Origin of the sequence: Streptomyces sp. F63 (assembly GCF_018070345.1) — a bacterium.
Lineage (GTDB): Bacteria > Actinomycetota > Actinomycetes > Streptomycetales > Streptomycetaceae > Streptomyces.
The window spans coordinates 1-104,153 of the sequence record NZ_JAGPXX010000021.1; the positions used below are offsets into that span (position 1 = coordinate 1).

Genomic DNA, 104,153 nt, shown 5'->3' on the forward strand with positions numbered 1-104,153 from the left:
CGGGGAAGGGTCAGCGGGCGCGGGGGCCGCGGCGCTGGGGCAGCGTCACCACGGCCGCGTCCGCCCCGCCCGTCGGCGGCAGGCCGCCGATCTGGCAGAGCAGCTCGCACCAGGCGGTGAGGTGTCCGGCCGTGTCCGGTACGCCGTCGCGGCCCTCGTGCGGAGTCCAGGAGGCGCGGATCTCGATCTGGGTGGCCGGGGGGCGGTCGCCGAGGCCGCCGAAGTAGTGCGAGCCCGCCAGCGTCACCGTCCCGCTCAGCTCCTCGTGCGCAACCCCCCGGGCCTCGAACGCGCCGGTCAGCCAGGACCAGCACACCTCGGGGAGCAGCGGGTCCGCCGCCATCTCGGGCTCCAGCTCCGCCCGCACCAGGGTCACCAGGCGGAAGGTGCCCTGCCAGGCGTCGTGCCCGGCCGCGTCGTGCAGCAGAACGAGGCGGCCGTCGGCGAGGTCCTCGTCGTCCTGGACGACCGCCGCCTCCAGGGCGAACGCGTGCGGGGCGAGCCGGGCCGGGGCGCGGGTCGCGGCGATCTCCAGCTCGGGGCGCAGACGCGCGCCGCGCAGTCCGTCGACCGCTTTCCGGAACGCGGCCGGGGCCTCGTCCCCGCCCCCGTCGTCCGGACCGTCCGCAAGATGTCCCTGAGCCGCAGCCATGCCGGGAAGACTAGGCGGAACGGGCCCCGCAGCCACGGAGGACACCCGGGCGGGGGCAAAGGCGGGCGGGCGGATCCGGGCGCGCGCCCGCGTGCGAAGATTCGGGGGTGAGTGCCAACGACGTTCCCCAAGCTCTTCGCTCCGTCCGGGCGGAGGAGATCACCTCCCGGACGCTCCGTGCCGCCGCGGCCGGGGAGGCCCGATGACGAGCCCGCAGCACAGCGGCAAGACCGCCGACTCGGCCTTTCTGCGGGCCTGCCGGCGCGAGCCGGTCCCGCACACCCCGGTCTGGTTCATGCGCCAGGCCGGCCGGTCGCTGCCGGAGTACCTCAAGGTCCGCGAGGGCATCGCGATGCTCGACTCCTGTATGCGGCCGGACCTGGTCACCGAGATCACCCTCCAGCCGGTCCGCCGGCACAAGGTCGACGCGGCCATCTACTTCAGCGACATCGTCGTGCCGCTCAAGGCCATCGGCATCGACCTCGACATCAAGCCCGGGGTCGGCCCCGTCGTCGAGCGGCCGGTCCGGACCCGCGCCGACCTCGCCCGGCTGCGCCCGCTGGAGCCGGACGACGTCGCCTATGTCACCGAGGCCATCGGCATGCTCACCGGCGAACTCGGCGGCACTCCCCTGATCGGCTTCGCCGGGGCCCCCTTCACGCTGGCGAGCTACCTGGTGGAAGGCGGCCCGTCCCGCAACCACGAGCACACCAAGGCGCTCATGTACGGCGACCCGGAGCTCTGGGCCGACCTCCTGGACCGGCTCGCGGACATCACCGCCGCCTTCCTCGACGTGCAGATCGAGGCGGGCGCCTCGGCCGTGCAGCTCTTCGACTCCTGGGCGGGCGCCCTCGCTCCCGCCGACTACCGGCGCTCGGTGCTGCCCGCCTCGGCCAAGGTGTTCGACGCCGTCGCCCGGCACGGTGTGCCGCGGATCCACTTCGGGGTGGGGACGGGCGAACTGCTCGGGCTGATGGGCGAGGCCGGCGCCGACGTGGTGGGCGTGGACTGGCGGGTGCCGATGGACGAGGCCGCGCGCCGGGTCGGCGCCGGCAAGGCCCTGCAGGGCAACCTCGACCCGGCGGTGCTGTTCGCCCCGCGGGGGGTGGTGGAGGCCAAGGCCGGCGAGGTGCTGGACGCGGCGCGGAACCTGCCCGGCCATGTCTTCAACCTCGGCCACGGGGTGCTGCCCTCGACCGATCCGGACGCGCTGACCCGGCTCGTGGAGTACGTCCACGCCCGGAGCGCCCGCTGAACGTCCCGGTCGCGGGGGAACGGCGCGCGGGGTACGGCGCGCGCGGCCCGGGCGTGCCCCCGCTCAGGGCGGGCCCGGGCCCAGGAGGCTGGCCGCTCCGTACACGCCCGAGGCAACGGCCGCGACGGCGCAGACCAGCGCGGCCCGCGCCGGCCGCTGCCGGGCCACGACCACGGCCACCGGCAGCAGCAGCGGGAACGCGGGCATGATCAGCCGGGGCCGGGAGCCGAAATAGCCGGAGCCGGCCAGCGAGACCGCGACGACGGCGAACGAGTACACCAGCAGCGGCAGCGGCTGGCGCTGCCGGACGCACAGCCGCAGCAGCCAGACCACCAGCGCGAGCGCCGCGCACAGCGCCAGCCCCGCGAGGACGCTCGACCGCAGGGTGTCCAGGACGAACCCCGCGAGGGCACGGCCGCCGTCGAAGCCGTTGCCCCACGCCGCCTGCACCGCGAAGTAGCCGAACGGGTCGTGCTCGCGGACCGCCACGAACAACAGGTAGGAGAGCCAGCCCAGCGGGGCCAGAAGCATGCCGAGGAGCACCGGCCGGTGCGCGCGGAACAGCGCGGCCGGCGGGGCGCCGTCCCGCCACGCGCGGAGGAGGACCACGCCCGCCGGGACGACCACGGCCGCGACGAGCGCCGCCGCCGTCGGACGGGTCAGCCCCGCCAGCACGGCGAGGGCCCCCGCCGCAGGCCAGCGGCCCGTCAGCACCGCGTACAGGGACCAGGCGGCGAAGGCCGTGAACAGCGTCTCGGTGTAGGCCATCGACTGCACGAAGCCGGTCGGGTACGCACCCCACAGCGCCGCGAGCACCACACCGGTCGCCGGGCCGCGGAGCCCGGCACCGATCGCGTAGATGCCCCAGGCGGCGGCGAGTGAGGCCAGCCAGCCGGTCAGCAGGCCGGCGACCGGCGCGTCGAACGGGGTCAGGGCCCCCAGGACCCGCTCCAGCGCGGGCAGCAGGGGAAAGAAGGCGAGACTGGAGTGGACGCCGTCCGGCGTCGCGATCTCGAAGCCGTAGCCGTGCTCGGCGACACGGGTGTACCAGACGGCGTCCCAGCGTCTGCTGAGCAGGCCGAGGACGTCCCGGCCGGTGGCCGCCGCCGGCACGGCGAGCACCAGCAGGCCCGTGAGCCGCACCGCCGCGTAGGCCAGGAGCGCGGGCCCGGCCTCCCGCAGTGCGGCCTCGGCGCGCTCGGCGAGAGGAACCGCCGGGCGGGCGGCGGGTGCCGGTGGTGCGTGGGTGCGTTCGGGCATGGGGGCGATTATCACCGAGCGGCGGTCCCGGCACGCGGGCGGTCCTCACCGCGGGCCCCGGTGGCGGGCGGGGTCACCGCCCGGACCCGGGCGCGCGCCGGGTCCCGCGGGCGGTCAGCCCTCCCCTGCGCCGGCGCCCCGTACGCCGGCGGCCACCGCCGCCGTCGCCTTGCGGGCGGCGACCAGCACCGGGTCCCAGACCGGGGAGAACGGGGGCGCGTAGCCCAGGTCGAGGGCGGTCATCTGCTCCACCGTCATGCCCGCGGTCAGCGCGACCGCCGCCACGTCGACCCGCTTGCCGGCCCCCTCGCGCCCGACGATCTGCACGCCGAGCAGCCGTCCCGTGCGCCGCTCGGCCAGCATCTTCACCGTCATGGGGCGGGCGCCGGGGTAGTAGCCCGACCGGCTCGGCGACTCGACGGTCACCGTGACGAAGTCCAGCCCGACCTGCCGGGCCTGCGCCTCCAGCAGCCCGGTCCGGGCGATCTCCAGATCGCAGACCTTGCTCACCGCCGTGCCGACCACACCCGGGAACGTCGCGTAGCCGCCGCCGATGTTGGTGCCGATGATCTGCCCGTGCTTGTTGGCATGGGTGCCGAGGGCGATGTGCCGGGTCCGGCCGGACACCAGATCGAGGACTTCCACGCAGTCGCCGCCCGCCCAGATGTTCTCCTCGCCGCGCACCCGCATCGCGAGGTCCGTCAGCAGCCCGCCGGACGCGCCGAGCGGAAGCCCCGCCGCCCGGGCCGGCCCCGTCTCGGGCCGCACACCGAGGCCCAGGACGACGAGATCGGCCGGATACTCCCCTTCGCGGGTGCGGACCCCGGTGGCGCGGCCGTCCTCCCCGGTGAGCACGTCCGTCACCTCGGCGCCGGTCACGGTGTCGATGCCCAGCTCGCACATCGCCTCGTGCACGATCCGCCCCATGTCCGGGTCGAGCGTCGACATGGGCTGGGCGGCCTGCTCCAGCACGGTGACCCGGCAGCCACGGCTCACCAGGGCCTCGGCCATCTCCACGCCGATGTAGCCGGCGCCGACGACCACGGCGCGCAGCCCCTCGGGATCCTTGCCGAGTGCCTCGTTCAGCGCCCGGCCGTCGTCGAGGTTCTGCACGCCGTGCACACCGGGCGCGCCGATGCCGGGGATGTCCGGCCGCCGGGGGCGGGCGCCGGTGGCGACGACCAGTTCGTCGTACCCCTCCCAGCGCTCGCCATCCGCCCCCGGGTGCTCCAGGTCGCGCACCCGCACCCGCTGCGCCGCGGTGTCGATCGCGGTGACCTCGGTGCGCAGCCGGACGTCGATGCCGCGGGCCCGGTGGCCGTCGGCGGTGCGGGCCACCAGGGCGTCCGGGCCGCCGACCACGCCCCCGACCCAGTACGGGATGCCGCAGGCCGAGTACGAGGTGAAGTGGCCGCGCTCGAAGGCGACGATCTCCAGCTCCTCCGGGCTCTTCAGCCTGCGCGCCTGCGACGCGGCGGACATGCCGGCCGCGTCCCCGCCGATGATGAGCATCCGCCGCGCCGCCATGCGGTGTCCTTTCGCCCGGGCCTTCCGCGATGCGTCTCCCACGGTAGGGCGACTGCCCGGCGGACGCCGGACGAATGCGGGCCGCCCGGGCCTGGCGGCCCCGCTACTCCTCCCGGGCCGGGTCCGACGGTTCCGGCCGGGCAGCCGGGCCGGGCTCCCGCCCGGCGCGGTCCGGGAGCAGCCGCCCGGCCAGCCGGATCAGCAGCAGGACCACGGCCAGGGCCGCGGCGAACGGCAGGACGGCGCCCACCGCCACCGCCAGCCACCGCAGACCCGTGAGCATGGCGTTCCAGCCGCCCGCCAGGGCCTCGGCGAAGGAGAGTTCGTCGTCGCCGGGCTTCTCCGCCCGCTGCGTCTCGGTGAGCCTCAGCGTGACGGTGGCCATCGCCGTCCGCTCCTTCAGCGCCGCCCGGCGGGCCAGCAGGGCCTCCAGCTCGGTCTGGCGCGTGCTCAGTTCGCCCTCCAGCGTGACGATGTCGCTGAGCTTCTCCGCCCGGTCCATCAGCTCGCGCACCCGCGCGACGCTCGCGCGCTGCGACCTGACGCGGCTCTCGACGTCGACGACCTGGTCGGTGACATCCTCGGCCTCGACCTTGCGTTCGATGAGTGTGCCGGTGCCGGCCAGTTCCTCCAGGAGACCCGCGTACTTCTCCTGGGGGACCCGCAGGACCAGACGTGACCGCTCGTGGCCGTCGGAGTCGCGGTCCGTCGTCTCGTCGCCGACGTAGCCGCCCGCGTTCTCCGCCGCCGTACGGGCCGAGTCGAGCGCGGACGGCACGTCCTTCACCCGGACGGTCAGCGTCGCCGTGCGGATCACGTGCGAGGGGGCGGACGCGGCCCGGCGCGTATCGCCCGGGGAGGCCGCGCCGGACGCGTCCTCCGTGCCGTCCGGCCGCCGGGCCGCGGTGCCGGCCTCGCCCGCGGCGGGGCCGTCCGCCGCGGTGCCGCCGGCCTCGTCGCGCTGCGCCGCGGGTGCCTCCTTCGCGGCCGACCTGTCGCCGGCCCCGCCGCCGGCGCTGCCGCAGCCCGCGGCGCCGAGCAGGGCGGTGAGCAGAACGGCCCCCGCGACCGCGGCGCGCGCCGGTCCGTACCGCCGGCTCCGGCCGCGCCGGCGGCCTCGGCCGCCGCTCTCCGGTATGTGCCGTATCGGGCTTGTCATCGCTGGTCCCCCCCGGGAAGGTCCGATGGTGTCGCTCTTCTGACGGGGGAGCAGGGCACCGGGTTGCCGCCGCGCGGTCCCGATGCGGTCACGGAGAGATACCGGGAAGGTACCGGCGGGGCGGCAGCGGGAGGGCCGGAGGCCCGGCCCGGCGGAGCACCCCGGGCGGAGACCACGGCCGGCCGGGTACCCCGGAGGGGCCATTGGACCCTGCGCCCGCCGGGCCGGGCTCTGAGAGAGTGGGCGGCATGAGTGAGACGCGCGCATCCGCAGGCCATGTCGTCGTCGTCGGAGGCGGTGTCTCCGGTCTGGCGGCCGCGCACCGGCTGCTCGCGGGCGGCGCCCGGGTGACGGTGCTCGAAGCCTCACCGCGGATCGGCGGGAAGCTGCTCGCCGGTGAACTCGCGGGCGTACCGGTCGACTTCGGCGCGGAGTCGATGCTCGCCCGGCGTCCGGAAGCGGTGGACCTGGCCCGTTCGGTGGGGCTGTCCGGCCGGCTCCAGCCGCCCGCCACCGCCTCGGCCACGCTCTGGACGCGGGGCGCCCTGCGCCCCATGCCCAAGGGGCACGTGATGGGCGTACCGGGCGACGTGGAGGCGCTGGCGGCCTCGGGGGTGGTCTCGGAGGAGGGGCTGGCCCGGATCGGGCGGGAGCCGCTGCTGCCGCCCGCCGTGCTCGGCGAGGACGAGGACGTGGCCGTCGGGGAGTACCTGGCGGACCGGCTCGGCCGCGAGGTCGTCGACCGGCTCGTCGAGCCGCTGCTCGGCGGGGTCTACGCCGGTGACTCCTACCGGATCTCGCTGCGCGCGGCGGTACCGCAGCTGTACCGGCTGGCGCGCGAGGGCCGGTCGCTGACCGAGGGGGTGCGGGAGCTGCAGCGGCGCGCCGCCGGGCAGCCGGACCCGGGCCCGGTCTTCATGGGCCTCGACGGAGGCGTCGGCACACTGCCCCCGGCCGTGGCCGCGGCCTGCCGGGCGGCGGGCGCGGAGGTCGCGACCGGGGTGTCGGCGACGGAACTGCGGCGCACGGGCGAGGGCTGGCGGCTGGCCGTCGAAGGCCCCGGCGCGGAGCGGGCGGCGGCCACCGCCTCCGGGACCGGGCGGCGGGTGATCGAGGCCGACGCCGTGGTCCTGGCCGTGCCCGCCCCGGTCGCGGCGCGGCTGCTCGCCGCCGAGGCCCCGGCCGCGGCCGCCGAGCTCGCGGCGGTCGAGTACGCGTCGATGGCCCTGGTGAGCATGGTGTTCCGCCGGGCCGAGCTGACGCCGGTCCCCGAGGGCAGCGGCTTCCTGGTGCCGCCGGTGGACGGGCACACCATCAAGGCGGCCACCTTCGCCAGCCGCAAATGGGGCTGGATCGACGCCGCCGCCCCGGACCTCTTCGTGATCCGCACCTCCGTCGGCCGGTTCGGCGAGGAGGCCGAACTGAAGCGCGACGACGCCGGTCTGGTCGACGTGTCGCTCCGGGACCTGGGCGAGGCCGCCGGGCTCCGCGCCCGCCCCGTCGCCACCCGCGTCACCCGCTGGACGGACGGCCTGCCGCAGTACCCGGTGGGCCACCCGGACCGGGTCGCCCGCGTCCGCGAGCGGCTGGCGGGCCTGCCGTCCCTGCGGCTCTGCGGGGCGGCGTACGACGGTGTGGGCATCCCCGCCTGCATCGCGAGCGCGGCCGGCGCGGCCGGCGCCGTACTGGACACCCTGACGCGGCGCGCCGCGGACGGCGGAGGAGAATAAGGCCCATGACTGCTCCTGAGAAGACCCCGAACGCCGGCAAGAAGGCCAAGGACCTCAACGAGGTCATCCGCTACACCCTCTGGTCGGTCTTCCGGCTGCGGGACGTGCTCCCGGAGGACCGCGGTGGCTACGCGGAGGAGGTGGACGAGCTCTTCGCCCAGCTCGCCGCCAAGGACGTCGTCGTGCGCGGCACCTACGACGTGTCCGGCCTGCGCGCGGACGCCGATCTCATGATCTGGTGGCACGCGGAGACGGCCGACGCCCTCCAGGAGGCGTACAACCTCTTCCGCCGGACGAAGCTGGGCCGCGCGCTGGAGCCCGTGTGGTCGAACATGGCGCTGCACCGCCCCGCCGAGTTCAACAAGTCGCACATCCCGGCGTTCCTGGCCGACGAGGAGCCGCGCCAGTACGTCAGCGTCTACCCCTTCGTACGCAGCTACGACTGGTACCTGCTGCCGGACGAGGACCGCCGCCGGATGCTCGCCGACCACGGCAAGATGGCGCGCGGCTTCCCGGACGTCCGGGCCAACACGGTGCCCTCGTTCTCGCTCGGCGACTACGAGTGGATCCTCGCCTTCGAGGCCGACGAGCTCTACCGCATCGTCGACCTCATGCGGCATCTGCGGGGTTCCGAGGCGCGCATGCACGTCCGGGAGGAGATCCCCTTCTACACCGGCCGCCGCAAGCCGGTCTCCGAACTGGTGGCCGGGCTGGCCTGAGCCGGCGGGTCCCGGCGGCCCGGCCCGGTCAGCGGGCCGGGCGGTGGCCCGGCGCCCCGCGGAGGCCGCCGCGGAGCAGGCCGGCGAGCCGGTGGCGGAACGGCGGGGACGGGCGGCGGCGCTCGCGCCACCAGCGGTCCAGCCGCCGCCGTACCGCCGGTTCCAGACGGGGCCCGGACGGGCCCAGGAGATGCTCCGCGAAGCTCAGCGCGTCCCGGCGGTGGCCACCGGTCATCGGCCGGTTCCGCGCGTAGGCCGTGAACTCCGCGCGGAAGCGCGGGCCCAGGAGCTCCGGCAGCTCGGGCGCCACCCCGGCGATCACCCCGGCCCGCTTCCGGACCAGTGCCCGGCTCTGCACGGCCAGCCGTCCCCGGTCGAAGCCGTCGGGCGCGGGCGTTCCGGCGACCAGGGAGGACAGCAGCGCCGTCTGCGCCACCGCCAGCCGCAGCCGTGCGGCGTCCGTCGCCGTCGGGACACTCCGGTCCGGGGCGGGGGCCGCGGGCTCCGGGCGGGTGGCGGCGCCCGGTCCGGTGGCGGCGCGCCGGCCGCCGGCGGCCGGCGGGGCCCCGGCCGCCGGCCGTGCGTCCCCCGTGGCGGCTGCCGCGCCCGCCGCCACCGAGGCGGCGAGGCCCGCCGCCTCCGCTGCCGCGGTGACGGTCTCGGCGGGCACGGCCGGGGCCGGCGGCCGGTCCGTGGTCCCGCCGGGTTCCCCCGGGGCGGCTGCTTTCCCGGCAGAGCCCCCGCCCGCCTCCGCCCGGGAAGCCGTGTGCGGCGCCGCCGGTGCCGTCCCCCGGGAGCTGCGGGTGACCTGTGCGGCCGTCAGCACGGCGCGTATCGCGTCGAGTTCGCGCGCCAGTCCGGCCGGGCCGGGGAAGTCCTCGTCCCGTTCCAGGAGGACGCCGGGCGGGTCGGCCCGCGCGCACAGCTCGGCCAGGACGTCGAGCACCGGGCCGGTGACCGGGTGGGCGTGGCTGTCGTGCCAGACGCCGTCCCGTTCGACGCCCCCCGCCACATGGACGTAGGCCAGGGCCTGCCACGGCAGGGCGTCCAGGACCGCGGACGCTTCCTCACCCCGGTTGACGGCGTTGGTGTGCAGATTGGCGACGTCGATCAGCAGCCCCACGCCGGTGCGCTCCACCAGTTCGGTGAGGAACTGCCCCTCCGTCAGCTCCTCACCGGGCCAGGAGAGCAGGGCGGCGACGTTCTCCAGGGCCAGCGGCACCGGCAGCGCGTCCTGCGCGATCCGCACGTTGGCGCAGAGGACGTCGAGCGCGTCGCGGGTGCGCGGCACCGGCAGCAGATGGCCGGCTTCCAGCCGGGGGGAGGCGGTGAGCGGCCCGCCAGCGCGGACGAAGGCGATGTGCTCCGTGACGAGCGGGGCGCCCAGGGCGGTGGCGCGCTCGGCGAGAGCCGCGAGCCGGCCGGGGTCCGGCGGTTCGGGGCCTCCGAGGCCGAGCGAGACACCGTGCGGGACGATCGTCGTGCCGCGCTCGCGCAGCCGGAGCAGCGACGCGGGGAGGTGTCCGGGGCAGATGTTCTCCGCCACCACCTCGACCCAGTCCAGGCCCGGCAGGCCCTCGATGTGGCGGGCGATCGCGGGCCGCCAGCCGATTCCCGTCCCCAGTCGCGCCATGATCCGGTGTGCCCCCTCGTCCGTGGACCGGCTCCTCCGGGAGACATGGCCCGCGCGGGGGCCGCCGAACCGCGGAGGGCCGGTTCCAGAGGTTGATTTGAGCTAAGGGTTGTCCCGTGCTCCGCGGTGGAGCAGCGCACGGCGTCGGATGCGGTGCATCGCGCGGAGGGGCGTCCGCATACTGGATGTATGCGGACGTTCCGACAACGCGGCGTGGGGGCACCCCCGGCCGCAGGCTGGGGGCGTGCCGTAGCCGGCGTCGTGCGCCCGCCGGGGATTACGGGACAGCCCTTGGTGCTGTGACCGGGAAGGTCCGACGGGAAGCCGGGCGCCCCGGGGCCGGCCGGTGCGGGACGGCCACCGGGGCGCGGAGCCGGGTGGGGGGGGCATGAGCGGGCGGCGGGGGAATGAGGCGGAGGAGTGGCCTGGTGGGTGGTGGGGACCACCCCTCCGCCTCCGGCACCGCGGTCGGCCGCCCTCGCGGACCGCGTGCCCGTCGTGGCCCCTACGGGGCGGAGCCGGCCGGTGCGCCGGCGCCGGGGGCGGGCTGGTCGCTCGTGGGCTGCGGGGCGGGTTGGCCGGTGTCGTCCGACGGCGCGGTGGTCTCCGGCGCGGCGGACGGCAGGGACGTGGCACCCGGGGGCGGGATGACCGGCACCGGAGAGCCGATCACGGAGGAGGTCGACGGGGGCGGCGGCGGGGGAGCCGGCTTCTGCGTGGCGGCCGCGGCCTCCTCGGCGGCGATGGTGTCGAAGTCCACCATTCCGGTGTTCTCCAGCATGGTGATGTGGTCGAGCACGGTGATGTTGGCCGCGTCCGCGAGATCGCGGATCAGCTCGTTGCGGGTGGAGTGCCGCACTTTGCCGATGAGTCCGAAGACCTTGCCGTGGGACACGCGCAGGAGGTTGGCGAACTTCCGCTGGTAGTCCTCGCCCTGGGCCTCGGTCATCTCCCGGAGCCAGCCCTGCTGCTGCTCGGTGGGCTCGTTCGGCAGCTCCACGCCGAGCTTGGCGGCGATGTCGCGGGCCCGCCGGTCCAGGTCCGCGTGGCCGACGGCGAGATGGTCGCCGGCGTCGCGGATGGCCTTGGTGGGCGCCCGCTCCATGGCCTGCCGGCCCGCGGGCAGCTCCCACAGGCCGGCCAGCCTCACCTTCACCAGGAAGTCCCGGTCGACGGCCGACAGCGGCCCCCACTTGGTGGACACGGTCTGTGCCTGGAGGCTCGCGAGGCCGGTGCCGGACCGGTCCTCGTAACTCCAGATCGGGTAGATCAGCGCACCGATGGTCGCGGCGATCGCCACGAGAATGGCGGCGGTTCCGTTGATGCGTCGCAAAGTATCTCCTGCCATGGCGGCGCACTCGCAGGGAGCGAGAAGCGGGGCCGGCCGGTCCCGCCGCCGCGAGGAGCGGCGGGCCGTGCCGGGCCGGCGTGGACTGAGCGGTTGGTCAAGCCGGTTGGGTCTGCCGCCGGCCGGGTGGAGCCCGGACCGGTGGCGTCGGGGATCGATACGTACCGGGCGCGGGAGGTGTTCAACGGGGCGCTCGATCCGCTCCGGATTCTCACGCCCGGGCACGCGCCCCGGCCGCCCGCTCAGCGCCCCCGAGGGCCGGGTGTTCCGCGACGACCGTGCAGGAGCCGGGCGCGATCTCCGTGAAGCCCGCGTCCCGCACCACCGGCAGCCCGCTCCCGGTGAGTTCGGCCCAGCGTGCGGGCTCCGCGGTCCGTACGGCGAGCGGGAAGCCGGCCGTGCGCCACGCCGACCGCTCGGCGGGCGGCAGGCTCAGCCACGCCAGCTGGGCGCCGTGCCCGGCCTGCGCCATCGCCTTGCCCGCCGACATCTCCAGCCCGGGACTGAGCCACAGCACGGGGCGGCCGGGCTCCGGGGCGGGCGGCGGCACGGGGTCGGCCAGCTCCGTGCCGGACACCTGGAGCTTCACCAGCTCCTTCGGCCAGCCGCCGACCGGGACCGGCGGATACACCCGTACCTCGGCCGAGCCGCCGGTGACGGTGATGCCCGGCAGGGCCGCCGCACGCCGCCACTCCGCGCCGCGCGCCCTGCGCACCACTTTGCGGATCCGGGCGTCCTGCCAGTCGCGCACGGCCTGGTACCACGCGCCGTGCGGATCCGCCGCGCGCTCGTCCGACAGCAGGACGAGCACCGCTCGTGCGGCGGTCTCCAGCGCGTCCGTGCGGGACGGCGGGGCGGCCTTCTCGATCCGGACCACGAGGGGCAGGACGAACTGCGGTGCGGTGTCCCGGTCGGCGGTGCCGTGCCGGAACGCGGCGGTGCCGCTGTCGGTGCCGCTGTCGGTGTCGGTGTCGGCGGAGCTCATCCGGCCAGTCTGCCAGCAGGCGTGACCCGTTCCCCGTGGCCTCCTTGGCGGAACGCTGCCTTCCGGGACAGCATTGCCCCATGCGCAGCGATCTCTTCGCCTCCGAGAACATGGTTCAGCCGCCCACCGCGCCGGGCATGGTGCTGCAGAACCCCAAAGCGGTGAAATACGTGGTGAACGGCGAGTGCTACGCCCGCCAGGGCTCCATGATCGCCTTCCGCGGCAACCTCCGCTTCGAGAAGCAGGGGCAGGGCGTGGGGAACTTCCTCAAACGCGCCGTCACGGGGGAGGGGCTGGCCCTGATGGCCGTCCGCGGACAGGGCGAGGCGTGGTTCGCCCATGAGGCGGCCAACTGCTTCATCATCGACTTCGTCCCCGGCGACACCCTCACGGTCAACGGCCGCAACGTCCTCTGCTTCGACGCCGGACTCGGCTACGAGATCAAGGTCGTCAAGGGTGCGGGGATGGCCGGCGGCGGGCTGTTCAACAGTGTCTTCAGCGGGCAGGGCCGGCTCGCCGTGATCTGCGAGGGCGACCCCATCGTCATCCCCGTCTCGCCGCAGGCCCCGGTTTTCGTCGACACCGACGCGGTCGTCGGCTGGAGCGCGCATCTCGCGGCTTCCCTGCACCGCTCGCAGAGCGTCGGCTCGATGATCCGCGGCGGCTCGGGAGAGGCGGTGCAGCTCCGGCTGGAGGGCGACGGGTTCGTCATCGTCCGGCCGAGCGAGGCGAAGCCGGTGCCGGCCTCCGGCTGACCGCCGGCCGGCGGGGGCGGGGCGGGACCGTGCCACGGGCCACGGCCACGGGCGCGTCCGGTGCGATCCCGTCCGGGTTCGCCGCATGGAACGGCCGGGCAGGAGATGGTGGAGAGGCGACGGGGGGAACGGCCGGGGGCGGTGGCCGGGAAGCCTCCGGGGCCGGGGACACGGCGTCGGCCGCGCTTCCGCGCTCCCGCCCTCCCTGGGCGGGCCGCCGTGCCGTGCCGCCGCCCGGCTACGCCTCGACCAGCGGCCCCGCGTCCCGGGCGAGCGCCGTGAGCCGGGATATCGCGCGGAAGTACTTCTTGCGGTAGCCGCCCTTCAGCATGTCCTCGCCGAACAGCTGGTCGAAGGGCACGCCCGAGGCGAGCACCGGTATCTCGCGGTCGTACAGCCGGTCGGCCAGGACGACCAGGCGCAGGGCCGTGGACTGGTCCGGGACCGGCCGCACATCGGTCAGGCAGACGGCCCGGAGCCCGTCGGTCAGCGCTCCGTAGCGGCTGGGGTGGATCCGGGAGAGATGCTCCAGCAGGGCGGGGAACGCGTCGAGCGAGGCGCCCGCGGTACGGTGCGCGGCCCGCTCGACCTCCTCGCCGGCGAAGGGCGGCGGTGCCTCCGGCAGACCGCGGTGCCGGTAGTCCTCGCCGTCGATCCGCAGCGGGCGGAACTGCGCGGAGAGGCCCTGGATCTCCCGGAGGAAGTCCTGGGCGGCGAAGCGGCCCTCGCCGAGCTTGCCCGGCAGGGTGTTCGAGGTGGCGGCGAGCCCGACGCCGGCGTCCACCAGCTTGCCGAGCAGCGTCGACACGAGCACGGTGTCGCCCGGGTCGTCCAGCTCGAACTCGTCGATGCACAGCAGCCGGTGGTCGCCGAGCGTCCGTACGGTCTGCTGGAAGCCGAGCGCGCCGACCAGGTTGGTCAGCTCCACGAAGGTGCCGAACGCCTTCCGCTCCGGCGGGGCCGGTGTGGCATGCCACAGCGAGGCGAGCAGGTGGGTCTTGCCGACGCCGTAGCCACCGTCGAGGTACACCCCGCGCGGGCCCGCCGGCGCGGCCGGCTTCCGGGCGAACCAGCGGCGCTTCCCGCCGCCCGCGGCCCCTTCTCCGCCGAGCCCGGCGGCGAAGCCGCTCAGTACCTCGACGGCCTCCGCCTGGCTGGGCTGCGCCGGGTCCGGGATGTACGTCCCGAAGCGGGCGTCCCGGAAGCGGGGCGGCGGCACCATCTCCGCGACCAGGCGCTCGGCGGGCACCTGCGGATCACGGGCGCAGAGCGACAGCGGAGCCTCCGTGACGTCGGTCATCGGGCTCGGGGCGGCGGAGGAGGAGTGCACAGCACCCCAGCCTAACCGGACATGCGTCCGGCCGCGGACCGTGATCCCGCGCACACCGGCCGCCGTGGCCGCCGTCCGCCGCCGTCCGCCGGGCGGTTCTCGGCGCGGCGGCGTTGCGGGGCTCCCGGCGTCCGGGCCGCCGCGCTTCGCGCGCCCCGGAATACCCTGCGGGGGAGCGTGACAGACTGCTGGCCATGCGCCGTCTGTTCCCTCTGTCCGCCGAGTCCGCGGCCCCGGACCTGTTCGTCGAGCGCGAGTGGGACCTGGGCGAGCTGGCCGACGCCTACGCCTATCCCGAGGACGGGGTGCTGCCCTGGCTGCGGGGCAACATGGTCGCCTCCCTGGACGGTGCCGCGTACCACGAGGGGCGGTCCCAGCCGCTCTCCTCCGCGGCCGACATGCGCGTCTTCGGGGTGCTGCGCGGCCTGGCGGACGTCGTGATCGCCGGAGCGGAGACCGTGCGCAAGGAGGGGTACCGTCCGGCCCGCGCGCGGGAGGCGTTCGCGGCCCGCCGGGCGGCCCTGGGCCAGCCGCCCGCCCCGGTGATCGCGGTGGTGAGCGCGAGTCTCGATCTGGACTACACGCTGCCGCTCTTCACGGAACCGGTCGTCCCCACGCTCGTCCTCACCGGCGCGGCCGCCGTCGCCGAGCGCCCCGAACGGGTCCGCCGCGCCCGTGCCGCGGGTGCGGAGGTGCTCACGGCGGGGCACGGCGAGGGCATCGAGCCGGCGGTGGCCGCGCGGCTGCTCGCGGACCGGGGGCTGACCCGCCAGCTGACGGAGGGCGGCCCGCGGCTGCTCGGCCAGTTCGCCGGGGCCGGCGCGCTGGACGAGCTGTGCTTCACCCTCGCCCCGGTGGTCACGGCGGGAGCGGCGCCGCGCATCATGCAGGGCCCGGCGATCACCGTGCCGGAACGATTCGCTCTCGCCTCGGTCCTGGAGGAGGACGGCTTTCTCTTCACCCGCTACCGCAGGGAGCGGGGTGAGGATCCGGAGAGCCCGGACGGCCCGGACGGCCCGGACGCCGGGAACCGGTCAACTCCCGGAAGATATCGTTCCGCTTGATCCCGTCGGACGACAGGCTTGTCTGGACAGGCTCCGTGCGAGCGAGCGCGGGGCAGGATGGTTTCTGTAGGGCCTCCGGGCCCGAGAGGAAGAAGGGCGCTCGCCGTGTTCACCTCCGTACTCATGATCGAGAAGCCGCTGGTGCCCGCCGACGTGGAGCTCGTCACCACGCTCCACGGGGACGAACCCGTCGCGTTCGTCGTGCTCATGCAGCCCCACGGCGACCAGGACCGGCTGCTCAGAGCCCTCGACGACGTGGCCCTCGGCGAACTGGGGGAGGCGATCCGGGAGGCGGACGAGCCCGAGGGCGAGGAAGCCGCCGGCCCGGCGGAGCGCGCCCTCGCCCACTCCCTGGAGTCCCTGCGCGCGGCCGGCGCCGAGGCGGTCGGGCAGATCGTCGAGGAACACCCGCTCGACCTGCTGAAGAGCGTCGTCGAACAGACACGCGCCGACGAGGTCATCGTGCTCACGGCGCCGCACCTCGTCGAGGAGTTCTTCCACCGCGACTGGACCTCCCGCGCCCGGCACAAGGTCGGCGTCCCGGTGCTCAAGCTCTACGCCCACACCGAATAGGCTGAGGCCGCTCAGATCCCCGGGCCGGCCGGCCCGCAGCGACCCCAGGAGATACCCGCATGGCACCCGCCGTCCCGTCCGCCATGGACCGCCCGCACTTCATCGGCATCGGCGGTGCGGGCATGTCGGGAATCGCCAAGATCCTCGCCATGCGGGGGGCCCGCGTGGCGGGCAGCGACTCCCGGCACTCGGCGACCGCCGAGGCGCTGCGCGGGCTGGGCGTCACCGTGTACATCGGCCACGCGGCGGAACATCTGGCCGCCGACGCCAGCTGCGTGGTGGTCTCCAGCGCCATCCGCGCCGACAACCCGGAGCTGGCGGCGGCCGCCGAACGCGGCATCCCCGTGATCCACCGCTCCGACGCCCTCGCCGCCCTGATGGAGGGGCTGCGGCCGATCGCCGTCGCCGGCACCCACGGCAAGACCACCACCACCTCCATGCTCGCGGTCGCCCTGACCACCCTCGGCCGCGATCCCTCCTACGCCATCGGCGGCGACCTGGACGCCCCCGGTTCCAACGCCCTGCACGGCAGCGGCGAGATCTTCGTGGCCGAGGCGGACGAGAGCGACCGCAGCTTCCACCAGTACGCGCCCGAGGTTGCCGTCGTGCTCAACGTGGAACTGGACCACCACGCCAACTACGCCTCCATGGAAGAGATCTACGAGTCCTTCCAGATCTTCGCCGGCCGCATCCGCCCCGGCGGCACCCTCGTCATCTCGGCCGACCAGGCCGGCGCGCGGGAGCTCACCGCGCGGATCACCGCCGAGGGGGCGCCGGGCCGGGACCTGCGGATCATCACCTACGGCGAGGCGGAGGACGCCGACGTCCGCATCGTCACCATCAAGCCGCGTGGGCTGACCAGCGACGTCACCGTGCTGTTCGACGGCCGCGTGATCACCTTCACCGTCTCCGTCCCCGGCCGCCACTACGCGGGCAACGCCGTCGCCGCCCTCGTCGCGGGCAGCGCGCTCGGCCTGCCCGTGCACAACCTTGCCTCCGCCCTCGGCTCGTACACCGGCGTCAAGCGCCGCCTCCAGCTCCGGGGCACCGCGAACGGCGTGCAGGTCATCGACTCCTACGCCCACCATCCCACCGAGATCGCCGCCGACCTGGAGGCCATCCGCGGCGGCGCCGGCGACGGCCGGGTCCTCGTCGTCTTCCAGCCGCATCTCTTCAGCCGCACCCAGGAGCTGGGCATCGAGATGGGCGAGGCCCTGACCCTCGCGGACTCCTCCGTGGTCCTGGACATCTACCCGGCCCGCGAGGACCCGGTCCCCGGCGTCACCAGCGCCCTGATCACCGACGCGGCCACCGCCAAGGGCGCCGACGTCCGGGCCGAGCACTCCATGGCGGCGGTGCCGGAACTGATCGCGGGAATGGCCCGGCCCGGCGACCTGGTTCTCACCATGGGTGCGGGCGACGTCACCGAGCTGGGCCCGGAGATCCTGGCCCGGCTGCAGAGCTGAACCGCGGCCGGGCCGGCCGGCGCGCCGCCCCGCACACACCGACGCGTGCAGCAGCACAGCACGAGGAGAGGACCGCAGATGCCGTACGAGATCGACAAGACGGACGAGCAGTGGCGCGCGGAGCTGTCCCCGGCCGAATACGCCGTGCTCCGCCAGGCGGGCACCGAACCCGCGTACACCGGTGAGTACACCGGCACCAGGACCGCCGGCGTCTACTCCTGCCGGGCCTGCGGCGCCGAACTCTTCCGCTCCGACACCAAGTTCGAGTCGCACTGCGGCTGGCCGTCCTTCTACGACCCCAAGGAGTCGGACGCCGTCGAACTGGTCGAGGACCGCTCGCACGGCATGGTCCGCACCGAGGTGCGGTGCGCCCGCTGCGGCTCCCACCTCGGCCACGTCTTCGAGGGCGAGGGCTACCCGACGCCGACGGACCAGCGGTACTGCATCAACTCCATCTCGCTGCGGCTGCTCCCGGACGAGGGCTGACGCAGATTCAGCCGCCCGCCCCGGAACCGGAGCGCGGGCGCCGGAACCGCGCGGGTGTGGTGCAACTCCTCTCCGGCACGGGCGAGAGCGGTGTGCAGCTGCTCGATCCGGCGGCGCGGCAGCCCGTCGCCGAGCACCGGGGCGTCCACCGCACGGCCCGTCAGACGCCGCGGCAGCACGGAGTCGTCGAGGTAGAGGCTTGCACCTGCGGAACCCGGACGCCGTGACGGCCCGGCCGTCAGGGGGACACCGGGCAGCAGCAGGAGAACGGTGGCGCCGACGGCCGCCCCGTGGCGGCGGCCGAGCGCGAAGTCCACCGAGCCGTCGTCGAGGATCACCAGGTCCCACGTGCCGTGGGTGTCGGCCGGGTACGCGTGGCCGGTGAAGTGCGCGTGGAAGACATCGGCGATCCGGGGGACCGGCGGTCTCCGGGCTCTGACGGAGGCGCGGGGGCGGTCGGAGGCCGTGCCGGGCATGCCGGCAACGTACAAGACCGGCGGAGCGCGGACACGGCAGGCCCGTGACCCCGGCCGGAGGGCCGGAGCGGCCGCTCCCGCCGGCCGGCACCGTTCCGCCGCGCCCCGAGGGCGCGGTGTCAGGGCACGGCCAGGACCGCCGCCGACTCCGGGGGCAGCCGCACCACCCCGTCGGCGCCCGGGGCCCCGCAGTCGCCCCACGCCGCCAGCACCCGGGCGTGCGGGGCCCCGGCGGGCACGCGGGCCGCACGCCCGGCGGACAGGTTCACCACGGTGCGCAGCGCGCCCCGGCCGGCGCACAGCCAGCGTTCCGCGCTGTCGTAGGAGACCTTCACTCCGGCGAGACCGGGATCGGCCGGCTCCGGCAGCGCGCGGCGGAGCGCGATCAGCTCGCGGTGCCAGGCCAGCAGCCGGGTGTGCGGATCGCGGCCCGGCTCGTCCCAGTCCAGGCAGCTGCGCGCGCGGGTCGCCGGGTCCTGTGGATCGGGGATGTCCTCCTCCGCCCAGCCGTGCGACGCGAACTCCCGCCGCCGGCCGCGCCGTACGGCCTCCGCCAGCTCGGGGTCCGGGTGGTCGGTGAAGTACTGCCAGGGCGTGCGGGCGCCCCACTCCTCGCCCATGAACAGCATCGGCGTGCAGGGCGAGGTGAGGACGAGCGCGGCGGCGCAGGCCAGCAGGCCGGGGGAGAGGCCGGCGGCGAGCCGGTCGCCGAGGGCCCGGTTGCCGATCTGGTCGTGGGTCTGGGCGTAGGCCAGCAGCCGGTGTGCCGGGGTGGTGCGCGGGTCGAGCGGGGCGCCGTGTGAGCGCTCCCGGAAGCTGGACCAGCCGCCGTCGTGGAAGAAGCCGCCGGTGAGGGTCTTGGCGAGGGCGTGCAGCGGGTCCTCGGCGAAGTCGGCGTAGTAGCCCTGCTGTTCGCCGGTGAGCGCGGTGTGCAGGGCGTGGTGGAAGTCGTCGTTCCACTGGGCGTGGAGTCCGTGCCCGCCCGCCGCGCGGGGAGCGGTGGTGCGCGGGTCGTTGACGTCCGACTCGGCGATCAGGAAGAGCGGCCGGCCGGTCCGCGCGGCCAGCGCGTCCACGGCGGCGGAGAGTTCGGCGAGGAAGTGCCGGGCCCGGTCGTCGCGCAGGGCGTGCACGGCGTCGAGCCGCAGGCCGTCGGCGCGGTAGTCCCGCAGCCAGGCCAGGGCGCTGCCGGTGAAGTACGCGCGGACCTCGTCGGAGCCGGGGGCGTCCAGATTGACCGCGGCGCCCCAGGGGGTGTGGTGGCGGTCGGTGAAGTACGGGCCGAATTCCGGGAGATGGTTGCCGGAGGGGCCGAGGTGGTTGTGGACGACGTCCAGGACGACGCCGAGCCCGTGCCCGTGCGCCGCGTCGATGAACCGTTTGAGCCCGTCGGGCCCGCCGTACGGTTCGTGCACCGCCCAGGGCGCCACACCGTCGTAGCCCCAGCCGTGGGTGCCGGGGAACGGGCAGACGGGCATCAGTTCGACGTGGGTGATGCCCAGGGCGGCGAGATGGTCCAGCCTGCGGGCGGCTGCCCCGAAGGTGCCCTCGGGGGTGAACGTCCCGATGTGCAGCTCGTACAGCACGGCTCCGGCCAGCGGCCGGCCGTACCAGGGATGCCGCCAGTCGAACAGGCCGTGGTCCACCACGGCGCCCGTGCCGCCGGGGCCGTCGGGGAGGCGCGGGGCGCGGGGGTCGGGGCGCACGGGGCCGCCGTCCAGGGCGAAGCCGTAGCGTGTGCCGTCCGCGGCCGGTGCCTCCGCCCGCCACCAGCCGGGGCGGAGGGGATCGCGCTCCATGGGGGTGACGGCACCGTCGCCGTCCTCCATGTGCAGCGCGACGGTACCGGCCCGCGGGGCCCACACCTCGAAGTCCACGGATGCTCCTCCTGCCGGTGCTCGCGTCGGGGCCGCGCGCCGGCGCCCCCGCCGGCCGGGAACGGCCGGGCCTCCATGCTCCGCGATCGGGGGCGGGGGCGCAGCAGGACGCCGCCCCGGTCCTTGCGGGCCGGGGCGGCGTCCTGGGTGATCGATCGCAGGCTCGCGGGTCGTCCGCCCCGTCAGCCGTCAGCCGTCAGCCGTCAGCCGTCGGCGGGCGGCGGCACGAGGCAGATCCGCTCCTGCGTGATGGGATAGCCCGCCTTGGCGAAGGCCGCGGCCATGGGGAAGTTGCCCTGGTCGGTGGCGGCGGCGATACGGTCCGCGCCCTCGGCGGCCAGCTTGTGCGTGCACTCGGCCAGCAGTTCGTACGCGTAGCCGTTCCCCCGGTGCTCCGGCAGCACTCCGATGAAGCCCACGCAGGGACCGTTCGGGTTGCGGGCGGGAATGTGCACACCGGCCAGGGTGCCGTCCGGGGCGTGGGCCAGCTGCCACCACTCGCGGGGCGACGGGCACCAGTGGAAGAAGTCCAGCTCCTCCTGGGCCGCGGCCTCGGCACCGTGCCGGGCCGCGGTGTTGCGGGTGCGGGCGTCGAGGCTGCCCTCCGCGATCCGGATGAGGGCGTCCAGGAACACGGCGTCGTCCGGCTCGGCGCGGAAGCGCAGCCGGCCCGGCCGCTCGGGCAGGCCGCAGCCGGGCGTCCAGTCGTAGCGGAAGCGTTCGACGAGGAGCCGCAGCCCGGCGGCGCGCGCCGCGCCGAGGCGGCGCTCGGCGGCGGCGCGCACCCGCGGGAGGTCGCGCCAGCCGGTGGGGAGCACCAGTTCGTATTCGGTCCGCAGGGGGGAGTCGCGCAGGAGTCCGGCGGCTGCCTCGTCCTCGCCCTCGGCGAAGTCGAACCAGTCGAGCATGACCGGCTCCGTGTCGCCGGGAGCGCCCCACCAGGCGGCGCGCGCCACGACGCGGCCGTCGCGCAGCGCGATCCGGGTCCAGTCGGGGCGGTACTCGCCGCCCTCGTGCACGGGACGGTAGTGGTGCCCCAGCAGGGTGCGGCCGACGAGGCCGGTGTCCGGGTGGGAAAGGGAGGTGAACAGATGTGCGTCGCTCTCGGTGAGCGCGCGGAAGACCAGCTCGGTCAGGGGTCCTTCCGGGAAACGGGGTGCACGCTCCCGGACGGCGCGGTCAGCTCAGCCGTGGGACGCCCGGCGGACGGGGCGGGAGCATGGCATGGCGGTGATGTGCATGGCTCTCGCCTCCTCTCCGGCCGGTCGTCGGGCGTCAACGGTGAACCTAACGGCCCGGGTTGGGATTGTCGAACGCATTTCCGCAGGGCCGTTCCCGGGGCGGGGGCACGCTCCGGCCTGCGCCGTTCCGTGCGTCCGGGTCCGCCACCGGGTACGGGCCCCGTTCCGGCCGTCAGCCGGTGAGGTGACCGGGGTGGTGCGGAACGGCGCCCGGGAGCATGCGCGGTCCCACCGCCGACAGGACGGAGGCCGCCGTGCTGCCCGCGCCCGCGGTGTACCGGTCCGGGCGGACGAGGATCACGGGTGCCGCCGCTCCCCTGCCCGGGCCGGTGAGCCCCGCCCACTCCTCCTCGGAGAGGAAGACCGCCGGTATCCCCGCCCAGGCCCGGTCGTCGCCGGCCGGCCAGGTCTCCCCGGGACGGGTCCGGACCACCCAGGTGAAGCCGCGGGGGGCCAGCCGCTGGTGGAGCCGCCGGCCGTCACGCAGCACGGGGTCGGGCAGTCTGCCGCCCGCTGCGGGGCGCGCTCCCCGTCCGGTGCCCGCTCCGCCCGGGCCGCCGTCCCGGTAGCCGATGTCGAGCATGCCGACACCCCGGCCGAGGCGGGCCTGCACGGGGCCGCGGCCGAGCAGGGTGGGCGCGACCGTGCCCAGGAGGGCGCGCGTCATGCCGGTACGGGTGGTGAGCGCGCTGGTCGCGCGGGCGGTGCCGCGCACCATGGCCCGGGCCACGGGCCGGCGTTCGGCCTCGTAGCTGTCGAGCAGGGCCTCGGCCCGGGCGGGTTCGGTGTGCCGGGCGGCGGCCAGCTTCCACAGCAGGTTGTGGGCGTCCTGCACCCCGGTGTTGAGTCCCTGGCCGCCGACGGGGCTGTGGATGTGCGCGGCGTCGCCGGCGAGGAAGACGCGGCCGCGGCGGTAGTGGTCCACCAGGCCGTGGCTGAGGGCGAACTGCGACCGCCAGGTCACGTCGTGACTGCCGAACGCGATTCCGGCGCGGCTGCGGACCAGCTCGTCCAGGAAGGGCGCGTCGAGCGTGAGGCGTTCGTCCTCGCGGACTCCGGGGACGTGCGCGATGATGCGCCAGCGGCGGGGCTCCGGCATGGGGACGATCAGCAGCAGGCCCTCCGGACCGAGGAAGACGTGCCCTTCGTCCTCGGTGAGTTCGGCGGTGGTCAGGACGTCGGCCAGGACGAACACCGCCCCGGCGTCCGAGCGGTCGAGCCGCAGTCCGGAGGCTTCGCGGACGCGGCTGCGGCCGCCGTCGCAGCCGATCACCCACCGGGCGCGGACCGTTTCGCGCCGGCCGTCCCCGTGCGCCAGCATCGCCTCCACCGAGTCGCCGTCGTCGCGGAGGTCCTCCAGCGCGACGCCCCACTCGACGGCGCCGCCTCCCGCGGTGAGGTGCGATTCGAGGATGTGCTCGGTGGCGTACTGGGGGACCGACAGCCAGAAGGGGTAGGCGGTGTCGCCCCACGGGAGGCCCAGCAGGTCGACGCGGACGGGGGCGCGGTGCCGGGTGTTCACGTTGAGTGCCGCGAACCGGGCGCCCGCGGCCAGGACGCGGTCGGCCACCCCCATGGTCTCGAAGACCTCCATGGTCCGGGCGTGGACGACCAGCGCCTTGGAGAAGCCCGAGCGGCCCGTCGCGCGGTCGATGATCCGTGCCGTGAGGCCGTGGCGCCGGGCCTCGCAGGCGGCGGTCAGCCCGGTGGGCCCGGCGCCCACGACGAGGACGTCCACCTCGGCGTCGTCCGGCCGTCCCGCCGTTCCGGCGCCGGAGGGGGCCGTGGCGGGCCCGGTGTGGTCCGTGTGCTCGTGGCCGTGGTTGAGGGGCATGGGGTGTCCTGCCTTTCCGTTGCGGGGTGTGAACCGGTCCTGCGGAGGCCGTTCTGCCTCGGGGGCGCCGGGTGCGGCTGCCCGGGTTCGGTCGTCGATGACCCGGACCGGATGTCTCCACGGTAAGGAAGTGAGACAGCAATGTCTAGTTTTTCTCGGTGTGTGACGGAGCGCGCACCCACGGCACCCGCGCTCACGCGGTCCAGGCGGCCTCCGCGCCGCTGTGGCCGATCCGTACCGTCTGGACACCGGTGCCGACCGCGCCCGCCAGCGCGACGAGGACCGCCACCACCAGCGCCGCGCCCGCCCGGGAGGGGGCGCCGCCGCCCGTGCCCCCGGAGCGGGCCCCGCGGCGCTGCAGCCAGTACAGGGCGGCGGCGCCCGCGGCGAGGGCGGCGACCCAGGGCAGCAGCGTCCCGCCCAGTTCCGCGTGACGCTCCACGAGTGCCGTCTCCTTGACGCTCTCCTCCAGCGCCGTGCCGGACTGGGTGGTCACCGGGACGAGCACGAGCGCGAGGAGGCTCAGGGCCAAGGGCAGCGGACCCGCCCACGCCCGGAACCGGGGCCACAGCGCAGCGAGCGCGACGGCGGGGGCCGCGGCGAGCGGGACGGCCACCGTGAAGTGGACGACCAGCGGGTGGATGGGCAGGCCGGAGATGGTGTCGAACACGTCCGCTCCATGGGGTCGGGTGAGGTGGGGGAGGACAAGGGGCGCCCGCGGTGACGGGAGGGCGCGGACCGGTCGTTGCCGTGTCCGGCCGGGCGGGAGGGCGGGCCGGCCCGGGGAACCGGCCGGTCCGTGACCGGGTGGGGCGGGGAAGGGACGCCGGGGCGGTTCGCGCGTTCCGGGCGCCGGTGCGGTAGCGGGGTGCCGTGCCCGTGACGGGAAGCCGTGCCCGTGACGGGAAGCCGTGCCCGTGGCAGGGGGTGACACCCCCGGGCGCTGGGCGGACGCGCCGGGACGGGCCGGCAGCCGGTGCGGGGAACCCGTTGCCCGCCAACGGGGCGGTTCCCCGCGAACGGGGGGCGGGGCCGTGAGCGACGGCCGCCCGCGGCCGTCAGTCCGCCGTCGCCACGCCCTCGGTCAGGGTGCGGAAGACGAGATCGGCGACCGAGGGACCGTCGGGCGCGGCCGCGCCGGCGGTCCGCACACCGGCGACGAGCAGCGAGGCCATGGCCGTCACCACCCAGGCGGGCGGGACGTCGGCCCGGACGCGGCCGGCCTCCTGGCCGCGTCGCACCGTCTCCACCAGCGGGGCGAAGACCTCGGCGCGTTCGCCGAGGAACGACGGGTCCTGGTCGGCGCCCTCCGCGAGCAGGGCCCGGAACCGCACACCGGTGGGTGCCAGGGCGTCGACGGCCCGGCGCAGCGCCTCCAGGGGATCGCCTTCGGACGGACGGGAAGCGGCGATCGCGTCCCCGGCCCGTTCGAGCGCCTCGGCGCGCATGGCCTCCAGGAGCTTCTGGCGGGTGCTGAAGTGCCGGTAGAGCGTGGCCCGGGTGAGCCCGGCGGCCTGCGCCACCTGGGCCATGGAAGCTCCCGGGTTGTGTGCCAGGGCCTGGGCGGCGGCGTCCAGCAGGGTCCTGCGGTTGCGCTCGGCGTCGCTCCGCGACGCGCCTGGGGTATCGGTGGCCGGCACGGCTCCTTCCTAGCAGCCGGTCCCGGCTGCTGGCAAAGCTCCCCCGCACCGCGTCCGCCGGCGGGGCCCCGGGGGCCGGGGGCGGAGCGGACGGAGCCCGGTCCGGGCGGGGAGGCCGCCCGGACCGGTTCCCGTCCGTCACGGGCGCTTCCCGGGCACCCGTCCGTCCTCGGGGGCGCGGTGCGGGGGCTGCCCGCCCGGCGTCCCGTTCGCGCCGCCCGGTGTTCCGGCACCGGCCGGGCGCTCGTACCCGGCCGTGTCGCCCGCGGTGCCACCCGCCGTGTCGCCCGCGGTGCCGCCGGCCGGCTGCCGGCCCTTGTCCGCCGCCTCGCCGGGCAGCCGGGGCAGCAGCCGCTGCAGCGGGCGCGGCATCCACCAGGCGGCCCTGCCCAGGACGGCCATCACGGAGGGGACGAGGACGAGCCGGACGAGGGTGGCGTCGATCGCGATGGCGACGGCCAGGCCGAAGCCGAAGAGATTGACGACCCGCTGGTCGTTGAGCTGGAAGCTGCCGAAGACGACGACCATGACGGAGGCCGCGGCCGTGATGACCCGCGCGGTGGCGGCGATGCCGTCGCGTACGGAGCCCCCGGTGTCGCCGGTGCGCAGATACTCCTCGCGGACCCGGCTCAGCAGGAACACCTCGTAGTCCATGGAGAGCCCGAAGAGCACGGCGAAGAGCATGATCGGGGCGAAGGACTCCACCGGCCCCGGCTCGGCTCCGAGGAGCCCGGCGCCCCAGCCCCACTGGAAGACGGCGACCACGACGCCGTAGGCGGCTCCCACGGAGAGCAGGTTCATCACCGCGGCCTTCAACGGCACGACGAGGGAGCGGAATTCGACCGTCAGCAGCAGGAAGCTCAGCCCCACCACGAAGGTCATGAACCAGCCCATCTCCCGGCCGAGCCGGTCGGCGAGGTCGATGGCGGTGGCGGTGGAGCCGCCGACGTGCGCCTCGGCGCCCTCCGTGTCCTCCACGGCGCCGGGCAGGACGTCGTCCCGCAGCCGGTGCACCAGCTCCTCGGTGGACTCCTCGTCCGGGGAGCCCTCGGGGACGACGGTGTAGAGGGCGGTCGTCCCGCTCTCGTCGAGCTGCGGCGGGCGCACCTCGGCCACGCCCGCGGTCTTCTCCAGTTCGGTGCGGAGGCCGGCGGCCTGCTCCCGCACCTCGGTCGGTGACCCGTCGCCGCCGAAGTCGGCGGTGACGACGAGGGGGCCCGTCCAGCCGGGGCCGAAGTCGTCCGTGACGAGTTCGTAGGCGCGGCGCTGGGTGGTGTCCTCGGGGGCCGAGCCGTCGTCGGCCGTGCCGAGGCGCAGGGAGAACAGCGGCAGGGCCAGGGCGACGAGGGTGACGGTCGAGGCCAGCAGGTACGGCCAGGGGTGGCGCTGGATGTGGGCGGTCCAGCGGTGCCAGCCGCTCGCCCGGCCGCTGCCGTGGTCGAAGCGGAGCCGCCGGACGCGGAACCGGTCCAGCCGGTCGCCGAAGACGGCCAGCAGGGCGGGGAGCAGGGTGACCGCGGCCAGCAGGGTGGCGGCCACCGTGAGGGCGCTGGCCAGGCCGAGGGCCGAGACGAAGGGGATGCCGATCAGGTAGAGGCTGAGGATGGCCACGATCACCGTGGCTCCCGCCACCAGCACGGACCGTCCGGCGGTGGACAGCGCCAGCGGGATCGACTCCGCCGGGGCGTGCCCGGCGCGCATGGCCTCCCGGTGCCGGGTCACGACCAGCAGGGCGTAGTCGATGCCGACCCCGAGGCCGATCATGGCCGCCACCACGGGACCGGAGGTGCCGATGGTGGTGAGCCCGGCGGCCAGATGGACGGCCGACAGCCCCAGGACGAGCGCGAACAGGGCCGTCACCAGCGGTACGACCATGGCGAAGACCGAGCCGAAGGCCACCAGCAGCACCAGCACCGCGGCGGCCAGGCCGATCGCCTCGCTGCCGGACGGGCCGCTCTCGGTCTGGAGCACGGCACCGCCGAACTCGACCTGCGCGCCCGTGTCCCGCACCGGTGCGAAGGCTTCCTGCGCGGCCTCCACCGACTCGGCGGGGACGTCCTTGGCGCGCTCCTCGAACCGCACGGTGGCCATGGCGGTCCGCCCGTCCTCGGAGACCATGGCCGGCCCGGGTCCGTACGGGGACTGCGCCGCCGCCACGCCGTCCGTGCCGCGCACCTCGGTGAGGGAGTCCGCGACGGCCTTCTTCACCTCCGGCGAGGTCACGTCCCCGTCGTTGTGGATCACGACCTGCATGCCGTCCCCGGACATGTCCGGGTAGCGCTCGCGGAGGGTGTCGTAGGCGGCTTGGGAGTCGGAGTCGCTGAGCGTGAGGTCATTGCTGAACTCGCCGCCCGAGCTGCGGGCGGCGAGGCCGGCGCCGAGCACCGCCAGCAGCCAGAGGGCGATCACCAGCCATCGGTGCCGCACGGAGAAACGGGCCAGGGAAGAGAGCACGACAGCCTCCATCGGTCAGGGTGTGCGGGGGCCGGACCCACTCCGCGACATGTGCATTGACGCTAGAGTAGACATGTGTCTACTCAGGTGGCAAACAGGTGTCAGGAGGGTGGGGGTGGGCGGCCCGGCGCCGAGCCGGCCGCGACGGGACCGCGCGGACCCGCAGGACCGGCGTTGCGGAAGGAGCAGGCCGCCGAGGAAGATCGGGGGCGAGCGCGACCGGCGGGCCACCGACCGCACCTGTCCCCGGCGGCGCGACCGGCGAAACAGGAGGAACGATGACCGTACGGCCACCCGGATTCGGCAGCCCCCGGGCCGAGCGGCGGGAGAAGGCCCGGGACCTCGTGGTGGAGACGGCGCTGCGGCTGTTCTCCGAGCGCGGATACATCGGGGTCAGGGTCGAGGACATCGCCACCGAGGCGGGCATCTCCCGGGCCACGTTCTACAAGTACTTCTCCGAACGCGAGGAGATCCTCGCCGAGCTCTTCGCCCGGCTCCTCGGCCGCGAGCCCGTCCCGGCCCCGCCGGGCGGCACCGACCGCACCCTGGAGCGCGTGGAGGACCTGCTCGTCGCGACGGCCGGGCGCATGCTGCGGGACGAGGTGCTGGCCCGCTTCGTCTACACCCTGCCCATCCGCCATGCCGCGCTGCTCGGCGAGGGCGCGCGGCCACCGGTGCTGGACACGGTGGAGACCATGCTCACCGAGGCGGCCGGCGCGGGCGTGCTCCGCTCCGACGTGCCCGCCACCCTCCTCGCGGCCCATGTGGGACGGGCCTACGAGGCCGCCATGCGGGACTGGGCGGAGCGGCGCTGCGAGGACGCCCCCGACCGGGTGCGGCTGCTCCTCGGCCTCGCCTTCCACGGCATCGCGGCCCCGGACGGAAGCTGACCCGGACCGGAGGGGGCCCGGGCAAGAGCCGACCCGGGCGGAACAGGCCCCGACGGGAGCCGGCGCCTGTGGGAGTTGACGTGGACCGGAGCCGGCCCCGCCGGAGCCGGCCCGGACCGGGGCCGACGGGCACCCGGGCGCCCCGGGCCAGGGACCGGTGCGCGAGGGGCTGGCCGCCCAGCCGCCCAGCCGCCCAGCCGCCGGGCCGCCGCGCCGCCGCGGGCCGCCCCTCCGGTACGGTCCTGGTACACAGCGCACTGGACATGTCAGGGCCCGTGATCGGAGAATCGTTCCCGTGACGTCCTCCCACGAGCTCCAGCCCTGGCCGGGACCCGTCCCACGCGGCCCCGCCCGGGTGTCGGACGCCGACCGGGACCGGGCGATCAGCCGTCTCCGGGAGGGCGCCGCCGAGGGGCGGCTGTCCCAGGACACCTTCCTGCGGCGGATGGAGCTCGCCCTCGCGGCGCGCGGCCACGACGAACTGCGCGCCCTCACCTCGGATCTGCCCCACGAAAGCCGCTGGTCCCGTGCCGTGTTCGGCTCGGTGGCGGCCGTCTCCTCCTTCACCCTGCGGCTGCGCCGGGCCTGGCAGACCGAGCGGCTGCCCCGGCTGCTGCTCCCCGAACCGGGCCCGCGGCCGCTGCGCATAGGGCGGGAACCGGCCAACGGCCTGCGGCTCGGCGACGAGACCGTCTCCCGCTTCCACGCCGAGCTGGTCTCGCGCGGCGGGATCTGGATCCTGCGCGATCTCGGCTCGGCCAACGGCACCTGCGTCAACGGCCGCCGGGTGACGGACACGGCCGTCGTGCACCCCGGCGACCAGGTCAGCTTCGGCCGCCTCAGCTTCCGCCTCGCCTCCCGCTGACGGACCACCAGCATCCGGCGCCGCAGCGCACGCTGACCGAGCGGCGCCCGGTCAGCGCCCGGGGGGAAGCGCCGGCCGCACCGGCACGCCGCCCCGGCTGCTCACACGGCCAGTAGCGCCACCGGCCACCGGTCCACCAACCCCGACCGCTGCCGGCCCGGTACGCGGATCTCCCGCCCGGCCGGGGTACGAGCACCTTCGCTGCCGAGATCCACCCCGCCGAGGCGGCCCCTTGGCCCGGTCGGTACCGGTACCGGGGCCGACCCGGTTGCCGGGTCCGTCCCCCGGGCGCCGCTTGCCGACGGCTCCGTCGCAGCTCAGACACGGATCAGCAGCGCCGCCGGCCACCGGTCCAGCATCTCCGCGAGGGCCACCGTCCCCTCCGCCTCCGCCCCGGTCAGCCGGTCCCGCCAGCGGCCCGGGGGCAGCCGCAGCGCGGTGTCCCGCCAGCCGCCCGAGCGCTCCAGCAGCCGCGAGAGCCGCGTCACGACCGTGACCGCCCGCCCGGAGCGGCCGAAGGCCACGCAGTGCTCCGCCGCCGGGCCCTCCGCGGTCAGCGGCTCGTACGAGCCGGCCCGTCCGAACCAGTCCGGGTGCTCCCGGCGCAGTCGGAGAGCGGCCGCGGTGAGCCGCAGTTTCTCCTCCGGCAGGCCCTGCGGCGGCCGCCCCTCGTCGAGGCCCGCCAGCGTCTCCGGGCGCGCCCGGTGGGGCGGCCGGTTGTCCGGGTCGACCAGGGCCCTGAACTCCCCTTCGGTGCCCTGGTAGAGATCGGGGACGCCCGGCATCGTGAGGTGGACGAGAGCGCCGCCGAGGATGTTCGCGCGGGCGTGCGCGCCCAGCGCGCGGGCGAAGGCCACGGCCGCCGGGTGCGGCGGCCCGCAGGGGCCCGCCTCCGTGAACGCCCGTACGGCGTCCTCGTACGCCCCGTCGGGCTCGGTCCAGGTGGTCCGCAGCCCCGCCTCCCGCGCGGCCTTCAGCACGGCCGGGACGAGCCGCTCCGCCGGCAGGGGCCCGGACAGCCCGTAGCCGAGGCCGAAGGCGGTCTGCCAGGCGGCCCACGCCAGATGGGCGTCCGGCACCCCGGCGCCGCTCGCGCGCGCCGTCTCCTTCGTCAGGAGCTCCACCAGTTCGGCCCACTCCAGGGGCACCTCCGACAGCAGCGCGATCCGCGCCCGGACGTCCGCGCTGCGCTTGGTGTCGTGCGTGGACAGCACGGTGCCCGTCTCCGGCCAGTCGCGCTGCAGCCGCGCGCAGAACGCATGGAACTCCTCCGGGGAGACCCCCGGCCGGTCCGGCTCGCCGCCCACCTCCGCGGCCGACAACAGCGGTGTGTACCGGTAGAAGGCCGTGTCCTCGGCCGACTTGGCGCGCAGCGCGGAGGAGGTCTGGGCGAAGCGCGCACAGAACTCGCGGTGGGCCGGGGAGTCCCCGGCGGTGCCGAGCGCCAGCTCGCGCACCAGGTCCACCGCCCCGGCCTCCTCCGGCACGGCGAAGGCCGCGCGCGCCCCCTCGGCCGCCCGGCGCAGCATGGCCGCGTCCCGCTCCGGCACGGCCTTCCCCGGGGCGGTGTACGGCCGGTAGACGGGGACGCGCAGCAGCAGTTCCCGGATCGCGGTGCGCAGCGCCCAGGGGGCGTGGTCGGGCGGCGCGGGCGCCGTCTCGCAGACGCGGAGGGCCGCGCGGGTCAGCGCCGACACCTCGGCGTCCAGCTCCCGCTCCAGCACCTCGCGCGCGGCCCGTTCGGCCGTGGCCGCCCACGCGCCGCCCAGGCCGTCCGCGACGCCGGTGAACTGCCGGTGCAGCGTGTCGAGTTCGCGGGCGCCCGCCGGGTCGGTGAACAGGCCGTCGGCCCGGCGCAGCGCGTCGTATCCCGTGGTGCCGGCGACGGGCCAGCGGCCCGGCAGCTCCTCGCCGCCGGTCAGGATCTTCTCCACCACCGTCCAGCAGCCGCCGGTGGCGTCCCGGAGCCGCCGCAGATAGCCCTCCGGGTCGGCCAGCCCGTCCGGGTGGTCGACGCGCAGGCCCTGGACGACCCCGTCGCGCAGCAGCCGCAGCACGGTGGCGTGGGTGGCGCCGAACACGGCCGGGTCCTCCACCCGCACCCCGATGAGCCCCGAAATGGTGAAGAACCGCCGGTAGTTCAGCTCGGTGCGGGCCAGCCGCCACCAGGCCGGCCGGTACCACTGGGCGGCCACCAGTTCGGGCAGCGGCAGCCGCTCCGTGCCCGGCCGGACCGGGAACACGTGATCGAAATAGCGCAGTACGTACCCGCCCCCCGTTCCGGCGTCCCTCCCGTCCTCCCGTTCGAGCCGGAAGTGCCGCAGTTCCCCGTCCAGCCGGCCACCGAGGACCGGCAGGAGTATCCGCCCCCGGCGCGCGCCGGGGGCGCTCGGGGCCCCCGCCTCCCAGTCGATGTCGAACCAGCGGGCGTACGGCGAGCCGGGGCCGTCCCGCAGCACGCTCCACAGCGCCCGGTTCAGCCGTTCCGGAACGGGGACGGCCATGTGGTTCGGCACGATGTCCAGGACGATGCCCAGCCCGTGGGCCCGCGCGGTGGCCGCCAGCCGCCGCAGCCCGGCCTCGCCGCCCAGCTCGGCCCGTACGGCGGAGTGGTCCACCACGTCATAGCCGTGACCGGAGCCCGGTACGGCCTCCAGGACGGGCGACAGATGCAGATGGGAGACGCCGAGCGCGGCGAGATGGGGAACGGCGGTCTCGGCCGCGGCGAAGGGGAAGTCCGGCTGTATCTGCAGGCGGTATGTCGCGGTCGGCACGGCGCCGGGCGCGGCGGGCGGACCCGGGGGCGGCGCGAGCGGCTCGGAAGTCATGGCAAGGATGTACCCGGACGGACGCCGTCCGTGCCTGCTGAACGGCGCATCCGGGCCACCCCGGACCACCCGCGCCCGTTGCGCCGTCCGGGTGAGGAGAGGGGAGCGGCCGGGACGGTCCGGGTCCGGCGGGCCCGGCGAGGAACGGCCGGGTCCGGTCAGGCCCGGCCAGGTCCGGCCAGGTCCGGCCAGGACTCAGGCCGGGCGCTGCAGTACGGTCAGGCTGCGGTCGACGAGGGTCAGCCGGTCCCCGGCCTTGACCTTCCGCCCGGTGCCCGGCTCGACACCGCGCGGGAGCGCCGTGTCGACGACGACCTGCCACTGCCGCCCGTGGTTCACGGGAACGGTGAAGTCGAGAGCCGAGTCCCCGGCGTTGAACAGCAGCAGGAAGGAGTCGTCCCGGATCCGTTCGCCGCGCGGGCCCGGCTCGGAGATCGCGCTGCCGTTGAGGAAGACGGTGAGGGACTTGGCGTGCGCGGCCTGCCAGTCCCGCTGCGTCATCTCCTCGCCGTCCGGGGTGAACCAGGCGATGTCGGAGAGCTCGTCGTGCGTGCCCTCCACCGGCCGGCCGTGGAAGAAGCGGCGCCGCCGGAACACCGGGTGGTCGCGCCGCAGCCACACCATCGAACGGGTGAACTCCAGCAGCTCCCGGTCGGTGCCCTCCTCCTCGGCCCCGCGCCCGCGCGGGCCGCCGCGCCGCCCGCCCCGCCCGTCCCGGCCGCGCCCGCGGGCGGCCTCCTCCGGGCCCCCGTCCCCGTCCCCGCTCTCGCCGCCGTCGCGGGCCGGCCAGTGCACCCAGGCCAGCGCGTTGTCCTGGCAGTAGGCGTTGTTGTTGCCGGCCTGCGTGCGCCCGAACTCGTCACCGTGGCTGAGCATCGGGACACCCTGGGAGAGCATCAGGGTGGCGATGAAGTTCCGCTGCTGCCGGGAGCGCAGGGCCAGCACGCCCGGGTCGTCGGTCGGCCCCTCCGCGCCGCAGTTCCAGGAGCGGTTGTGCGACTCGCCGTCCCGGTTGCCCTCGCCGTTGGCCTCGTTGTGCTTGCGGTCGTAACTCACCAGGTCGCGCAGGGTGAAGCCGTCGTGGCAGGTGACGAAGTTGACCGAGGCCAGCGGGCGCCGGCCGTCGTCCTGGTAGAGGTCGGAGGAGCCGGTGATCCGGGAGGCGAACTCGGCCAGCGTGCGCGGCTCGCCCCGCCACAGGTCCCGCACCGTGTCGCGGTACATGCCGTTCCACTCGGTCCAGAGCGGCGGGAAGTTGCCGACCTGGTAGCCGCCTTCGCCGACGTCCCAGGGCTCGGCGATCAGCTTCACCTGGCTGACGACCGGGTCCTGCTGGACCAGGTCGAAGAACGAGGACAGCCGGTCCACCTCGTGGAACTGGCGGGCCAGGGTCGCCGCGAGATCGAAGCGGAAGCCGTCCACCCGCATCTCGGTCACCCAGTAGCGCAGCGAGTCCATGATCAGCTGGAGCACGTGCGGGCTGCGCATCAGCAGGGAGTTGCCGGTGCCCGTGGTGTCCATGTAATAGGTCGGGTCCTCGGTCAGCCGGTAGTACGAGGCGTTGTCCAGGCCGCGGAAGGAGAGCGTCGGGCCCAGGTGGTTCCCCTCGGCCGTGTGGTTGTAGACCACGTCGAGGATCACCTCGATGCCGGCCTGGTGCAGCGCGCGCACCGCCGACTTGAACTCCAGCACCTGCTGGCCCCGGTCGCCCCAGGAGGCGTAGGCGTTGTGCGGGGCGAAGAAGCCGATGGTGTTGTAGCCCCAGTAGTTGGCGAGACCGACATCGACCAGCCGGTGGTCGTGGACGAACTGATGCACGGGCATCAGTTCGAGTGCCGTCACCCCGAGCTCGGTCAGATGCTCGATGATCGCGGGGTGCGCCAGCGCGGCGTAGGTGCCGCGCAGCTCCTCCGGCAGTGCCGGGTGCAGCATCGTCAGGCCCTTGACGTGGGCCTCGTACAGCACGGTCCGGTGGTAGTCCGTGCGGGGCGGCCGGTCGTCGCCCCAGTCGAAGTAGGGGTTGATGACGACCGACGCCATCGTGTGCGGGGCCGAGTCGAGGTCGTTCCGCTCGTGCGGCTTGCCGAAGTGGTAGCCGTAGACCGCCTCGTTCCAGTCGATGCTCCCGCTCATCGCCTTGGCATACGGATCGAGCAGCAGTTTGGCCGAGTTGCAGCGGTGGCCGCGGCCGGGATCGTACGGGCCGTGGACCCGGAATCCGTACCGCTGTCCCGGCATGATGCCCGGCAGATAGGCGTGCCGCACGAAGGCGTCGGACTCGCGGAGCTCCACCGCCGTCTCCGAACCGTCGTCGTGCAGCAGGCACAACTCGATTCTCCGCGCGGCTTCCGAGAAGACCGCGAAGTTGGTGCCGGCGCCGTCGTACGTCGCGCCGAGAGGATACGCCTGTCCGGGCCAGACCTGCATGATGTCGACTCTTCCACTCCTGATCCGGGCTCCGCGGGACGGGATGGCCCCGGCAGGACAGGAATCCTCGTCCAACCGGCGGCGCGCCGGGGCGCTTTCGTCGGAACTCTCGCGAAAAGGGAGCATCCTCCTACGGTTTCTCCTCGTCCTCCGGCCGGAACCTTCTGCTCCCTATGCTGTTTTACAGGGGAAAGCCGGGACAGCAGGGCAGGCGGGGGCCATGACGCGCCGTTCTCCTCCGGGGGCGGCGCGGCCCGTCATCGTTCCCTCACGGTTCCCGACGGGGTTCCGGGTGCACCGGCTCCCGCACACACAGTAGGCTCCGGTGATCGAAGACCCGGGGGCGGAAGGCGGTGCACAGGTGAGCTCGGGCGGGCTGGAGCTGCCACCTGGTGACAGTGGTCAGGACGGCGGAGCCGCGGATGTCCCTCCCGGCGCGGTGTCCCTGGCCCGGCCGATGGAGATCGGGGCGGAGCTCGACTGGGGCCCCGACGCCTGGAACGAGGTGCGGACACGCGCCCGCCGGGCCGGACGGGCCTACATATGGCTGAATCTCGTCGAACAGCGGCTGCGCGCGGTCGTCGCCGCCGTCCTCCGGCCGATCTACGAACCGGTGCACGGCGACGAGTGGGTGGTCGCCGCCGCTGGGCCGGCCGGGCACGAATGGGTGCAGCGCGCCGTCGCCGTCCGCGAGGTCAGCCGGCGGAAGGGCTATCTGCTCGACCCGGCCGACGACAACGTGCTCAGCTTCCTGACCCTGCCGCAGCTGCGCGAACTGATGGTGCAGCACTGGCCGTGCTTCGAGCCGTACCTGGACGACCGCCGCGATCTCGAACTCGCCCTGGACGAGCTGGAGGTGGCGCGCAACGTCGTCTCCCGCAACCGCGCCCTGTCCGAGGCCGTCCTGGCGCAGGCCGAACGGGCCTCCGCCCGGCTGCTGCGGATCCTGGGCACCGGGGCCGGCGCCCCCTCCTCCGACAGGCTGCCCGTCGACGCCGTGGAGGACCTGGTCGGCGACCGCTACGCGGACGTCGTCGGCGTCCACCCGGACCGGGTCCGGCTGCAGCGGCAACTGCCCGCCGAGGACCTCTTCGGCGGTGCCCGCCGGCTCGACGGGATCGGCATCGGGCTCAATCTGCTGGTGCAGAACTACTCCGGGCGGCGGCTGGTCCGCCTCGCCGAGGCCGGCTGCCGCACCCGGCTGCTCTTCCTCAACCCGGCCAGCAGCGCCGTGCGCCGCCGGGAGCGCGAACTCGGCCTGAAGAAGAACGAGCTGAGCCGCTCCGTGGAGATGAACATCCTCCACATGCGGCGGGTGCGGGCGAGGCTGCGGGACACCGGCGCCTTCCAGATCAACGTCTTCGACGAGACACCGCGCTTCACCGCCTATCTCGTCAACGGCGACGGCGCGGACGGCCTGGCGGTGGTGCAGCCCTATCTGCGCCGTGCGCGGGGCATGGAGGCGCCCGTGTTCGTGCTGCGGGGCGGGCGGCGGCAGACCCTGCGGGAGGACGGCGGCAAGGAGCGGGAGGCGGGGCTGTTCGAGACCTACCGCGAGGAGTTCGAGAGCGCCTGGGCCGACTCCCGGCCGGTGTCCTGAGCGCCGGGCCGGGGCTGTCCGCAGGCGGAGGTGTTGTCAGTGGCCGGTGGGAGAGTGGAACACATCGGGGGACGCACAACAGAAGGAGAGCCGTCATGGGCTGGCACCGCGAAGCGCTGATCGGGTTCGACCTGGAGACGACGGGCACCGACATCGAGACGGACCGCATCGTGACGGCGGCGCTCGCCGAGCTGACGCCGGACGGCGGGCCCGGCCCGGTGCGGACCTGGCTGCTCGATCCGGGCGTCCCGGTGCCCGAGGAGGCCGCGGCGATCCACGGCATCACCACCGAGCGCGCCGTGCGCCACGGTCTCCCGGCACCGGCGGGGGTGGCGGAGATCGTGGCGGCGGTGGCCGAAGTCCTCGGTTCCGGGCGGCCGTTGGCCGTCATGAACGCCCGCTACGACCTCTCCCTGCTGGACCGGGAGTGCCGGCGCCACGGCATCACCCCGCTCGCGGCCCGCCTCGGCCGGGAGCCGGGCCCGGTGATCGATCCGCTGGTCCTCGACAAGCACGTGGACCGCTACCGCAAGGGCAAGCGCACCCTTCAGGCCCTCTGCGCGCACTACGCGGTGCCGCTGACAGGGGCTCACGACGCCGGGGCGGACGCCTTCGCGGCCGCCGGTGTCGCCGCCTGCATCGGCCGGCGGCACGCCTCGGTGGGCTCCCTGGAACCGGCGGCGCTCCACGCGCTCCAGATACGGGCGGCGGCGGACCAGGCGGCCTCCTTCCAGCGCTATCTGCGCCGGACGTCCGACCCGCGGGCGCATGTGGAGCGGGCCTGGCCGCTGATACCCGCTCAGCGGGAGCGGGTGGGCGGCCCGGCGCGGGGGGCCGGCGCGGACCCGGACGGCGCGGGGGCCTGAGGCACCCCGGGTCCGTCCGGCGCACGGTCAGAACGGGTGCCAGCGGACCTCCTGGTCGCCCTCGCGCAGTGAGGCCACCCGGCGGCGGAACTCCGCCAGCGCCGCCGGGTTACCCGGCGCGCTCTGGGCGACCCAGGCGCAGCTGGCCGTCTCCCGGGCGCCGCGCAGCAGGGCGCAGCCGTCCCACTCCCGCACGTCCCAGCCGTAGCCGCGGGTGAAGGCCGCGTACTCCTCTTCCGGGAGTCCGTAACGGTCCCGGGAGAGGGCCATCACCACGAGATCGTGCTCGCGCAGATCGTGGGAGAAGGTCTCCAGATCGACGAGCACGGGGCCGTCCGGGCCGATGTGCACATTCCGGGGGAGCGCGTCACCGTGGATCGGACCGGGCGTGAGCCGGGGCGCCACCCGGGCCGCGGCCTCCGCGAACCGGTCGCGGCGCTCCCGCAGATAGGCGGCGTCGGCCGGGTCGATCGCGTCCCCCGCGAGCCGCAACCAGCGCTCGACGCCGCCCAGCAGGTCACGGCGCGGCAGGGGGAAGGGGGGATCGGGCAGGGCGTGCACCATGGTCAGCAGCTCCGCGAGGTCGGCGGCCCGGGCGGGGCGGACGGCCTCCGGAAGCCGGTACCAGTACGTCACCGGGTGGCCGTCCACGAGCCGGGCCTCCGGCTCGGCCGGCCGTACCGACGGCAGGTTCCGACCGGCGAGCCAGTGGGCGATGGCCAGTTCGCGGCGGGCCCGGTCGAGCAGCTCGGGACTGCGGCCGATCTTGACGACCGGCCCCTCGTCGCCCAGGGCCAGGACGGCGTTCTCGCCGAACGCGATCAGCGGCGCGTCGGCCGCCGCGCCGGGGTGCCCGGCGGCGGCCAGCACCTCCCGCGCGCGGCGCTCGCTGAACACCGCTGCCGCGGCTCCCGTCTCCGCTGCTGCCTCCGGCACAGTGGCCTCCGCTGGTGGTGTCGTGGTCGTGCGGTCGTGCGGTCGTGCGGTGGCATTCTCCCAGTACCGGTTGCGGGGCGGGCCGATCAGCCCTTCTTGCTATGCCCCCACCGGCTTCAGCCGGTGGGGGCATAGCGTCCTTGGGCCGGAGCCGCGCAGCGGCGGAGCGCGCTGCGTTGTCAGTGGCCCGGACGGCCGGCATGTCGTCCTGCGGATCGGCAGGTTCACCGACGCGGCCGAGCCGGGCGAGGTGGCGGCCGGCATCGAGGTGCACCGCTGGGTCCCGCAGCTCGCCGTCCTCCGGCAGGCCGACGTCTTCGTCACTCACGCGGGCATGGGCAGCTCCCAGGAGGGTCTGGCCTGCGGGGTCCCCCTGCTCGCCGTGCCGCAGGCGGCCGACCGGTTCATGAACGCCGATCTGCTGCAGCGGATCGGCGTGGGCCGGCATCTGCCCGAGGAGGAGGCCACCGCCGGGCGGCTGCGGGAGACGGTGCTCGCCCTCGCGGACGACCCCGGGGTCCGGGAACGCCACGCGGCCGTGCGGCGGGAGGTGACCGCCGAGGGCGGCACGGCCCGGGCCGGCGACCTCGTCGAGGCGGAGCTGCCCGGAGCCCGCCCCTGACCGCGGCCGTGTGCCGTGTGCGGGGCCTGGGGCGTCCATGGACACGACCACCGAAGACGACCTTTACCGGTAGGTAAAGGTTGTACGGTACCCATCTTGTCCTTTAAGTGGCCCGGTTCTTAACGTCAGGTGAACACCCGTTCCGGACAAGAGGGTTCACCATGCGCAGAGACATTCCTCCGCTCGCGGAGGTGCGCCGCACCACCGAGAAGAAGCGCGACGCCTGGTGGACGGTGCTGCTCGTGGACCCGGTGGCCACCCCGCTCGTCCGCTGGACGGCGATGCGGACCCGGATCACCCCGAACCAGATCACCTGGGCCGCGCTCCTCCTCGGGCTCGGCGCGGCCGCCTGCTTCGCCGCCGGAAGCCGGGGCTGGCTGCTGGCAGGCGCCGGGCTGTACCACCTCAGCTTCATCCTGGACTGCATGGACGGAAAGCTGGCCCGGCTCACCGGCGCCGGCACCGTCTTCGGCGCCTGGCTCGACTACGTCTTCGACCGGGTGCGGGTACTGGTCTGCGCCATAGCGCTGATGGGCGGCCAGTACTCCCGCACCGGGGACGTCGTCTTCCTGTGGCTGGCCCTTGCCGTCGTCTTCCTCGACATGCTGCGGTACGTCGACGCCCTGCAGATCTTCAAGATCCGGCACGGGATGCGCAAGCAGATCAAGGCCCGCGCCCGGGCGGCCCGGCGGGCGGACGACGAGCGGCGGGTCTCCTTCATGGAGGATCTGCTCCGCGAGAACCCCGAGGCGGACTTCGACCACGAACACCGCACCGCGGCCGACGACGACGGCCCGGCCGCCACACACCGGGAGGCCGCCGCGCAGGGCGCGGCCCCGGTGGACGGGGCCGTGGCGCACGAGGCCGCGGGGGACGGAACCGCCGGTCCGGCTTCCGCGCCCGGCGCCCCGCCCGCGGGGCCGGTCATCGACCTGCACCGGGAGTTCAAGAGCCGCTTCCCCTGGTACGGCCGGTTCCGGAACCTGCTGCTGCGCCACCGCATCCGCACCCACCTGGTCAGCGGCATCGAGTTCCAGATGGCCGTTTTCATCATCGGCCCGGCGGTGGGCGCCGTCGCCGCGGTGACCATCGGTGCCGCGGCGCTGCTGCTCCTCTTCGAGCTGGCGATCATCTACAAACTGCTGCTCTCCACCCGGGACTTCACCCGCACCCTCGCGTCCTTCGACGCGGCGGCCCCGGCCGTCCCCGCGGCTCCGGCGGCCCCGGACACCGAGACGGCTCCGCTCCACCGGGAGACGACGACCGCCGCGTGACCGGACCGGCTTGCTCCGCAAACCGGTCCGGGCGCCCGGCCGGCGCACCGGTTCGGTGAACCCGGGCGAAAGCGCCCTGAAGACCTGCTCCGCCCCGGTATCGTCCCGGAGATATGAAGGAGGAGGAGCGGGGCCTCTCGGCCGCCGGGCAGCGCCGTAAGCCGGTCGCGGGATGCGGAGCACGTGGCGGTGGCTGCTTCCTGCGCATCGCCGGGCTCTTCCTGGTACTGGGCGGCTCGGGCCATCTCCGGTTCCCGAGCCTCTACGACGCGTCGGCCTGGCGGGCGCTGCTGACCGGTATCGCGATGATCGCCGCGGGAGCGGTGGCCGTGGCACTGGGGGCGCGGCTGTCCCGCCACGGCAGACGGCACACGGCTCGCATCATCGAACGGCCCGAGGAGCTCGCCGACAACTCGTTCGTGCTGTTCCTGCGCCCGTTCGAGGAGGACCGGAAGCTGTACGAGGTGAAGGCGGCCAACACCAGGAGCCTCCGGGCCCGGTACAGCGCTCCCATCAGCCGCACGTACGAAGAGGAGATCGTCTGGTCCCTCCGCCGCCGGTTCGGCAGGGTGGTGGCGGTCGGCCGGCCCGGAGAGCGACTCCCCCTGCCCGGTGCCCACCGGTTCTACCTCCCGTTGGACGACTGGCAGCCGGTCGTCAGCGACCTGATCGGCCGGGCCCGTCTGGTCGTACTCGTGGCGGGAACGGGACCGGGCACCTTGTGGGAGCTCACCGAGGCGGTCCGCCTGCTGCCACCGGGGCAGCTTCTCCTCCTCGTGTTCGGGGACGAGGCGGCCTACCGCCGGTTCCAGGAGTGCGTGCCGGAGGTTTTCGCCGATCGAGCCGAGGAGCTGCGCCGCGAGGGCGGGGAACCAGTCCCGGCCCCCGCCTTCCCCGATTACCCTCCCTTGTGCGACCCGGCCACGGGCATCACACAGCGCGGGCTGCGGGGCATCATCCACTTCGGCCCGGACTGGACGCCGGCGTTCGTACGGTACGACTTCACCGCCGTCAGAGCCCTCACGCTGACCGGCAAGCTGCTCAAGGCCAAGCGAACCCAGCTGGACCCCGTCCTCCGGCGCACGGAGCAGGGCCTTCCCGAAGCGGTTCCACCCCGGCGTGCCGGCGTGCGATGGCCGGTGCAACGCAGGCGTGACCGCAGGGGAGTTGGGAGGCCGCGATGAGGAAGCACCCCGTTCCGGCAGCGCGGGGGAACGCCGTACCGCCGAGGACTGGCGGGGGGCGGCGCGGCGCCGGGATGATCGGCGCATGACCGACATCGGGGAAGCGCTGTGGAACGACTCCGTGGATCCGTCCTCCTACGGGGGCACGGCGAGGGACTACCAGGGTGCCGTGTTCGAGCAGTACCGCCTGTGCGTGGAGATGGCCGACCGGGTGAGTGCCCGGCGCAGTCTGGCCAACACCTTCTTCCTCTCCCTCAACAGTGTGATCGTCACCGTCCTGACCGCTCTGCTGCGGGAACTCCACGGGCGGCTGTCGACCTGGATGATGCTTCCCGGGCTGCTCGTCCTCGTCTCCATGTGCGCGGCCTGGTACGCCATGGTCCGCTCCTACCGCCAGTTGAACGCGGCCAAGTTCGCGGTCGTCGGCGCGCTGGAGGAACGGCTGCCGGCCTTCGCCTACTCCCGGGCGGAGTGGCGGGCTCTGGGTGAGGGCAAGGACTGGCGCCGGTACCTTCCCTTCACCCACATCGAGCAGTGGGTGCCGTTCATCTTCGTCCTCGCCTACCTCACGGGGTTCCTCATCCTGGCCCTGTGACCGGCGCTCTCACGCGCAAGTCCCGTCCCGCGCCACCCTGTTGGGCAAGCCGGACACCGGCCGCGCGGGGGCGTGTGCCCGTGTCCGGCGGGGTTCGGCCGGCCATGCGGCAACGCGGAGGAGAGGGGGCGGTTGCGGCCAGGATGCCGCTGGGGGCGGGGTGGGGCCTGACGGGGGGAACGGCGGCCGGTCGGTGATGTGTCCTCATATCCCGGCTGCGCCGCAAAGATTGGCGATTACCGGACAGTGTTAGCCATGTCACACCGCTGAGCGAACACATTGAAATGCGCGCGTCAATCGGTCAGGGTTTCGATCACGCGGAGCGCCGCCGCCCCACGGACCGGACCGGACCGCACCGCGACGTCGCGTCACCCCCACGTCCCCCCACTCAGCGCACGAGGAGAACCCCTTCATGGCTACTCACCCGCGTTCCGGCAAGCGCCGCCTCACCGTCGCCATCACCGCAGCCGCAGCGGTCGTGGGCACCGCCCTCATGGCCGTCCCGGCCGGTGCGGCCCCCGTCGAGGGCAAGATCTACGGGGCCGACGCCAAGAGCGCCGTCAATGGCAGCTACGTCGTCCTGCTCAAGGACGGCGCCGCCGCCAAGACCCTGAAGGCCGGCAGCAAGAAGGACCTCGCGAAGACCTACGGCGGCAAGCTCGACCACAACTACGCAGCCCTGAAGGGTTTCTCCGCCACCGGCCTCAGCGAGACCGAGGCCAAGCGCCTCGCCGCCGACCCGGCCGTCGACAAGGTCGTCCAGGACCAGAAGTTCACCATCACCGGGACCCAGAACAACCCGCCGTCCTGGGGCCTGGACCGGATCGACCAGACCGCGACCGCCGGCGACGGCGCGTACACCTACCCGGACAGCGCGGGCCAGGGCGTCACCGCGTACGTCATCGACACCGGTGTCCGCGTCACCCACCAGGACTTCGAGGGCCGCGCCAGCCTCGGCTACGACGCCATCGACGGCGACAACTCCGCCACCGACGGCCACGGCCACGGCACCCACGTGGCGGGCACCATCGCGGGTGCCGCGCACGGCGTCGCCAAGAAGGCGAAGATCGTCGCCGTGCGTGTGCTCGACGACAATGGCTCCGGCACCACCGCGGGTGTCGTCGCCGGCATCGACTGGGTCGCCCAGAACGCCTCGGGCCCCTCCGTGGCCAACATGAGCCTCGGCGGCGGCGCCGACGCCGCCCTGGACGCGGCCGTGCGCACCGCCATCTCCTCGGGCGTCACCTTCGCCGTCGCGGCGGGCAACGAGTCCCGGAACGCCTCGACCGGTTCCCCGGCCCGCGTCACCGAGGCCATCACCGTCGCCTCCAGCACCAGCGGAGACCAGCAGTCCTCCTTCTCCAACTTCGGCAAAGTGGTGGACCTGTACGCGCCGGGCTCCAGCATCACCTCGACCTGGAACAGCAGCGACAGCTCCACCAACACCATCTCCGGCACGTCCATGGCCACCCCGCATGTCGCGGGCGCCGCGGCCGTCTACCTGAGCGGCCACACCACCGCCACCCCGGCGCAGGTCGCCTCCGCGCTGACCGGCGGCGCCACCTCGGGTGCCATCAAGAACGCGACCGGCGGCACCCCGAACAAGCTGCTGAAGATCGTCGAGTAGTCACACAGGCTCCGGCCCGGGTCCGCCCCCGGGCCGGACGGCGTGCGCACCGCCGGAGCCCGGCCGCCATCCCGCCCGCGCGGGGAGGCGGCCGGGCTCATGCGCGCGGGGCCGCACGGCACGGGCACGCACGGCACGGGGCCTGCGCGCCCCGGCTGCCCTTCCGTTCGCCCGCCGCGCCGCATGCCGGGCGCACCGCCGCGCCCCCCCGGCCGCGTCCCCGGCAGGGCGCCACTCCGGGCGCATCCACGGCGGGACGCAAGCCTCGCCATGGAGGCGGCGGGCGGGAGCCGCGTTGTACGCGGTTCGGGCGGCGCCCCCGGACGCCGCCGGACGCCGCTCCGGGAAAGACGCCCGGTCCCGGCCGCCCGTCCCGGTACCGTGCCGTCCGTGACGACGACATACGCGGCCCTGCTGCGGGGCATCAACGTGGGCGGCAGCAACAAGGTCCCGATGGCCGAACTGCGGTCCGTGCTGACGGGCCTCGGCTACGAGAACGTCCGCACCCTGCTGCAGAGCGGCAACGCCGTCTTCGCCGCCCCGGACCACCGGGACCCCGGCCGCCTGGCCGCCGAGATCGAACAGGCCCTCGCCGAGTGGTTCGGCTTCCCGGTCGCCGTCGTCGTCCGCACCGCCGGCGAACTGCGCGCCGCCGTGGAAGCCAACCCCTTCCCGGACCCGGCCTCGGAACCCGCGAAGCACACGGTCACGTTCCTCTCCGGCCGGGCGGACCCGGAACGGCTGGACGCGGTTGACCCGGCGCTGTACGCCCCCGACGAGTACCGCCTGGCCGACGGGGGCCGTGAGCTCTACGCGTATTTCCCGGACGGGCAGGGCCGCAGCAGACTCGCACCGCTCCTGGACCGGAGGAAGCTGGGCGTCGAGGCGACGACCCGGAACTGGAGCACCGTCACCAAACTGCTGGCGCTCGCGGAGAGCTGACCGGGCGGCCTGCCGCGAACAGTTCCGGCCGATTCGGAGGGCAACGGATTCCGCCTCCTCGGCCCGGCCCGCCCCGGAGCCTCCCCGCCCGCTCCGCCGCGCGGACGCCCCAACCCGGCGCGGACGGCGTCCCGTCGAGGCCGTCCGCGGCCGGGACGGGCGTGTCCGCGGGCCGCACGGATGACGTCGCATCAGCGACCGGCCGCCGTGGGCGATGGCCGGATTCCGCCTGCCGCGCACATCACCACGATTACCGGACGGTGTAACGCACGTCACACCGCTGAGCGAACGTATTGATATGGGCGCGTCAATCGGTCACCGTGCTGACCCATCGGAGCGGGCCTCGACCCCACGGCCCGCCGCGACGTTCCGCCCCCGCACACCCCCACTCAGTGCTCGAGGAGACCCCTCATGGCAACTCGTTCGCGTTCCGCCCTGCGCACCCGCCTCACCGTCGCCATATCCGCCGCCGCGGCCGTCGTGGGCACCGGCCTCGCGGCCGTCCCCGCCGGTGCCGCCCCCGCCCCGGCCGAGGGCAAGATCTACGGCGCCGGCGCCAAGACCGCCATCGACGGCAGCTACGTCGTCCTGCTCAAGGACGGCGCCGCCGCCAAGACCCTGAAGGCGACCGGCAAGAAGGAGCTGGCCACGACCTACGGCGGCAAGCTCGACCACAACTACACCGCCCTGGACGGCTTCTCCGCCACCGGCCTCAGCGAGACCGAGGCCAGACGCCTCGCCGCCGACCCGGCCGTCGACAAGGTGGTGCAGAACAAGACCTTCCGCATCACCGGCTCCCAGGCCAACCCGCCGTCCTGGGGCCTGGACCGGATCGACCAGACCTCCCGTTCGCGGGACGGCGTCTACAACTACCCGGACAGCGCGGGCGAGGGCGTCACCGTCTACGTCATCGACACCGGTGTGCGCGTCACCCACCAGGACTTCGGGGGCCGCGCCAGCCTCGGGTACGACGCCATCGACGGCGACAACTCCGCCACCGACGGCCACGGGCACGGGACGCATGTGGCGGGCACCGTCGCCGGTGCGGCGCACGGTGTGGCCAAGAAGGCGAAGATCGTCGCCGTGCGCGTGCTCGACAACAACGGCTCCGGCACCACCGCCGGCGTCGTCGCCGGCATCGACTGGGTCCAGCGGAACGCCTCCGGCCCGTCCGTGGCCAACATGAGCCTCGGCGGCGGCGCCGACGCCGCCCTGGACGCGGCCGTGCGTTCCGCGATCTCCTCGGGCATCACCTTCGCCGTCGCCGCCGGCAACTCGGCGGCCAACGCCGCCAACTACTCACCGGCGCGGGTCCAGGAGGCGATCACCGTCGCCGCCAGCACCAGCAGCGACTCGGAGCCGTACTACTCCAACTACGGCAGCGTGGTGGACATCTACGCACCCGGCTCCTCCATCACCTCGGCCTGGCGGAGCAGCGACACCTCCACCAACACCATCTCCGGCACCTCCATGGCGAGCCCGCACGTCGCGGGTGCCGCCGCCATCTACCTGGGCCGCCACACCAGCGCCACCCCGTCCCAGGTCGCCAGCGCCCTCACCAGCGGTGCCACCGCCGGTGCCATCACCAACGCCACCGGTTCCACCCCGAACCGGCTGCTGAGGGTCGTCCAGTAACCTCGCCCGCCCCCACCCCTGCCGGCCCGGGACCCTCCCGGGCCGGCGCGGCGGGCCGCCGCAGAGCCCGGCCGTCACCTTCTCCCGCGAGGGCCTCTCTCGCGAGGGCGGCGGCCGGGCTCGCGCCTGCGGGGCGGGAGCGTTCAGGCCGTCGAGCGCCCGGCTCCGGTCACGTCCGCCGGTGATGGCGGGCGCGCGATCGCCCGAGTCACTGCCCCGCGCGCATCAGGAGGCGCCCCTGGCGGAACCGTTCCCCTTCGCACGGCTCGCGCAGCATTCGGCCGACCTCGGTGAAGCCCGCCTCACCGGCCAGCTCCGCGAGGCCGTCGACCGGCCATCGGTAGGCCTTCGTCACCTTGTGGTCGAACGCCGTGACCGGCCCGCCCTCCGACTCGAAGAACCCGAGCAGCAGCGTCCCGCCCGGCGCGAGGACCCGGCGGAACTCGGTGAAGTACGAGGGCACGTCCGCCGGCGGGGCGTGAATGACGGAGTACCAGGACACGATGGCGCGCAGCCGGCCGTCGGGCAGGTCCAGGGCGTCCATGGAGCCGAGGTCGAACCGCAGGTCCGGGTGGGCCTCGCGGGCGAGGCCGATCATCACCGGCGACAGGTCGACGCCGAAGACGTCCAGCCCCAGATTCCGCAGGTGCGCCGTGAGATGCCCGGGGCCGCATCCCAGCTCGGCGACGGGCCCGGAGCCGGCGGCCCGCACCATCTCGGCGAACGCGGCGAGCATCGCACGGTCCAGCGGCTGGGCGTCGAGCGCGTCGCGGAAGAGCTCGGCATAGAGGGCGGCGACGGCATCGTAGGCGTCGGCTGTCGCACGGTGGGATGAGGAAAGCTCGGTGGTCACAGGCGAGGACCCTAGAGCGTTCCCGGTTCCGGTGACCGGCTTTCGGCCGAACCGGAGAGCGCACGCCCGGGCCGCCGCCCGTCAGGGCCGGAAGACGTACGGGGTGGTGGTGCTCAGGGCCGTGAAGCCGAGGCGCCGCAGGATCGGACGGCTCTCGTCGGAGGCGTCCACCTGGAGGTAGCGGTAGCCGCGTTCGGCGGCGATCCGGGCGCGGTGCGCGACCAAGGCCCGGTAGACGCCCCGGCCCCGCCAGGCGGGCAGGGTGCCGCCGCCCCACAGCCCCGCGAAATCCGTGCCCGGGTACAGCTCCAGCCGGGCCGATGAGACGGGCAGGTCACCGGCCATGACGATGGTCATCACCACGGTCTCCGGCCGTTCCAGCTGTGCGATCAGGTAAGGCCGCAGCGACCGGCCCGGCCCGAACACCTCTTCGTGGACCCGCACCATCAGCTCCACCCCGGCCGGGTCGGTCACCGGCCGCAGGGCAAGCCCCTCGGGCAGTTCGACGGCGGTGCTCAACTCCTGTGCCGGGGCGACCATCAGGGTCTCCTCCGGCTCGGGCACCAGCCCAGCCGCCCGCAGCCGCTCGCCCAGATCGGCGGGCCGGTCGTGGCTGTACAGCTTCCACTCGAACTCCTGCCCGAGCGAGGCGAAATACCGCACCTGCTCGGCGATGGCCGCCTCGGCGGAGCCGGCGCCGAGGTCCGACCAGAGCACGCAGTTCCAGGCCCCTTCCGCCCCGAGCTGCCGCACCACGCCACCCGTCCGCTCGACCCGGGCCCCGGGGGAGTCGGCGGGCGCGCCTCGGCGCATCTGGTCGTCGTAGAGGGCGAGTACCGCGTCGCTGTCCATCCGCACATCCCAGCACCGTGCGGCCGAGCGGCCAAGTCAATATCGACGGGGCCGTGCTCCGCCCGGTCACGGTGCGTGGGGGGCAGCTCTCTCCGGCTCAGTCGCCGGGTTCCGCCGCGGCGAGGAGTGTCCAAGCCCCCTCAGTAGCCGGGCGCTGCCGCGTCGAGGAGGATCCGGGCCAGTGCGCGCGGCTGGGAGAACATGGGCCAGTGGCCGGTGTCCATCGTGACCAGCCGCCACCGGTCGCTCTTCAGCAGCTCGGCCACGTCGGGGCTCGGCTCGGGCCAGTCGAGCAGACACTTGATGTACGTCGCCGGCAGCTCGCCCAGCGGGCGGGTCAGCACCGCCGGTTCGGTGAGCGTGGCGCCCGGGTGCGGGGTCCCCTCGGCTGTGATGCGGGCGATCTGCTCGGCGCTGAGCCCCTGGTCCGCGAACTCGTCCGCGCCTGGTACCGGCCAGAAGCCCCCGTTCGCGGCGATCGCCGCCCTGCCGTCGGACCGAGGGGAGAAGAACGACTCGCCGTCGGCTGGAACATTGGAGTCCACGAAGACCACCCGGGCCAGCCGGTCCCCGATCCGTTCGGCGGCCTGGCCGACCGGGATGCCCGAGTAGCTGTGCCCGATCAGCACGACATCGCGCAGATCCCGGCCCTCGATCTCCCCGACGATGTCCTGGACGTGCGTCTGCTGCCCGGCGGGCACGTCCTTCTTCTCGGCGAGGCCGGACAGCGTCAGGGCGTGCACGCCGTGCCCGGCCGCCCGCAGTTCCGGGACCACGTCGTCCCACGCCCACGCTCCGAGCCACGCGCCTGCCGTCAGTACGTATTCAGTCATGGGGGCACCGTAGGGGGAGAGTCTGACAATCGCCGTCCCGAACCAAGTGCGGGCCCCGGCCCCCAGCTCGACACGGTTCAGATCGACACGACCCATGGTGGTGAACTCATCGATGTCACGGCAGAGTTGGAGGTCTACCGCTTGGTCCTGGACCGGATGCAGGAGGTAGCCCTGTCAACGAAGCAGTCGCGAGACCTTATTCATTCGATCAGCTCACGCCGGACGGGACTGTTCGCCTGCGTGAGAGCGATCAGCCCGATACCGTCCTGGCCACCACTCCGGCGGCACTCGGTGGGCTCATACGAGCCGTAAAGGCAGGAGAGTTCACTGTTGCGCCGTCAGCGCCGTGAGCGTGCGGCGGCCTACACGAGAGCTGGTCCAAGCGAGGGTCAGGTCTTCGAAGGGTGGTTCCGTCTTGTTGTGCTCCCCGTCTGCTCCGTCCTCCTGGCAGAAATCCACCTTCAGCCCGGAGGCGTCCTCCTGCCTGTACGTCGCCTCCGCGCCCGATGGCACGCTCCGGTTGCGGGAGAGCGACGAGCCGGAGGCCGTTCTCAGGATCACCCCCGACACGCTCCGCGCACTCATCCGTGCGGTCAAGACGGGCGAGTTCGCGTTCGCGCCCGCGGAGACGTGAGCGGGCAGCGGCCCCTGCCCGTGGGCCGCGGGCGTCGGAGCGGGTGCGTCAGGCCGCCGCGTCCCGCGGATCGGCGGAGCTCCCGGTCCCGGAGGTGCGGACCGCCTGGAGCGCCACGGCGATGTGCGCCGCCGCGCGCGGATCGGACAGGGAGCGGCCCGTCAGCTCCTCGATGCGGCGCAGCCGGTAGCGGACGGTGTTGGGGTGGACGAAGAGCCGGCCGGCCGCCTCCCTGGCGGAGCCGGAGGTGGCGAACCAGTGCTCCAGGGTCTCCAGGAGGCGGGCGCGCTCCGCGGCCGGGAGGTCGAGCAGGGGCCGCAGCACGACCTCCACCAGGTGGCCCGCCTCCGCCGGCGCGGCGGCGACGACCATGGCCAGCGGGTCGTCGTCGAACCGCGCGACCCCGGGGCCGGTGTGCCGCAGACCGGCCAGGGCCAGCCGCGCGAAGCGCAGGGCCTGCGGGGTGTCCCGCAGCGAGCCGAAGCAGGGGCTGATGCCCACGCGGGCGTTCCGGGCGCGCTTCAGGACGCGCAGGAAGGTGTCTTCCGCGGCCGGTGAGGGGAGGGCGGCCAGCCCGATCTGCTGGTCGGGCAGCAGCCGCCAGGTCGACGGGAGCCGGGCCTGGCGCAGCGCGCTCTCGATGCCCGTCAGGGGTTCCTCGCCGGGCGCTTCGGCCACCGCCGCGGCGACCGCGTAGGGCCCGCGCTCGGGCAGGCCGAGCTCGCGGGCGGCGTCCCGCAGGGTGGTGCGGTCGGCGATGACGCCGGTGAACAGCGCCTCCGCCAGCGCGGAGCGCCGGGCCTGGCGCTGCGAGGTCAGCTCGGCGGTGGCCTCCCGGTGGGCCGTCGCGACCGTCTGGGCGTACAGGCCGAACAGGGCCCAGATCTCCGCCGACTGCGACACCAGTTCGGCGTCCGGGACGTCGGGGTGGGTGCGCGCCTCGGCGAGGATCTCCGACCACAGGAACGCGAAGCCGATCCGGTACGCGTGCAGGGTGTCCGCCAGCGGCATGCCCTGCTCGGCGCGGATCCGGCCGGTCTCCCGGGACGGGCTCGGGTCCGGGGCCGGGGCGTCCGCGCCGCGGAGGTGGTTCAGGATGAGGTCGACGTTGGCCTCACACGAATGGCGCAGCGAGTCGAAGGGGGTCAGCGACTCGTCCTTGTAGGCGTCGACCTGCGCGCGGATGCGCAGCGCCATCTGCTCGCCCAGCTCCGGAACCCGTGCGTGCAGCACGGCAGCCACGTCCGACAGGTCCATTTGCGCAGCTTAACGCCCTGGTCTTGTTCCCGGGAACAAACTGTTGCGCGAGACACTGTCCCGCCGGCCATAGGACCTCCTCCATCTGCGGCAGCACCATGACGTCCACGTGAACAGCGGATTTATTTCGGTGATGATGTGTGTGGAGGCAGACCATGGCCAATCTGGCGGAGTTCCTGGTGGAGACGGCGCGGCGGCAGCCGGAGCGGCCCGCCCTGCGCCTGGGCGAGCAGGTCACCGGCTACGCGGAGCTGGACGAGCGCAGTGCCCGCGCCGCCGCGCTGCTGCGCGCCGAGGGCGTGAGGCCGGGGGACCGGGTCGCCCTGATGCTGCCCAATGTTCCGGAGTTCGTCGTCCTGTACTACGGCGCGCTGCGCGCCGGGGCGATCGTCGTACCGCTCAACCCGCTGCTGAAGACGCGCGAGACCGAGTTCCACCTGCGCGACTCCGGCGCGGTGCTGCTGTGCGAGTGGCACCAGGCGCCGGGCGAGGGCGCGCAGGGCGCGGCCGCCGCCGGAGTCCGGCACCTGGCGGTGGAACCCGTGGACTTCGCCGGCCGGCTGGCCGGTCACGAGCCCGCGCCCGGGGTGGCGGAGGCGGACGACGCCGACGTGGCGGTGCTGCTGTACACCTCCGGCACCACCGGCCGCCCCAAGGGCGCCGCCCTCACCCACGGCAGCCTGCGGCACAACACCGAGGTCAACAAGGACTCCGTGCAGCGGATGACCGAGGACGACGTGGTGGTGGGCTGTCTGCCGCTGTTCCACATCTTCGGGCAGGTCTGCACCATGAACGTGGCCGTCCTCAGCGGCGCCCTGCTCACCCTGATCCCCCGCTTCGACCCGCAGGCCGTCCTGGACGCCATCGCCCGTGACCGCGCCACGGTCTTCGAGGGCGTGCCGACCATGTACGCGGCGCTGCTCCAGCACCCCTCGGACGCGGACGTCTCCACGCTGCGGATGTGCATCTCCGGAGGGGCCTCGCTGCCGGTGGAGGTGCTGCACGGTTTCGAGCGGCGCTTCGGCTGCCCGGTGCTGGAGGGGTTCGGCATGTCCGAGACCAGCCCGGTCGTCACCTTCAACCACCCCGACCGGCCGCGCAAGGCGGGCTCCATCGGCACCCCGATCCAGGACGTGGAGGTACGCCTCCTGGACGAGAAGGGGCGGGACGTGGCGCCCGGCGAGGTCGGCGAGATGGCCGTCCGCGGACCCAACGTGATGAAGGGCTACTGGAACCTCCCGGAGGAGACGGCGGCCGCCATCCCGGACGGTTGGCTGCGCACCGGAGACCTGGCCCGGCAGGACGAGGACGGCTACTTCTACGTCGTCGACCGCAAGAAGGACATGATCATCCGCGGTGGTTACAACGTCTACCCGCGCGAGATCGAGGAGGTGCTGCACGAGCACCCCGCCGTCGCGCTGGCCGCCGTGGTGCCGGTGGCGCACGCCCGGCTCGGCGAGGAGATCGGGGCGGCGGTGGTGCTGCGTCCGGGCGCGTCGGCCACGCCGGACGAGCTGCGGGAGTTCGTCCGGGACCGGGTGGCGGCATACAAGTACCCGCGCGAGGTGTGGATCACGGACGCGCTGCCGACCGGCCCCAGCGGCAAGATCCTCAAGCGGGAGATCACCGCACCGGCCGGATGAGCGGCTGCGGCGGGATGAGCCGCACCGCCGTGCGCGGCACCCGGCCGGGTGAGCGGCACCGGCCGGGCGCGCCCGGCCGGCGGGGCGGATCGCACCGCCGGGGGAGGAGCCGCGCCGGGCGTGCCGGAGCGGGAGCGTGCCGTCCGGTGCGCTCACCCGCGCTGCCGGCACGGGCCCCGACACGTGCGCCCCCGCCCCGGTCCTCGGCGGCACGGACAGCCGCGGCGGCCGGTCAGGCGCTCAGCGCCGCGCGGGCCGGGCGGGATGCGCGGGACGCGGCGCGGGACGCGTCGTAGCGGGTCAGGAGCAGGCGCGCCAGCCGCTCGTCCGGGCCGAGGACGCCGGCCAGGATGTCCGCGCCCGCCTCCCGGGCGCCCGCCGCGATGCGGTCCGGGAGGCGGCCCGGGGCGATGACGTACGGGGCCACCGCCACCCGGCGGACGCCCTCCGCGCGCAGGGCGCGGACGGCGTCCGCCGTGCGGGGGAGGGAAGCGGAGGCGAACGCAGGCCGCACGGCGCACCAACCGGTGCGCCGCCACTCCCGCGCGGTTTCCGCGATCACTGCGATCGCCTCCGGGTCCGAGGAGCCCGCCGAGGCCAGGACGACTCCGGTCGACGCGCGGTCGTCCGGGTCCAGTCCGGCTTCGTACAGGCGCTGTTCGAGGGTGTGGAGGAGCAGCGGGGAGGGGCCGAGCACGTCCGCCTGGGTGAGCGTCAGGCGGGGCAGCCGGGCGCGGGCCTCGCCGAGCACCCGCGGGATGTCGGACGTGGCGTGGAAGGCCCGGGTCAGCAGGAGCGGGAGGGCGATCACCTCCCGGATGCCCTCCGCCGCCAGCCGGTCCAGCAGCCGCGGCACGCTCGGGGCGCAGAAGTCCAGGTAGCCGGTCTCGACGCGCAGGCCCGGGCGGAGGGCGCGGACGCGTTCGGCGAGCGCGGTGACCGTCGCGGCGTGGCGCGGGTCGCGGCTGCCGTGGGCGGTGATCAGGAGCACGGGAGCGGCGGGCGCGGTGCGCGCGGCGCGGGCGGTGCGCGGGCGGTGCGGCTGTGGGGTCATGGTGGCGGGGTTCCGTTCAGCGGGCGCCGGCGATCAGGCCGCGGCTGCGCAGCACGCGGCGTTCGACGGGCGCGAAGACGAGCAGTTCGATGCCGATGCCGACGACGAGGATGAGGGTGATGGCGCCGAGCACCAGCGGCATGTCCTGGTAGACCCGCCCGGTCTCCAGCAACTGGCCCAGTCCGACGCCCAGCTCCGGTGACTTGGCGATCAGTTCGGCCGCCATCAGCGCGCGCCAGGAGAACGCCCAGCCCTGTTTGAGGCCGGAGATGTAGCCGGGCATCGCGGCGGGCAGCAGGACGTGCCGGACGCCCCTGAGCCCGGTGGCGCCGATGACCTGCCCGGCCCGCAGATACAGCGGCGGGATCCGGTCCACGCCCGCGACCAGGCCGCTCGCGATCGACGGGACGGCACCCAGCAGCACCACTGTGTAGATCGTGGCGTCCGAGAGGCCGAACCAGATGATGGCCGCGGGCACCCAGGCCACCGACGGCAGCGACTGCAGCCCGGACAGGATCGGGCCGAGCGCCGCCCGTACCGGCTTCACCCGGGCGACGAGCAGGCCCAGCGGGGTGCCGATGGCCAGTGAGGCGGCGAAGCCCAGCGCGCCCCGGGAGACGCTGTTCCACACCACGCCGAGGATCGTGCCCTTGTACCACTCCTCGGCCAGGGCGTTCCAGACGTCCAGCGGGCCGGGCAGCTGGTAGTGCGGCTTGATCTCCAGGGCGTACGCGAGCTGCCACAGCGCCAGCACGGTCACGATCGCGACGACCGGCGGCAGCACCTTGCCGAGCAGCAGCCGGCCGAGCGGCACCCGGGACGCGGTGTGCGTCTCCAGGGCGTCGAGCCCGGCCTCCAGCCCCTCCAGGTCGTTGGCGGAGCTGTTCGGGGAGCCGTTCCCGGTGGCGGAGGAGGGCGACGGGGACGAAGCGTCACCCCCGGTGCCGTCCGCGCCGCCCCGGGTGTCAGTGCTGGCCATGCCGGCGGATCTCCCCCCGCAGCTGTTCGGTGATCTCCACGGAGAGCCGGGCCACGCCCGCGTCCTCGATCCGGCGCGGCTGCGGGATGTCCACCCGCCACTCCCGGGCGATCCGGCCGGGGCGGGAGGACAGCAGCACCACGCGCTGTGCGAGCCGCACCGCCTCGCGCACGTTGTGGGTGACGAAGAGGACGGAAAGGTTCGTCTCGGTCCAGATCCGGGTCAGCTCCTCGTGCAGCACATCGCGGGTGATGGCGTCGAGGGCCGCGAACGGCTCGTCCATCAGCAGCAGATTGCTGTCCTGCGCCAGCGCCCGGGCCAGCGCCACCCGCTGCCGCATGCCGCCGGAGAGCTCGTGCACCCGCTTGCCGTACGCGCCCCGCAGCCGGACCAGCTCCAGCAGCCGCTCGGCCTCCGGGCGGCGGTCCGCCTTGGGCACACCCCGCAGGCGCAGGGCCAGTTCGATGTTGCGTCCGGCGGTGAGCCACGGGAACAGGGCGTGCTCCTGGAACATCAGGGCGGGCCGGCCGTGCGGGACGCCGATCTCCCCGGAGGTGGGCCGGTCGAGGCCCGCCACCAGGTTGAGCAGCGTGGACTTCCCGCAGCCCGACGCGCCCAGCAGACAGACGAACTCGCCGTTCGCCACATCGAGACTGATGTCGTCCAGGACCGGCTGGCGGCCGCCGCCGCGGCCGAACGACTTGGACACGTGATCGAGCCGTACTGCGTGGTCGGCCGGGGCCTCGGTGTGCGGCGCGAGGAGTGCGGTGGCCATCGGTGTCACCTCCGGGGGACGGGTTCGTCGCTGCGGTGGGTGGTGCTGCGGCGGCCGGTGCTGCGGTGGACCGCGCCGCTGTCGGCGGTTCGGGGCTGAGCGGGCTGAGCGGGCTGAGCGGGCTGAGCGGGCCGTGCGGGCCGGCCGGCTGTGGCGGTGCGGGCCCGGGCCGCTCAGCCGGTGCCCAGGCCGGCGGCGGAGACCTTCCGCGCGCCCCGTTCCGCCAGCACCTTGTTGAGGAGCCTCAGGTCGCAGAGGCCGCGCAGCTCGGGCTTCTCCAGCAGCCCGGCCCGCACGGCGTGGCCGGCCTGGCGGACGAGGGTGGCGGCGAGCGGGTCGTCGAGCACCTCGATGTGCTCGAACGCCGGGTCGAGCACCGCGGGCGGCAGAGCCTGGCCGCCCTGCCGCTCCAGCGCGGTGTTGAGCGCGGCCTTGGCCTCCTCCGGATGGCTCCTGATCCAGGCGTTGGTCCTCACCGAGCCGCGCAGCGCGGCCTCCACCGCCTCCGGGTGCTCCGTGAGGAACCGCTGCGAGACGACCATGGTGGTGATGGCGTGCCGGCCGTCCTCCCACAGTTCCCGCTCGTCCAGCAGCACCCGGCCGCCCCGGGCGGCGAGCTGGGACGCGGTCGGCTCCGGCACCCACGCGGCGTCCACGTCACCGCGCCGGAAGAAGGCCGGGGTCTCCTTGGTGTCGATGCGGACCACGGTGACCTCGCCCTCGCCGCTGTCCGGGTCGACCCGGTAGCCCTTCCGGGTCAGGTAGTTGAGCAGGGCGACGTCCTGGGTGTTGCCGAGCTGCGGGGTGGCGATCCGCTTGCCGCGCAGGTCGCCGAGGCCGCTCACCCGGCCGGGGTGCGCGACGAGGGAGACCCCGCCGGAGGCCGAGCCGGAGATGATCCGGAGGTTCCGGCCGCCGGACCTGGTGTAGCCGTTGACGGCGGGCGAGGGGCCGAGCCAGGCGATGTCCACGGATCCCGCGTTGAGCGCCTCGACGGCGGACGGGCCGGCGCCGAACACCTGCGAGGTCACCCTCGTCCCGCCCAGCTCCTTCTGGAAGAAGCCCTCCCGGTCGCCGACGAGCGCGGTGGCGTGGGTGACGTTGGCGAAGTAGCCGAGCCGGATCTCCTCCAGCCCGCCGGTGCGCTCACCGTGCGGCCGCACCTTCGCGACGCCGCCGGCCTCGGCCCGGGAGCCGTAGCCGCAGGCCCCGAGCGCGACGGTCATCAGCGCGGCGAGCGCGGCGGCGACGGCCGCGGTGGCGTACCGGTGCCGGGGACGCTGCCGCCGGCGGGTGCGGCGGCGCGGCCCCCGGGCCGGGGCGGGGCGGTCGGCAGGCACGGGAGGGGTTCCTCTCGGTGGGCGGCCGGGCTCGGCGCGGGGTGGCGGTGCGCCCGGCGGGGCGGCGGAAACGGACGGTGCGGTGCGGCGCGGAACGGGACGGCGCGGTGCGCGGGGGCGGCCGCTCAGCCGCGGGCACATCGCCCGACGCCGCCCTCGCCGCTGCCGAGGGCGCCGCTGCCGATCCGGCCGCCCTCCTTGGCGAAGGTCGACCAGCTCTCGGTGGCGGGGCGGGTCGCGGTGGCCACGGTCAGAAGTCCCATCCGCCGTCGCCCGCCGCGCCGTCCGCGGCCCGTGCCGCCCGCGCGGCGGCGTGCGCGGCGGCGTGCGCGGACTCGGGGAACGCGTCGCCCGCCATGCCCGCCGTCAGCGTCGTGCCGTCCGCCGGGTCGATCAGGAGGAACGATCCGGTGCGGCGCGAGTCGGCGTAGGCGTCGAGGGCGAGCGGCTCGGAGGTGCGCAGCACGATCCGGCCGATGTCGTTGGCCGCCAGCTCGCCGGGCGCCGGGTGCCGCGCGAGGCCGCCGTGCTCGTCGGGCTCGCCGAGCGCCAGCCGGGACGGGATGTCCTTGACGATCGCCTTGACGGTGCGGGTGGTGTGCTTGAGCAGCACCCGGTCGCCGACGGCCAGCGGCCGGTCGTGCAGATGGCAGACGGTCGCCTCGACGTCCCGGGTGACGGCCGGGGCGGTCGCGGTGGTGACGATGATGTCGCCGCGCGAGATGTCGAGGTCGTCGGCGAGGAGGACGGTGACGGACTGCGGGGACCAGGCCGCGTCCGCGTTCTCCCCGAGCGCGTCGATGGCCGTGACGGTGCTGGTGCGGCCGGAGGGCAGCACGGTCACCGGATCGCCCACCCGCAGCACGCCGGACGCCAGCTGGCCCGCGTAGCCCCGGTAGTCGGGGTGCCCGGCGGTCTGCGGGCGGATGACGTACTGGACGGGGAAGCGCACCGGGTCGCCGGACGGGTCGTCGGTGACGGGCACCGTCTCCAGGTGCTCCAGGACGGTCGGGCCGCCGTACCAGTCCATGGTGGCGGAGGGTGTCACCACGTTGTCACCGGCCAGGGCGGAGATCGGGATCGCGGTGATCTCCGGGACGCCGAGCGCGGCGGCGTAGGCCGTGAACTCCTCGGCGATCCGGGCGAAGACGGACTCCTCGTAGCCGACGAGGTCCATCTTGTTGACGGCGAGGACGACGTGCGGCACGCGCAGCAGCGCGGCCACGGCCGCGTGCCGGCGGGTCTGCTCCACCACGCCGTTGCGGGCGTCGACGAGGACGACGGCCAGCTCGGCCGTGGACGCCCCGGTGACCATGTTGCGCGTGTACTGCACATGGCCGGGGGTGTCGGCGAGGATGAACCGGCGGCGCGGGGTGGCGAAGTAGCGGTAGGCCACGTCGATGGTGATGCCCTGCTCGCGCTCCGCCCGCAGCCCGTCCGTCAGCAGGGCGAGGTCGGGGGCCTCCTGGCCGCGGCTGCGGGAAGCGTGCTCAACGGCCTCCAGCTGGTCGGCCAGGACGGACTTGGAGTCGTGCAGGAGCCGGCCCACCAGGGTGGACTTGCCGTCGTCGACGCTGCCGGCGGTGGCGAACCGCAGCAGGGTGGCGGCCTCGCCGGCGGCGGCCGGCCCCGCCTCGGCGGCCGCGGGGTCGGCGGTGGCGGGTGTGCCGGTGGCGGGCGTGTCGGTGCTGCTCATGGTTAGAAGTACCCCTCGCGCTTGCGGTCCTCCATGGCGGCCTCGGACAGCTTGTCGTCGGCGCGGGTGGCGCCCCGCTCGGTGAGCCGGGAGGCGGCGATCTCGGCGATGACGGCCTCGATGGTGTCCGCGCCGGAGTCCACGGCCCCGGTGCAGGACATGTCACCGACCGTGCGGTAGCGCACCCTGCGGGTCTCGGTCCGCTCGCCGTCCTTCGGCCCGCCCCACGCGCCGGGGGCGAGCCACATGCCGTTGCGGGCGAAGACCTCCCGCTCGTGCGCGTAGTAGATGGCGGGGAGTTCGATCTTCTCCCGGGCGATGTACTGCCACACGTCCAGCTCGGTCCAGTTGGAGAGCGGGAAGACGCGGACGTGCTCGCCGGGGGAGTGGCGGCCGTTGTAGAGCTGCCACAGCTCGGGGCGCTGGCGGCGCGGGTTCCAGCCGCCGAACTCGTCGCGCAGGGAGAAGACGCGCTCCTTGGCGCGGGCCTTCTCCTCGTCGCGCCGGCCGCCGCCGAAGACGGCGTCGAAGCGGTTCCGCTCGATGGCGTCCAGCAGCGGGACGGTCTGCAGCGGGTTGCGGGTGCCGTCGGGGCGCTCGCGGAGCCTGCCCGCGTCGATGAACTCCTGGACGGACGCCACGTGCAGGCGCAGCCCGTGCTCGGCGACGGTGCGGTCGCGGAAGTCCAGCACCTCCGGGAAGTTGTGCCCGGTGTCCACGTGGAGCAGCGCGAACGGGACGGCGGCGGGGGCGAACGCCTTCAGCGCCAGGTGGAGCATGACGATGGAGTCCTTGCCGCCGGAGAAGAGGATCACCGGCCGCTCGAACTCGCCCGCCACCTCGCGGAAGATGTGCACGGCCTCCGACTCCAGCGCGTCCAGGTGCGACAGGGCGAACGGGCTGCCGGCGGTTCCGGCGATCCCGGCGGCTCCCGCCGCTCCGGCTGCGTCCGTGCCGCCCGTGCTGTCCGTGCCGCCCCTGCTCGCGGCGGGTGCGGTCGGTCCGTCCGGCCCGGCGGCCCCGTCCGCCTCGGTCGTGGTGGTCATGCTCGGCCCTCCTCCTCGGCGCCCTTCTCCCCGGTTCACCCCGGGCCCTGCTCGGTCCGCGGCTTCCGCCGGGTGATCGCTCATCAGGTGTGCAGTCCGCACTCGGTCTTGCCGCGGCCCGCCCAGCGGCCGGCCCGGACGTCCTCGCCGGGCCTGACGCGCCGGGTGCAGGGGGCGCAGCCGATCGAGGGGTAGCCGTCCGTCAGCAGCGGGTTGGTGAGCACGCCGTGCTCGGCGACGTAGGCGTCCAGATCGGCCTGGGTCCAGGTGGCGATCGGCGAGATCTTGACCTTCTGGCGCTTGGCGTCCCAGTCGACGACCGGGGTGGCGGCCCGGGTGGGGCCGTTGTCGCGGCGCAGCCCGGTGGCCCAGGCGTCGTAGCCCGCCAGTCCCTCTTCGAGGGGGGCCACCTTGCGCAGGGCGCAGCACAGGTCGGGGTCGCGGTCGTGCAGCTTCGGCCCGTACTCGGCGTCCTGCTCGGCGACGGTCTGCCGGGGCGTCACGCTGATCACGTTGACGTCCATGACGGCGGCCACGGCGTCGCGGGTGCCGATGGTCTCGGGGAAGTGGTAGCCGGTGTCGAGGAACACCACGTCCACGCCCGGCTGGACGCGGGACGCCAGATGCGCGACGACCGCGTCCTCCATCGAGGAGGTGACGCAGAAGCGGCTGCCGAAGGTGCCGGCGGCCCAGCGCAGCACCTCCTCGGGACCGGCGTCGGCGAACTCGGCCGCGCCCTGCTCGGCGAGGGCGCGGAGCTCGGTGGTGGTGTAGTGGGGCGAGGATGCGGTGGTCATGCGGTGGTTCCCCCTTCGTGGTGGCCGGTGCGCGGGCGGGAGAGCAGCCCGAGGAAGGACAGTCGGAAGGCGCGGGCGCAGGACCCGCACTCCCAGGCGCCGTGGCCCTCCTCGGAGGGCCGCAGGTCCTCGTCCCCGCAGTACGGGCAGTGGAACGGCGCGGCGCGGCCGCTCATGACAGGTCCTCCGCGGAGGCGCGCGCCGCCCAGGTGGCGAACCGCTCGCCGTCCTCGCGCTGCTTCTCGAAGCGGCGCAGCACCCGCTCGACGTAGTCGGGGAGTTCGGCGGAGGTGACCTTGAGGCCGCGGACCTTGCGTCCGAAGGCGGCGTCGAAGCCGAGGGAGCCGCCGAGGTGCACCTGGTAGCCCTCGACCTGGTTGCCGTCGGCGTCCAGCATCAGCTGGCCCTTGAGGCCGATGTCGGCGGTCTGGATCCGGGCGCAGGCGTTGGGGCAGCCGTTGATGTTGATGGTCACCGGCTCTTCGAAGTCCGGCATCCGGGCCTCGAGTTCCTCGATGAGGGAGATGCCGCGCGCCTTGGTCTCGACGATGGCGAGCTTGCAGAACTCGATGCCGGTGCAGGCGATGACGCCGCGCCGGAACGGCGAGGGGCTGACCTGGAAGCCGAGGTCCTCCAGACCGGAGACGAGGGAGTCGATCCGGTCCTCCGCCACATCCAGGATGATCAGCTTCTGCTCGACGGTGGTGTTGAGCCGGTCCGAGCCGTGGGCGGCCGCCAGGTCGGCGAGCCGGGTGAGGGTGGCGCCGTCGACGCGGCCGACGCGCGGGGCGAAGCCGACGTAGTAGCGGCCGTCGCGCTGCCGGTGGACGCCCACGTGGTCGCGCCACTGTGTGGAGGGCTCGGGCGGGGCGGGGCCGTCCGTCAGCTTCCGCTTGAGGTACTCGTCCTCCAGGACCTGCCGGAACCTCTCGGTGCCCCAGTCGGCGACGAGGAACTTCAGCCGGGCGCGGTTGCGGAGGCGGCGGTAGCCGTAGTCGCGGAAGATGCCGGTGACCCCGGCCCACACGTCGGGGACCTCGTTCAGCGGCACCCACGCGCCGAGGCGCTGGGCGAGCCTGGGGTTGGTGGAGAGCCCGCCGCCGACCCAGAGGTCGAAGCCGGGGCCGTGCTCGGGGTGGTCGACGCCGACGAAGGCGATGTCGTTGATCTCGTGGACGACGTCCTGGACGGGGGAGCCGGAGACCGCCGTCTTGAACTTGCGCGGCAGGTTGGAGAACTCCTTGCTGCCGATGTAGCGGCGGTGGATCTCCTCGACGGCGGGGGTCCCGTCGATGATCTCGTCGGCGGCGATGCCGGCCACCGGGGAGCCGATGATCACGCGGGGGCAGTCGCCGCACGCCTCGGTGGTCGACAGCCCGACCGCCTCCAGCTTCTCCCAGATGGCGGGGACGTCCTCGATGCGGACCCAGTGCAGCTGGATGTTCTGCCGGTCGGTGATGTCGGCGGTGCCGCGGGCGTAAGCCTCCGACACCTCGCCGACGGCGCGTAGCTGAGCGGTCGTCAGGCGCCCGCCGTCGACGCGGACCCGCAGCATGAAGTACTGGTCCTCCAGCTCCTCGGGCTCCAGGACGGCGGTCTTGCCGCCGTCGATCCCGGGGCGGCGCTGGGTGTACAGGCCCCACCAGCGCATCCGGCCGCGGAGGTCGGTGGGGTCGATGGAGTGGAAACCGGCCTTGGCGTAGATCGTCTCAATGCGTGTCCGCACATTGAGACCGTCGTCGTCCTTCTTGAACTGTTCGTTGCCGTTGAGCGGGGTGTGGTGCCCGACGCCCCACTGGCCCTCGCCGCGGTGGCGGCCGGCCTTCCGGCGGGTCGTGGCGGTACTGGCGCGTTCTGAGGTGGCGGCCATGGCGGTGGTGTCCTTCTCGGGCTGCTCAGGGGGAGACACGGGGGAGAATGCCTCCCGCCGTTGGGGCCGGAAGCGGCAAAGTGCACAGAGGAACCCCTGCTGACCTGCGGCGCGGCAGGAATCAGCCGCTCGGCACGGGGGAGCCCGGAAAGCCGTGGCGGTCAGGGGTGTTCGCGCGTCCGCGGGAACGGGGACGGCGAGGGGCGCGGTGGTGCTGGGACTGTCAGCCCGCCGGACAGATGGCGCTGGACATGCGGCAGAGATCGACGTGGCGCCGACTCACCAAGGCAATTCCAGCTTCAGACATGCCGAGAAGCGTGCCACGGCACTCTCGGGGCAGTCCATCGCTATCCATTATTTGGACAACATTGTTTCGAAGTGTGGACTGTGTGGTCGGTGTCACGGCTCGGGCGGCGGCCCGGGTGTCCGAATGGCGTCGGCCGGCGGCCGGATCGGCGCGGTGCGGCGGCTTCCGGGAGCGCCGCACGCCACCGGGGGCATCGCACCGCGCGGGCCCCGCCGGCCGCCGGAACCCCAACCGCCGCCCGCCGGCGGCTGCTTCGGCCGGCCGGTCTGCCGCACCGGCTTCCGCCCCCCGGCCGGGGCCACCGAGGCCACCGGCAGGGCGGCCCGGGCCGCCGGGGTGCGGCCGGAGCCGCCGGAGCCGCCGGAGCCGGCTCAGAAAGCCCCGGGCCACGGGCCGGGAGGCGGCGTCGCGGGCTCCTCCGCGGTGCGCGTGTCGTACAGCCGGAAGCCGCGCCGCCGGTAGTTGTCCAGTGCGTACGGGCCGTCCTTGCTGCAGGTGTGCACCCACACCCGCCGCGTCGGGGCGAGCCCCGGCCACCGCACCGCGAGGTCCCAGGCGCGCGCCGTGCCGAGGCTCAGCAGGTGCCCGCCGATGCGGCGGCCGCGGAAGGACGGGATCAGGCCGAAATAGACGATCTCCACCACCCCGTCCTGCTGCGCCTCCAGCTCGATGTACCCGGCCGGAGTGCCCCGCTCGTACGCCACCCAGGTCTCGACACCGGGCCGGCCGAGGAACTCCCGCCAGCGGGCGTACGACCAGCCGAGCCGGTCCGTCCACGTCACGTCGCCGCCCACCGCCGTGTAGAGGAAGCGGCTGAACTCGGGGGAGGGGACCTCCGCCCGCTCGACGCGCGGCACCCGCCCGTCCGCCGGCGCCGCGGCGGGCACCAGATCGCCGGCCGAGGTCTGCTCCAGATACCAGGTGGTCACGGTGACGCTGCTCATGGCGCCATCCCATCACGCCGCGACCGCGGCGCCCGGGCCGGGCCCGGGCTCAGCGCACCCCGGTCAGCCGGGCGTAGACGACGACGTTGCCCGCGTAGCCGCTCCTCTCGTCGTACTCGCCGCCGCAGGTCAGGATCCGCAGCTCCGCGTGGCCCGTGCCGTCATACACCCGCTCGGCCGGGAAGGGGTCCTTGGCCACGACCTCGACGCGGTAGACCCCGAACACGGCGGTGCGGCCGTCCGCCCGGCGGATTTCGACGTCCATGCCGGGGCGCACGGCCCCGAGGGGGTGGAAGACGGCGGGCCCGGACGCGTTGTCGACATGCCCCACCAGCACCGCCGTACCGCGCTCGCCGGGAGTCACCGCGTCCGCGAACCAGCCGGCGAGGTTCCGCTCCCGCGCGGGCGGCGCCTCGATCCAGCCGTCGCCGTCCGTGGTGACGGACACCAGGGGCGCGTCGACGCGGACGGCGGGGACGCGCACCCGCCGCGGCTCGGAGCGCGGCAGCGGGTCGGCGGCCCGCACGGCGGGGGAACTCCGCGCCTGCGCACCGGCGTTCGCGGGCTGCGGCGGACCGCCGGAACCGTCCGTGCCCTGATGCAGCAGCGCGAGCCCGGCCAGGAGGAGCAGGGCCAGCAGTCCCCAGAGGCCGCTCCGCGGCCGCGCACGGCGGGCGCCGGCACCCGGGGCCGGCCGCCCGCCGCCCTCGCCGCCGTCCATCGCCGTTCCTCTCCCCTCGGATGCGGCGCTCCGCCGCCGCACCGGACCGGCCCCCGCACCGCACGCTAGAGGCGGAGCACGCACACGGCGACAGGGGCGGTCCGAACAGACGCGGCGGCCGCCCCGGCGCCACCCGGACGGCTGTGCCGCGGTGGTGCCCCACCCCGCGGGCCGCGGCCGGGGCGCCGGCGCGCCCGGCCGCGTATCTGCCGGCGGCCGGGCGCACGGCGGTACGGGGCGGCCCGGAACCCGCGGGCACCGGCGCCCGGCGGCCGCGCCGTACCGTCCGCGGCCCGGACCCGGGGGCCCGTGCCGTGGAGGCGGCACGGTGAGCACCGCCCCGGCACCACGCGCGGCGCGGACGGCGCGGACGGCGCGGTGGAACGGTCCCGCTCCGCCGCCGGGCCTCAACCCCCCGGCAGCGGTGGCGGCGGCTTCTCGCCGTCCGCCGCCCGCCGGGCCGCGACGACCAGCGGGGCGGTGGAGCGCGGCAGCAGGTCACCGGGGTGCTCCGGCGCGAGCAGCCGTACGTCCACACTGTCCGCGAAGCGGTACGGGCGGTGGTCCAGGACTCCCGCGAGGGTCCGCCGCAGCCGGGACATCTCCGCCCGCACCGTCACCGTCCTGGACGGGTCCCCGAACAGGTCCGCCGCGAGCTGCGCCGCCGACCGCCCGGCGGGATGGCACGCCAGCGCGTACAGCATCTCCGCGTGGCGCGGGCTCAGCGGCTGCGTCCAGTCGCCCGTTCCACCGGTGACCGTGACGGCGGGGCGGCCCGGCCGCCGGAGGTCCAGCGTCACACCCGTGACCGGCGGGGCCTCCCGGCTGCCGGGCAGCGGGCCGCCGTCCAGCCGGATCAGCCAGCCGTCCGGCAGCGGCTCCACGGTGCACGGACCCAGGGCGGGAAGCCGGCGGCTGCCCGCGCCGAAGTTCTCCGGCAGCGCCAGCCGTCCCGGCGGCGGCATACCGGTGACCGCGGCCGTCCAGCCCGCCCGGTCGATCGCCAGGGCGCGGGCGCTGCCCAGCCGGCACAGCAGGGGCGCCGCGACGGCCCGCAGCCGCTCGATCGCCTCCAGGTGCCGCTCCCGCAGCCCGCTCTCCCCGAGCCGGGCGACGGAGGCGACGAGCCGGGCCGTCGCCGGGTGGACGGTGGCGGCGGGACCGCTGACGTTCACCACGCCCAGCAGCTGCCCGTCCCGCGGGTCGCGCATCGGGGCGGCGGCGCAGGTCCAGGCGTGGTGGCTGCGGACGAAGTGTTCCGCCGAGTGCACCCGCACCGGCCGGCCCGTGACCAGAGCGGTGCCGATGCCGTTGGTGCCGACCGACTCCTCGGCCCAGCAGGAGCCCGGCTCCAGACCGATCCGGTCCGCCTCCAGCCGGACCCGGGCGTTGCCGTCCCGCCACAGCACCCGGCCGTCCGCGTCGGTGACCACCATGATGTGCCGCGCCGCGTCGGCGACGGACACCAGTCCCTCGCGGAGCGTCGGGAGGACGGTGGCGAGCGGGCTGGTGCGGCGGCGGTGCTCGAGCTCGTCGAGCGGCAGCAGCCGGGCGGGGGCCCCGCGGTCCGGGTCCATGCCCAGCCGCAGCACCCGCATCCAGGACTCGCCGATGAGCGGGTGGGCCGCGGGCGGCGGCCGCAGACCGGTGAGCGCGGTCTCGCGGAGACCGCTGAGCACCCGTGCGGCCTCGCGCGGGCTTCCGGGGGCGGCCGGGGCCGGCTTCTGCGATGTGTGGTTCATGGCGCGGTCTCCGTCACGGAGGGGGCCGGTGGCGGCAGTGGCACCGGTGGAAGGGCGGCTTCCCTCATGGTGCCGTCCAACCGGCTCGTCCAGCACACCACTTGGCCCGAATGCTGTGAACCGCCGCAACCTCTGCAACCTTTGTACCCGGCCGCGCGGCGCAGCACAGTGGGGTGACGCCGCCCGACGCGCACTGGGGTGTTCGCAGCGGCGGCGTTCCCGCGGCGGGGGTGGTGCCGTGACGGCGCAGCACCACCCACCGCTCCACGCTCCGGGTCACGCTCTCCCCGGCGACCCGGAGCGGGGCCGGGGCCGGCGGCCCCGCTCCCCGCAGCCCGGGGCCGGCCTCCCCCGAGCCGGCCCCCGGCCGAAGCCGGTCCGGCCGAAGCCGGTCCGACCGCTGCCGGGCCGGACCCCGGGGCGGCAGCCCGTTCCCCCGCGGCCCGGGCCCCGCCCGCGCGTCACACCGGCGGCCCGGGCACGGCGCCCCGGACCGCCCGCCCGGATGCCCGGCCCGCGTGCGGCGCGTCACGGTTCCCGGCGCGTCACGGCTCCGGCACGTCACGGCTCCCGCCCGCAACCGGAACGGCCCCCCGGGCCCGCCCCGCCCCGGCCCACCGGCGCTCAGACCCGCACCCGGGCCCGTTCCACCACGGAGGCCAGGTCCAGAGTGTGCGGCAGGGTGCCGAACGCGCCGCCCCAGTCCCCGCCCAGCCGGGAGGCGCAGAAGGCGTCGGCGGTCTCCGGCGGCGCGTACCGGACGAGCAGCGAGCCCTGCAGCACCAGCGCCATCCGCTCCACCAGGCGCCGCGCCCGGCCCTCGACGCCCTCCAGATCTGCCAGTTCGGAGAGCAGGTCCTTGATGGCACCGTCCAGCCGGTGATCGGCGCCCCGGGCCCGGCCGACCTCCGCGAGGAAGGCGTTGAGCGCCTCCGGCTCGCGCCGCAGGGCCCGCAGCACGTCGAGCGCCTGGATGTTGCCGGAGCCCTCCCACACCGAGTTGACCGGGGCCTCGCGCAGCAGCCGCGGCATGCCGGACTCCTCCACGTAGCCGTTGCCGCCCAGGCACTCCAGCGCCTCCGCGGCGAGCACCGTGGCCCGCTTCGTCACCCAGTACTTGGCGGCCGGGACGGCGAGGCGCAGCAGGAGCCGGTCCCGTTCGTCACCCGAGTCCATGGCGGCCGCCAGCCGCAGGCCCAGGGTCGTCGCCGCCTCGGACTCCAGCGCCATGTCGGCCAGCACGTTGCGCATCAGCGGCTTGTCGATCAGCAGCCCGCCGAAGGCGCCGCGGTGCGCGGCGTGGTGCACGGCCTGGGCGACGGCCTGGCGCATCAGCGCCGCGGAACCGATGACGCAGTCCACCCGGGTCGCCGCGACCATCCCGATGATCGTCGACACCCCGCGCCCCTCCTCGCCGACCCGGCGCACCCAGGTGGTGCCGTCGAACTCGACCTCCGCGGAGGCGTTGGAGTGATTGCCGAGCTTGTCCTTGAGCCGCTGCAGCCGGAAGGTGTTGCGGCTGCCGTCGGGCAGCACCCGGGGCAGCAGGAAGCAGGTGATGCCGCCGGGCGCCTGCGCCAACACCAGGAAGCCGTCCGACATCGGGGCCGAGCAGAACCACTTGTGCCCGGTGAGGGTGTACGCCCCCTCCTCGGCGAGCGGCTCCGCGACCGTCGTGTTGGCGCGGACGTCCGAACCGCCCTGCTTCTCCGTCATCCCCATGCCGAACAGCGCCCCCGGCTTGCCGCCCGGCGGCAGCAGCTCCGGCTCGTACGCGTCCGAGGTCAGCCGGGGCTCCCACTCCGCCGCCAGCTCCGGGTCGGCACGCAGCGCCGGCACGGCGGCGTGCGTCATCGACACCGGGCAGCCGTGCCCGGCGTCCACCTGCGACCACAGCATGAACCCCGCCGCCCGCCGCAGATGGCCGTCGGGGCGGGACCAGGCGCCGGTGAGCCCGGCGGAGACGGCGTGGCCCAGCAGCCGGTGGTAGGCCGGGTGGAACTCCACCTCGTCCAGCCGGTTGCCGTACCGGTCGTGGGTGCGCAGCACCGGGCGGTGCTCGTTGGCCTGCGTCCCCCACCGCTGCGCCTGGGAGGAGCCGGCGGCCCGGCCCAGCTCGCCGAGCCCGGTGCGGATCTCCTCCAGCCGCTCGGGCGCCGCGTAGCGGGCGACGCCTTCCGTGAGCACCGCGTCCGCGGCGAAAACGTCATATCCGACCAGCGGCGGAGCCTGGTTGGTCACGGTGTGTGTGGTGGCTGCCATGCCGGATACGTTAAGCGGGTGCAAGCAGCCGAGTCATCCCCCGAGCGGCGCCAGAGCCGTCTGCGCAGGGCCCGCGCCCTGTATCCCCACGTCTCCAAGCGCAAAGTGGCCTGGCTGCTGCTGAAGGACACCGTCAACTCCGGCATCGAATACCGCATTCTCGGGCTCGCGGCCGAGGCGGCGTTCTTCACCCTGCTCTCCCTGCCGCCGCTGCTGCTCGGCCTGATCGGGCTGCTCGGCTACCTCGACGCCTGGATCGGCACCGAGACCATCGAGGCCATCCGGCACAACATCTTCACGGCGTCCCGCACGGTGCTCTCCGACCGGGGCGTCGAGCAGATCATCCGGCCGCTGCTCGACGACGTGACCCGCGGCGGCCGCCCCGACGTCATCTCGCTGGGTTTCGCGCTCGCCCTGTGGTCCGGCTCCCGGGCGGTCAACGTCTTCATCGACACCATCACCGTCATGTACGGGCTGGACGGGCACCGGGGAATCGTGAAGACCCGGCTGCTGGCCTTCCTGCTGTACCTGGTCGCCCTGGTGATCGGGGCGGTGGTGCTGCCGCTGATGATCGCCGGGCCGGACACCGTCATCGAGATCGTGCCGTGGAGCACGGCGGTCGTGCAGGTGCTCTACTGGCCGGTCGTGCTGGTGCTGTCGGTCGTCTTCCTCACCACGCTGTACCACGTGTCGGTGCCGGTGCGCTCCCCCTGGGTGGAGGACATCCCCGGAGCCCTGGTCGCCCTCGCCATGTGGGTGCTCGGCAGTTTCCTGCTGCGGCTCTACCTCAGCAGCACCGTGGAGGGCCCCACCATCTACGGCTCGCTGGCCGCGCCGGTTGCCGTCCTGCTGTGGATCGGTGTCTCCGCCTTCGCGGTGCTCGTGGGCGCGGCGGTCAACGCCGCGATCGACCGGGTCTGGCCGTCCGTCGCCACCGCCGCGGCGCGTGAGCGGAACCTGCGGCTGCGGGAGCAGGAGGCCGCCGAGATCGTCGCCCGCGCGGAGGCCGAACGCGCGGCCCGCGGGCAGGCGGGCGGGCGCTCCGAGCCGGACGAGGCGGACGACGGCTGGGACGAGCGGGAGGACGGCCCGGACCGCGAGCCCCCGCCCGAGTTCCCCGAACGCTGGGCCCGCTTCCTGCCCCCGGACGACATCCGCTCCCGGCTGCACGGCCCGCTGCACACCCTGCGGGGGCGCGGCGGCAAGGAGCGGGGCGCGGGGGAGGAACGCGGCGGTACGGAGGGCGGAGAGACCGCGGACGCGGGGAAGCCGGCGCGGACGGAGGCGACGGAGGCGACGGAGGGGACGGCGCGGCCGGAGGGCGGTGGAGGACCGGCCCCCGGGGGCGAGCCGGGGCGCGGTGAGCCCCCGGGCCCGAGAAAGCCGCCGGCGGCCGACACGGAGCCGGGACGGCGCAGCCATCGGGGCTGAGGCCGGGCGCGGCCACCGGGGCCGGGCACGGCGTGCGGGGTGTGCGGGGTGTCCGCCCCGGCCCGCGGGCGGGAAAACGGCTGGCGCCCTCTTCCGCCCGGGCTTAGAGTGACCGGTGAACCGGACGGCGGCGGACAGCCGCGGGTGCCGGACGCGCGTGCACGCAAGGGGAGGTGAGGACTGTGATGACGACGGTCGTTGTGACGGGCGCTGCCCGAGTCCCGAAGTCCAGCAATCCCACCCCCGCGGTCACCGGCTGACGGTTCACACCACATCCAGCAGGGCCTCACGGCGCTTCGGAGCGCCGGCGCCCCTGCGCACCCGCAGCCGGGACCGCTTCCGTGAAGGGTCATCCCGTTGCGTCAGCAAGCGCATCACCTCTCTTCTTCCTTCCCGTCGTCCCACTCGGCTCCGTCCGCGTCCCCTCTCACCCGCTACGGCTGGGACGCGGCCTTCGCCGAGAGCTTCGCCCCGTACGCGGCGGACGGGCTGCTGCCCGGCCGGATCGTCCGCGTGGACCGGGGGCTGTGCGATGTCGTCGTTCCCGGCACCGGCACCGGCACCGGCACCGGCACCGGCACCGGCACCGGCACCGGCATCGATGCCGATGCCGGCACCGGGTCCGGGTCCGGGGCCGGCGGGACGGCCCCGGCCGGTCCGGGGGCCGCTTCCGACGGCGCCGCCGGGCTCCGCACCGTCAGGGCGGACCTCGGCCCCGTCTCCGACCCGGACCCCACCCGCTGGGCCTGCACCGGTGACTGGATCGCCTACGACCCGGACGACCGCGCCGTACGGGCCCTGTTGCCGCGCCGTACGGCCGTCCTGCGCTCCACGTCCTCGAAGCGGTCCGACGGCCAGGTCCTCGCGGCCAACGTGGACCACGTCCTGATCGCGGTCTCCCTCGCGGCCGAGCTCGACCTCGGCCGGGCCGAGCGCTTCCTCGCCCTCGCCTGGGAGAGCGGCGCCCAGCCCCTCGTCGTGCTCACCAAGGCGGACCTCGTACCGGACCCGGCCACGCTCGCCCACCTGGTGACGGACGTGGAGTCGACGGCTCCGGGCGTTTCCGTGCTGACGGTGAGCGCGGCGGCCGGTGACGGCATGGACGTCCTGGCGGCCGCCGTCGCCGGCGGCACCACCGTCCTTCTCGGCCAGTCCGGCGCGGGCAAGTCCACGCTCGCCAACTTCCTGCTGGGCAGCGAGACGCAGGCCGTGCGGACCATCCGCGACAGCGACGGCAAGGGCCGCCACACCACCACCACCCGCGACCTGCTGCCGCTTCCGCTGCCGGGCGGGGGTGTCCTCATCGACACCCCCGGGCTGCGCGGAGTCGGTCTGTGGGACGCCGAGGACGGAGTCGCGCAGGTCTTCTCGGAGATCGAGGAACTCGCGCGCGACTGCCGGTTCCACGACTGCGCGCACACCGCCGAACCGGGCTGTGCGGTCCTCGCCGCGCTCGCGGACGGCGCACTGCCGGAGCGCCGGCTGGAGAGCTACCGCAAGCTGATCCGCGAGAACGAGTGGATCGCCTCGCGCACGGACGCCCGGCTGCGGGCCGAGCGCCGCCGCGTCTGGAAGCAGCGGCAGGCACTCGGCAGGCACCTGGTGCAGCAGCGCAAGCGCGGTACGCAGCCCTGACCGCCCCGTACCGGGCCCGCTGATCCCCGGACGCGCACCGGACCGTGGGCCCGCGTGGGCGTCCGCAACCGGCCCCGCACGGACGCGGTGCCGCACGGGCGCGTGTCCGGGCGGTGCGGTGGCGGCGCGGCGAAACCCGCCGCACCGGTCGTGCGCTGCCGGGCCCGGCGGTGTCCGGGCCGGGCCCGGCGGTGTCCGGGCCGGGCCCGGCGGTGTCCGGGCTGAGCCCGGCGGTGTCCGGGCTGGTCACGGCGACGGTGCCGGCCGGGCGGCCGGGTCAGCTGTCGGCGACGGGCGGCGGACGGCCGGGGACGGGCTCTTCGCCCGGCGTCCGCCGCCCTGGCGCGGACCCCGCGCGGGTCCCGGCTCCGGACACGGGACCCGCCCCGGCCCGGCTCCCGTTGCGCGGTCCGGCCCCGGCCCCGGCCCCGGCCCCGGCCCCGGCCCCGGCCCCGGCCGTGGCGTCGGCGACGGTGCCCCGGCCGGAGCCGGCGTCCGCTGGTCCGGTTCCGGGGAGCCGGGCCGGCCAGCCGCGTTCGCAGGCGTGCCAGCCCAGCTGGAGCCGCGTGGAGACCCCGGCGATCTCCATCAGCCGTTTCACCCGCCGCTGAACGGTGCGCAGCCCGAGGTCCAGCTGCTTCGCGGCGCTCGCGTCGGTCAGCCCTGCGAGCAGCAGGGACAGGATGCGCAGATCCATGGCGTCCGGCCCGTCGGCGGGGTTCCGTGCGGAGGGCCGGGCGGGCTCCGCGCCCGCTCCGTCCGCGGCCCCGGCCGCCTGCGGCCCGGCCCGGCGGCCGGGGCCGTCCGGCCCCGGTCCGTCCGGCCCCGGTCCGTCCGGCCCCGGTCCGTCCGGTCCGCCCGGCCCCGTTCCGTCGGGTCCGTCGAGCCGACCGGGACAGGTGGCCCCGTGCCGCCGTGCTCCCCCGGCCGGCCGGTCCGTCCGCACCTCGGCAACGGGCGGCCGCGGCCGCGGAGTCCCGGGGACACCCGGACGCGCCGTCCCGGCCGCCAGCCACCGGCCGGGGCGGGCCGGCGAGCGTACCGCCAGCCCGTGCCACTCCAGTCGTCGCAGCATCCTCACGGCGTCTTCCTCCGGGAGCGTCAACCGGGCCGCCAGCTCGGCCGGTTCGGCGCCGCCCAGTGCGACGAGCGTGCGGTACGCGGACGCGTGACCCTCGTCCAGATCTGCTGCACCCGGCATGTCTCCCCTCCCGTACCGGCACATCATCCCCGCACCCCGCCCCTCCCTGCCACCACTCCCCGCCACCGCCCACCGGACCGGACCGGCCGGACCGCCGTCCGGGCGGACGCGGAACGCGCGCGCCCCTCGTCCCGGGCGGGCAGGATGGACCATATGGGCATGAGTCAGTACGGGGAGCGGAACAGCCACGAGGACGTGTGGTGGCGCGAGTTGTACGGCGAGGAGAAACCGGACGCGGGACCGGCCGCGGCGGACGACTCCCTGGACGACCGTTTCGACTCGGCCTCCCGCGCGGTCGGACCACCGCCGGCCCACCCGGGACCGGCCCGGGGGGAATCCGGTGGGGGAAGCCCGGCCGGGGGAGACGCCCGCCCCGGATGGTTCGCCTCCCGGGGCTTCGCCCACGGCGATCCCCGGACCACGGGCCGCGCCGGCGGCATCCCACCCGCTCCGGATGAGGGATCCGCCCCCGGTCCGAGCACCGGCAGCGCCGCCCCCGCCGAGGGAACGGGCGGCACCGCCCCCACCGGCCGCCGCACCCGCGGCCCCGGTCACCGGGCCGGGTCCGGCATCACCGGCCGCACGGAGGCAGACGCCGCTGACGCCGCCGGAGACCCCGCCGCCCACTCGGGCTCCGGCACCGAAGCGGCAGCCGCCCGTGACTCCGCGGGTGCCGGCACGGAGGCGCCCGCTCCCGCCGAGTTCGCCGCTCCGGAGCAGTGGACGGACCCGCCGCGGCCGCAGGGCCCGCCCCCGCACCGGGAGACCGGAGGGACCGGGAGCGGAGGCCCGCAGGACACGGCCACCGCGCCCCCGCCCGCCACGGAGTCCGCGCCGGACGAATGGTGGTTCAGCACCCCGGCCACCCCTTGGCCCGTCACCGGACGGGCGGCCTCCGGGGACCGTGCCGAGCCCTCCCGGAAACCCGCCACACCGCAGCCCACACCCCCGTCCGCGCCCGGCCCCGGCGCACCGTGGCAGCCACCGGACACGACGCCTCCGGGAACTCCCTCCTGGTCGGAGGCCGTTGGGCCGACCGGATCCGCGCCGGCCGAGCCGGAGCCTGCTCGCCCCGCGCGGACCCCGCCGGAGGCCGCCGCTCCCGAACCGGCCTCCGCGGAGGGGTCCGTCCGTGAACCGGCCTCCGCGGAGGTGGCGGGCCCCGAACCGGTCTCCGTGGAGGGGTCCGTCCGTGAACCGGCCTCCGCGGAGGGGGCCGTCCCTGAACCGGCCTCCGCGGAGGTGGCGGGCCCCGAACCGGCACCCGCGGAAGGGGCCTTCCCCGAACCGGCCGCCTCGGACTCGGAAGGGGCCGTCTCCGAACCGGGCACTCCGGAGCCGCCGGGTCCCTGGCGGCCCCGGCCCCGGGTGCAGCAGCCGCCCGTCGCCGAGCCGGTGCCACCCGGCCCGCCGGCCGTGCGGCCCCGCTCCGAACGGGCGGGGGGACGCCCGCGGGCCCCGGAACCGGCTGAAGAGCTCCCCGACCCGGCGCCGGCCCCCGGGGACGTTCGCCCGATGCGCTCCATGACGCCTCCGCGCGCCCCATGGGAGCCGCCGCTCGACCCGCCGGAGTCATGGGACGGTGAGGGTGAACGGGCCGCGCCGGAAGGCGCGGTGGGGGACCGTCGGCGCAACACCCCGGCGTCCGCCGCGGCGCAGCCACGAGCGGGACAGCCGTACGCTGCGTCGCAGGCCGGCCCGGGAAGCGGCCCGGAAGGCAGCACGGAGGGCCGCCCGGACGGCGAGTCCGGCGCAGCAGACGGTGCGGCTTCCGGTTCACGCGGCGTCGCGGTGCCGCTGTGGGGGAACGACCGGTCCGGGCCGGACATCCGGAGCGCCACCCGGGGCACCGGGAACGACGAGAGCGCGCAGAGCACACCGGCCGGGGCACCGGCCGATCCCGCCCCGGTCCCGACCGGGGCGGCGGCGCGGACCGATGGAGGACATGTGGCAGCGGGCATGCTTCGGCGCGACGGCAGCGAGGCCGCCGGCTACGGCGGGCGGCACGAGAGCCCCGGAGCCGGGAGCCCCGGAGCCGGGAGCCCCGGAACGAGGAGCCCCGGAGCCGGGGGTGCCGGAACGAGGAGCACCGAAGCCGGGGGCGCCGGAGGGAACCCGCGCGCCGGAGCGGAGCCCGGGTACGTCGGCGAACGCCCGCCCACGTACCAGGGCGAGCCGACGGCTCTGCCCGAGGCCGACCCCGGAGACCTGGCCGGCCTCGTCCCGGACACGGTCCTGGACGGCGCCCGTTACGGCACGATGACGCTGCGGGCGGCCTCCCTGCGCGGCGACTCCGCGCGGTACCGGGGCGAGCCGCGGCGGGACGCGCTGCTGACGGTGCGGTTCGGCCGTGGCGACCAGGCGCTGCTGCTGATCGCCACGGCCACCGGCGGGCGGGCCGCCGGGGACGCCCACCGGGCGGCCGCCGACGTCTGCCGGTGGGTCGCCGAAGCCGTCGGACGGGCCCACGGCCGGCTTGCCGAGGACATCAGGGAGGGGCGGCGCGACGTGCTCAAGTCGGGGCTGCACCGGCTGACGGACCGTGCGTACGGCAGGCTGCGGGCGCGGGCCGCGGAGCTGGGCCCGGACCCCGCCGCGTACACCTCGGGCCTGCGCTGCCTGCTGCTCCCCGTCGATCCGGCGTGCCGCACCCGGGTGTTCTTCGGCCTCGGCGGGGGCGGGCTGTTCCGGCTGCGGGACGGTGAATGGCAGGACCTGGAGCCCCGGGTGCCCGCGCAGCCGCGGGCCGCCGACGGCCCTCCGGCCGGCTCACCGTGGATCTGGGCATGCGCGGCCCGGGCCGTGCCGGTGAACCCGGCGGCCCCGCCGTGGCACCCTTCCGTTTCCGCGCCTCGGTGGCCCGCCCGGGGGACACCCTGCTGCTGTGCACCCCCGGGCTCGCGGACCCGCTGCGGGGCGAGCCCGCGCTGGCCGGCCTGCTGGCGGCGCGCTGGGCCGTGTCCCCGGCGCCGGGTCTCGCCGCGTATCTGTCCGATGTGCAGCTCCGGGTGAAGGGCTACGCGGACGACCGGACGGCCGCCGCCGTCTGGGAGGACTGACCCGCCCGTCCGGGCTTCCTCCGGTCGGCGGTGCCGCTCCTCCGGATGCTGCTGCCGCGCGCGGGGCACCGCGGCGCCCCGGGTCACCGGGCCGCCGCCCGTCCCGCGGCGTGGGCGGGTGGTGAGGGCTGCGGCGGGCAGGCCCCGGTCCGGCCTCTCCCGTAGTTACGGCAATCGCGTGAAAAGCGGGATACATGACATGTAAGGAAAGACCCCGGGGAAATCACCTGTCAGTGACTGTTGCGCCGCGGATCTCCACCGCGCGAACGTCCTCCCCTGAATGCCCGGCACCGTACTCCCGGCGGTGCCGGGCATTGCCCTGTCCCGGGTGTCCGGCACCGCCGGCCCCGTCAGCCGAACTGCTGCTCCAGATCCTGGAGTTTTCGCTCCAGGGAGTCGAGGCGGGGAATTGTCAGGGTGTCGTCCTCCGCCGTGAGGTCGACGGTCCGGGGTGCGCGCTCCGTACGTCCGCCGCGCGGGTCGGCGCCGGCGCCGGAGGGGGATCCGGAGCTTTCGGGGGCGTCAGTCCGGTCGACGCGGACGGCCTGCAGGAGCGGGCCGCCGGCCGCCGGGGAGTCCGCGGAGGAGGAAGGGAGTGCTGCCGGCTGTCCCTCCGCTCTGGCGGGCTCCGAGCCGGCTTGGGCGGTGCCGGCCGGCAGCAGCCCGGGCAGCTCGACCTGGCGGCCGCCCCGGACCCGCCCCCACACCCGGTGCTGCCGGTGGAGGGCCTTGATGCGGGCGCGCTCGCGCTTCTCCTCGTCCCGCCGGCGCTGCCGGTCCTGCTGCTTCTGGCGCCGGTCCTCACGGACCTCGTCGACCGCCTCGTCCAGTGAGCGCACGCCCTCCAGCAGCATCAGCGACCACGCGGCGAAGGTCTCGCGCGGGGCGCGCAGCCAGCGGACGACGCGGATCTGCGGCAGCGGCCGCGGGACGAGACCCTGCTCGCGCAGCGCCGCCCGGCGGGTCTGCTTGAGCGCCCGGTCGAAGAGGACCGCGGCCGACAGGGACATCCCGGCGAAGAACTGCGGGGCGCCCGCGTGGCCGAGGCCGCGGGGGGCGTGCACCCAGTTGAACCAGGCCGCCGCGCCGGCGAACGTCCAGACGAGCAGCCGGGAGCCAAGGGCCGCGTCACCGTGGCTGGCCTCCCGCACCGCCAGGACCGAGCAGAACATCGCCGCGCCGTCGAGCCCGAAGGGGACCAGATACTCCCAGCCGCCGGAGAGGTTGAGGTTCTGCCGGCCGAAGCCGACCAGGCCGTGGAAGGAGAGGGCGGCGGCGACCGCGGCACAGCAGAACAGCAGGATGTACGAGGCGGAGCCGTAGAAGGCCTCCTTGCGCCGCCGGCGTTCCTCGCTGCGCTCCCAGGAGTCGGTGAGTTTGCCCTCATCCCCGGCCGCCGAGCGCCGGCCGCGGGCGAGGACCACCGCCGCGCCCGCGATGCCGACGAGCAACACCGCGCCCGGCAACACCCAGTTCAGCGCCATGTCCGTCAGTCTCATCTCGGGCCCCTCGCCTCGCTTCCGTCCCGCCCGTGCCGAATCGCGTGCGGTCTTGCCCGCGACATCTTGGCGGAAGCGGTGATGGCCCCAGGGCGATTCCGGGCAACGGATCGGCAATGGGCAGAAGACGCGATCGAAGATATGCCTACATGATCAGAACCGATCGAATCGTCTGATCATGTGGACACAAGGCGGAAGGCGGAAGGCGGAAGGCGGAAGGCGGAAGGCGGAAGGCGCCCCTGGGGTCGGGGGCTCGTTCCCCGGCGTGAGGGTTTGTCCGATGCCTTGCCCGGACAGGCCGCTGTGATCGCCGTGACGGCGGCGGCCGCGGCGAGGGTGCCGGCCGGTTACGGGACCGGCGCGGCGCCCGTGCGGTCAGGCGCCGCTGAGCCGTGCCACGCGCTCCGCGTCGCAGGTGCGCGGGCAGGTGACGCAGGTGTCCTCCGGCCGCAGGGTGTAGAACATGCAGCAGCTCGCCCGGTCGCGGGTGGACAGGGCCTCCCCGGCGGGCCCGGTCAGCTCGCGGAAGGACGGAGCGCCGACGAACGGCTTCGTGGCGCCGGGCAGCAGCGCCTCCAGCTCCGTGATCGCCCGGCGTTCCTCACCGAGCAGGTGGCCGGTGTACCAGAGGCTTTCGACGATCTCGTCGGTGGCCATGCCCCACATGGCGCGCGGCCCGCGCCGCATCCGGGGGCGGAAGCCCTCCAGCACCGGTTCCAGATGCTCGGCGAGCGCCCCGCGCACCTCGGCCCGCAGCGCGTCCTCGCCGCTGACCACCCGGGCACCCGGCAGTCCGGCCGCCGGATCGTCCGGGAGGCACGCGAACTCCCGGATCCGCGCGGTCCACCGGCCCTGTCCGCGATGGAACGACACCTCACCGGGCGTCAGTCGCGGCACGCGGCGCAGCAGGAACCACGGAACCGTGACGAGCAGGCACGCCGACCAGGCGTAGCGGTGCAGTGCGAAACCGGCGGTCACATCCGGCCGGGCCGGCCGCCCGTAGTTGCGGATGATCTCCGCTTCTTCGGCGGCCAGACAGGCGTCGAGGGCCGGGCCGCCCGACGCCAGCTCGCGGGCGGTGACCCAGCCACCGCCCGAGCGCGGAGCGCCCTCCAGCAGCCGCACGGTGGGGAGCGCCTCGGCGAGCCGGGCGTAGGCCCCCGCCACGGGGTGGTGCGAGAGGGCCGGGACGGCCGGTGCCACGGACATGCGGGGACCACCAACTCAACGCGATCGTTTGCAGGTAAGCCTTACCTTACCCGACGTCCCGGATCTTTGACGCGCCGACTGGTCCGCCTATCGTTCCGGGGAACCACTGGAGGACCCGATGGAGCAGTCACGCGCCGCAGCGGCCGGGGGGAGCGGAGCAGCCGGGCAGGGCGCGGGAGCGCCACGGCCGGGAGGCTCCCCGCCGGTGGGGGAAGCCCGTCCCGGCGAGGCGGTACGCGAGGGGCACGGGCCCGGCTCGTACGGCGCCCGGGCACGGGGCGGACAGCGGCCGGGCCCACCCGGGCGGGCGCCCCGCGGCCGGGGAGAGCCCGGCCCGCGGGAGACCGGGCCGGGGGGAGACGGCGGGGAAGGGCACCCGGGGAGCGACCACGCGCGGGACGGGCACGCCCACGGCACGGGCGAGCAGCCGGACGGGGCGGCGCGGACCCCCGCCCGGCCGGTGCCGCGCAGACCTCCCGCCCGCCACTCCGTGCGCGGCCAGATCCTGGACGCGCTCCGTGCCGCGCTGGTCGGCGGGGACCTCCTGCCCGGCGAGGTGTACTCGGCGCCGGCCCTCGCCGCGCGGTTCGGGGTCTCCCCGACCCCCGTGCGGGAGGCGATGCAGCGGCTCACCACGGAGGGCGCCGTGGAGGTCGTCCCCAACCGGGGATTCCGGGTGGCCCGCCGCAGCGAGCGCGACCTCGCCGAACTGGCCGAGGTGCGCGCCCTGCTGGAAGTGCCGGTGATACTCCGCCTGGCGCGCACCCGTCCGCCCGGCAGCTGGGAGGAGCTGCGCCCGCTCGCCGCGGCCGGTGTGGCGGCGGCCGCCCGGGGCGACCGGGTCGGTTACACCGAGGCGGACCGCGCCTTCCACCACGCGCTGCTCGCCCTCTCGGGAAACCGCCAGCTCGCCGTGATCGGCGACGAGCTGTACCGGCGGAGCCAGACACCGGCCGGCCGCGGCGGGGCGCCCGTGAGCGCGGACCTCCTGGCGGCCGCGGCCGAGCACGACGCCCTGCTGGACGCTCTGGCCGCCGGCGACGCGGCGGTCGTCGAGCAGCTCGTCCGCGGGCACTTCACCGGCGCCCGGCCACATCCCCATCCCCGCTGAATCCCCGCGGCCCGGACGCCCGGTACCCGGACCCCCCCGGTTCGCCCCCTGTTGTCCCCACGGGCGTCCTGCCGGGGCCCCGTGGGGCCGTGGCCTGCCTCCGCGTCCCGTCGGGCGGGTGAGCCGACGAGGCGAGATGAGACGTGGAGTTCCGGGTCCGGGTTCCGGATGCGTGGCAGATCCGTCGCGGAGCACGGCGAGCAGGACGCTCGGAACGCCTTTGCGGGGCGGGGCGGGCGAGGCGGAGGCGGGTCCGGGCACGGGGGTGCCCGGGGTCAGGTGTGTGCCGCGTTGACGCACGGCCGGCGCGGGGCGGGTTCCGGGCCGGGTCCGAGACGGGGAAGCTCGCGGTGCTTTCCGCGGGTCCGGACCCGTGCGCGCCTTCGGCGGTGCCGGCGGGCCGGATCCGGTCCCGGCCCGCCGCGGGCCGGGGCGGAGTCAGTCGGGGCGGGGAAGGCCGCGGGGCGCGGCGGCCGCGGGGGGCGCTGCCGCCGTCGCGGCTGCCGGTGCGGTGGCTTCGCCGGCCGTCCTGACGGCCGTGCCGTCCACCGCATCCGCGGACGGCGCCGCGTTCCCGTCCGCGGCGCCGTCCGCGGTCCGAGCCGCTGCGGCCGTGGCGGCTTCCGCCGCTTCCGCCGCTTCCGCCGCGCCGTCGGCGGCGGGCCGCAGCCGGTCCGCCAGCCAGGACGGGACGTCGCCCAGCAGCCGCACCAGCCGCAGGGCCTCCGCCCGCAGCCGCGACGCCTCGGGCTCCGGCTCGACATCGGCCAGCGCCGACAGGGCCGGGGCGATGCCGATCAGGTAGCCGAGCTCCTCGCGGATGCGCAGCGACTCCGTGAACCCGCGCCGGGCCTCCGCCCGGTTGCCCTCCTGCTCCGCCGCCGAGGCCAGATGCCGCCAGGTGAACGAGAGCAGCAGCGCGTCGCCGAGCGCCGAGGCGCCCGCGTGCGCGCGGGCGAACGCGGCCTGCGCGCCGCGCGGGTCCCCGGCCAGGTGCTGGGCGACGAGGCCGCGCCGGAAGTCGAGCAGCGGGCGGTTCGGGGAGCCGGGCGGGAGGAGAGCGGCGGCGCGGCCGAGCGCCGAGCGGGCCTCGTCGGCGCGGTCCCGTACCCCGAAGAGGGTGGAGGCGTAGGCCAGATGGCCGCGCTCGCAGGCGGCGCCGCCCCGTTCCTCGTCGCCCGCGGCCAGGGCCTCGGCGGCGCGGAGGGCGTCGTCGGCCTCCTCCCAGCCCGTGGCCGTGAACAGGCACCGTTCCACCAGGATGGTGGTGCGTCCGAGAGCGGCGGCGGAATCCGTGACGGCCGAGGGGGCGAGCAGCGCGGCGGCGTCCTCCCAGCAGCCGCGGGAGCGGAGCCGCCACACGGCGCTCTGGAGCGGGTCCTCCCAGGGGACCGGTCCCACAGCGGTGTTCTTCGGTCCAGAACGTGACATGGCGGTATCCGCCACATTCCCTCCCCATGCGCGCCGTCGAGCCCGGAAAGCCGTGGGCGAATCTCAGCACGAATCACGGTGCCCAGCCAAGGGGTTGGGTGAACGGATTCACAAAGCCCGCGAGAGTGCTGTGACCCAGGTCACGCGCAGGATAGCGGGCTTCGGGAGGGCCCCGGCGCGCGGGGGGCCGGGGCCGTGTCGCCGCCTCGGCGGCACCGCTCGCGGCGGTCCGTGCCCCACCGGCCGGCTGCCGTCCGCCCCGCGAACCGGTCGGGAGGAGGCCGGCCCTCCGGGGCGGGCCCGTCCGCGCCGCCCGCCCCGCACGAAAGGAGCGGGGGATACCGTTCGGCGGGCCCGTCGGCGAACGCGGCTGTCCCGGCCGGTGTGGTGCCCTGGTGTCCGGCCGGACACCGCGCGTACGCCCGCGCCCGGCCCGCGCCCGGTTCCGGCCCGTCCGCCGGGACGGAACGTGACGGGCCGGGCCCGGAGGCGCGGCACGGGCGGCCTCCGCGCCGCGTGCGGTCCCGCCGCCCGGGTCAGCTCATCCGCAGGGCCAGGAAGAAGTCGAGCTTGTCCTCCAGGCGGGACAGGTCCCGGCCCGTCAACTGCTCGATGCGGCCGACCCGGTACCGCAGGGTGTTGACGTGGAGGTGGAGCCGGGCCGCGCAGCGGGTCCAGGAGCCGTCGCTGTCGAGGAAGGCGTCCAGGGTGGGGACCAGTTCCGCCCGGTGCCGGCGGTCGTAGTCCCGCAGCGGCTCCAGCAGGCGCGTGGTGAACGCGCGCCGCACGTCGTCCGGCACGAACGGGAGCAGCAGGACGTGCGAGGCCAGCTCCTGGTGTCCGGCGGCGCACACCCGGCCCGGCCGGGCCGCGGCCACCCGGCGGGCGTGCCGGGCCTCCTCCAGGGCGCCGCGCAGCCCCTCGGGGGTGAGCACCACCGCGCTGACGCCCAGCGTGAGCCGTCCGCCGCCCGCCTCCAGTCCGCGCCGCAGCGGTTCGCGCGCCGCCCCCAGCAGGTCTTCCGCCCGGATGCCTCCGCCGTCCGGGCCTCCGCCGTCCGGGCCTCCGCCGTCCGGGCCGGTGCCGTCCGGGCCTCCGCCGTCCGGGCGGGCCACCGCGGGCAGCGGTATCAGCGCGACGGCCTCGTCGCCGTCGCAGGCCACGGCGCTGCGGTCGGCCGGGTCCGGGCAGCCCGCGCGGGGGTCGAGGAGGATCTCCTCCAGCAGCGCCCGCGCCGCGGGCCCGCCGGCCCCGTCTCCGGCGGCGTCCTCCACCGGTCCGGCGCCGTCCCGTTCGAGCCGGGCGGACACGATCTGCCAGTGCGGCGCGCCGCCCGGTCCGGGAAGCAGCACGGGCGCGGCGGCCCGCAGCCGGGACGCGACCTCGGCGGGTGGCGCGCCGTCCCGCAGCAGCTCCAGTACCTCCTGCGCCAGCCGCCGCCCGACGGCCCGGGCGGCGTCCCGGCGGCCGCGCTCGGCGGCGATCAGCTGGGTGACGCCGTGCAGCAGGTCGAGCCGCTCGGCGGGCCAGTCCTCCGCGTCGGCCTCGACGGCCAGCAGCCAGTCGGAGAGCACGGCCGCGGGCGCGTCGCCGGTTTCCCGGGCCGAGGCGGGGCCGGTGGCGCGGACGGGGAAGAGCGAGTGGACGGAGCCGGAGGTGGTGAAACGGTGCGGGGCCGGCCGCCCTGCCGCCTCCGCGGCCAGGTGCTCGCCCGCGAGCGCGGAGCACAGCTCCGGGGCCGGCCGCTGCCCGCCCGTGTCCGGTCCGGCACCGGTTCCGGGCCCCGGCCCGGCGATGAGCCGGCCGGTGGGGGAGAGCACCCAGGCGCGCAGGTCCAGATCGCTGCCGAGCAGACCGAGGACCACCTCCGGGCCCCGGCCCGAAGGTCCGGCCGTCATCATCCTGCGGTGCCGGTCGACGACGGCGGCCAGATCGCCGGCCCGCTCGCCGGAGACCCGGCGCACCACGTGCTCCGTGATGGTGGCGAACGCCACCTTCTCGTCCACCGCGAAGAGCGGCAGCCGGTGCCGCTCGCAGGCCGCCACCAGGTCGTCCGGGACGGCACGCAGCTCGGCCTCGCCCGCGGCCAGGCCCGCGGCGCCGGCCTCGGCGAGAATCCGTGTGAACCGTTCCGAGTCCTCGGGCCCGTGGTGCCAGGCCAGGCCGCTGAGCACCAGTTCGCCGCCCGACAGATAGCGGCCGGGGTCGCGCAGGTCGGTCGTCATGACTCCGCGCACGGTGCGGTCCAGCTCCGCCTCGCCGCCGAGCAGGCGCAGGCCCAGGTTGTCGTTCTCCAGCAGTGCGCGGAGCCGCATGCTCGCCCGCCGATCGTCGCGAGTGGGTGCAGGGGACGGTGTGGGGGAGAGGCGGGAGGACCGGTGGGAGCCGTGCCGGTGCCCGGGACCCGCCTTTTGTTCGAATCTACAAGAAGGGCCCCCCGGCCAGCCAATCGTGCCCGGGCACCCGCCCCGGCCGGGCCGTCCGCGTTCTCCCGGCAGCCCCGTGCGCGGTCGTCCCTCACGGACCCGGTGCTCGGGCGGGAGGTCTCAGGGCAGCAGCCCCGCCCGCCGCGCGGCCACGACGGCCTCCAGCCGGCTGTGCGCCCCCAGCCTCCGCATCGCCGACCGCAGATACGCCTTCACCGTCTCCGGCCGCACCCCCAGCCGCTGCGCCGCGTCGGCGTTGGTCGCCCCCGCCGCCACACACGCCAGGACGTCCAGTTCGCGCGGTGCCAGCCCCGGACCGCCCGGGGCCTGGTGACGCTCCGCCCAGGGCTCCGCCGAACCGGCCTCGGCCAGCCGCTCGCAGACCGCCAGCACCTCCTCCCGCAGCTCCGGATCCGCCACCCGCGGCGCCAGGGCGCGCAGCCGGGCATGCGCCTCACGCACCCTCTCCCACGCCGCCCCCGGCATCGCCCCGCCCCGCGTGCCCCGGTCACCGGGATCGCCCGCGGCGAGGGCCGGGGCGCCGGGAGCACGGGAGGCCCCGGGAACCGCGACGGCTCCCATGCCGCCGGGCCCGCCCGGCATCCCGCCCGGCGCCCTCACTCCGTCCGGCGCCCCGCTCGCCCCGCCGGCCACCCCCGCCGTCCCGCCCGCGAAGGCCCCCGCCGCCCCGGCCCGCCCCTCCGCCAGCAGCCGCTGTGCCTCGTCGCGCACCGCGAGGGTCCGCTCCAGCTCCCGCGCGGCGCCCATCGCGGCGTGCAGGGTGCGGTCACCCAGCGGCACCGGCCGCCGCAGGGCCCCGTAGAGCACGCCCCGCACCTGCCGCCCCACGATCACCGGAACCGCGAGCACCGCGCGCAGACCCTCGGCCGTGACGGCGCCGTCGTACTCGTGGCTGATGGTCCGCGAGGCGGGGTAGTCGGTCACCGTCACCGGCCGGGACAGCGCCAGGGCCTTGCCGCCCAGGCCGTTGCCGGTCGTCACCGACAGGCCCGCCAGGGACCCGGTGGCCGCGCCGCTGAGCTCGCCGATGCGCAGCCGCGTGGGGTCCACCAGCAGCCCGCCGAAGGCCACGGGCAGCCCGCTGGCCCGCCGCAGGCGCAGCAGCGCCGCCCTGACCTCGGCAGTCGCGCCCGGCGTACGCGGCCCGTCCGCCCGCGCGCCCCCGTGCTCCCGTTCGGCCACGGTCAACTCCCCTCCCCCGTACGCATATACCGCCGTCACCCCCGTCCGGGGGTAGTGAGACGCAGGTCACTGCCTCAAGATGCTACTCAGCCGCACCACCACGAGGAGGACAGATGACGGGAAGCGGAACCACGGCGTCGGCCCGTGCCGGTGAGCCGGCCGGCGCCACGGAGGAGTTCCGCCGGGCCCGGGACTTCCTCCTGCGGCACCGGGAGGACTACGACGCCGCCCGCGCCGGGTTCCGCTGGCCGCGCCCGGCCCGCTTCAACTGGGCCCTGGACTGGTTCGACCGGATTGCCGAGGGCAACGACCGCACCGCGCTGCACATCATCGAGGAGGACGGCCGCGAGAGCCGCAGTTCCTTCGCGGAGCTCTCCGCCCGCTCCGGCCGGGTGGCCAACTGGCTTCGCGCCCAGGGGGTGCGGGCGGGCGACCGGATCGTTGTCATGCTGGGCAACCAGACGGAGCTGTGGGAGACGGCGCTCGCCGCGATGAAGCTGCGCGCCGTCGTCATCCCGGCGACCCCGCTGCTCGGCCCGGCCGACCTCGCGGACCGCGTCGCCCGCGGCCGGGCGGGGCACGTCGTCGTCCGGGCCGGCGACACCGCCAAGTTCGCCGGCGTCCCCGGCGGCTACACCCGGATCGCCGTCTCCGGCACCGGGCCGGACGCCTCCGGCCCGCCGCCCGGCTGGCTCCCGTACGAGGAGGCCGCCGGTTTCCCGGAGGTCTTCGCGCCGGACGGCCCCACCGCCGCGGACGACCCGCTGCTGCTGTACTTCACCTCCGGCACCACGGCCCGGCCCAAACTCGTCGAGCACACCCATCTGTCGTATCCGGTCGGCCACTTGGCCACCATGTACTGGATCGGGCTGCGGCCCGGCGACGCCCACCTGAACATCTCCTCGCCCGGCTGGGCCAAACACGCCTGGAGCAGCTTCTTCGCGCCGTGGAACGCCGAGGCCACCGTCGTCGTGCACAACTACACCCGCTTCGACGCGGCCCGGCTCATGCAGCACATGGACCGCCTCGGCGTCACCGGCTTCTGCGCGCCGCCCACCGTCTGGCGGATGCTCGTCCAGGCCGACCTGACCCGCCTGGCCACCCCGCCGCGCGAGGTGGTCGCCGCGGGGGAGCCGCTCAACCCGGAGGTCATCGAACGGGTCCGGCAGGACTGGGGGGTGACGATCCGGGACGGCTTCGGCCAGACGGAGACCGCCGTCCAGATCGCCAACAGCCCCGGCCAGCCCGTCAGACCCGGCTCCATGGGCCGCCCGATGCCCGGCTTCGCCATCGACCTGCTCGACCCGGCCACCGGGAAGCCCGGCGACGAGGGCGAGGTGTGCGTCCGCCTCACCGGCGCGGACGGCGAACGTCCCGTCGGCCTCATGACGGGCTACCACGGCGACGAGGCCCGCACCGCCGAGGTGATGGCCGGCGGCCACTACCACACGGGGGACCTCGCCTCCCGCGACGCCGACGGCTACCTCACCTACGTCGGCCGCGACGACGACGTCTTCAAGTCCTCCGACTACAAGATCTCGCCCTTCGAGTTGGAGAGCGCGCTGCTGGAGCACGAGGCCGTCGCCGAGGCCGCCGTCGTCCCCGCGCCCGATCCGCTGCGGCTGTCCGTGCCCAAGGCGTACGTCGTCCTGGCCGAGGGCTGGACGGCCGGGCCGGAGACGGCCCGGGAGCTTTTCGCCCATTCCCGGCGGAACTTGGCACCCTACAAACGGGTACGCCTGATCGAGTTCGCCGAACTGCCGAAAACGGTCTCGGGCAAGATCCGCCGTATTGAGCTGAGACGGCGTACTGCAGAGGGAAACGCCGGCACCACCGCATACCGCGAGGGGGACCACACATGAGTAAGCGCTCCGCCGTCTCCGACGACGGCGCCCCGGAGGGCACCGGAACCGCCCCGGAGGGCACCGGCACCGTACCGGCGGCCACCGAACTCTCCTACGCCGCCGGCACCGCGGACGGGCCGCTGCTCGGCGATACCATCGGCGCGAACCTCGACCGGGCGATCGCCGCCCACCCCGACCGGGAGGCGCTGGTCGACGTCCCGTCCGGCCGCCGCTGGACCTACGCCGAGTTCGGCGCGGCCGTCGACGAGGTGGCGCTCGGCCTGCTCGCCAAGGGTGTCCTCAAGGGCGACCGGGTCGGCATCTGGGCGGTCAACTGCCCCGAGTGGGTCCTCGTGCAGTACGCCACCGCCCGCATCGGCGCCATCATGGTCAACATCAACCCGGCCTACCGCGTGCACGAACTGGCGTATGTGCTCAAGCAGGCCGGGATCGGCGTGATGGTCTCCTCCGTCGAGCACAAGACGAGCGACTACCGGCGCATGGTCGAGCAGGTCCGCGCCCACGCTCCCGCCCTGCGCGATGTCGTCTACATCGAGGACTCCACCTGGCAGGGACTCATCCGGGCCGGGCAGGGCGTGCCGCGCGAGCGCCTGGCGGCCCGTGCCGCCGAACTCAGCTGCGACGATCCCATCAACATCCAGTACACCTCGGGCACCACCGGTTTCCCCAAGGGCGCCACCCTCTCCCACCACAACATCCTCAACAACGGCTTCTGGGTGGGCGAACTGATCCACTACACCGAGCAGGACCGCATCTGCCTGCCGGTGCCCTTCTACCACTGCTTCGGCATGGTCATGGGCAATCTGGCGGCCACCAGCCACGGCGCCTGCATCGTCATCCCGTCCCGCTCCTTCGACCCCGCCGCCACCCTCGAAGCGGTCGCCGCCGAACGCTGCACCTCCCTCTACGGGGTGCCGACGATGTTCATCGCCGAACTCGGCCTGCCCGGCTTCGAGGACCACGACCTCTCCTCGCTGCGCACCGGGATCATGGCCGGCTCGCCCTGCCCGGTGGAGGTGATGAAGCGGGTCGCCGGCGAGATGAACATGGCGGAGGTGTCGATCTGCTACGGCATGACCGAGACCTCGCCCGTCTCCACCCAGACCCGGCGCGAGGACGACCTGGAGCGCCGCGTCGGCACCGTCGGCCGGGTACTGCCGCACCTGGAGGTGAAGATCACCGATCCCGCCACCGGCCTCACCGTGCCGCGCGGCACCGCGGGCGAACTGTGCACCCGCGGCTACTCGGTGATGCTCGGCTACTGGGAGGAGCCCGAGCGCACCGCGGAGGTCATCGACCACGCCCGCTGGATGCACACCGGCGACCTGGCGGTGATGGGGGAGGACGGCTACGTCCGGATCGTCGGGCGCATCAAGGACATGATCATCCGCGGGGGTGAGAACGTCTACCCGCGCGAGATCGAGGAGTTCCTCTACAGCCACCCCAAGATCGCCGATGTGCAGGTGGTCGGGGTGCCGGACGAGACGTACGGCGAGGAGATCCTCGCCTGCGTCATCCTCCGCGACCCGGCGAACCCGCTGACGCGCGACGAACTCGCCCGCTACTGCCGCGGCCGGCTCGCGCACTTCAAGGTCCCCCGCCATCTGCGGATCATGGAGTCGTTCCCCACCACCGTCAGCGGCAAGGTGCGCAAGGTCGAACTGCGCGAGGGCTTCACGGCCCAGGCCCGCACCCCGCAGCAGTCGCGCTCCCCGGAACGCGCCCGGGCGGCGACGTGACCGGCGGCGACGTGACCGGCGGCGGGGGGACCGGCCGGCCGCGGTGACGGCCGGCCCGGGCCGCCTTCTGCACTCGCAGGGGTGAACACCCCTGGCGAACGGGCGAGTCCGGTGGACCCGCCTGCGGCGATGACGGTAGCGAAGCCCCGTCATCGTCGACCGAAGGGTACCCCCATGCCGGCCAACCGACCCCGCCCGCCCCGGCGGCCGCACGCGACAGCGGCGGCCGCCCTGGCCGCCGGGCTGCTGCTCGCCGCCCTCGCTCCCCAGACCGCCGAGGGCGGCCCGCCGCCCGCGCGGGCGGCGGACGGCGGGGACGCCCGGAGCGGAGGCAGCGACAGCAGCGACAGCGGGGACAGCAGGGACAGCAGCGACAGCGGGCCCGGAAATCGCGGTGCCGGGGACAGCGGCACACCGCAGAGCGGCGGCGACGAGGCGACCGGGGAACGGGCCGGAAGCGCCGGGGTCCGCGTCAACCAGATCGGCTATCTCACCGGGGCCGGCAAGGTGGCCACCGTCGTCAGCACCGCCCGGGAACCGGTCGCCTGGCGGCTGCGGAACCACCCGTCCGGCACGGTCGCGGCATCCGGCCGCACCCGCGTGCACGGCCACGACAAGGCCTCCGGCGACCATCTGCACCACGCCGACTTCTCCCGGCACCGCGTCCCCGGCCGCTACGTGCTGGAGGCCGGCGGTGCGGGCCGCAGCGTCCCCTTCTCCGTACGGGACCGCGCGCTGTACCCGGCGCTCGCCCGCGACGCCATGGGCTACTTCACCTTCCACCGCATGGGCACCCCCGTCGGGGCCCGCCACCTCCAGTACCCCGCGCACGCCCACGAGGCCCTCCACCCCGGCGACGCCTCCGTGCCCTGCTACCGCCGGTGGTGCGGCACACAGCGGCTGGACGTCCGCGGCTCCTGGGCGGACGCCGGCGACTTCGGCGTCTACCCGGTCAACCACGCCCTCGCCGCCTGGACCCTCCTCAACCTCCACGAACGGGACCCCGGCGCCCTCCCCGACGGATCGCTCGCCATCCCCGAACGCTCCAACGGCCGCCCCGACATCGTGGACGAGACCGCCTACGGCTCCCGCTTCATGCCCGGCATGCTGCCCCGTGAGGGTCTCGCCTCGCACAAGGTCCACAACCACGCGTGGAGCGGCTTCCCGCCCGAGTCCGTGGCCGCCGAGAACGCCATGAAGCGCTCCGCCATGCCGCCCTCCACCAACGCCACCTACGCCGTCGCCCGCACCACCGCCCACCTCTCCCGCGTCCTCGCCCCGTACGACCCGCGGCGTGCCGCCGCACTGTGGCGCACCGCCGAGGACGCCTGGTCCCGTGCCGAGGCCCGCCCCGACACGGACTACACCGCCGAGGTGAAGGACGCCGAGGGCGGCGGCGACTACGAGGACCGCGGCAACAGCGACGACCGCTACGCGGCCGCGGCCGAGCTCTACCTCACCGGGCACCGGCGCGCCGATGCCTCAACCGCCGCCTACCGCAAGGCGGTCACCGGCTCCCGCCACTACGGGGAGATCACCCGCCGCTTCTCCTGGGCGCGGACCGCCACCACCGGCACCCTCTCCCTGCTGGCCGCCGGCAACGACCTGCCCGCGGCCGACCGGGACCGGATGGTGCGGCGGCTGCGCGCCGAAGGGGACCGGATCCTGACCGTCCTCGGCAAGGAGGGCTACCCGGCCCCCCTCTCCGGGGAGCGGAAGTACCCGTGGGGCTCCAACTCCGCCGTCGTCAACCGCATCCTGCTGCTGGGCACCGCCCACGACCTGACCGGCGACCGGCGCCATCTGCGCGGTGCGCACCGGGCCATGGACTACCTCCTGGGCGACAACGCCCTGCAGCTGTCCTACATCACCGGCTACGGCGAGCGCAGCGAGACCGACCTCCACGACCGCTGGGCCTGGGGCCGCTACCCGGGCACCCCGTTCCCGCGGGGCTGGCTGGCCGGCGGGCCCAACAACACTCTCGTCAACGACAAGGCCACTCCCAAGGGCCGCCCCGCCGCCAAGTCCTACGCGGGCCCCGGCACGGCGCCCGGTGCCTGGAGTTCCAAGGAGAACGCCGTCAACTGGAACGCGCCCCTGGTCTGGGCCGCCGCCTTCGTCGACCGCACGGCCGGAGAGCTCACCGGCGGGAACCGGCCCGGCTGAGCCGGCCGGGCCCGCCGGCCCGGCCTCAGGCGCCCATCCGGATCAGGTCGTCCGCCGCGTCGTTCACGGGCTGCGGTGTGCCCGTCAGATCCATGACGAACAGCGGCACCAGTAACTCGTCGGCGCGGCTGCGGGCGTCGTGGGCATACCCGGCCAGCGAGAAGAACACCCCGACCGCCGAGGCGTTGAGGCCGTTCAGCCAGAGGCACTCGACCTCGCGCAGCGCGGACGGCCGGGTGGTCGGGTCGACCTGGGCGACGACCCCGGCGCCGCGCAGGTCCACACCGCTGCCGGGCCGGTCGTCACAGGCGAGGACATCGCGGAAGCCGAGCCAGCGCAGGTACTTGGCGGCGGCGTTGACCGCGTCCCGGCCGGTGCGGATCGTCACCGGCCGGAACGCGGGCCGCGGCACCGCCGAGGTGGGGGCGGGCCGCCCGTGCGGATCCGCGAGAGCCTCCGTGACGGCCGGGGAGGCGCTGGTGAGCGGCGCGACGGGCAGCCGCAGCAGCAGACCGCAGGGGCAGCCCAGTTCGGGGCACGGCCACTGGCTGCGGCGCCCGCAGGCGTCGCAGCGCACCGTGACCCAGGTCTCCTCCCAGGTGTGGTGCTCGACCCGCACGGGAGGTCCGCCGCGCAGGATCCGCGGCGTCAGCGGGGCACCGCAGGCGCAGGGGTAGGTGGTCGGGGTGTACGAGTGCTCGCGGCGGCACGAGGGGCAGCGCACCGGCACGCTCTCCGCCATGTTCGGGCTCCAGCAGGGGCGTAGGGGTGGTTCGGTCACCATGGTCCCCGACGACCGGCCGCCGCGGGAGGGAAACGGAAGAGGTCCGTGTGCCCGATCCCTGCGTCCGGGTGGCGGGGTGCGGGCGCCGCCGGATTCCCCGGGCTTCCGCCGGGGCCGCCGCCGGCCCGCCTCGAAAAGGCCCGACAGCGCCGGGCAGGTGCCGGGCAGGCGCCGGACAGGGCCGGACAGGGCCGGGCAGCGCCGGGCAGCGCCGGGCAGGGCCGGCTAGCAGGCCCTGCCCGCCGGTTCCGACCGCCCTGCCGGCGGCACGGGGCCGCGCCGCCGGGCCGCCGGCACCACCAGTGGTGTGCCGGTCTCGGGATCGTCGATGACCCGGCAGGGGAGGCCGAACACCTCCTCCACCAGGTCCGCCGTCACGATCTCCGCGGGCGGCCCGGAGGCGACGATCCGTCCCTCGCGCATGGCGATGAGGTGGGTGGCGTACCGGGCGGCGTGATTGAGGTCGTGGAGGACGGCGACCAGGGTGCGGCCCTCCTCCTCGTGGAGGCGGGCGCACAGGTTCAGGATCTCGATCTGGTGGGCGAGGTCCAGGAAGGTCGTCGGCTCGTCCAGGAGCAGCAGCGGTGTCTGCTGCGCCAGGGCCATGGCGATCCACACCCGCTGGCGCTGCCCGCCGGAGAGTTCGTCCACGGTGCGGTCGGCGAGATCGGACACCCCCGTGGCGGCCATCGACTCGGCGACGACCCGCTCGTCCTCCGAGGACCACTGGCGCAGCAGCCCCTGGTGCGGGTAGCGGCCGCGGGAGACGAGTTCGGAGACGCCGATGCCGTCCGGGGCGATCGAGGACTGCGGCAGCAGCCCGAGGGTGCGCGCCACCTGCTTCGCGGGGGTCGCGGAGATGTCCCGGCCGTCGAGCAGCACACTGCCGGCCGCCGGTTTGAGCATCCGGGACAGTGCGCGCAGCAGAGTGGACTTGCCGCAGGCGTTGGGGCCGATGATGACGGTGAACGAGCGGTCGGGGATCGCGACGGTCAGATCCCCGGCGACGGTCCGCCGGTCGTAGGCGAGCGTCAGCCCGGCGCCGCGCAGCCGGCTCGCCGGCACCCCGGCCGGGGCGGACTGCCCGTCGTGTGCGGCCCGGTCCGTGGGCTCCGTCCGCCGTGCCTGTCCCGTCTGCCGTGCCGGTTCCATCCGCCGCACGCGCTCCGCCCGTTCCGCATGCTCCGCCCGGCCCGGCCGGTCGGCCGGACCGCTGTCACCGGCCCCGCCGTTCCCGGCCCGCCCGGTGTCCCGGGCCCCGCCGGCGGGTTCCGTTCCCGGTCGCTGCCGCTGTCCCGGCGCCATGTGCTCTGCTCCGTCCTCGCTGTGGTCTTCGCCGCCGCCCGCCCGGGCCCCTGCTGCGCCGCCCGTCCCTGCTGCGCCGCCGTGGCCGGCCTGGTGGCCGCCGCTCCGTTCTCCGGCCGGCCCCGTCGTGCGGTCGGGGCCGGTTGCCGCGGGCGGGGCGATGGCGGCGGAGGTCCCGCCGGTCACCGCGGGGCGGGCCCCGTCGGCCCGACCGGCGCCCGCCCCGGCCCCGCTCCCCGCCCCGGCCCCGCTCCCCGCCCCGGCCCCGCTCCCCGTCCCGCTCCCCGTCCCGCTCGTCTCGCTCTCCACGGTCACAGCCGCCCCGCCCGCCGCTGCCGGGCCAGCAGCCACACCAGGTAGCCGCCGCCCAGCAGTCCCGTCACCACGCCGACCGGCAACTGCCGTTCCCCGAAGGCGTTCTGCGCGGTCCAGTCGGCCAGCACCAGCAGCGCGGCCCCCATGCAGGCCGCCGGGACCAGGTTGGGGCCGGGCGCCTTCGTGAGGCGCTTGGCGAGCTGCGGGGCGGTGAGCGCGACGAAGGCCACCGGGCCGGCGCAGGCGGCGGCGAACGAGGCCAGCGCCACGGCCGCCCCGAGCGCCGCCAGCCGGACCCGCTCCACCCGGATGCCCAGGGCGTGGGCCGCGTCGTCGCCCATCTCCGCCACGCGCAGCGCCCGTCCGCAGCCGGTGACGGTCACCGGGAGCAGCACCGTCACCGCGATCAGCAGGGGCGTCACCTCGGGCCATCCGCGCCCGTCCAGACTTCCCGTCAGCCAGAGGACCGCGCGGGACGCCTCCATCAGCTTCGCCCGGGTCAGCAGATAGCCGTTGACGCCGGTGAGCATGGCCAGCACACCGATGCCGATCAGGACGAGCCGCAGCCCGTGCGGCCCCTGCCGCCACGCCAGGGCGAGGATCAGCAGACCGGTGAGCAGGCCCCCGGCGACGGCACCGCCCGCCAGGGCGGCACTGCTGCCCCCGGTGATGACGACGACGAGTGCGCCGGTCGAGGCGCCCTGCGTCAGCCCGAGCAGGTCGGGGCTGCCCAGCGGGTTGCGGACGACGGACTGGAACACCGCCCCCGACAGCGCCAGAGCCGCGCCGGCCAGCAGCGCGGCGATCACCCGGGGCAGCCGCAGCTCGTTGACGATGAAGTCCTGGGCGGGCGTGCCCGATCCGGCGAGGGTGCGCACCACGTCCACCGGGCCGATCGGGAAATCGCCGGTGCCCACGCTCAGCACGCCGCCGGCCAGCGCGGCCAGCAGGCAGCCGGCCGCCGCGGCCACTGCCCGGGGCCGGTAGCGGAGGCTGACGCCGGGGAGCGGACGCAGGGTGCGCAGCGTCCCGCCGAGCGGTGTGCGGGCCGCGCCCCGGCGCCGCCCACGGGGCGTGCCGGCCGGGCCCGCGCTGCTGCCTCCTCCGCCCGATCCCGTGCCGCGGACGGCTTTCCCGGTGCCGGTCCGCTCCGGCGCGCCCGCGTCCCGGGTGTCCGGGGTCGTCATGCTCCCGCCACCTTCCGGTGCCGCAGGACGTACAGGAACAGGGGCCCGCCGAGCACCGCCGTGACGATGCCGACCTGGAGTTCGCCGGGGCGCCCGAGGAGCCGGCCGAGCACGTCGGCGCCCAGCAGCAGCACCGGGGCGAGCACCGCGCAGTAGGGAAGCATCCAGCGCAGGTCCGGTCCGGTCAGCGCCCGCACCAGGTGCGGGACCATCAGCCCGACGAAGACGATCGGTCCCGCGGCGGCGGTGGCCGCCCCGCACAGCAGGGTGACGGCCACGATGGAGGCGGCGCGCACCCGGGCCGGCCGGGCGCCGAGGGCGCGCGCCTGGTCGTCGCCGAGCGCGAGGGCGTTGAGCGGCCGGGCCAGGGCCGGCGCCACCAGCAGTCCGGCGGCGACGAACGGCAGCACGTGCGTCACCGTCTCCATCCGCGCCGAGGCCAGTGAGCCGACGGTCCAGAACCGCATCCGGTCCAGGGACACCGTGTCGAGGATCATCGCCGCGTTGACGTACGAGTACAGCGCGGCGTTGAGTGCGGCCCCGGCCAGCGCCAGCCGCGCCGGGGTCGCCCCGCGTCCGCCGCCGACCGTGTAGACGAGGGCGGAGACGGCGGCGGCGCCCGCCAGGGCGAACCACACATAGCCGGTGAAGGCGGTCACGCCGAGGAAGGTGATGGCGGTGACCACGGCGGCCGAGGCGCCCGCGTTGATCCCCAGCAGCCCGGGGTCGGCCAGCGGATTGCGGGTGAGGGCCTGCATCACGCCGCCCGCGAGGCCGAGGGCGGCCCCGGCGAGCAGGCCGAGCAGGGTGCGCGGCAGCCGCATCCCGTGCACCACCTGGTAGGCCGCGGCCTCGCCGTCGAACAGGCCGTGCCACACCTCGCCGGGCGTGAGCGGCCGGGCGCCGAAGCCGAGGCTGAGCACCGTCACCGCCAGGAGAAGAACGAGCGCACCCGCCAAACCCGTTGCCCGCAGGGCCCGCTGGGCGCCCCGCGGCCGGCCGGCCGGCGGACGGGGCGGCGGCGGAGCCGGGGCGGTGCTCCGCGTCGCCGGGGACGGCTCGGTGACTGACACGTACGGCTCCGGTCGGGCCGGGGGGCGGGGGAGCCCCCCACGCACCCTTGGGCGGAAACTTTGGTTAGGTTAACCTAACATCTGCCGATCGGCCGTCGCGGTATCCGCCGGCCTTCTCCGCATTCCTCCGCCCTGCACGAAAGGCACCACCATGTCCGGGAACCATCCTGCTTCTCCCTCCCGCCGCGGCCTGCTCGCGGCAACCGGCGCTCTTGGTCTCGGCGTTCTCCTGGCGGCCTGCGGCGGCGACTCCGGCTCCTCCCCCGGTGCCGCGTCCGGCGCCGACGGCAAGGGCAAGCCGTGGTCCTTCACCGACGACCGCGGGAAGAAGGTGAGCGCGGACGGCACCCCGGAGCGCATCGTCGCCTTCACCGGCACCGCCGCGGCCCTCGCCGACTTCGGCCTCGGGGACGAGATCGTCGGTGTCTTCGGCGAGACCACGCTCAAGGACGGCTCGGCGCACCCGCAGGCCGGCGACCTCGATGTGCGGAAGGTCGAGGTGCTCGGCGACGCCTGGGGCGAGTTCGACATCGAGAAGTACGCGGCCCTCGACCCCGATCTGCTGGTCACGCACCAGTACGACGAGGGCTCGCTCTGGTACGTCCCCGAGGAGAGCGCGGACGCGATCCTCAAGGTGGCGCCCAGCGCCGCCGTGCGGGTCGCGAACGTCTCCCTGCCCGAGCCCATCGAGCGCTACGCCGAGCTGGCCGGATCCCTCGGCGCCGACCTGAAGTCGAAGCAGGTCACCGAGGGCAAGAAGCGTTTCGAGAGGGCCGCCGGCAAGCTGCGGAGGGCCGCGAGGGCCAAGGACGGACTGAAGGTCATGGCCGCCTCCGGCAGCGCCGACTACTTCTACGTCTCCGCGCCCGGCCCGGCCGCCGACCTGAAGTACTTCGAGGAACTGGGCGTCGAGTTCGTCACCCCGAAGGACGTGAAGGAGAGCGGCGGTTACTTCGAGAGCCTGAGCTGGGAGAACGCCGACAAGTACGACGCCGACCTGATCATCCTCGACAACCGCGGCACCGCTCTGCAGCCGGGGGACCTGGAGTCCAAGCCGACGTGGAAGAAGCTGGACGCGGTGGAGGCCGGCCAGGTCGTGGAGTGGGACCCGGTGCCGCGCTTCTCCTACCAGGGCGCCGCCCCGCTGCTGGAGAACCTGGCGGAGGCCATCGACGAGGCGAAGAAGCTCGACTGACGTTCCGTGCTTCGGCCTGGGCCGTGTGTCCCCGGGGAGCCGCTGCCCGCCGTCGGTCCGCTGTCCCTCCGTCCCGCTGTCCGCTGTCCGCTGTCCGCTGTCCGCGGCCTCCGCTTCCCCCGCCGCCGGGCGACGGCTCCGCGGGGGCGTCCGGCCCGCCGAGCGGCGGGTGAGTGGCGGGAAACCGCATGGCGGTCAGGCGTGGGCGGGGGGGCGAGGAGGGGTCAAGTTAGGTTAGGCTTACCTGTGTTCCTGCCCCCGACGGAGGACGTGCACGTGAGTCTTCAGGGACCCCTCCCCGCCGCCCCGACCGGGGCGGCCGCCCCGGCCGCCCACCCCGACCCCTGCTCCCACCTGCTGGGGAACGAAACGGCCGGCGACTACCGGCGCCTGGTCACCGGCGGCGTGGCGAGGGTCGCCGACGCGGTCGCCCGGGCCGGCCGCCCCTTCACCGGCGTCTCCCCGGACGAACTCGCTCCCCGGGTGGGCGCGATCGACCTGGACCGGCCCCTGGGCGACCCGGCCGCCGCCCTCGCCGAACTCGAGGAGGTGTACCTGCGCGACGCGGTCTACTTCCACCACCCCCGCTACCTCGCCCACCTCAACTGCCCCGTGGCGCTCCCCGCACTCCTCGGCGAGGCCGTCCTGTCCGCCGTCAACTCCTCCCTCGACACCTGGGACCAGAGCGCCGGCGGCACCCTGATGGAACGCCACGTCATCGACTGGACCGCCGGCCGCCTCCGCCTCGGCCGCGCCGCCGACGGCGTCTTCACCAGCGGCGGCACCCAGTCCAACCTCCAGGGCCTGCTGCTGGCCCGGGAGGAGACCTGCCGCGTGCTGCGGAAGAACCTCCCCGGCCCGGCACCGCTCGCCGCACTGCTGCCGCAGCTGCGCGTCCTCACCTCCGAGGACAGCCACTTCTCCGTCCGGAAGAGCGCCAAACTCCTCGGCCTGGCACCGGACTCCGTCATCCCCGTGCCCTCCGACGGCGACCGGCGGATGCGCCCCGACCTCCTCGCCCGCGAGATCGACCGCTGCTCCGCGGCGGACCTGACCGTCATGGCCGTGGTCGCCACCGCCGGGACCACCGATTTCGGCGCCATCGACCCGCTCCCCGCCATCGCCGCACTCTGCGAGGACGCCGGCGTCTGGATGCACGTGGACGCCGCCTACGGCTGCGGACTCCTGGCATCCCCGACCCGCCGCCATCTGCTCGACGGCATCGAACGGGCCTCCTCCGTCACCGTCGACTACCACAAGTCCTTCTTCCAGCCGGTCAGTTCGAGCGCCCTCCTGGTCCGCGACGGCGCCACGCTCCGCCACGCCACCTACTACGCGGACTACCTCAACCCGGCCCGCAGCGCGGAGCGGCGCATCCCCAACCAGGTCGACAAGAGCCTGCAGACCACACGGCGGTTCGACGCCCTCAAGATGTGGCTGACGCTGCGCATCATGGGCGCCGACGCCGTGGGACGGCTCTTCGACGAGGTCGTCGACCTCGCCGCCGCCGCCTGGCGGCTGCTGGACGCCGACCCGCGCTTCGAGGTCGTCACCCGCCCGGCCCTGTCCACCCTGGTGTTCCGCTGCGTACCGTCCGGCGGCGAGCACACCGAGGCCGACCGCCGCCACACCGACCTGGCCAATCTGCACGCCCGGGAGGCGCTGGCGGCCTCCGGGGAGGCGCTGGTCGCCGGAACGGTCGTCGACGGGCGGCACCACCTGAAGTTCACCCTGCTCAACCCGCGCACCACGCTCGACGACATCCGGGCCGTGCTCGACCTCCTCGCCGCCCACGCCGGCGACCACGCCACCACCCGGGGAGCACCGGGAGCGGCAACGGCGGTGGCCGGCGCCGCGGCTTCACCCGTCCGCTGACCTCCGCCTCCGGACCGAACCCGAGCCGGGGACGGCTGCGACGGCCGCCACAGCCGCGGCCACGGACCCAGGCCCAGGCCCAGGCCCAGCCCCAGCCCCAGCCCTCCCGCCGAGCAGCCCGCACCCTCCACGGAGACCGACGTGCCCGACACCACCTCCACTACGGCCGGAACACCCGCCGGACCGGACCGGCCCGCCCCGCACGACCTCATCGGCATCGGCCTGGGCCCCTTCAACCTCGGCCTGGCCTGCCTCACCGAACCCCTCCCCGACCTGGACGCCCTCTTCCTGGAGAGCCGGCCGGAGTTCTCCTGGCACCCCGGCATGATGCTGGCCGGCAGCCATCTGCAGACCCCGTTTCTGTCCGACCTCGTGACCCTGGCCGACCCCGCCTCCCCCTACTCCTTCCTCTGCTACCTCAAGGAGACCGGGCGGCTCTACCCCTTCTACATCCGCGAGAACTTCTACCCGCTGCGCTCGGAGTACGACGCCTACTGCCGCTGGGCCGCGGCCCGGCTGACCTCCCTCCGCTTCGGACACGAGGTCACCTCGGTGACGTACGACGAGACCGACGGCCTCCACACCGTCCACGCCGTCCGCACCGCCACGGGCGAACGCACCGAGCACCGGGCCCGCCACCTCGTCCTCGGCACCGGCACCGCGCCGTACATCCCCGAGGCGTGCGAGGGCCTGGGCGGCGACGTCCTCCACAACTCCCGCTACCTGGAGCACAAGGAGGCACTCCGGGCCAAGCGGAGCATCACCGTCATCGGCAGCGGCCAGAGCGCCGCGGAGATCTACCACGAACTGCTCTCCGAGATCGGCACCCACGGCTACCGGCTCGACTGGATCACCCGCTCCCCGCGCTTCTTCCCGCTCGAATACACCAAGCTCACCCTGGAGATGACCTCGCCCGAGTACGTGGACTACTTCCACGCCCTCCCCGAGGACACCCGCCACCGGCTGGCGGAGGAGCAGAAGCCGCTCTACAAGGGCATCAACTCCGAGCTCATCAACGCCATCTACGACCTGCTGTACGAGAAGAGCGCCGCCGGGCCCGTCCCGACCCGGCTCATCAGCAACACGGCACTCACCGACGTCTCGTACGACGAGTCCACCGGCACCTACACCCTCGGGCTCCACCAGCGGGAACAGGACCGCACGTTCTCGCTCACCACCGAAGGGCTCATCCTCGCCACCGGCTACGCCCACCGGCTCCCCGCCTTCCTCGACGGCATCCGGGACCGGCTGCGCTTCGACGGCCGCGGCCGCCTCGACCCGGCCCGCGACTACAGCGTCGACCGCGACGGCCGCCGCGTGTTCCTGCAGAACGGCGCCGTCCACGCGCACAGCGTCACCTCGCCGGACCTGGGCATGGGCCCGTACCGCAACTCCTGCATCATCCGCGCCGTCCTCGGCCGCGAGGTGTACGCGGTCGAGAAGTCCTTCACCTTCCAGGACTTCTCCGCCCCCGAGGGGAGCCCGGCATGAGCGGCATCCCGGACCGCGCAACCGGCTCCCCCGCGGCGGTCCCGCCCGCGACCGGCTCACCGGGCACCGGCGGCTCCGCCGGCCCGGGCTCCCGCACGCCCGTGTTCCGCCGCGCGGACCCCCGGCTCGGCGAGTTCACCGTCGTCCCCCTCGACCCGCGCGCCGACGCCGCCCTGCTGCACCGCTGGGTGACGGACCCCAGGGCCGCCTTCTGGCTGATGGGGGACGCGGACGAGAAGGACGTCGCCGAGGAGTACGAGCGGATCGCGGCCCACCCGCACCACGACGCCTTCCTCGGCCTCCACCGGGGCCGGCCCGCCTTCCTCGTCGAGCGCTACGACCCCGCGCGCGTCGAACTCGCCGGGCTCTACGAGGCGCAGCCCGGTGACGTCGGCATGCACTTCCTCACCGCGCCCCTCACCGCGCCCGGCGGCACCCCCGTGCACGGCTTCACCCGCGCCGTGATCACCACCGTCATGGCGATGCTGTTCGACGACCCGGCGGCGCGACGGGTCGTCGTCGAACCGGACGTCCGCAACACCGCCGTCCACCGGCTGAACGCCGCCATCGGCTTCGAGACCGTCACCACCATCGCCACCCCGGAGAAGGACGCCCTGCTGAGCGTCTGCACCCGCGACCGGTTCGCAGCAGCCGTACGAGGAGCCACGACATGAGCACCACCGCCCCCCACGAGGCCGTCGCCCATCTCACCCCCGAGCGCTGGGACACCGCCGTCCGCCTGCTGATCCGCAAGGCGCTCGCCGAGTTCTCCCACGAGCGTCTGCTCGCCCCGGTCCCGCTGTCCGCCGGCCGCTACCGCGTGACCGGCGACGACGGCACGGTCGAGTACCGCTTCACCGCCCGGCGGATGCGGCTCGACCACTGGCACGTCGACCCGGCGAGCATCACCCGCCACCGCGTCGGCACCGACGGCGCCCCCGGCGGCGAACTCCCGCTCGACGGCTTCGCCTTCTTCACCGAGCTGCGCACCACCCTCGGCATCGCCGACGACATCCTCCCCCTCTACCTGGAGGAGATCGGCTCCACCCTCGCCGGCACCGCCTACAAGCTCGCCAAACCCCCCGTCAGCGCCGCCGAACTGGCCGCCGCCGACTTCCAGGCCATCGAGACCGGCATGACCGAGGGACACCCCTGCTTCGTGGCCAACAACGGCCGTCTCGGCTTCGGCATCCACGACTACCACGCCCACGCGCCCGAGACCGCAGCCCCCGTCCGGCTGCTGTGGCTGGCCGCCCACCGCGACCACACCACCTTCACCTGCTCCGCCGACACCGACTACGGCACCCTGCTCCGCGCCGAGCTCGGCGAGCGTCTTCTCGGCCGCTTCGCCGCCACGCTCACCGGTCTCGGCCTCGACCCCGCCGACTACCTGCTCATACCCGTCCACCCCTGGCAGTGGCGGAACAAACTGTCCGTCACCTTCGCCGGCGAGATCGCCCAGCGACGCCTCGTCTGCCTCGGCCCCGGCGAGGACGAGTACCTCGCGCAGCAGTCCATCCGCACGTTCTTCAACACCAGCGACCCGGCCGGGCACTACGTCAAAACAGCCCTCTCCGTGCTCAACATGGGCTTCATGCGCGGCCTCTCCGCCGCCTACATGGAGGCCACCCCGGCCATCAACGACTGGCTCGCGGACCTCGTCGCCCGCGACCCCGTCCTCCGCCGGACCGGCCTCACCGTCATCCGCGAACGCGCCGCCGTCGGCTACCGCCACCGCGGCTACGAGGCCGCCACCGACCAGCACTCCCCGTACCGCAAGATGCTCGCCGCCCTCTGGCGCGAGAGTCCCGTCCCCGGCCTGCGCCCGGGACAGCGCCTCGCCACCATGGCCGCCCTCCTCCACACCGACCGCGACGGCCGCTCCCTCACCGCCGCCCTCATCCGCCGCTCCGGCCTCACCGCCGAGGAATGGCTGCGCCGCTGTCTCGACGCCTACCTCACCCCGCTGCTGCACAGCTTCTACGCCCACGACCTGGCGTTCATGCCGCACGGCGAGAACGTCATCCTCGTCCTGGAGGACGACGCCGTGGCACGCGTGGTCCTCAAGGACATCGCCGAGGAGATCGTCGTCATGAACCCCGGCGCCGAGCTGCCGCCGGAGGTCGAACGCGTCCGGGCCGAGGTGCCGGAGGACATGAAACTGCTGTCCATCCTCACCGACGTCTTCGACTGCTTCCTGCGCCACCTGGGCGCCCTGCTGGCGGCCGGGGACGTCATCGGCGAGGACGCCTTCTGGCGCACGGTCGCCGAGACCGTCACCGCCTACCAGCGGTCCGTGCCCGAACTCGCCGACCGCTTCGAGCGCTACGACATCTTCGCCGACGAGTTCGCCCTCTCCTGCCTCAACCGGCTCCAGCTGCGCGACAACCGGCAGATGGTCGACCTCCAGGACCCCGTCGGCGCCCTCCAACTGGCCGGCACGCTGCGGAACCCGATCGCCGCCCACGCCCCGGCGGACCGCACGGTCCCGGACCCGGCCGCTCCGGCCCCGGCGTCCCCGGCGGAGGACCGGGCGGCCGCAGCGGCCGGTGTGCGGGCGCCCGCGTCCGCGTCCGTGCCCGCGTCCGCGCCCGAGCTGCCGGGGACCTGACGCAGCCACGGACACCTGCGCACGCGACGCCGGGGCCGCCGCACGTGCCACGCCTTCGAGGGCCGAGCGGACCTGCTCAACCCGAGGGGCGACCGGCCGGTCCCGGTCCTTCCGGCGGGATCCCGGGCGCGGCCGGCCGAGGGCTCGTAGCCGGCCCCGTCAGGGGAAGCTCCGGCTCCCCTGACGGGGCCGGCGGTTCGTCCGGCCGTTCCCCCGCCGGTCGCCCCGGCCGGTTCATCCCGCCGGTCCTGCCGACGCCGTGCACCCCGCCGGCACCGTGGTCGCGGCAGGCTCCGTGGACCCCGCCGATGCCACCCGCGGCGGCGCGGGCCGTATCCACACCACCGCACCCACCAGCAGAACGCCCGCCACGAGCAGCCAGGGGAGCGGGCCGGCCGGCAGAACACCCGCGGCGAGACCCGCCAGCGCACCGGCCAATTGCAGCGCGAGGGACTTCACGGAGAGAGCGGTGGCCCGCCCCCCGCCCGCCACGCGCCGATGCAGCAGCTCGTTCTCGTTGGGTTCCGCCGAGCCGAGGCCGAAGTAGACCAAGGCGTAGCCCACGGCGGCGCACACGAGGGAGGCCGTCCCCGTCCACAGCAGGGTCGCGCCGAGCAGCGCCAGACCCGTGGCGCTCACGGCGAGACTCACCAGGACCGCGCGCCCGCCACTCCCCGTCAACCGGGCGGCCGGGGGAGCGCAATGACTGCCGAGGGCCGTGCAGAGGAAGCCCGCACAGGCGAGCGACGCGAAGAGGAGCGCTCCCGACTCCGCCGCACCGGTCAGCGCGGAGGCGCGTCCGGGGGCCAGCAGTTCAATGGTGGCCAGGGCCGTTCCCGCCGCAGCGGCCGTGAACAGCACGCGGCGGATCAGGCCGTCCCGGGCCCCCAGCCGCAGCCCGTCGAGGACGGTGGCCGGAACGCCCCGCAGCACGCCGCTCAGCGTGGCCGGCGGGCGGGGCGGTTCCGGCAGAGCGGTCAGTACGTACGCCACGAAGACCAGCCCCACCCCCGCGCCGAGCAGCGCCGGTACGGAGAGCGGCAGCACGGAACCGTGCGTCGCGTCCTCCAGCCGGCTGCCCAGCCGGGCAGCCGGGCCGTGCAGCAGCCAGGGCAGTCCGCCGCCGACGAGGGTGCCCACGGCGAGCGCGGCGGCGGACGCCGTGTTGCCGCGGGCGAGGCCGGTGCGCAACTCGGCGCCGGGACCCGCATGGGCTTGCACGGTGTCGACGTACCACGCCTCCGCGGGGCCGCTGGACAGGGCCCGGCCGGAACCCATGAGGACCATGGCGAGGGTGAGTACCCACAGGCTCGTAGCGAGGGCCAGCAGTGTGAGGGTGGTGAGGCTGAGCACACCGGCGGCCGCCAGAACGGTGCGGCGGCCGATCACATCGGACAGCCCGCCGGTCGGCAGTTCCAGAACGGCGACGGTGAGGGAGTACACGGCGAAGAGCGTGGCGATGGCCGCAAGTCCCATACCGCGCTCACCGAGCAGCAGGACTTGCGAGGGAAGGTAGAGCCCGACGGGGAGCCAGAACAGGAAGCTGACGGCGGTGTAGCGGCGGCGTGCGCCGGCGGGAGTGAGGGCCCCGGTCATGAGGCACCGGCGTCCGCCGCGGTGCCCGGCGGGGCTTCGGGCGGTGCGTCCGCCGCGGTGTCCGTCGCAGGCGCGGGCTCGGGGCCTTCCGTGACGGTCTCGGCGGTGCGCACGGCGAGGGGGAGTCCGGCGCTGAAGACCACGACCGGCTCGGCGCGCGGATCGGACGCGTCGCGGGCGGCGAGTTCCTCGGCGATCCGCTCGAACCGCGCCAGGAGTTCACCGAGAGACTCGGGTGTCAGCCGCAGGAGGAGATCGGCGATGCCGGACGGCTCCAGCCACTCCGGGCCCAGCCGTGCCGCTGCCAGATCCTCCTCGTGCTGGACGAGGGAGCGTTCCAGATGCTCGATCTGCGCTCTGCGTGTGACGTCGAGGAACGCGCGATGCTCGGGGGAGGCGCCGACCGCGGCGTTGTCCCAAGACGTGACGGCGTGCACGGCCTGCCAGCGGCGCTCGCGGCCGTCGCGGTGTTCCGCCTCCGCCACGAAACCGTACTTGGCCAGAACGCGCAGGTGATAGCTGGTGGAAGCGGACGACTCCTGTGTTCTTCCGGCCAGTTCGGTGGCGGTGGCGGGCCCGTCCTGGCGCAGCATCCCGAGCAGCCGGATGCGCAGGGGGTGGGTGAGGGCTTTGAGGGCCGCCGAGTCCCGCTCCGGGTTCAGTACGCGTTTGTGCTCGTGGGTGGCCATGGGGGTGAGGCTAGTGTCGGCGAGAGATTCTGCAAAGTTATTTTTGCAGAATTGTTTTGGTGAAGAACGCGAAGGGCGGGACGGGTGGAGTGGGCTGGGTTGCCGTTGGGGAGAGGGACGGTTCAAGAGGGATCACTGTCCCGGCGCCGGGTGGGCGGCGCGGTGGTGGTGGCGGGTGGGTTGCGGGCTGCCGGGTGGTTGTCGTGGTGGGGGTTACGGCATCCGGGTCGGGGTTGGGCGGGGGTCGGTCGTCTATCCGGTGTCGTGCGTGCCCGGGGTCGGTTGGAAAGACGTGGGCGTGGCTGGTGCCGGTGGGGGTGCGCGGAAGCACACGCGCGCCGGTGCTCTTCGGCTGCTCCGCCGTCGTGGCGGGCTGTCGGTGGTGCCGGTCGGGGGCCGCTGTCATGACTGAGCCTTGGCCGGTGAAGCCGCGGGGCACATGGCTGGTGTGATCGGTTCCCGGGATGCTCATGAACCGTTCCCGGTTCGGTAGGGACTTGCCGGTCCTCCCTTTCGGGCGTGGGTGTGGGCCCCTCCGTGTGGTGGTGGAGGGGCTGTCCCGGCCCGGGGCCCGAGGCGGGGCTTCCGCATTCAGGTGGTGGGGGTGTGGGGTGGGGTGGTGTAGGTGTGGCCGGTGGGGGCGGTCCAGCGGACCTCGCCGGTGTCGGGGTCGCGTTCCGCTTGCCATCGGGTGCGG

Annotated in this window: 81 protein-coding genes and 2 pseudogenes; 34 read left to right on the forward strand and 49 right to left on the reverse strand. The window is 75.0% G+C overall.

Features of this window, described 5'->3' with window-relative positions; translation table 11 throughout:
• Positions 1-10 precede the first annotated feature (10 nt).
• The gene (locus KBZ10_RS20070; RefSeq protein WP_210989057.1) at positions 11-652 is read right to left on the reverse strand and encodes a DUF3000 domain-containing protein; all 642 of its coding nucleotides are present in this window, start codon (positions 650-652) and stop codon (positions 11-13) included.
• Positions 653-854: 202 nt separating this feature from the next.
• On the opposite strand from KBZ10_RS20070, the gene hemE reads away from it, so the two are divergent.
• The gene (hemE, locus tag KBZ10_RS20075) at positions 855-1,907 is read left to right on the forward strand and encodes a uroporphyrinogen decarboxylase (RefSeq protein WP_210989058.1); all 1,053 of its coding nucleotides are present in this window, start codon (positions 855-857) and stop codon (positions 1,905-1,907) included.
• Between the two features lie 63 nt (positions 1,908-1,970).
• On the opposite strand, the gene KBZ10_RS20080 is transcribed toward hemE, so the two are convergent.
• The 3 genes from KBZ10_RS20080 to KBZ10_RS20090 all read right to left on the reverse strand — a co-directional run bounded on the left by KBZ10_RS20080 (position 1,971) and on the right by KBZ10_RS20090 (position 5,853).
• Positions 1,971-3,167, reverse strand: a complete 1,197-nt coding sequence (locus KBZ10_RS20080) for a hypothetical protein (protein WP_210989059.1) — start codon at positions 3,165-3,167, stop codon at positions 1,971-1,973.
• A 114-nt stretch (positions 3,168-3,281) separates the two neighbouring features.
• On the reverse strand, positions 3,282-4,694 hold the full coding sequence (locus KBZ10_RS20085) for an FAD-dependent oxidoreductase (RefSeq protein ID WP_210989060.1): 1,413 nt from the start codon (positions 4,692-4,694) through the stop codon (positions 3,282-3,284).
• A gap of 103 nt (positions 4,695-4,797) precedes the next feature.
• Positions 4,798-5,853, reverse strand: a complete 1,056-nt coding sequence (locus KBZ10_RS20090) for a DUF4349 domain-containing protein (protein ID WP_210989061.1) — start codon at positions 5,851-5,853, stop codon at positions 4,798-4,800.
• 248 nt (positions 5,854-6,101) lie between these two features.
• Here KBZ10_RS20090 and hemG point away from each other — a divergent pair, with 248 nt between their 5' ends.
• Both hemG and hemQ read left to right on the forward strand, forming a co-directional pair.
• Positions 6,102-7,583 (forward strand): protoporphyrinogen oxidase, encoded by a 1,482-nt coding sequence (gene hemG, locus KBZ10_RS20095; RefSeq protein WP_210989062.1) that lies wholly within the window; start codon positions 6,102-6,104, stop codon positions 7,581-7,583.
• Between the two features lie 5 nt (positions 7,584-7,588).
• The gene (hemQ, locus tag KBZ10_RS20100; protein ID WP_210989063.1) at positions 7,589-8,302 is read left to right on the forward strand and encodes a hydrogen peroxide-dependent heme synthase; all 714 of its coding nucleotides are present in this window, start codon (positions 7,589-7,591) and stop codon (positions 8,300-8,302) included.
• 28 nt (positions 8,303-8,330) lie between these two features.
• Here hemQ and KBZ10_RS20105 read toward each other — a convergent pair whose 3' ends face one another.
• The 3 genes from KBZ10_RS20105 to KBZ10_RS20115 form a co-directional block, all read right to left on the reverse strand.
• Complete coding sequence (locus KBZ10_RS20105) at positions 8,331-9,935, reverse strand: DUF692 domain-containing protein (RefSeq protein WP_210989064.1); 1,605 nt, start codon at positions 9,933-9,935, stop codon at positions 8,331-8,333.
• 505 nt (positions 9,936-10,440) lie between these two features.
• Entirely contained in the window at positions 10,441-11,268 is an 828-nt protein-coding gene (locus KBZ10_RS20110) for a DUF4142 domain-containing protein (RefSeq protein WP_210989065.1), read from the reverse strand.
• 226 nt (positions 11,269-11,494) lie between these two features.
• On the reverse strand, positions 11,495-12,268 hold the full coding sequence (locus tag KBZ10_RS20115; protein WP_210989066.1) for a peptidyl-tRNA hydrolase: 774 nt from the start codon (positions 12,266-12,268) through the stop codon (positions 11,495-11,497).
• An 80-nt stretch (positions 12,269-12,348) separates the two neighbouring features.
• Between KBZ10_RS20115 and KBZ10_RS20120 the strand changes: the two genes are divergently transcribed.
• On the forward strand, positions 12,349-13,023 hold the full coding sequence (locus tag KBZ10_RS20120; protein ID WP_210989067.1) for an AIM24 family protein: 675 nt from the start codon (positions 12,349-12,351) through the stop codon (positions 13,021-13,023).
• Positions 13,024-13,261: 238 nt separating this feature from the next.
• Here KBZ10_RS20120 and zapE read toward each other — a convergent pair whose 3' ends face one another.
• Positions 13,262-14,323, reverse strand: a complete 1,062-nt coding sequence (gene zapE, locus KBZ10_RS20125) for a cell division protein ZapE (protein WP_210989126.1) — start codon at positions 14,321-14,323, stop codon at positions 13,262-13,264.
• 224 nt (positions 14,324-14,547) lie between these two features.
• On the opposite strand from zapE, the gene KBZ10_RS20130 reads away from it, so the two are divergent.
• The 4 genes from KBZ10_RS20130 to msrB all read left to right on the forward strand — a co-directional run bounded on the left by KBZ10_RS20130 (position 14,548) and on the right by msrB (position 17,942).
• Complete coding sequence (locus KBZ10_RS20130; protein ID WP_210989068.1) at positions 14,548-15,417, forward strand: pyrimidine reductase family protein; 870 nt, start codon at positions 14,548-14,550, stop codon at positions 15,415-15,417.
• Between the two features lie 105 nt (positions 15,418-15,522).
• The gene (locus KBZ10_RS20135; protein ID WP_210989069.1) at positions 15,523-15,990 is read left to right on the forward strand and encodes an indole-3-glycerol phosphate synthase; all 468 of its coding nucleotides are present in this window, start codon (positions 15,523-15,525) and stop codon (positions 15,988-15,990) included.
• Positions 15,991-16,049: 59 nt separating this feature from the next.
• Positions 16,050-17,456, forward strand: a complete 1,407-nt coding sequence (gene murC, locus KBZ10_RS20140; RefSeq protein WP_210989070.1) for a UDP-N-acetylmuramate--L-alanine ligase — start codon at positions 16,050-16,052, stop codon at positions 17,454-17,456.
• A gap of 78 nt (positions 17,457-17,534) precedes the next feature.
• Positions 17,535-17,942 (forward strand): peptide-methionine (R)-S-oxide reductase MsrB, encoded by a 408-nt coding sequence (gene msrB, locus KBZ10_RS20145; RefSeq protein ID WP_210989071.1) that lies wholly within the window; start codon positions 17,535-17,537, stop codon positions 17,940-17,942.
• Here the strand turns inward: msrB and KBZ10_RS20150 are convergent.
• The 7 genes from KBZ10_RS20150 to KBZ10_RS20180 form a co-directional block, all read right to left on the reverse strand.
• Positions 17,870-18,418, reverse strand: a complete 549-nt coding sequence (locus KBZ10_RS20150; RefSeq protein WP_210989072.1) for an AraC family ligand binding domain-containing protein — start codon at positions 18,416-18,418, stop codon at positions 17,870-17,872. The two genes, msrB and KBZ10_RS20150, sit on opposite strands and share 73 nt — an antisense overlap.
• A 119-nt stretch (positions 18,419-18,537) precedes the next feature.
• Positions 18,538-20,295: a malto-oligosyltrehalose trehalohydrolase gene (treZ, locus tag KBZ10_RS20155; protein ID WP_210989073.1), complete on the reverse strand. Its 1,758-nt coding sequence runs from the start codon at positions 20,293-20,295 to the stop codon at positions 18,538-18,540.
• Between the two features lie 203 nt (positions 20,296-20,498).
• A complete protein-coding gene (locus KBZ10_RS20160; protein WP_210989127.1) occupies positions 20,499-21,431 on the reverse strand; it encodes a GNAT family N-acetyltransferase in 933 nt (310 codons plus the stop codon).
• 277 nt (positions 21,432-21,708) lie between these two features.
• Positions 21,709-23,370 carry an FAD-dependent monooxygenase gene (locus KBZ10_RS20165; RefSeq protein WP_210989074.1) on the reverse strand — a complete coding sequence of 554 codons (1,662 nt, stop codon included), beginning with the start codon at positions 23,368-23,370 and terminating at the stop codon, positions 21,709-21,711.
• 193 nt (positions 23,371-23,563) lie between these two features.
• Positions 23,564-24,040, reverse strand: coding sequence for a DUF2231 domain-containing protein (locus tag KBZ10_RS20170; RefSeq protein ID WP_210989075.1), 477 nt, complete (start codon positions 24,038-24,040; stop codon positions 23,564-23,566).
• 388 nt (positions 24,041-24,428) lie between these two features.
• Entirely contained in the window at positions 24,429-25,010 is a 582-nt protein-coding gene (locus KBZ10_RS20175) for a TetR/AcrR family transcriptional regulator (RefSeq protein ID WP_210989076.1), read from the reverse strand.
• Between the two features lie 138 nt (positions 25,011-25,148).
• The gene (locus tag KBZ10_RS20180) at positions 25,149-27,464 is read right to left on the reverse strand and encodes an MMPL family transporter (RefSeq protein ID WP_210989077.1); all 2,316 of its coding nucleotides are present in this window, start codon (positions 27,462-27,464) and stop codon (positions 25,149-25,151) included.
• 278 nt (positions 27,465-27,742) lie between these two features.
• On the opposite strand from KBZ10_RS20180, the gene KBZ10_RS20185 reads away from it, so the two are divergent.
• Together KBZ10_RS20185 and KBZ10_RS20190 are read left to right on the forward strand one after the other, a co-directional pair.
• Positions 27,743-28,354, forward strand: coding sequence for a TetR/AcrR family transcriptional regulator (locus tag KBZ10_RS20185; protein WP_210989078.1), 612 nt, complete (start codon positions 27,743-27,745; stop codon positions 28,352-28,354).
• Between the two features lie 295 nt (positions 28,355-28,649).
• Positions 28,650-29,219 carry a DUF1707 and FHA domain-containing protein gene (locus KBZ10_RS20190; protein WP_210989079.1) on the forward strand — a complete coding sequence of 190 codons (570 nt, stop codon included), beginning with the start codon at positions 28,650-28,652 and terminating at the stop codon, positions 29,217-29,219.
• Positions 29,220-29,536: 317 nt separating this feature from the next.
• Here KBZ10_RS20190 and treY read toward each other — a convergent pair whose 3' ends face one another.
• Together treY and glgX are read right to left on the reverse strand one after the other, a co-directional pair.
• A complete protein-coding gene (treY, locus tag KBZ10_RS20195) occupies positions 29,537-32,047 on the reverse strand; it encodes a malto-oligosyltrehalose synthase (RefSeq protein WP_210989080.1) in 2,511 nt (836 codons plus the stop codon).
• A 195-nt stretch (positions 32,048-32,242) separates the two neighbouring features.
• The gene (gene glgX, locus KBZ10_RS20200; protein ID WP_210989081.1) at positions 32,243-34,474 is read right to left on the reverse strand and encodes a glycogen debranching protein GlgX; all 2,232 of its coding nucleotides are present in this window, start codon (positions 34,472-34,474) and stop codon (positions 32,243-32,245) included.
• Between the two features lie 361 nt (positions 34,475-34,835).
• On the opposite strand from glgX, the gene KBZ10_RS20205 reads away from it, so the two are divergent.
• Positions 34,836-36,074 (forward strand): SAV2148 family HEPN domain-containing protein, encoded by a 1,239-nt coding sequence (locus tag KBZ10_RS20205; protein ID WP_210989128.1) that lies wholly within the window; start codon positions 34,836-34,838, stop codon positions 36,072-36,074.
• Between the two features lie 95 nt (positions 36,075-36,169).
• Positions 36,170-36,940, forward strand: coding sequence for an exonuclease domain-containing protein (locus KBZ10_RS20210; RefSeq protein WP_210989082.1), 771 nt, complete (start codon positions 36,170-36,172; stop codon positions 36,938-36,940).
• Positions 36,941-36,967: 27 nt separating this feature from the next.
• On the opposite strand, the gene KBZ10_RS20215 is transcribed toward KBZ10_RS20210, so the two are convergent.
• Positions 36,968-37,837, reverse strand: a complete 870-nt coding sequence (locus KBZ10_RS20215; protein ID WP_210989083.1) for a phosphotransferase enzyme family protein — start codon at positions 37,835-37,837, stop codon at positions 36,968-36,970.
• A gap of 232 nt (positions 37,838-38,069) precedes the next feature.
• On the opposite strand from KBZ10_RS20215, the pseudogene KBZ10_RS29615 reads away from it, so the two are divergent.
• From KBZ10_RS29615 to KBZ10_RS20250, 7 genes and pseudogenes are all read left to right on the forward strand, one after another.
• Positions 38,070-38,498, forward strand: a pseudogene (locus tag KBZ10_RS29615) (nucleotide disphospho-sugar-binding domain-containing protein); the annotation flags it as partial.
• 161 nt (positions 38,499-38,659) lie between these two features.
• Positions 38,660-39,772 (forward strand): CDP-alcohol phosphatidyltransferase family protein, encoded by a 1,113-nt coding sequence (locus KBZ10_RS20225; RefSeq protein WP_210989084.1) that lies wholly within the window; start codon positions 38,660-38,662, stop codon positions 39,770-39,772.
• A gap of 113 nt (positions 39,773-39,885) precedes the next feature.
• Positions 39,886-40,956, forward strand: a complete 1,071-nt coding sequence (locus KBZ10_RS20230; RefSeq protein ID WP_210989085.1) for a hypothetical protein — start codon at positions 39,886-39,888, stop codon at positions 40,954-40,956.
• An 85-nt stretch (positions 40,957-41,041) separates the two neighbouring features.
• Positions 41,042-41,551: a hypothetical protein gene (locus KBZ10_RS20235; RefSeq protein WP_210989086.1), complete on the forward strand. Its 510-nt coding sequence runs from the start codon at positions 41,042-41,044 to the stop codon at positions 41,549-41,551.
• Positions 41,552-41,963: 412 nt separating this feature from the next.
• A complete protein-coding gene (locus tag KBZ10_RS20240; RefSeq protein ID WP_210989087.1) occupies positions 41,964-43,178 on the forward strand; it encodes a S8 family peptidase in 1,215 nt (404 codons plus the stop codon).
• Between the two features lie 390 nt (positions 43,179-43,568).
• Positions 43,569-44,120 (forward strand): DUF1697 domain-containing protein, encoded by a 552-nt coding sequence (locus tag KBZ10_RS20245; protein WP_210989088.1) that lies wholly within the window; start codon positions 43,569-43,571, stop codon positions 44,118-44,120.
• 411 nt (positions 44,121-44,531) lie between these two features.
• Positions 44,532-45,755 carry a S8 family peptidase gene (locus KBZ10_RS20250; protein ID WP_210989089.1) on the forward strand — a complete coding sequence of 408 codons (1,224 nt, stop codon included), beginning with the start codon at positions 44,532-44,534 and terminating at the stop codon, positions 45,753-45,755.
• 208 nt (positions 45,756-45,963) lie between these two features.
• Here KBZ10_RS20250 and KBZ10_RS20255 read toward each other — a convergent pair whose 3' ends face one another.
• The 3 genes from KBZ10_RS20255 to KBZ10_RS20265 all read right to left on the reverse strand — a co-directional run bounded on the left by KBZ10_RS20255 (position 45,964) and on the right by KBZ10_RS20265 (position 48,293).
• Complete coding sequence (locus tag KBZ10_RS20255) at positions 45,964-46,608, reverse strand: class I SAM-dependent methyltransferase (protein WP_210989090.1); 645 nt, start codon at positions 46,606-46,608, stop codon at positions 45,964-45,966.
• A gap of 81 nt (positions 46,609-46,689) precedes the next feature.
• A complete protein-coding gene (locus KBZ10_RS20260) occupies positions 46,690-47,460 on the reverse strand; it encodes a GNAT family N-acetyltransferase (RefSeq protein WP_210989091.1) in 771 nt (256 codons plus the stop codon).
• A gap of 140 nt (positions 47,461-47,600) precedes the next feature.
• The gene (locus KBZ10_RS20265; protein WP_210989092.1) at positions 47,601-48,293 is read right to left on the reverse strand and encodes an alpha/beta fold hydrolase; all 693 of its coding nucleotides are present in this window, start codon (positions 48,291-48,293) and stop codon (positions 47,601-47,603) included.
• On the opposite strand from KBZ10_RS20265, the gene KBZ10_RS30625 reads away from it, so the two are divergent.
• A complete protein-coding gene (locus KBZ10_RS30625; RefSeq protein ID WP_374223383.1) occupies positions 48,207-48,605 on the forward strand; it encodes a Scr1 family TA system antitoxin-like transcriptional regulator in 399 nt (132 codons plus the stop codon). The two genes, KBZ10_RS20265 and KBZ10_RS30625, sit on opposite strands and share 87 nt — an antisense overlap.
• 103 nt (positions 48,606-48,708) lie before the next feature.
• Entirely contained in the window at positions 48,709-48,927 is a 219-nt protein-coding gene (locus KBZ10_RS20270; protein WP_247702685.1) for a DUF397 domain-containing protein, read from the forward strand.
• A gap of 48 nt (positions 48,928-48,975) precedes the next feature.
• Here the strand turns inward: KBZ10_RS20270 and KBZ10_RS20275 are convergent, their stop codons facing one another.
• Positions 48,976-50,184, reverse strand: a complete 1,209-nt coding sequence (locus tag KBZ10_RS20275; protein WP_210989093.1) for a CdaR family transcriptional regulator — start codon at positions 50,182-50,184, stop codon at positions 48,976-48,978.
• Positions 50,185-50,339: 155 nt separating this feature from the next.
• Between KBZ10_RS20275 and KBZ10_RS20280 the strand changes: the two genes are divergently transcribed.
• On the forward strand, positions 50,340-51,827 hold the full coding sequence (locus KBZ10_RS20280) for a long-chain fatty acid--CoA ligase (protein ID WP_210989094.1): 1,488 nt from the start codon (positions 50,340-50,342) through the stop codon (positions 51,825-51,827).
• Positions 51,828-52,059: 232 nt separating this feature from the next.
• On the opposite strand, the gene KBZ10_RS20285 is transcribed toward KBZ10_RS20280, so the two are convergent.
• The 15 genes from KBZ10_RS20285 to KBZ10_RS20350 all read right to left on the reverse strand — a co-directional run bounded on the left by KBZ10_RS20285 (position 52,060) and on the right by KBZ10_RS20350 (position 67,360).
• Positions 52,060-52,881, reverse strand: a complete 822-nt coding sequence (locus KBZ10_RS20285) for a sirohydrochlorin chelatase (RefSeq protein WP_210989095.1) — start codon at positions 52,879-52,881, stop codon at positions 52,060-52,062.
• Positions 52,882-52,897: 16 nt separating this feature from the next.
• The gene (locus tag KBZ10_RS20290; protein WP_210989096.1) at positions 52,898-53,860 is read right to left on the reverse strand and encodes an ABC transporter permease; all 963 of its coding nucleotides are present in this window, start codon (positions 53,858-53,860) and stop codon (positions 52,898-52,900) included.
• The gene (locus KBZ10_RS20295; protein WP_210989097.1) at positions 53,847-54,635 is read right to left on the reverse strand and encodes an ABC transporter ATP-binding protein; all 789 of its coding nucleotides are present in this window, start codon (positions 54,633-54,635) and stop codon (positions 53,847-53,849) included. The genes KBZ10_RS20290 and KBZ10_RS20295 overlap by 14 nt, the downstream gene beginning before the upstream one ends.
• 173 nt (positions 54,636-54,808) lie before the next feature.
• Positions 54,809-55,861: an ABC transporter substrate-binding protein gene (locus tag KBZ10_RS20300; RefSeq protein ID WP_247702697.1), complete on the reverse strand. Its 1,053-nt coding sequence runs from the start codon at positions 55,859-55,861 to the stop codon at positions 54,809-54,811.
• Positions 55,862-56,100: 239 nt separating this feature from the next.
• On the reverse strand, positions 56,101-56,238 hold the full coding sequence (locus tag KBZ10_RS20305) for a hypothetical protein (RefSeq protein ID WP_210989099.1): 138 nt from the start codon (positions 56,236-56,238) through the stop codon (positions 56,101-56,103).
• Positions 56,226-57,671, reverse strand: coding sequence for a sulfate adenylyltransferase subunit 1 (locus tag KBZ10_RS20310; RefSeq protein ID WP_210989100.1), 1,446 nt, complete (start codon positions 57,669-57,671; stop codon positions 56,226-56,228). The genes KBZ10_RS20305 and KBZ10_RS20310 overlap by 13 nt, the downstream gene beginning before the upstream one ends.
• Positions 57,672-57,673: 2 nt before the next feature.
• A complete protein-coding gene (gene cysD, locus KBZ10_RS20315; RefSeq protein WP_247702686.1) occupies positions 57,674-58,717 on the reverse strand; it encodes a sulfate adenylyltransferase subunit CysD in 1,044 nt (347 codons plus the stop codon).
• Positions 58,718-58,800: 83 nt separating this feature from the next.
• The gene (locus KBZ10_RS20320) at positions 58,801-59,514 is read right to left on the reverse strand and encodes a phosphoadenylyl-sulfate reductase (protein ID WP_210989101.1); all 714 of its coding nucleotides are present in this window, start codon (positions 59,512-59,514) and stop codon (positions 58,801-58,803) included.
• Positions 59,511-59,690, reverse strand: a complete 180-nt coding sequence (locus KBZ10_RS20325) for a hypothetical protein (protein ID WP_210989102.1) — start codon at positions 59,688-59,690, stop codon at positions 59,511-59,513. Before KBZ10_RS20325 ends, KBZ10_RS20320 begins: the two co-directional genes overlap by 4 nt.
• Entirely contained in the window at positions 59,687-61,384 is a 1,698-nt protein-coding gene (locus KBZ10_RS20330; RefSeq protein ID WP_210989132.1) for a nitrite/sulfite reductase, read from the reverse strand. The genes KBZ10_RS20325 and KBZ10_RS20330 overlap by 4 nt, the downstream gene beginning before the upstream one ends.
• A gap of 223 nt (positions 61,385-61,607) precedes the next feature.
• The gene (locus KBZ10_RS30630) at positions 61,608-61,739 is read right to left on the reverse strand and encodes a putative leader peptide (RefSeq protein ID WP_374223380.1); all 132 of its coding nucleotides are present in this window, start codon (positions 61,737-61,739) and stop codon (positions 61,608-61,610) included.
• Positions 61,740-62,062: 323 nt separating this feature from the next.
• Positions 62,063-62,635 carry a GNAT family N-acetyltransferase gene (locus KBZ10_RS20335; protein ID WP_210989103.1) on the reverse strand — a complete coding sequence of 191 codons (573 nt, stop codon included), beginning with the start codon at positions 62,633-62,635 and terminating at the stop codon, positions 62,063-62,065.
• A gap of 49 nt (positions 62,636-62,684) precedes the next feature.
• On the reverse strand, positions 62,685-63,356 hold the full coding sequence (locus KBZ10_RS20340) for a class F sortase (RefSeq protein ID WP_210989104.1): 672 nt from the start codon (positions 63,354-63,356) through the stop codon (positions 62,685-62,687).
• A gap of 407 nt (positions 63,357-63,763) precedes the next feature.
• Positions 63,764-65,098 (reverse strand): helix-turn-helix domain-containing protein, encoded by a 1,335-nt coding sequence (locus KBZ10_RS20345; protein WP_210989105.1) that lies wholly within the window; start codon positions 65,096-65,098, stop codon positions 63,764-63,766.
• Positions 65,099-65,722: 624 nt separating this feature from the next.
• The gene (locus KBZ10_RS20350) at positions 65,723-67,360 is read right to left on the reverse strand and encodes an acyl-CoA dehydrogenase family protein (RefSeq protein WP_210989106.1); all 1,638 of its coding nucleotides are present in this window, start codon (positions 67,358-67,360) and stop codon (positions 65,723-65,725) included.
• Between the two features lie 18 nt (positions 67,361-67,378).
• Between KBZ10_RS20350 and KBZ10_RS20355 the strand changes: the two genes are divergently transcribed.
• Positions 67,379-68,791 carry a YihY/virulence factor BrkB family protein gene (locus tag KBZ10_RS20355; protein ID WP_307847524.1) on the forward strand — a complete coding sequence of 471 codons (1,413 nt, stop codon included), beginning with the start codon at positions 67,379-67,381 and terminating at the stop codon, positions 68,789-68,791.
• 357 nt (positions 68,792-69,148) lie between these two features.
• Positions 69,149-70,426 (forward strand): ribosome small subunit-dependent GTPase A, encoded by a 1,278-nt coding sequence (gene rsgA / locus KBZ10_RS20360; protein ID WP_247702687.1) that lies wholly within the window; start codon positions 69,149-69,151, stop codon positions 70,424-70,426.
• Positions 70,427-70,703: 277 nt separating this feature from the next.
• Here rsgA and KBZ10_RS29620 read toward each other — a convergent pair whose 3' ends face one another.
• Positions 70,704-71,627, reverse strand: coding sequence for a helix-turn-helix transcriptional regulator (locus KBZ10_RS29620; protein ID WP_247702688.1), 924 nt, complete (start codon positions 71,625-71,627; stop codon positions 70,704-70,706).
• A 1,947-nt stretch (positions 71,628-73,574) separates the two neighbouring features.
• Here KBZ10_RS29620 and KBZ10_RS29625 point away from each other — a divergent pair.
• Positions 73,575-74,639, forward strand: coding sequence for a protein phosphatase 2C domain-containing protein (locus tag KBZ10_RS29625; RefSeq protein WP_374223381.1), 1,065 nt, complete (start codon positions 73,575-73,577; stop codon positions 74,637-74,639).
• Positions 74,640-75,036: 397 nt separating this feature from the next.
• Here the strand turns inward: KBZ10_RS29625 and KBZ10_RS20375 are convergent, their stop codons facing one another.
• Both KBZ10_RS20375 and KBZ10_RS20380 read right to left on the reverse strand, forming a co-directional pair.
• Positions 75,037-76,185 (reverse strand): DUF2637 domain-containing protein, encoded by a 1,149-nt coding sequence (locus tag KBZ10_RS20375; protein WP_210989108.1) that lies wholly within the window; start codon positions 76,183-76,185, stop codon positions 75,037-75,039.
• A 375-nt stretch (positions 76,186-76,560) separates the two neighbouring features.
• On the reverse strand, positions 76,561-77,394 hold the full coding sequence (locus tag KBZ10_RS20380) for a (2Fe-2S)-binding protein (protein WP_210989109.1): 834 nt from the start codon (positions 77,392-77,394) through the stop codon (positions 76,561-76,563).
• A 460-nt stretch (positions 77,395-77,854) separates the two neighbouring features.
• On the opposite strand from KBZ10_RS20380, the gene KBZ10_RS20385 reads away from it, so the two are divergent.
• Positions 77,855-78,505, forward strand: coding sequence for a GntR family transcriptional regulator (locus KBZ10_RS20385; RefSeq protein WP_374223382.1), 651 nt, complete (start codon positions 77,855-77,857; stop codon positions 78,503-78,505).
• Positions 78,506-79,141: 636 nt separating this feature from the next.
• Here the strand turns inward: KBZ10_RS20385 and KBZ10_RS20390 are convergent.
• The 3 genes and pseudogenes from KBZ10_RS20390 to KBZ10_RS29630 all read right to left on the reverse strand — a co-directional run.
• A pseudogene (locus tag KBZ10_RS20390) lies at positions 79,142-79,951 on the reverse strand (hypothetical protein); the annotation flags it as partial.
• 521 nt (positions 79,952-80,472) lie between these two features.
• Positions 80,473-82,251: a PucR family transcriptional regulator ligand-binding domain-containing protein gene (locus KBZ10_RS20395; protein WP_210989111.1), complete on the reverse strand. Its 1,779-nt coding sequence runs from the start codon at positions 82,249-82,251 to the stop codon at positions 80,473-80,475.
• 231 nt (positions 82,252-82,482) lie between these two features.
• Positions 82,483-83,565, reverse strand: coding sequence for a LuxR C-terminal-related transcriptional regulator (locus tag KBZ10_RS29630; protein WP_307847525.1), 1,083 nt, complete (start codon positions 83,563-83,565; stop codon positions 82,483-82,485).
• Positions 83,566-83,678: 113 nt separating this feature from the next.
• On the opposite strand from KBZ10_RS29630, the gene KBZ10_RS20405 reads away from it, so the two are divergent.
• The 3 genes from KBZ10_RS20405 to KBZ10_RS20415 all read left to right on the forward strand — a co-directional run bounded on the left by KBZ10_RS20405 (position 83,679) and on the right by KBZ10_RS20415 (position 89,335).
• Positions 83,679-85,427: an AMP-binding protein gene (locus KBZ10_RS20405; protein ID WP_210989112.1), complete on the forward strand. Its 1,749-nt coding sequence runs from the start codon at positions 83,679-83,681 to the stop codon at positions 85,425-85,427.
• Complete coding sequence (locus KBZ10_RS20410; RefSeq protein WP_210989113.1) at positions 85,424-87,169, forward strand: AMP-binding protein; 1,746 nt, start codon at positions 85,424-85,426, stop codon at positions 87,167-87,169. The genes KBZ10_RS20405 and KBZ10_RS20410 overlap by 4 nt, the downstream gene beginning before the upstream one ends.
• 174 nt (positions 87,170-87,343) lie before the next feature.
• Complete coding sequence (locus KBZ10_RS20415) at positions 87,344-89,335, forward strand: glycoside hydrolase family 9 protein (RefSeq protein ID WP_210989114.1); 1,992 nt, start codon at positions 87,344-87,346, stop codon at positions 89,333-89,335.
• 25 nt (positions 89,336-89,360) lie between these two features.
• On the opposite strand, the gene KBZ10_RS20420 is transcribed toward KBZ10_RS20415, so the two are convergent.
• From KBZ10_RS20420 to KBZ10_RS20435, 4 genes are all read right to left on the reverse strand, one after another.
• Positions 89,361-90,077, reverse strand: a complete 717-nt coding sequence (locus KBZ10_RS20420) for a hypothetical protein (RefSeq protein WP_210989115.1) — start codon at positions 90,075-90,077, stop codon at positions 89,361-89,363.
• Between the two features lie 267 nt (positions 90,078-90,344).
• Positions 90,345-91,271, reverse strand: a complete 927-nt coding sequence (locus KBZ10_RS20425) for an ABC transporter ATP-binding protein (RefSeq protein WP_210989116.1) — start codon at positions 91,269-91,271, stop codon at positions 90,345-90,347.
• 464 nt (positions 91,272-91,735) lie between these two features.
• Positions 91,736-92,926 (reverse strand): iron chelate uptake ABC transporter family permease subunit, encoded by a 1,191-nt coding sequence (locus tag KBZ10_RS20430; protein ID WP_210989117.1) that lies wholly within the window; start codon positions 92,924-92,926, stop codon positions 91,736-91,738.
• On the reverse strand, positions 92,923-93,999 hold the full coding sequence (locus tag KBZ10_RS20435) for an iron chelate uptake ABC transporter family permease subunit (RefSeq protein WP_210989118.1): 1,077 nt from the start codon (positions 93,997-93,999) through the stop codon (positions 92,923-92,925). The genes KBZ10_RS20430 and KBZ10_RS20435 overlap by 4 nt, the downstream gene beginning before the upstream one ends.
• Before the next feature lie 151 nt (positions 94,000-94,150).
• On the opposite strand from KBZ10_RS20435, the gene KBZ10_RS20440 reads away from it, so the two are divergent.
• The 5 genes from KBZ10_RS20440 to KBZ10_RS20460 all read left to right on the forward strand — a co-directional run bounded on the left by KBZ10_RS20440 (position 94,151) and on the right by KBZ10_RS20460 (position 101,171).
• Positions 94,151-95,194: an ABC transporter substrate-binding protein gene (locus KBZ10_RS20440; RefSeq protein WP_210989119.1), complete on the forward strand. Its 1,044-nt coding sequence runs from the start codon at positions 94,151-94,153 to the stop codon at positions 95,192-95,194.
• 354 nt (positions 95,195-95,548) lie between these two features.
• Positions 95,549-97,069: an aspartate aminotransferase family protein gene (locus KBZ10_RS20445; RefSeq protein WP_247702701.1), complete on the forward strand. Its 1,521-nt coding sequence runs from the start codon at positions 95,549-95,551 to the stop codon at positions 97,067-97,069.
• A 141-nt stretch (positions 97,070-97,210) separates the two neighbouring features.
• A complete protein-coding gene (locus KBZ10_RS20450; protein WP_210989121.1) occupies positions 97,211-98,560 on the forward strand; it encodes a lysine N(6)-hydroxylase/L-ornithine N(5)-oxygenase family protein in 1,350 nt (449 codons plus the stop codon).
• Positions 98,557-99,234, forward strand: coding sequence for a GNAT family N-acetyltransferase (locus tag KBZ10_RS20455; protein ID WP_210989122.1), 678 nt, complete (start codon positions 98,557-98,559; stop codon positions 99,232-99,234). Before KBZ10_RS20450 ends, KBZ10_RS20455 begins: the two co-directional genes overlap by 4 nt.
• Entirely contained in the window at positions 99,231-101,171 is a 1,941-nt protein-coding gene (locus KBZ10_RS20460; protein ID WP_210989123.1) for an IucA/IucC family siderophore biosynthesis protein, read from the forward strand. The genes KBZ10_RS20455 and KBZ10_RS20460 overlap by 4 nt, the downstream gene beginning before the upstream one ends.
• A gap of 234 nt (positions 101,172-101,405) precedes the next feature.
• Here the strand turns inward: KBZ10_RS20460 and KBZ10_RS20465 are convergent, their stop codons facing one another.
• Together KBZ10_RS20465 and KBZ10_RS20470 are read right to left on the reverse strand one after the other, a co-directional pair.
• Positions 101,406-102,767: an MFS transporter gene (locus KBZ10_RS20465; RefSeq protein WP_210989124.1), complete on the reverse strand. Its 1,362-nt coding sequence runs from the start codon at positions 102,765-102,767 to the stop codon at positions 101,406-101,408.
• Complete coding sequence (locus KBZ10_RS20470; RefSeq protein ID WP_210989125.1) at positions 102,764-103,456, reverse strand: helix-turn-helix transcriptional regulator; 693 nt, start codon at positions 103,454-103,456, stop codon at positions 102,764-102,766. Before KBZ10_RS20470 ends, KBZ10_RS20465 begins: the two co-directional genes overlap by 4 nt.
• Positions 103,457-104,153 lie beyond the last annotated feature (697 nt).

Bases quoted from the DNA above. Each gene is read 5' to 3' on its own strand.
- KBZ10_RS20070 (WP_210989057.1), bottom strand. From the start codon at position 652: ATGGCTGCGGCTCAGGGACATCTTGCGGACGGTCCGGACGACGGGGGC.
- hemE (WP_210989058.1), top strand. From the start codon at position 855: ATGACGAGCCCGCAGCACAGCGGCAAGACCGCCGACTCGGCCTTTCTG.
- KBZ10_RS20080 (WP_210989059.1), bottom strand. From the start codon at position 3,167: ATGCCCGAACGCACCCACGCACCACCGGCACCCGCCGCCCGCCCGGCG.
- KBZ10_RS20085 (WP_210989060.1), bottom strand. From the start codon at position 4,694: ATGGCGGCGCGGCGGATGCTCATCATCGGCGGGGACGCGGCCGGCATG.
- KBZ10_RS20090 (WP_210989061.1), bottom strand. From the start codon at position 5,853: ATGACAAGCCCGATACGGCACATACCGGAGAGCGGCGGCCGAGGCCGC.
- hemG (WP_210989062.1), top strand. From the start codon at position 6,102: ATGAGTGAGACGCGCGCATCCGCAGGCCATGTCGTCGTCGTCGGAGGC.
- hemQ (WP_210989063.1), top strand. From the start codon at position 7,589: ATGACTGCTCCTGAGAAGACCCCGAACGCCGGCAAGAAGGCCAAGGAC.
- KBZ10_RS20105 (WP_210989064.1), bottom strand. From the start codon at position 9,935: ATGGCGCGACTGGGGACGGGAATCGGCTGGCGGCCCGCGATCGCCCGC.
- KBZ10_RS20115 (WP_210989066.1), bottom strand. From the start codon at position 12,268: ATGAGCTCCGCCGACACCGACACCGACAGCGGCACCGACAGCGGCACC.
- KBZ10_RS20120 (WP_210989067.1), top strand. From the start codon at position 12,349: ATGCGCAGCGATCTCTTCGCCTCCGAGAACATGGTTCAGCCGCCCACC.
- zapE (WP_210989126.1), bottom strand. From the start codon at position 14,323: ATGACCGACGTCACGGAGGCTCCGCTGTCGCTCTGCGCCCGTGATCCG.
- KBZ10_RS20130 (WP_210989068.1), top strand. From the start codon at position 14,548: ATGCGCCGTCTGTTCCCTCTGTCCGCCGAGTCCGCGGCCCCGGACCTG.
- murC (WP_210989070.1), top strand. From the start codon at position 16,050: ATGGCACCCGCCGTCCCGTCCGCCATGGACCGCCCGCACTTCATCGGC.
- msrB (WP_210989071.1), top strand. From the start codon at position 17,535: ATGCCGTACGAGATCGACAAGACGGACGAGCAGTGGCGCGCGGAGCTG.
- KBZ10_RS20150 (WP_210989072.1), bottom strand. From the start codon at position 18,418: ATGCCCGGCACGGCCTCCGACCGCCCCCGCGCCTCCGTCAGAGCCCGG.
- KBZ10_RS20165 (WP_210989074.1), bottom strand. From the start codon at position 23,370: ATGCCCCTCAACCACGGCCACGAGCACACGGACCACACCGGGCCCGCC.
- KBZ10_RS20185 (WP_210989078.1), top strand. From the start codon at position 27,743: ATGACCGTACGGCCACCCGGATTCGGCAGCCCCCGGGCCGAGCGGCGG.
- treY (WP_210989080.1), bottom strand. From the start codon at position 32,047: ATGACTTCCGAGCCGCTCGCGCCGCCCCCGGGTCCGCCCGCCGCGCCC.
- glgX (WP_210989081.1), bottom strand. From the start codon at position 34,474: ATGCAGGTCTGGCCCGGACAGGCGTATCCTCTCGGCGCGACGTACGAC.
- KBZ10_RS20210 (WP_210989082.1), top strand. From the start codon at position 36,170: ATGGGCTGGCACCGCGAAGCGCTGATCGGGTTCGACCTGGAGACGACG.
- KBZ10_RS20225 (WP_210989084.1), top strand. From the start codon at position 38,660: ATGCGCAGAGACATTCCTCCGCTCGCGGAGGTGCGCCGCACCACCGAG.
- KBZ10_RS20230 (WP_210989085.1), top strand. From the start codon at position 39,886: ATGAAGGAGGAGGAGCGGGGCCTCTCGGCCGCCGGGCAGCGCCGTAAG.
- KBZ10_RS20235 (WP_210989086.1), top strand. From the start codon at position 41,042: ATGACCGACATCGGGGAAGCGCTGTGGAACGACTCCGTGGATCCGTCC.
- KBZ10_RS20240 (WP_210989087.1), top strand. From the start codon at position 41,964: ATGGCTACTCACCCGCGTTCCGGCAAGCGCCGCCTCACCGTCGCCATC.
- KBZ10_RS20250 (WP_210989089.1), top strand. From the start codon at position 44,532: ATGGCAACTCGTTCGCGTTCCGCCCTGCGCACCCGCCTCACCGTCGCC.
- KBZ10_RS20260 (WP_210989091.1), bottom strand. From the start codon at position 47,460: ATGGACAGCGACGCGGTACTCGCCCTCTACGACGACCAGATGCGCCGA.
- KBZ10_RS20265 (WP_210989092.1), bottom strand. From the start codon at position 48,293: ATGACTGAATACGTACTGACGGCAGGCGCGTGGCTCGGAGCGTGGGCG.
- KBZ10_RS20275 (WP_210989093.1), bottom strand. From the start codon at position 50,184: ATGGACCTGTCGGACGTGGCTGCCGTGCTGCACGCACGGGTTCCGGAG.
- KBZ10_RS20280 (WP_210989094.1), top strand. From the start codon at position 50,340: ATGGCCAATCTGGCGGAGTTCCTGGTGGAGACGGCGCGGCGGCAGCCG.
- KBZ10_RS20285 (WP_210989095.1), bottom strand. From the start codon at position 52,881: ATGACCCCACAGCCGCACCGCCCGCGCACCGCCCGCGCCGCGCGCACC.
- KBZ10_RS20290 (WP_210989096.1), bottom strand. From the start codon at position 53,860: ATGGCCAGCACTGACACCCGGGGCGGCGCGGACGGCACCGGGGGTGAC.
- KBZ10_RS20295 (WP_210989097.1), bottom strand. From the start codon at position 54,635: ATGGCCACCGCACTCCTCGCGCCGCACACCGAGGCCCCGGCCGACCAC.
- KBZ10_RS20300 (WP_247702697.1), bottom strand. From the start codon at position 55,861: ATGACCGTCGCGCTCGGGGCCTGCGGCTACGGCTCCCGGGCCGAGGCC.
- KBZ10_RS20305 (WP_210989099.1), bottom strand. From the start codon at position 56,238: ATGGGACTTCTGACCGTGGCCACCGCGACCCGCCCCGCCACCGAGAGC.
- KBZ10_RS20310 (WP_210989100.1), bottom strand. From the start codon at position 57,671: ATGAGCAGCACCGACACGCCCGCCACCGGCACACCCGCCACCGCCGAC.
- cysD (WP_247702686.1), bottom strand. From the start codon at position 58,717: ATGACCACCACGACCGAGGCGGACGGGGCCGCCGGGCCGGACGGACCG.
- KBZ10_RS20320 (WP_210989101.1), bottom strand. From the start codon at position 59,514: ATGACCACCGCATCCTCGCCCCACTACACCACCACCGAGCTCCGCGCC.
- KBZ10_RS20325 (WP_210989102.1), bottom strand. From the start codon at position 59,690: ATGAGCGGCCGCGCCGCGCCGTTCCACTGCCCGTACTGCGGGGACGAG.
- KBZ10_RS20330 (WP_210989132.1), bottom strand. From the start codon at position 61,384: ATGGCCGCCACCTCAGAACGCGCCAGTACCGCCACGACCCGCCGGAAG.
- KBZ10_RS30630 (WP_374223380.1), bottom strand. From the start codon at position 61,739: ATGGATAGCGATGGACTGCCCCGAGAGTGCCGTGGCACGCTTCTCGGC.
- KBZ10_RS20335 (WP_210989103.1), bottom strand. From the start codon at position 62,635: ATGAGCAGCGTCACCGTGACCACCTGGTATCTGGAGCAGACCTCGGCC.
- KBZ10_RS20340 (WP_210989104.1), bottom strand. From the start codon at position 63,356: ATGGACGGCGGCGAGGGCGGCGGGCGGCCGGCCCCGGGTGCCGGCGCC.
- KBZ10_RS20345 (WP_210989105.1), bottom strand. From the start codon at position 65,098: ATGAACCACACATCGCAGAAGCCGGCCCCGGCCGCCCCCGGAAGCCCG.
- KBZ10_RS20350 (WP_210989106.1), bottom strand. From the start codon at position 67,360: ATGGCAGCCACCACACACACCGTGACCAACCAGGCTCCGCCGCTGGTC.
- KBZ10_RS29620 (WP_247702688.1), bottom strand. From the start codon at position 71,627: ATGCCGGGTGCAGCAGATCTGGACGAGGGTCACGCGTCCGCGTACCGC.
- KBZ10_RS20375 (WP_210989108.1), bottom strand. From the start codon at position 76,185: ATGAGACTGACGGACATGGCGCTGAACTGGGTGTTGCCGGGCGCGGTG.
- KBZ10_RS20380 (WP_210989109.1), bottom strand. From the start codon at position 77,394: ATGTCCGTGGCACCGGCCGTCCCGGCCCTCTCGCACCACCCCGTGGCG.
- KBZ10_RS20395 (WP_210989111.1), bottom strand. From the start codon at position 82,251: ATGCGGCTCCGCGCACTGCTGGAGAACGACAACCTGGGCCTGCGCCTG.
- KBZ10_RS20405 (WP_210989112.1), top strand. From the start codon at position 83,679: ATGACGGGAAGCGGAACCACGGCGTCGGCCCGTGCCGGTGAGCCGGCC.
- KBZ10_RS20410 (WP_210989113.1), top strand. From the start codon at position 85,424: ATGAGTAAGCGCTCCGCCGTCTCCGACGACGGCGCCCCGGAGGGCACC.
- KBZ10_RS20415 (WP_210989114.1), top strand. From the start codon at position 87,344: ATGCCGGCCAACCGACCCCGCCCGCCCCGGCGGCCGCACGCGACAGCG.
- KBZ10_RS20420 (WP_210989115.1), bottom strand. From the start codon at position 90,077: ATGGCGGAGAGCGTGCCGGTGCGCTGCCCCTCGTGCCGCCGCGAGCAC.
- KBZ10_RS20425 (WP_210989116.1), bottom strand. From the start codon at position 91,271: ATGGAACCGGCACGGCAGACGGGACAGGCACGGCGGACGGAGCCCACG.
- KBZ10_RS20430 (WP_210989117.1), bottom strand. From the start codon at position 92,926: ATGACGACCCCGGACACCCGGGACGCGGGCGCGCCGGAGCGGACCGGC.
- KBZ10_RS20440 (WP_210989119.1), top strand. From the start codon at position 94,151: ATGTCCGGGAACCATCCTGCTTCTCCCTCCCGCCGCGGCCTGCTCGCG.
- KBZ10_RS20455 (WP_210989122.1), top strand. From the start codon at position 98,557: ATGAGCGGCATCCCGGACCGCGCAACCGGCTCCCCCGCGGCGGTCCCG.
- KBZ10_RS20460 (WP_210989123.1), top strand. From the start codon at position 99,231: ATGAGCACCACCGCCCCCCACGAGGCCGTCGCCCATCTCACCCCCGAG.
- KBZ10_RS20465 (WP_210989124.1), bottom strand. From the start codon at position 102,767: ATGACCGGGGCCCTCACTCCCGCCGGCGCACGCCGCCGCTACACCGCC.
- KBZ10_RS20470 (WP_210989125.1), bottom strand. From the start codon at position 103,456: ATGGCCACCCACGAGCACAAACGCGTACTGAACCCGGAGCGGGACTCG.